Genomic DNA, 115,343 nt, shown 5'->3' on the forward strand with positions numbered 1-115,343 from the left:
CCGGCGAAGCCGCGCTTGTCGAGCGCGGCTTTTTATTTCGCGCGGTGCGTGGATTGCTTAGGGATGCGCGCCCGGCGCCGCGACGAACGTTAAATCGTCGTACCGGCAGACGTAATGATTTAGTGCGAGACTGGAAAGACCGGCATTGCTCATGGGCTGGAGTTGGCGCGTCCGATCATTTTCCCAGGATTGGGTTCGTAATCTCTAACAATTTTTTGCTGCAACGCAACAAAATAACGCCTAAACTGATCGAAGGTTGTTGTCGCTTTGGATGTCTGGAAAGACGAGGCATGTCATGAGATTGTCTTCTTCACACGATTCACGCTTATCCCCGTCCCTCCATGTGTTCCAGCAGGAGGGCGGGTGGCATTGGGGAATAACCGTTCCGCGCTCGGCCGGAAGTGGTTTCAAGGTCGTTGCATATAGTGAAAAAACCTTTATCGATGAGGCCGAAGCCCATCGGGAAGGCAATCGCGCGCTTGAGCGTTTCGCCGATACGCCGACGGTTCGGCTTGAACGGCAGTAAGGCAGCAGGTTATCTAACGTATCCGGCAGCCCGTTATTTGGGTTTTAAAGCGGAGAACGCAACAATTACCGCCGGTGAGAATTTAATATGCAACCAATTGCATATTTCTTTGACTTCCGAAAAATCGTAGCGATAATGTCTCGTTTCGAGATATCGCTTTTATTTTGACTTTCGCGGAATATGAAACCACCCACGCGCTAAGCGTGGAACTGGACGGCGTAAACTATGCCGGAACTTATCGCGTAATGACCGGCACCGTCGTCGTCCATTTCGCGAACGAGAGCAAATTCGCCTCGTATGCGCCGAATCGGCCGGAGACCGTCGCCCGTTGGCTGCTCACGGATCTGTGTCGCAAGGCCGAATCGCGTCGGCGCAAAGCGGCGAAAAAATAGCCTGCGGCGCGCACTGTGATTGGCCATTCGACGGTCACAAAAAAAAGACCTGCATTTGGATTGCAGGTCTTTTTTTTATTTTGTGACAGCTGCGTCTAATGCAACGCGCTGAGGGTGACGCGCTCACGCATACGCGGTCTTGCGCGCCGATACGAACGCGTAATAGCACACCGCGCCGATCGCAAGCGACGGCAGCGTCGCGCCGACATTCGGTAGCCATTGATTGATCACCTGGTACGAGGCGATGCCGATCGCCCAAGCGACGAACGCGCTCAGGTGCCAGCCGCCCGAGAAGCCGTAGCGGCCGCGCACATCGGCGAGCACCGCGGCGTCGACGCGACGCTTGCGCACGATGAAGTGATCCATCAGCACGACGCCGAACAGCGGCGCGAATACCGAGCCGATCAGCAGCAGGAAGTTCTGGTACTTCGCCATCGGCACGAGCAGCGCGATCAGCGTGCACAGCGCACCGAACGCGGCCGACAGCAACGGCACGCTCGCGCGCGTCCAGAACGTGCCGGTCGACACCGCGGCCGAGTGGATGTCGGCGAACGCATTGTCGATTTCGTCGATCAGAATCAGCAGCAGCGCAAACCCGCCGCCCGCTTGCGCGAGCGCGCCGGTCAGCAATGCATCGCCGCCGCCGGCCGCGAGCCCGTAGACCGCGCCGAGCGCATAGAACCAGATGTTCGCGATGCCATAGCCGTATAGCGTGCCGCGGAACGTCTCGCCGGCGCGGCGGCCGAAGCGCGTGTAGTCGGCGATCAGCGGGAGCCATGACAGCGGCATCGCGACCACGAGGTCGACCGCGCCGCCGAACGACATCTCGCCGGTGCCGGGACGACGCATCAGGTCCGCGAGATTGTGGCGCGCGAGCAGGTTCCACGTGAGCCACGCGGCGCCCGCGAGCAGCAGCCAGATCCCCCACTTGCGCAGAAAGCGCCGCACGAACGACAGCGGGCCGCTGATCGCGAGCAGCGTCGCGAGCACGCCGAAGATCACGGTCCACACGAGCGGCATCGACAGGCCGAACGCCTGTTTCGCGAGCGCATCGGCGGAATCGCGCATCACGATCACCTCGAACGAGCCCCAGCCGACCAGTTGCACCATGTTCAGCACGGCCGGCACCGACGCGCCGCGCACGCCGAGCGTCGGACGCAGCGACGACATCGCCGCGAGCCCGGTGTCGGTGCCGATCACGCCCACGAGCGCGAGCAGCACGACGCCGATCACGCTGCCGAGCACGATCGCGACGAGCGCGTGCGGCAGCGACAGGCCCGGCACCAGCAGCGCGCCCGCCTGGGCGACGAGCAGGCCGATGCCGAGCGAGAACCACAGCGCGAACGCGTCGCCGGTGCGAAACGCGCGGCGCGCGTCGGGCACCGGCGTGAGCGGCGCGTAGGTGGAGCCGGCGTCGCCGGCGACGGAATCTTGAGCCATCTGATGTTCGTTCCTGTCGGTGGTGCAGTGATTCTTTGCGTCGCCGGCGCCCCGGGTCGGCCATCGCTTGGCCGCCGTCACTGTCATAATGCAGAACGTTGCCCGCCTTCGTGCCTGTGTTTCCGGCCGGGCGCGGGCTTTGCGCCTGTCCCGCGAGGCGCTGCTCCGAAGCGGTGCGTGCCCCGGAAAGCCGAGATTATCCCCAAAACGTCATGTTTGAAGAAACCCGTGCCAATGTTCCGCTCGCCGAACGCCTGCGGCCACGCAATATCGACGAAGTGATCGGCCAGTCGCATCTGCTCGGTCCGAACAAGCCGCTCAGGGTCGCGTTCGAATCGGGCGAGGCCCATTCGATGATCCTGTGGGGCCCGCCGGGCGTCGGCAAGACCACGCTCGCGCGGCTGATGGCCGATGCGTTTCACGCGCAGTTCATCGCGTTGTCGGCGGTGCTGTCGGGCGTGAAGGATATCCGCGAGGCGGTCGAGACCGCGCAGATCCATCGCGCGAACGGCCATCAGACGCTGGTGTTCGTCGACGAAGTGCATCGCTTCAACAAGAGCCAGCAAGACGCGTTCTTGCCGCACGTCGAGTCGGGCCTGTTCGTGTTCGTCGGCGCGACGACCGAGAATCCGTCGTTCGAGGTCAATAGCGCGTTGCTGTCGCGCGCCGCCGTCTACGTGCTGAAGAGCCTGACGGACGACGAGCAGCGCGAGCTGCTCGAGCGCGCGCGGAAGGAACTCGGCGGCCTCACCTTCACCGACGAAGCGCGCGCCGCGCTGATCGGATCCGCCGACGGCGACGGCCGCAAGCTGCTGAACAACCTCGAGATCGTCGCGCGCGCGGCCGCCCGGCAGAAGACCACCGAAATCGACGGCGCGTTATTGGGCAGCGCGCTCGCGGAGAATCTGCGCCGCTTCGACAAGGGCGGCGACGCCTTCTACGACCAGATCAGCGCGCTGCATAAATCCGTGCGCGGCAGCAACCCGGACGGCGCGCTGTAACTGGTTCTGCCGCATGCTCGACGGCGGCGCGGACCCGCGCTATCTCGCGCGTCGCATCGTGCGCATGGCGTGGGAAGACATCGGCCTCGCGGACCCGCGCGCCGCGCGCATCACGCTCGACGCCGCCGAAACCTACGAGCGTCTCGGTTCGCCCGAAGGTGAGCTCGCGCTTGCGCAGGCGATCATCTATCTGGCGGTCGCGCCGAAATCGAATGCCGGGTACAACGCGTACAACGAGGCGCGGCGCTTCGTCGGCAAGGACCAGTCGCGCGCGGTGCCGGTGCATCTGCGCAACGCGCCGACGAAGCTGATGAAGGAACTCGGCTACGGCCACGACTACCGCTACGCGCACGACGAACCCGATGCGTACGCGGCCGGCGAAACCTATCTGCCTGACGGCATGCGCGAGCCGCATTGGTACGAGCCGACACCGCGTGGTCTCGAAGGCAAGATCGGCGAGAAGCTCGCGCGCCTTGGCGAGCTCGATGCGCGGTGGCGCGCCGAGAACAAGCCGAAGAAGGCTTGAGGCGTTTCACCTTTGCGGGTGCGTTAAAATCGCGTTTTCATACAACGAACATCCGTCCCATCCCATGCTCGACATCCAGCTGCTGCGCAAAGACCTCGACGGCGTCGCAAAGCGCCTCGCCGACCGCGGCTATACCCTCGACGTCGCGGCCTTCACCGCGCTCGAAGCGGAACGCCGCGATACCCAGACCCGTACCGAAGAACTGCAGGCGCGCCGCAACAGCCTGTCCAAGCAGATCGGCGCGATGAAAGGACGCGGCGAAGACACGTCGGCGGTGATGGCCGAAGTCGGCGGCATCGGCGACGAGATGAAGGCGTCGGCGGTCAAGCTCGAAGACATCCAGAAGCGTCTGTCCGATCTGCTGCTCGACGTGCCGAATCTCGCGCACGAAAGCGTGCCGGTCGGCAACGACGAAGCCGGCAACGTCGAAGTGCGCCGCTGGGGCACGCCGCGCCAGTTCGACTTCGAGGTCAAGGATCACGTTGACGTCGGCACGCCGCTCGGCCTCGACTTCGAGACCGGCGCGAAGCTGTCGGGCGCGCGCTTCACGATGCTGCGCGGCCAGATTGCGCGGCTGCATCGCGCGCTCGCGCAGTTCATGATCGACACGCACACGCAGCAGCACGGCTATACCGAGATCTACACGCCGTACATCGTCAATCCCGACATCCTGTACGGCACGGGCCAGCTGCCGAAGTTCGCGGACGATATGTTCCGCGTCGAAAAGGGCGGCGGTGAACACACGGTCACGCAGTACCTGATCTCGACCTCGGAAATTTCGCTGACGAACACGGTGCGTGAGAGCATCGTCGAAGCGGACGCGCTGCCGATCAGGCTGACCGCGCACTCGCCGTGCTTCCGCTCGGAAGCGGGCTCGTATGGCCGCGACACGCGCGGCATGATCCGCCAGCATCAGTTCGACAAGGTCGAGATGGTGCAGGTCGTAGCGCCAGGCGCATCGTACGACGCGCTCGAGCAGATGGTCGGCCATGCGGAGGCGATTCTGCAAAAGCTCGAACTGCCGTATCGCGTGATCACGCTGTGCACCGGCGACATGGGCTTTTCCGCAGCGAAGACCTACGACCTGGAAGTGTGGCTGCCCGCGCAGAACACCTATCGTGAGATTTCGAGTTGCTCGAATACCGAGTCGTTCCAGGCGCGACGCATGCAGGCACGCTTCCGCAACGCGCAGGGCAAGCCGGAGCTCGTGCATACGCTCAACGGCTCGGGTCTCGCGGTGGGCCGCACGCTCGTCGCGGTGCTCGAGAACTTCCAGAACGCCGATGGCTCGGTGACGGTGCCCACGGCACTGCGGCCTTACCTCGGCGGCGTCGAGCGGCTGCAAGTGCCGGCGGCCTGAGCGTCGCCGATGCGCGCGCAGGCGCGGTGTCGTCGCGTGTCTGACGATGGATGCCGCGAACGGCATCGAGGTCCCGCGAAAATTTTTTAGAAATTTTTTGGACGAGGGGGCTTGGAAAACTAATTCGAGCTGTTCTATAATCTTTTTCTCCCAAGCAACGGCCCGCTTGGATCCGACGATGCAGTAGCGAGTTGGAATACCCGGAAAGGTGGCAGAGTGGTCGAATGTACCTGACTCGAAATCAGGCGTACGGTTTCCCCGTACCGTGGGTTCGAATCCCACCCTTTCCGCCAAATTCTGAAACCCCTTGATTTCACCGAGATCAAGGGGTTTTTGCTTTGAGTTCTCGAATGGCTTTGCCAAGGCAATTCGAAATTGTTCAAGCATCATTTCTATTTTGGCGAAATCCTTTGTTTCAATTTTTTACATAAGCCATTTGTTGTTCGTGGCCTTTTTCATCTCATTTCCATACAAATATCTTAAGTCATCCGTGCTGCACCGTCCCCTAATTCATAGACCGGACATATTCGGGGCGTGGCTATTGCACGCTATAAGGGGTCGAAGTCAGAAAATTTGCGGGCGACCCGCCCCCCGATCGACTTCTGAAAGTGCGAATCTTCGCCGACCCCACAGATCTCCGCAAGATCTGCCCTTTTTTACAAATAAATACGATTTTTGGTTGGGCTCGGTCATTCGTTCAGGGTACGATTTACGCCGTCAGAAGCTTTTACAGGAAGAATTTTCCTGAAAATGAAAGCTTCGGCAATTAATCAGTAAAACGTTTGCACCGCAAAGGTTTGCAGCGCAAACGTTTGCGAACCAACGCGCACCCAGCCCTGTCAATCTGAACCACCGCGAGGAGCACCTTCGCGCGCCTCGGTTCAATCGGACAACACAGACGTGCGTTCAAAGCACTTCGGGACAATAGTCTTTAAGGCCTGCAATTCATTTGCATCGAATCCTTATTGATTGTCCGTCGAATCACAGCGAATCCACCTTTTGGTCTTTTTATCGGGAATTTTCCCGACATTTGGAATTACTCCGCGATGATAAAACGACGTCAATTCATTGGGGGCCTGACGGCCCTGAGCGCAAGTTATCTTTTGACCGCGTGTGGTGGGGGCAGTGGGTCATCGAACGCGAGTGGCAAGGCAGCCGCTGCGACCGGTGCTTCCGGCGCCGCGGCAGCTTCGGGTGCGTCCGCTACCTCCAGCACCGCGGACAATACGTCGCCGGTCGCGAAGGCGAGTGTCTCGAACATGTCGCCCGATGGCACCTCACTGCCTTCCGCGCCGTACATCATCGACCAGTTCGGCGCGACGTGGACGCTCTCCAACGGCGTCATCTACCGCAACGGCGCGACGGTCGGCGATACGTACAACGTGTCGCTCGTGCTGTTCTACGGCGGCAAGATCTGGCATTGCGGCACGGGTGGCGAGTTCTACGTCATTGCGGACGTCCCCAACAGTTGGCTGCATTGCAACGATCCGCGCATCGCGATCACACCGCAGGCCGGCATGTTCTATGGCATGAACGGTCACTTCGACTACACGTACACGCCCCAGCAGATCGTCTCGATCCTGAAGGCCATGGGCTGCACGAGCTATCGCGTCGGCGTCACCAACAGTTCGAACCAGCTGAACGCGGCGATCGGGCTCGCACAGGCTTTCCAGGCGGCGGGCATGACGTTGGTCGTGCTGATCGACCAGGGCGTCTACGACTCCAACGGCAACCTGCTGGCTGGCGAGAATGCCGCTTACAGCCAGGGTTACGCGGTAGCGCAGTCGGTCGCGAACGCACTGAAACCGTATGGCGTGACCATTTACGAATGCGGCAACGAGTTGACGCGCACGAACGCCACCGTGCTCGACTTCAACGCTGCGGGCACGAAGGCAGCGGACTTCAACAACACGAACTGGCCGGTGATGCGCGGCGTGATGCGCGGGATGATCGACGGCGTGAAAGCGGTTCAGTCGAACGCGAAGTGCGGCATCAATTTCTGCGTGAACGATGTCGGCGCGGCGGACGCGCTGTGGGACGGCGATCAGCCGGATGGCAGCGGCGGTCACCCGACCGTGCGCTGGGACATCACCACGTGGCACAACTACGAGGTGTATGGCGATGTGTTCTCCCTCGGTGCGGACGGCGCCCAACCTGGCTTCGATCTGCCGATCTATTGCAAGGCCCGGTATGGCGTGCCGTTCATCATCACCGAGTGGAACACCGGACCGGAGCAAAACGAGACCTATCGTGGGAACTACATCACGACGAAGCTCGGCGAGTTCTATCAGAACCGCAAGACGCACAATATCCAGAGCGTCATGTATTACGTGCTCGACAGCGGCGACCAGGGCTTCGGCATCATGATGAACGGCTCGCCGTTGAATCCGTCGTACAGTGCGTTCCAAAGCTTCACGGCGGCCCATCCCGACAACTAAGCCGCGGATATCGACGTAAGCAGGCCCGCACGTCTGTGGTCGATGCTGCCCGGTGTCAAGGGCAGCACGTCGCCGGGCCCGACAGCGGCGCCCAACCCTTGCCTTCAGCGTATCGAGGCCAGGGGACGGGCGTCTCATCCCACCCGAAACCCTTCCATCATCTCCCTCAATGCCCGCGCCTGTTCCGCGAGCGACGCGGCGGCCGCCGCGCTTTCCTCGACGAGCGCCGCATTCTGCTGCGTGACCTCGCCATCTGCGTGATCGCGATGCCCACCTGCTGAATCCCATCGCTCTGCTGACCCGACGCCTGCGCAATGTCACCGACGATGCTGGTCACGCGCGCGATCGCCGCTTCGATCTGCTGCATCGTGCCGCCCGCGTCTTCGACGAGTCCCGCGCCGCGTTCGACGCTTGACGTCGAATCGGCGATCAGCGCGCCAATCTCGCGCGAGGCTGCGCACCTCGCCGGCGACGACCGCGAAGCCGCGACCCTCGTCGCCGGCACGCGCGGCTTCGACCGCTGGACGCGCCGCGCGCGAGTTCGCTCGCCTGTTCGGCATTGCTCGCATCGAGCTGCACGGTCGCGGTCAGCTGCTCCATCGCGGAGGCCGTCTCGCCGAGCGCGACGACCGACGCATAGTGCACCGCTGCGTCGGAGAAGGCATTCATTCGCGCGTTCCGGCGCTGGTCGGCAATGGCGCCGAAGCAGTACGCCCGCAATCAGCGTGATCCGTACGATATGGCGAAGGGCGGAACGCAGCGGGCGGCATGACGGGACGCCCGAATTTTAGTTCGGGAAACTGAACGATCACGATGTCCGGCTCGATGATCGTTCGAGTCCCTTTGCCGCCAGTCCATCTGAACGAGCAGGCCCGCAAGCTGGCCGAGCAAAAGCCCGTCATTGTGATTCGGGCGCGCGGCCTCGGCATAGCTCCGATAGCGCGACCGCCTCCTCCCGCGCACCGCTTCAGCCGATTTGCGCGGGGTCCATCCGCGATCCTCTGTACAATTGCCCGAAATCGCCCAATCGAGCGGCGGTTGCGGGCCGCCGGGCTTTCGGGCGCGGCGGGTCATCTCGCGCTTGACCCGCGACTCACATCGACTGAATTCATGGCCATTACCTACAAGACTCACGACGATATCGCGAAGCTGCGCATTGCGGGCCGCCTCGCGGCCGATGTGCTGGCAATGATCGGCGAGCACGTCAACGCAGGCGTCTCCACCAACGACCTCGACGCGCTGTGCAACGACTACATCGTCCACACGCAGAAAGCGATTCCGGCCAATGTCGGCTATCTGGGCTTTCCGAAGACCGTCTGCACGTCGGTCAATCATGTCGTGTGTCACGGCATCCCGAATCGCAACGAGATCCTGAAGGACGGCGACATCCTCAACATCGACGTCGCGATCATCAAGGACGGCTATTTCGGCGACACGAGCCGCATGTACTGCGTCGGCCAGTCGAGCACGGTCGCGCGTGCGCTGATCGACACGACCTACGAGGCGATGGTGGCCGGCATCCGCGAGGTGAAGCCGGGCGCGACGCTCGGCGACGTCGGCCACGCGATCCAGAAGGTCGCGCAGCGCGAGGGCTTCTCGATCGTGCGCGACTACTGCGGGCACGGCATCGGCAAGGTCTATCACGAGGACCCGCAGGTGCTGCACTATGGGCAGCCGGGGCAGGGGGTGCGCCTGAAGCCGGGCATGGTCTTCACGATCGAGCCGATGATCAACGCGGGCCGCGCCGGCACGTCGGTACAGCGCGACGGCTGGACCGTGATCACGAAGGACCGCTCGCTGTCGGCGCAATGGGAGCACATGGTCGCCGTGACCGACGACGGCTATGAACTGCTGACGCCGTGGCCGGACGGCACGGGCGACTACGACGCGCCGTGAGCGGGACCGCATATTCTGGTCAATAATAAATTTGACTCGCCGGCCGGTTCGGTTAAAGCTACGCGTTAGGGTTTCCAGGGGTTTCGTCTGCATGAGTCCGTCATTGACCGTTCGCCGCATCACTGCTGATCAGGGCGCCGTTTTTCGCGAACTCCGCACGGCCTCGCTGCGGGAGGCGCCGTACGCCTTCGGCGCGACGCTCGAGGACGCGTTGTCGGCCGATGCCGCCAGTTTCGACGCGACCGCGGCGAATCACGCGGTTTCGCAGTCCGTCGGTGCATTCCTGCTCTATACCGAGGGTCATCCGGCCGGGCTGATCGAGGCGCATTTCGACGACACCGCGGCGCGCCGCGCGTTCGTTTGCGAGTTGTGGGTGGCGCCGGCCGTGCGCCATCTGCGCGGCGGCGAGCTGCTCGTCGATACCGCGAGCAGCTGGCTCGCGAATGCGGGCGCCACGGAAATCTACGCGTGGGTCGCCGACGCGAACCGCAACGCGATGCGCTTTTACGAAGCGCTGGGCTTTGGCCCGACCGGCGAGCACCGGCGCGTCGAGCGCGCACCCGAGCAGGTCGAAAGTCTGCTGGTGCGGCACGTGCCGACTACTTCGCAGGTGTTGCAGCAGTGATCGCCCAAGCGGCGCGTCGCGTGCGCCGCTCGTCTTCGCCGTCCCTTCATCACGGTCTTTTTCCCGCCAGCGTTTCTTTCGCACCGTCGCGCGTCGATCGCATCGACGACACGCGTTGCGCTTGCGCGCGCGAGCACCGATTCTCCCGGGAAAAATAGTGGCCGCGCGCTTGTACGCCTGTAAAATACGCAAAATTTTTCGCCGAACGCTATGTCGCCCAAGAAATCGCCCTTTTTCGAACTGCGCAGCGGCTCTGTCGACACGCTGATGTTCGTGGTCAAAACGACCGACCTCGATGCGATGCGTGCCGAGCTGACGCGACGCTTCGAGGCGACCCCCGAATTCTTCGCTAACGACGTCGTCGCGATCGACGTGCGGCGTCTCGCCGGCAACGAACGCGTGCCGCTCGCCGACATCGCGCAACTGCTCGACAGCGTGCGCATGCGTCCGGTCGGCGTGGTCGCGAATGCGGAGCAACAGTGGGCGACGGAGTCGGGATTGCCGTTGCTCGAAGCGCGCGATCGCCGCGGCGCGCCGGCGAAGCAGGCCGATGAGGACAGCACGGCGAGCGCGGCAAACGCGGCGGCAGGCACCGAGGCAAGCGCGGGCACGAGCGCGTCCGCCAGCTCTGCATCCGCAACCGCCAGCGCGGCCACGGCCACGGCCGCTGCCGCCGCCGTCGAACCCACGCCCGCCGCCGAGCCGGTGCGTCTTGCCACGTCGCCGCAAACGATGGTGGTCGACAAGCCGTTGCGCTCGGGTCAGCGTATTTACGCAAAAGGCGATCTGGTCGTGCTCGGTCTGGTCAGCTACGGCGCCGAGGTGATCGCGGAAGGCAACATCCACATTTACGCGCCGCTGCGCGGCCGGGCATTGGCCGGCGTGCAGGGCAATCACGACGCGCGCATCTTCTGCACGTGTCTCGAACCGGAACTGATCTCGATCGCGGGCATCTATCGAACGACCGAGAACCCGCTGCCGGCCGACGTGCTCGGCAAGCCGGTGCAGATCTGGCTCGAAGAAGAAAAACTGATGATCGAACCGCTGCGGCTCACGTAAAGCGCCGCGAAACGCGCGCTGCTCCGAGCGATTGCGGCACGCGGCGTTTCACGGCGAGGCGGGCCGCGCACCAATTGACGCATTTGACGAACACAAGGTAAGGGTAATGGCAAAAATCATTGTGGTGACTTCGGGCAAGGGTGGCGTGGGCAAGACGACCACGAGCGCGAGCTTTGCGTCGGCCCTCGCGTTGCGCGGCAGCAAGACCGCCGTGATCGACTTCGACGTCGGCCTGCGCAACCTCGACCTCATCATGGGCTGCGAGCGCCGCGTCGTGTACGACCTGATCAACGTGATCCAGGGCGAAGCGAATCTGAATCAGGCGCTGATCAAAGACAAGAAATGCGAGAACCTGTTCATCCTCCCGGCCTCGCAAACGCGCGATAAAGACGCGCTGACGATGGACGGTGTCGAGAAGGTCATCAACGATCTGATCGCGATGGACTTCGAATACATCGTCTGCGATTCGCCGGCCGGTATCGAGTCGGGCGCGCTGCTTGCGATGCACTTCGCCGACGAAGCGCTGATCGTGACGAACCCGGAAGTGTCGTCGGTGCGCGACTCCGATCGCATTCTCGGCATCCTGTCGTCGAAGACCAAGCGCGCGATCGAAAGCAAGGAGCCGATCAAGGAGCACCTGCTGATCACCCGCTACAACCCGAAGCGCGTCAGCGAAGGCGAAATGCTGTCGTTGACCGACATCCAGGAAATTCTGCGCATCGATCTGATCGGCGTGATTCCGGAATCGGAAGCGGTGCTGCACGCGTCGAACCAGGGTCTGCCGGCCGTGCATATGGACGGCACCGATGTGGCCGAAGCCTATAAGGACGTCGTGTCGCGTTTCCTCGGCGAGCAGAAATCGCTTCGCTTTGTCGATTACCAGAAGCCCGGGCTGCTGCAGCGCCTCTTCGGCACCAAGTAAGGGGAGCGCACGTCATGTCGATTCTTTCGTTTTTGCTGGGCGAGAAAAAGAAGTCCGCGTCGGTAGCGAAGGAACGCCTGCAGTTGATCATCGCGCACGAGCGCGCCGGCGGCCATGCGCCCGCCGATTATCTGCCTGCGTTGCAACGCGAATTGGTAGCCGTGATCTCGAAGTACGTGAAGATTTCCGATGACGACATACGCGTGAGTCTCGAGCGTCAGGACGATCTCGAAGTGCTCGAAGTCAAGATCGAAATACCCCAGGCCTGAGCTTCGGATGGACCGCGGTCCATCTCGCATCATGTGCAGGACGTCGCATGGCGTCGCGTCGCAGCGACGTGATGCGGTGCGGCGTTCGGCTCGTCCTCTGGCTTCTGTCTGAAGCCGTCTCTTCGCATCTCCACGGCGCTCGCCATTTCCCGGTCGAACTGAACCGTTGCACTCCAGCGGTGCCGTTACCGTTACCCGCGCAACGTCAGCCTCGCGTCGCCCTCACACATCTACTGACGCGGCGAGTCGGCGGTACCCGTCGTGATGTCGTCTGCGGCATCGTCGGCGCTCGGCTCGCCGTCCTCGCTTTCCGCTTCCGGCACCTCGACCTCGGGCACTTCCGGCACTGGCGCAGGCGTGGGCTGCGGCAGCGGCGTCACGTAGCGCTCGGCGAGCGACTCATAGAGCGGCGGCGCGAACAGGCGGGACACTCGGCTCGCGATCAACGCGGTGGCCATCAGCGAAATCACGAGCGCGTGGCCGTCGATCATCTCCATCACGATCACGAACGAAGTGATCGGCGACTGCGTGACCGCGGCCAGATAGCCGACCATCGCGAGCGCGATCAGCATCGGCAATTGCATCGAATCGAACACCATGTGCAGCAGATTGCCGAAGCCCGCGCCGATCGACAGCGACGGCGCGAAGATGCCGCCCGGAATGCCCGGCAGGTATGAGCCGACCATCGCGATCATCTTCAGGAACGGATAGAACACCGACAACTGCTCGTGTCCCTCGAGCAGGCCGCGCGCTTCCGTATAGCCGCTGCCGAACGTCGTGCCGCCCGAGATCACGCCGACCACCGCGATCGCGAAGCCGCACAGCGCGGCGAACGCAACCGGCCGCTCGCCGTGCAACTGACGCAGCGGCTCCGGAATCCAGCGCGCGGTATTGAGCAGCAGCCAGCCGAAGATACCGCCCGCGATTCCCGTGACGATCGCGGTGAGCACCACCGCGACGGCGAGCAGATCAGGGAAATGCGCGCCGATCTGGATCGTGCCGAAATACGTGTAGTTGCCGTTCAGGCCGAGTGCGACGACACCCGCAATGATGATCGCCGTGATCAGCACGCCACTCGTGCGCGCCTCGAAGCTGCGCGTCAATTCCTCGATTGCGAATACGACGCCCGCGAGCGGTGTGTTGAACGCCGCCGACAAACCCGCCGCCGCGCCCGCCAACGCGAGCTGCCGTTCGATCTGCGCATTCGAGCGCGGATAGAACCGGCGCAGATTGAACATCAGCGCGGCGCCGACCTGCACGGTCGGTCCTTCACGGCCGATCGTAAAGCCGCCGAGAATCGCGAGAAACGACACGCCGATTTTGCCGAGCAGAATTCGCAGCGACAGCAGCCGCGTGCCGTATCCGCGCTGTTTCGTGTGCAGCGTTGCGATGACCTGCGGGATGCCGCTGCCCTCGGAGCCGCGAAAGAACTTGCGTGTGAGCCAGACCGCGAGTGCGGCAACCGCGGGCGTGATCACGAGCGGCGCCCACACATATCGCTGCCGGACATCGAGAAACGCGTCATACCCCCAGTCGATCAGACGCGCATACAGCACCGCGATCAGGCCGACGGCGATTGCACCGAGCCAGAAGATGCCGTATTGCCGCCACAGGCGTTTTGCGCGACGCATGACAGCGGGCGAACGGGAAGGGAAGGGCCGGGACATGAATTAGATTCGTGCAAAGGGCCAAGTATAAAGCGTGCGGGACCGACCAGAATACGTGAAAGATGTTTGAAATAATGAAGTGAAGTGAATCATCAGGCGGATATTTTTTTGCTGTAACGTGCCGTATTGAGAATCGGACCGCGCGCAACGGCCATTTGGCGGGATCGGTAAAAACGTCAGCTAGAATAGTTTCAACTCCGAATAACGAACAGACCCTCAATGAAGCGAATACTTATTGTCAAGGTCACTTCACTAGGCGATATCGTGCAGGCGTTGCCAGTCGTCGCCGACATCAAACGCGCATTTCCTGGCGTTCAGGTGGATTGGGCGGCGGACGAAGCATTCGCGCAAGTCGTGCATTGGAGCCAGGGCGTCGATCGCGTGCTGTGCGCGCCGCTGCGCCGCTTCAAGAAGGCGCGTCGCTGGAGTGATCTGAAGGCGATCTGGGCATCCATCGCCGAGCTGCGCGCGTATCGCTACGACTACATCATCGACATTCACGGCGTCTACAAGAGCGCGATCATCGCCTTCCTCGCGCGCTCGTCGCGGCGCATCGGCTATCAATCCCTGGATCTGGGCGAGCGTGGCGCCGCGTTCGCCTACACCGGGCGTTTCGGCCCACGTCCGCAAGGCAGCGCGTGGCACGGCATGCGCATCAGCGCCAGCGAGGCGCTCGGCTACGAAGTGGAAGGACCGCCCATCTACGACCTGCAGCTACCCGAAACCGCCCCGCAGCCGTTCGCGACGCAAGACGCGCCTGTCGCGGCGCTCTTTCACGCCACCTCGAAAGCCGACAAGAAATGGCCGCTCACGCACTGGGCGGCGCTTGGACGCGAGTTGAGCGAGCGCGGTTTCCGTGTGGTGCTGCCGTGGGGCTCGGACGGTGAGCTTGCCGAAGCCGGGCAGATCGCCGCGCAGGTGCCAGGCGCGACCGTGCTGCCGCCATTGAGTGTGACCGAAGTTGCGCAGATGATCGGCGCGTGCGCGCTCGTGGTCGGTACCGATACGGGTTTCGTGCACCTCGCGCATGCGCTGCAGAAGCGCACCGTGATGATCTTCGTCGCGACGTCGCCATCGCATTGCGGCGTCGAGGCGCCGTATCGCTCGACCTCGATCGGCGACGGCGACTCGGTGCCGCCCATCAGCGCGGCGCTCGAAGCGATCGACTACGTGTACGCGGCAGAGCCGGTGCTCGCGATGCAGCAAGGATCTGCCGCCGCCTGAGTTCGTTCGCGCGCTCGCGCAATCGTTTGCGCAAAAGAAAAGAGGCGCGATGCGTAGTCCACCCTTGCTGGCGGGGACTGCATCGTCGCGCCTCAAAGAACGCCCGTGTCGGGGAACAGCGGGCGGAGAGGAATCGATTACACGTCTGTTAAAACTGTCGCTTTTCGTTGGACGCCGAAGCGTCCGATGCGCGGACGCCAGGGCGGCAAGCTGATACGCCGCGGTGCGTGGAGGCTCGCACGGCGCGCGTTGAACCGCTCGATTGCGGCGACGCTGGCGCGGCCAGCAAGGTTTCTATCGCGACAGTGCGCTCAACGGAGTATAGGCGGTGTTTTCCGCCATGGTGGCGCGATCTGGCGGCAGCGGGGCGGTCGATCGAACGCGCCGATCCAGCGCGCCGGTCCTGTAACAGCTCGGTGATGTTCCCTTACAAATGGCAACGTTCGCTGCGGCGCGCATCGTGTCCAATCGGGTCATTCGGGGTTTGCGCTCGAATCAATCTGACTCGATGGAGAACAACATGAAACGCTTGATCCTGACTCTCGTGGCCGGCACGCTGCTCGCATCGGCACTCGGCGGCTGCGTTATCGCGCCGGCGCCGGGCTATTACTACGGCGGCGGTGGCTACTACCATCACGGCTACTACTACCGCTAAGCCGCGCGCCGTGCTCAGGCCCGGAGCACCAGCCTCAGGCGACCAGCATTTCGAACGCGACCACCGCGGCAATGGCCGCGGCGTTCGCGGCCAGCGCCTCGACGACGATGGATTTCCATGTCGTCGGACGGAAGCGCAGCGCGAGCAGCAGCGAGCCGAGCAAGGCCAGCGCGATGATCGTCACGATATCGGCATTGTGAAGATGGACGTTCATGCGGATCTCCCCGTTTTTTATAGGGTTATGTCAGGGAGTATAGGCAAGTCAAAAGGACGCGCAAGGCGGGGGTTTTACCCGGGCCGGGCCGCGCAAACAGCGAGGAAATAATGCTCTCTGCATGCTGCCGCAGACGCGTAAAAACTGCGCGGGTGCAGCATCGATCGAACCTCGGCAAACGCGCATCGACGAAAGCGTTGTTCCGTCGATGCGCGTTGCATCATGTCATCAAACTCTCATCACGCGTCTCGCGCATGCACAGCACGCCGACAAGGCTCACGGCCGCGGCGACCGACACGTACGCGCCGACCCATGCCAAGCCGCCGTGGGCGGCGAGCACCTGCGCGATATACGGTGCGACCGACGCGCCGAGAATCCCGCCGAGGTTGTACGCGACGCCGGCGCCCGTATAGCGCACGTTGGTCGGAAACAGTTCCGGCAGCAGCGCGCCCATCGGCGCGAAGGTCACGCCCATCAGGAACAGCTGGATCACGAGAAACAGCAGCACGAGCAACGGCTCGCCGCTGCCGAGCAGCGGTGCCATCGTGAAGCCCGACAGGATCGCCGCGATGATGCCGACGATCAGCACCGGCTTGCGCCCGAAGCGATCGCTCGCACGGGCCGACAGCGGCGTCGCGATTGCCATGAATACGACCGCGATGCACAGCAGGCCGAGGAACGTCTGCCGCGGAATATGCAGCGACCCGACGCCATAAGACAGCGAGAACGTCGTCGCGTTGTAGAACAGCGTGTAGCAGACCACCATCGCGAGCGCGCCGAGCACGGTCGGCCGCCAGTGCTGCGAGAACAGCGTCGCGATCGGCACGCGCACGCGCTCCTTGCGCTCGATCGCTACCTGGAACGCGGGCGTTTCGGCAATCTTCAGCCGCACGTACAGCCCGAGCGCGACGAGCACCGAGCTGACGATGAACGGCACGCGCCAGCCCCAGCTGCGGAACTGCTCGTCGGAGAGCGACATTGCGAGCGCGAAGAACAGGCCGTTGGACGCGAGAAAGCCGATCGAGGGCCCGAGCTGCGGGAACATGCCGAACCAGCCGCGTTTGCCGGCCGGCGCGTTTTCGGTGGCGAGCAGCGCGGCGCCGCCCCATTCGCCGCCGAGGCCGATACCCTGGCCGAAACGCAGCACGCACAGCAGGATCGGCGCGAGGCTGCCGATCGCGTCGTAGCCCGGCACGAAGCCGATCAGCGTGGTCGACAGGCCCATCACGAGTAGCGACGCAACCAGAGTCGATTTGCGGCCGATGCGGTCGCCGAAGTGGCCGAACAGGAACGAGCCGATCGGTCGCGCGACGAACGCGATGCCAAACGTGACGAACGCCGACAGCGCCTGCGCGGTGGCCGAGCCATGCGGGAAGAATACCGGTCCGATCACGAGCGCCGCGGCGGTCGCGTAGACATAGAAATCGTAGAACTCGATCGCGGTGCCGATGAAGCTCGCGAAGATGATCCGCGCGGTATTGTTTTGCCCGCTTGCGGGCTGAGCGGCGGAAATCGGCGAAGTGGACATGCAGGGTCTCCAATTGTATGAGGCCGCGGCGCGCTGAGCCGTGTTTCGCAGACAGGCGGCGCGCAACGGCGGCATCCTCGTTGAGGTATAGGTTTGGGCGCCGCACGCGGGGTGGCGGCGCGGCACTGCAGTCGGCTCATGCGCCGCGCCGGCGGGTGTGCGGACGGCGTGAGCCATGCCGGAAGGCTCCGGCGCGGGGAATCGGAAAATTATAGCGAGCGCGCTCGTCGCGCAGCAATGGCGGCGTAAGTTTGCGCGGCAACGAGGGGGCTTTATGAGTTATGCGCGATGACTCGAGTAGCTCGCGCGTGGCCGACCCATGCGCGGCTGCGCTGGGCGGTGCGTGTCAGCGCACGCGCCAACCGCGCTCAGTCGTACGTTTCCGCTTGCGGCGAGGCGAGCTCGCGCAGTTGGAATTTGCCGTTGTCGTTGAACAGCCAGTCTTCGAATAGCTCGAGCTGGCCGCGGCCATTCAGCAGCTTGCCGGGCGGTAGCGGCAGCGGCGCCGAGCGGCGCAGCGTCGCGAGCGCGGTGCTTTCGGCTTCGTCGTCACCGTTCGTGCGATACACCGATGACTCGACGATGTGTCCATAACGATCGACCGTGAACGACACCACCACCAGCGAGCGCAGCATCGGCTGGGGCCTGCCCTGGAGCACATACGACGGATTGCGCTCGACGATCCGTCGTGCGACCGCGTCGCGATATTGATCGAGCGTCGCGCTGTTGATCGCGGCCACCGGTGTGCTGACGGTTTCGTGCGGCGTCAGCGGTGTGATCGTGCAACCGGCCACGGCGACAACACCGAGCGCGGCGAGCGATAGCCGATGCATGCGAGCGGCCGTGAAGGAGCGCAGAGCTACACGGTGAGAAACAGGAGGGGGAGAAGTGCGAGAGAGCATCGTCGACGAACCGCGAGGAGAACCTGATTGAATGGTAGTCAAAAAGCGCCGGGATTCAATTGGCGTTCGCCCGCCGGATGTCATCGTGCGTGCCCCGCTGAGGCGCTTTGCTTTCCGCTGTAATGGCCGGAAATGTGCGCGCATTGGTCGGCGAGCGAAACCCGCCTACACTCTGATGGCCTCTTGCTGAGGCATCGGTGGAAGTCTTTTCAGCCCGCTTCTGGCGGGCTTTCTTTTGCCTTCGATTCGCCATTCACACGCGGCAATAAAAAAGGCGAACCCGCCAAGCGGGTCCGCCTTTTCGATCCCGGTTCAACCAGCCACGCCGCAAGCTTAGGCTCACGGCGCTGCCCATGCGTCGATTAATTCAACATCGCACGCGCCGCTTTCACCGCGGCCAGCACCTGGTCGGGCGCGGTGCCGCCCGGATGATTGCGGCTCGCCACCGAGCCCTCGAGCGTCAGATACGAGAACACGTCGTCGCCGATCAGATGCGCGACGTTCGGCAGTTCGCCGCGCATTTCATCGAGCGTCAGGTCCGCGAGATCGCAGCCGCGATCGGCGCACACGCGCACCGCGAGCGCGACTGCTTCGTGCGCGTCGCGGAACGGCAGGCCGCGCTTGACGAGATAGTCGGCGAGGTCCGTCGCGGTAGAGAAGCCTTGCAGCGCGGCGTCGCGCATCGCCTGCGGCTTGACCGTGATGCCGGCGACCATTTCGGCGAAGATGCGCAGCGTGTCGGCGACCGTATCGACGGTGTCGAACAGCGGCTCCTTGTCTTCCTGGTTGTCCTTGTTGTACGCGAGCGGTTGGCCCTTCATCAGCGTGAGCAGCGCCATCAGATGGCCGTTCACGCGGCCGGTCTTGCCGCGCGCGAGTTCGGGCACGTCCGGGTTCTTCTTCTGCGGCATGATCGACGAGCCGGTGCAGAAACGGTCGGCCAGATCGATGAAGCCGACGCGCGGGCTCATCCACAGCACCAGTTCTTCGGAGAAGCGCGACACGTGCGTCATCACGAGCGCGGAGGCGGCCGTGAATTCGATCGCGAAGTCGCGGTCGGAGACTGCGTCGAGCGAGTTCGCGCAGATGCCGTCGAAGCCGAGCGTCTTCGCCACGGCGTGACGGTCGATCGGATAGCTGGTGCCGGCGAGCGCGGCCGCGCCGAGCGGCAGACGGTTCACGCGCTTGCGGCAGTCGATCATGCGCTCGGCGTCGCGCGAGAACATTTCGACGTACGCGAGCAGATGGTGGCCGAACGTGACGGGCTGCGCGACCTGCAGGTGCGTGAAGCCCGGCATGATGGTCGCGGCGTTCTTCTCCGCGATCTCGAGCAGCGCCACGCGCAGTTCGGTGAGCAGCTCGCCGAGGCGGTCGATCTCGCCGCGCAGCCACAGGCGGATGTCGGTCGCGACCTGGTCGTTGCGTGAGCGGCCGGTGTGCAGGCGCTTGCCGGCGTCGCCGATCAGCGCGGTCAGGCGCGCTTCGATGTTCAGGTGCACGTCTTCGAGATCGAGCTGCCATTCGAACTCGCCGCGCTCGATTTCACCTTTGATCTGCGCCATGCCGCGCTGGATCGCGGCGAGGTCGTCGGCGGAAATGATCTTCTGCGCGGCGAGCATCGACGCGTGCGCGAGCGACCCTTCGATGTCGACGAACGCCAGACGCTTGTCGAAGAAAACCGACGACGTGTAGCGTTTGACGAGTTCCGACATCGGCTCCGAGAAGCGAGCCGACCAGGCTTCGCCTTTTTTGTGCAGTTGGGACGTCATGGTGTTGGGCGGTAAAAACGAGCGGTGAAGAGGCTGGCAACGCGAGTGCGCGAATCGTGCAAGAGCGCCGCCGCAGCGAAGAAAGACGAAGATTTTAACACCGGGCGAGGGCGGCCAAAGCGCTGCCGCCCATCGCGGGCCTATTCGCGCACCAGCACCACGAGCTTCAGATCCTCGCGATGCGCGGGCTTGAACGTGATCTGGTCACACACGATGCGCCCGTCGCGCGGATGGTTGAACTCGCGCCTGCCACCTTCGCGCCCGCCGACGTCCTGGGAGGCCCAGTAGCGCGCGAACTCGTCGCTCGCGGCCGACAGCGAATCGATCAGCCCACGTGTGGGCGCATCGTTCAGATGGCGGATCGAGTCGGCGCGGAATTCGGCGGCGAGCCGCCGCGCGCGCGTTTCCCAATCGACGATCAACGCGCGCGCGGCCGGCTCGGTGAACGTGTAGCGCAGCAGGTTGCGGTCGTGCGCGCCGTCGAGCCAGCCGACGAACAGATCGGCCGCGCGCTCGTTCCACGCAAGCGCGTTCCACTGCCGGTCGAGCACGTAGGCGGGCGTGTCGATGAGCTGCACGGTTTGCAGCAGCGTGGCGGGCGCATCGGCGGCGGCCGGGTCGGGCTCGGCCGGATCGCGTTGCGCGGCCAGCTCGAACAGATACGCGCGCTCGGCGCGCGACAGCTGCAACGCGACCGCGATGCGCGCGAGCGCATCGGCGGAAGCGGACACTGGCCGGCCCTGCTCGATCCACGTGTACCAGGTCGGGCTCACGCCGCACAGTTGCGCGACTTCCTCGCGCCGCAGACCGGGCGTGCGGCGACGCGGCCCCGGCGGCAGCCCGACCGCCTGCGGCGACAGCCGCTCGCGATGGGCGCGGATGAAGTCGCCGAGCGCGCGGGCCGGGGTGGCGTCGAGCGGCGGCGGGTGATCGGCGGAAGACGGCGTCGTCATGCTATCGGCTGCGCGTGGAGGGGGTAATAGAGATACCAGAATAATTGCCGAACTTGTACTGGTACATGGCGGGCTCTATTGTAGCGGCTGGATTCGCGCAATGAGAAAAGCCGGGTGTGACCTGCGTCGGCCACACCCGGCTTTTGTCCGCCAATGCGGCAACCTCAACCGGTGTTGCGCAACCCCGCCGCGATCCCGTTGATGCTCAAATGAATGCCGCGCCGCACGCGCGCATTCGTGTCGCCCGCGCGATAGCGTTTGAGCAGTTCGACCTGCAGGTGATTGAGCGGATCGAGGTACGGGAAGCGATTCTTGATCGAGCGCGCGAGCAGCGGATTCTCGGCGAGCCGCTCGCTCTTGCCGGTGATCTCCGACAACACCTTCGACGTGCGCTCCCACTCGGCGACGATGCGCTCGAACACATGCTTGCGCAGCTTCTTGTCGGTCACGAGCGCGGCATAACGCGACGCGACCGCGAGGTCGGTCTTCGCGATGACCATGTCCATGTTCGACATCAGGTTCGAAAAGAACGGCCAGCTCTTGTGCATCTTCTGCAGCAGCGCGAGACGGCGCGCGCGTTCGGCGTCGGACGGCGCGCTGTCGAGGTGCTCGGCGACCGCGCTGCCGAAGCCGTACCAGCCGGTCAGCAGCAGCCGGCATTGACCCCACGAGAAGCCCCACGGAATCGCGCGCAGATCCTCGATCTTGCGTTGCTTCGGATCCTGCAGCTTGCGCGACGCGGGGCGGCTGCCGATGTTCAGCTCGGCGATCTCCGCGATCGGCGTCGACTCGAAGAAATACTCCTTGAAGCCCGGCGTTTCGTAGACGAGCGCGCGATACGCGGCCATCGCCGTATCGGACAGCTGCTGCATCGTTTCCTCGTACACCGGCAACTCGGCCAACGTGTGGTCGTGCGGCAGCAGCGACGCTTCGAGCGTCGCGGCCACGACGGTTTCCAGATTGCGCCGGCCGATTTCCGGATTTGCGAACTTGCTCGCGATCACTTCGCCCTGCTCGGTCAAACGGATCTGACCGTCGACGGTGCCCGGCGGCTGCGACAGGATCGCCTGGTAGGTCGGGCCGCCGCCGCGCCCGACGGTGCCGCCGCGCCCATGGAACAGACGCAGCGTCACGCCGCGTTCGTTGAACAGCGACACGAGCGCAAGCTCCGCGCGATACAGCTCCCAGTTCGACGTCAGGAAGCCGCCGTCCTTGTTGCTGTCCGAGTAGCCGAGCATCACTTCCTGCTCGTTGCCCTGATGTTCGATCAGCGCGCTAATGCCCGGCAGCGCGATCAGATCGCGCATGATGTGCGGCGCGTTGCGCAGGTCGGGGATCGTCTCGAACAGCGGGATCACCATCAGGCCGGCGCGCGCGGGGTCGTGCTCGTCGCCGAGGCGTCCGCGCAACAGGCCGGTTTCCTTCTGCAGCAGCATCACCTCGACCAGGTCGGTAACGGTCTCCGTGTGCGAAATGATGTAGTTGCGCACCGCGCGCGCGCCGAACTTCTCGCGCGTCATGCGCGCTTCCTCGAGCACCGCGAGTTCGCTTTTCACGAGCTCGGAGTAGTCGGCGGAGGGCACGCGCAGCGCGCGCGGCTGCGCGAGCTCGGCGAGCAGCACGGTCAGCTTGTCGGCTTCCGCCAACGCCGCGTAATCGTCCTCGACACCGGCGCGCCTGAGCAGCTCGGCGATCACCGCTTCGTGGATATCGGAGCTTTGCCGCAGATCGATGCTCGCGAGATGGAAGCCGAACACTTCGGCCGCGCGCGCGAGCGGCGCGAGACGCGGCGCGGCGAGCGGCGCGCCGTGATGCTCGGCGAGCGAATCCATCAGCACGTGGAGGTCGCGCACGAAGTCGGCGGCGTCGTCGTAGGGAATCGCGCGGACCGGCGCGACGCCGCGGCCGGCGCTGCGCAGCGGCACGCTGCCTTCGCCGAGGCGCACGCGCGCGCTTGCCGCGAGCCGCGTGTAGATGCCGATCAGCGCGCGACGATACGGCTCGTCGGTGCGATGCGGCGAATGGTCGGGCGAGATGGCCGCGAGCTCATTGAGCGCATCGCTCGCGCCGACGAGCACATTCGACATCGATAGCTCCTCGCCGAGCTTGTGCACCTGCTCCAGGTAGTGCTCGAAGATCACCGCGGCCTGACGCGTGATCGCGTTTTCGAGCGTTTCGGCGGTGACGTTCGGATTGCCGTCGCGATCGCCGCCGATCCAGCTGCCCATCTGGAAGAACGGCGGCAGGCGCGCTTCGAGGCCATGCTCCTTCAGCGCCTCCTCGATGTCGGCGTACAGCGCCGGCAGTTCTTCGAGGAAGGTGCTGCGGTAGTACGACAACGCGTTTTCGATTTCGTCGGCGACCGTCAGACGCGAGTCGCGCAGCATGCGCGTTTGCCACAGCGACGTGACGCGCGCGCGCAGCATCGCTTCGTTGTGCGCGCGCTCGCGGTTCGTCAGCGGCTGGTCGCGCTCGGCGAGCAGACGCGCGATGTCGTGCTGCGCGTCGAGAATGCTCTTGCGCTGCACTTCGGTCGGGTGCGCGGTCAGCACCGGCATGATCAGCGCGTCGTCGAAAAACCGCTGCAGCACCGGTGTCGCGGCCGCACCAGCCGCGGCGAGCCGCTCGAGCGCATGGGCGATCGTGCCCGGCTGCGAGGCCGAGCCCGCGAGCGCGTGAATTCGGTGACGGCGGTTGCGGTGACGGTCCTCGGCGATGTTCGCGAGATGCGAAAAGTAGCTGAACGCGCGCACGACGCTGACGGTCTGCTCGGGCGTCAGCGTGCGCAGCTTCTTGTCGAGCGTCTGCGCGGCGGCGCTGTCGTCCTCGCGACGGAAACGCACTGCCGTCTGCCGGATCGTCTCGACGATGTCGAACACCGCCTCGCCTTCCTGCTCGCGCAGCACGTCGCCGAGCAGACGCCCGAGATAGCGGATGTCCTGGAACAGCGGGTGGTCCTTGTCCTCGCGCGTGCGGCCGCCGCTCTTCGCGGTGGTCGCGGCGGCGGACTCAGCCTGCGGCACGTTCTTCGGTTTCAACGGTTTCGCGGCGCGCGGGGGTGTTGCGTCGCCATCGACCTTGGCCTTGGCCTTGGCCTTGGCCGGCTTGCGCGCGGTGGCCGACGTCGCGGCCTGTTCAGCCTTGTTGGCCTTGCCGGCTTTCGACGCCTTTTGCGCCTTGTCCTGCTTGACGGGCACCGAGGTCTGCGCGGCCTTCGGGGCTTTGGTGGCGCGAGCGGCGAGGGCGCGGCGCCTGGCGCGCTGGTCGGCGCGCGTGTCGCCATGTTGACCGACGCTCGACGATATGGCGTGCGCGGCAACGTCGGACAGGGCGTCAGGCGCCGCGGCGTCGGCCGGGCGAGCGGTGGGCGAGGCAGTGTTGCGGCGGGCGGGGCGCGCCGATCCGGAAGACGTCACGATGAGTTTCCTCGGGGAAGCCAGGGTCTGTTGATTGATGAACTGCGACTGCGGAACTGCCACCAGCAAGTGCAACGTGAACTGCGTGCAACAGGGACTACGCAACGGACTACAAGACGGACTGCTAGTGCAACTGCAACGGAGACTTGAAACGGCGACTGTACACGGCGATTGCTCGACCCACTGGAAGCGCGGCCCGTACGTGTCGCACCGCGTACGCGGAACGACACGCGCGCTGCCGAATCGCGCGACGCCGACGAGGGAGAGAGGAGCCACGGGCTGCCAGCCCGCGCTGGGACCGAACACGCGGCAGGCATTGCCTCAGCATGTTCGCCGCATTGCATCATCCCGCATGCCGCCGCGCAGTGCGCGAACGACCGTACGTGACAACGCGCAATGGGGGCCTTCGCGCGTGGCGCGAAGCCCGTCTCCTCCGTCGATGCCGCTTGCGCACGGCGCTTCGCCGTGCCTTGGAACCAAAGGGCGCGAACGAGGGCGCGTGCTAACATTGATTGTTATTCCATCCCGACATCCAGCAGCAAGCTAATGAACACCGAGACGTTTTCCACGCCACCCCACACGCTTGTGATTGCGTCGCGAGAGAGCCGCCTTGCCATGTGGCAAGCCGAGCATGTGCGATGTGCGCTGCACAAATTATATCCATCTTGTGACGTAAAAATTCTCGGAATGACGACACGCGGGGATCAGATTCTCGATCGCACGCTGTCGAAGGTGGGTGGCAAGGGGCTCTTCGTGAAGGAGCTCGAAGCCGCGCTCGCCGATGGCCGCGCCGACCTCGCGGTGCATTCGCTGAAAGACGTGCCGATGGAGTTGCCCGCCGGTTTCGCGCTGTCCACCATCATGGAGCGCGAGGACCCACGCGACGCGTTCGTGTCCAATCAGTACGACTCGCTCGCCGCGCTGCCGGCCGGTGCCGTGGTCGGCACCTCGAGTCTGCGGCGCGAGGCGATGCTGCGCATGCGCTATGCACATCTCGACGTGCGGCCGTTGCGCGGCAATCTCGATACCCGACTCGCCAAGCTCGATCGCGGCGATTACGCGGCGATCATTCTGGCCGCGGCCGGGCTGAAGCGGCTGGGTCTCGCCGATCGCATCCGCGCGCTGCTCGATCCCGAGGACAGTCTGCCCGCGGCGGGCCAGGGCGCGCTCGGCATCGAGATTCGCGCCGATCGCGCGGACCTCGCCGCATGGCTCGCGCCGCTGCATCATCCGCACACGGCGGCGGCCGTCGAAGCGGAGCGCATGGTATCGCGCGTGCTCGGCGGCAGCTGCGAGGTGCCGCTCGCGGCCTACGCAACCTGGGGCGATGGCGCGCTGCATCTGCGCGGCATCGTCGCGACGCCGGACGGGCAGCGCGTGCTGAGCGCGCAGGCGTCGGCGCCGGCGCCCACCGTCGAGCGCGCGCTCGCGCTCGGCGAGGAAGTGGCGCACTCGCTCGTGCAGCAGGGCGCGCTCGACATCGTCCGCGCGCTCAGTACGGCGAGCGGTCCCGCGGCCGCGCCCAGCGCGGCGGCCAGCGAGTGATGGCCGCCGTCTCGCCCGAGAAGGCGCCCTTCACGGTCGTGATCACGCGGCCGGCCGGCCAGTCGAGCGAACTCGTCGAACAGCTCGAAGCAGCCGGACTCGCGTCGCTCGACTTCCCGCTGATCGACATCGCGCCCGTCATCGACGACGCGCCGTTGTGCGCCGCGCTCGCGTCGCTCGAACGCTACGCGCTCGTCGTGTTCGTGTCGCCGAACGCAGTCGATCACGCGTTCGCGCGCCATAACGATATCTGGCCGCATGCGCTGCCGATCGGCGTGGTCGGCCCGGGCAGCGTGCAAGCGCTCGCGCGCCACGGCGTCAGCGCGCCCGAGCATCGCGTGATCAGCCCCGCGGCGGGCGCCGACGACGAATCGACGAGCTTCGACTCCGAGAGCCTGTTTGCCGCGCTCGAGGCGCAACTCGGTGCCGCGGGCCTCGAAGGCAAGCGCGTGCTGATCGTGCGCGGCGACGGCGGCCGCGAATGGCTGAGCGAGCGCCTGCGTGAAGCCGGCGCCGAAGTCGACGCGGTGGCCGCTTACCGGCGCATCGTGCCGGAGCCGTCGATCGGCGCATGGGCGCGCGTGCACGAACTGCTCGCGGGCACGCCGCACGCATGGCTTCTGACCAGCTCCGAAGGCGTACGCAATCTGCACGAACTCGCGCACGAGCATCTGACCGCCGGCGAGATCGAGCAGCTCAAACACGCGCCGCTCGTCACGCCGCATCCGCGCATCGCGCAGACCGCGCGGGCATTGGGTTTTGATAGGATTACGGTGTCCGGCGCGGGCGACGAGCGCATAGTCCGAGCCCTCGTTGCCGCGGCCGCCGTGCCTCCCGTCGTCCAACCGGTATCGTCCAACCCGGCTCAACCACGCATGACTGAAACGAACGCATCCACGAACGCCTCACCTCAGCCGCCCGCAAGCGCCGCCTTGCCGCCGAACCCACCCTTCACGCCGTACGAAGCGCAAAAGCGCCGCAGCATGAGCGGACCGCTGCTGTGGTTGGTCATCGTGGTCATCGCGTGCGCGGCGGGCGTGGGCGGCTTCGCGATGAACCGCAAGCTGGTGCGCACCGAGCAGGAACTCGCGCAGCGTCAGCAGGCCAACGACACTCAGACCAACGAACTGCGCATCAAGATCGACCAGGCGCTCGCCACCGTGCATCAATCGGACTCGCAGGTCGCGCAGCTCGAAGGCAAGCTCGCCGATGCGCAGGCCGCGCAGCAGGCGCTGCAACAGCAATACGCGGATCTCGCGCGCAATCGCGACGACTGGACGCTCGCCGAAGTCGGGCAGATGCTGTCGGCGGCGAGCCAGCAGTTGCAGCTGACCGGCAATACGCAGCTCGCGCTGTTCGCGTTGCAAAGCGCCGATACGCGCCTTGCGGCGTCGGACAGTCCGCAGGCGGTCGCGGTGCGCAAGGCGATCGCGCAGGACATCGACAAGCTGAAGGCCGCGCCGTCCACCGATCTGACCGGCCTCGCGATCAAGCTCGACAATGCGATCGATCGCGTGAACGGCCTGCCGCTGTCGGGTGAAGCGCCGATTCCGCGTGCCACGCCGCATGCGGCCACGTGGGCCGACACCGCGAAGGTGGCCGCGGCCACCGGCAAGCCGCGCTGGGAAGTGTGGATCGACGAGGTCACGCACGGCATCGGCCAACAGCTGACGAGTCTCGTGCAGGTGCGCCGTATCGACAACGCCGACGCGATGCTGGTCACGCCGGATCAAGGCTACTTCGTGCGCGAGAACCTGAAGCTGCGTCTGCTGTCGGCGCGTCTCGCGCTGCTGTCGCGCAACCAGACCACGCTGAAGTCCGACCTGCAGGCGGCGCAGTCCGCGTTGACGCGCTACTTCGACGCGTCGTCGAAAGACACGCAGACGGTCATCGATCTGGTCAAGCAGGTGGACGCCGATTCGGCCGCGGTCGAGCTGCCGAACCTCGATACGAGCCTGCAGGCCATCAATCAATACCGGAACCGGGGTTAATCATGGCGATCCGGGGACTCCTGTGGCTCGCGGCGCTGTTCGCCGTCGCGGTCGTGCTCGCGGTGGGCGGGCGCTTCGACGCTGGGCAAGTGCTGCTGATCTATCCGCCGTACCGCGTCGACATGTCGCTGAACCTGTTCGTCGTCGGGCTGGTGGTGCTGTTCGTCCTGCTCTATGCGCTGTTGCGCATCATCCGCAATATCTGGCGCATGCCGCAGCGCGTCGCCGCGTACCGCGCACGCGCGCGTGTCGCGAAGGCGCACGCGGCGTTGCGCGACGCGATCGGCAACCTGTACGCGGGGCGTTTCTCGCGCGCGGAAAAGGCCGCCAAGGACGCGCTCACGAATGGCGACAACAAGGGCGCGGCCGGTTTGATCGCGGCGACCGCCGCGCATCGCATGCATGAGTACGCGCGGCGCGACGAATGGCTCGCGCAGATCGACGAAGCCGACTGGCAGGACGCGCGCCTGATGGCCACCGCCGACATGCGCGCCGACGGCCGCGACGCCGACGGCGCGCTCAATGCGCTGACCGAGATGCAATCGCAGGGCGCGCGGCGCATTCATGCGCAGCAAATCATGCTGCGTGCGCAGCAGCAACTGAAGAACTGGGGCGAAGTGCTGAAGCTCGTGAAGACGCTGGAGAAGCGCGAGGCGATCCATCCGGCGGTCGCGGTGCGGCTGCGTCAACTGGCGGCGGAAAATCTGCTGCGCGATCGTCGCCACAATGCGGACGCGCTGCTCGAACTGTGGAACTCGCTGTCGGCGACCGAGCGTCATTCGCCGCGCCTCGCCGACACCGCCGCCGAACTGCTGGTCGCGCTGAACCGTCCGCAGGAGGCGCGCAAGATCGTCGAGGAGGCGCTCGCGCAGAACTGGGATGCGCGCCTGTTGCGACGCTATCCGGACACGGCCGGCGGCGACGCGTTGCCGCTGATCCAGAAGGCCGAGGCGTGGCAGAAGGATCGGCCGGAAGACGCGGACCTGATGTTCGCGCTGGGGCGCCTGTGCCTGCATCAGCAGTTGTGGGGCAAGGCGCAGTCGTTCCTCGAACGCGCGCTGAAGCTTGCCGACAACGAGACGCTGAAGATCCGCTCGCATCGCGCGCTCGCGCGTCTGCACGAGCAGCTGGGCGATACCGACAAGGCGAGCCAGCACTATCGCGAGAGTGCGTTGGCGATGAACGTGACGTGAGTTCGGCGTTTTCGGCCCTGCGCTGAAGCGCGCAAGCCTCGGAAACCGCTACCTGATGGCCGCAGCCCCGCGCTGCGGCCATTTGTTTTTCCGGCGGCCGGCGTTCCGGCGGCCAGCGTCCCGGCGGCCAGCGTTCCGGCGGCCGGGCGTGCGCTGGACTCGCGCGCAATTCGCAGATCCCCAGCTCGAATCGTCGGGACTGCGCTTTGCTTCACCACCTCACTTGATGTGCAACCTCGGAGGTGTTCAAAGTGGCCAGCGACGCTGTGACGGTGCAAACCGAGACCCGCAGCGGCGACGTCGAGCGCAAGGGCGTCGTCGTCATTACAGGAGCAAGTGCCGGCGTGGGGGCGCGCGAGCGCGTCCGAATTCGCGCGGCAGGGCTATGACGTTGGGCTCATCGCGCGCGAGCCGCGACGGCTCGCTCGCGCCGCCGAGGAGATCGCCGCGTCCTATGGCGTGCGCGCACTCGCCATTGCGGCCGATGTCGCCGATGCCGACGCGATCGAGCGCGCGGCGCAGCGTGTGAAGCGCGAGTGGGGCGGCATCGACGTCTGGGTCAACGTCGCGATGGCGACCGCGTTTGCGCCGGTGTCGGCGCTCAGCGCGCGTGATGTCGAACGCGGCACGCAGGTGACCTACCTGGGGCAGGTCAACGGCATGCTGGCGGCGCTCCCCGTGATGCGCGCGCGCGGGCACGGGACGATCGTCAATGTCGGCTCGGCGCTCGGGTACCGGTCGGTGCCGTTGCAGTCGATCTATTGCGGCGCGAAGTTTGCCGTGCGCGGCTTCACCGATTCGTTGCGTTCCGAGTTGCTGCACGACGGAGTCGATATCCATCTGACGATGGTCGATCTGCCCGCGGTCAATACGCCGCAATTCGACTGGGCGCTCAATCGCACGGGGCGCAGGGCGCGGCCGGTGGCGCCGGTGTTTCAGCCGGAAGTGGCGGCACGGGCGATCTACTTTGCGGCCACCCATCGGCGGCGGCAGGTGTGGGTCGGGTGGTCGACGGTCAAGGCGATCCTCGCGAACCGGATCGCGCCGACGCTGCTCGACCGCTATCTCGCGCGGGCGGGTTACGACGGGCAATTGACCGATGAACCGTTGCCCGCCGATGCGCCCGCGAATCTCTACGAGCCGGTGCCGGGCCACTACGCTTCGCATGGTCGCTTCGATGATGAAGCGCGTGCGTACTGCTGGCAGATGTTCACCGATCGGCATCGCAATGCGGTGTACGGCGCGGCAGTGATGGCGCTGGCGGGGGGCGTCGCGTGGCTGCTGAGGCGCCAGCGGCCCTGATGCGCGGCCGGTGGGCCTCATCCCTGTCGCCGACGGAATGTCTGGACTATCCTTCGAATGACGGTACCGCCCACAAACCGTGGTGCGGCGTCCTCGACTACGAACATTCCAAAAATGGAAGCGGACAGGCCAGTTCCTCACAAAGAACAGACTGCTGTAAGCAGGGCGCGCCGCTGGATGCGCTGGCTGCCGGGACTGACGGTGCTCAAGACGTACCGGCTGAGCTGGTTGCCGAACGATCTGACGGCGGGACTGGTGCTGACCACGATGCTGGTGCCGGTTGGGATCGCTTACGCGGAGGCATCCGGCGTCCCTGGCGTGTACGGCCTCTACGCGACGATCGTTCCGCTATTGGCGTATGCGCTGTTCGGTCCGAGCCGGATTCTCGTGCTCGGTCCCGACTCCGCGCTCGCCGCTCCGATTCTGGCGGTCGTGGTGCAAATCGCTGCGGGCGACCCGTCGCGCGCGATTGCGGTGGCCAGCATGATGGCGATCGTGTCCGGCCTGTTCTGTATCGTGATGGGCTTGCTGCGGCTGGGATTCATCACTGAATTGTTGTCGAAACCCATTCGATACGGCTATATGAACGGCATTGCGCTCGCCGTGCTGATCAGTCAGCTGCCCAAACTGTTTGCCATCTCAATCGAAGAGCGCGGGCCATTGCGGGACATCGTGAGCCTCGTGCAGGCCATCGCCGATGGCAAATCCAACTGGTATAGCTTCGCGGTGGGCGCTGGAAGCCTCGTGCTGATCCTGTTTCTCAAGCGCTTCGAAAAGCTGCCCGGCATCCTGATCGCCGTGATCGTTGCGACGTTGTGCGTAACCGTATTGCACCTCGATAGCATTGGTGTGAAAGTGCTCGGCAAGATTCCTCAAGGCCTGCCGACCTTTGCGCTGCCGTGGGTCACCGATGCCGATCTGGTCAAGATACTGCTCGGCGGCTGCGCGGTCGCGCTGATCTCGTTCGCGGATACCAGCGTGCTGTCGCGAACGTTCGCGGCACGTTTTCGCAGCCGCGTCGACCCCAATCAGGAGATGGTCGGGCTCGGCGCGGCCAATCTTGCGGCCGGCCTGTTCCACGGCTTCCCGATCAGCAGCAGTTCGTCGCGCACGCCGGTCGCCGAGGCGGCGGGTGCGAAGACGCAACTGACGGGCGTCGTCGGCGCGCTGGCGGTCGCGGCGCTGCTGATGGCCGCGCCCAATCTGATGCGCTACCTGCCCAACAGTGCGCTCGCCGCGGTCGTCATCGCGGCGGCGATCGGTCTGTTCGAGATCACGGACCTGAAGCGGATTTTCCGCATCCAGCAATGGGAGTTCTGGCTGTCGATGGCCTGCTTTGCCGGCGTCGCAGTGTTCGGTGCGATTCCCGGCATCTGCTTCGCGGTGGTGATCGCGGTCATCGAATTTCTGTGGGACGGCTGGCGACCGCACTACGCGGTGCTGGGAAGCGTTGAAGGTTTGCGCGGCTATCACGACTTGCAGCGCTACCCGCATGCCCAGCGTATCCCCGGGCTCGTGCTGTTTCGCTGGGATGCACCGCTGTTCTTTGCGAATGCCGAGCAGTTTCAGGAGCGCCTGCTGGAAGCCGTCGCCGAATCGCCGGCACCGGTGCGGCGTGTGGTGGTGGCGGCCGAACCGGTGACGAGCGTGGACGTCACCTCCGCCGACATGCTGCGGGAACTGACGCGCACCCTCGACGAGCGCGGGATTGCGCTGCACTTTGCAGAGATGAAGGATCCGGTTCGCGACAAGCTCAGACGCTTCGAGCTGACCGATCTGATTGGCGATGCGTGCTTTCATCCGACGGTGAGCAGTGCGGTTGATAGCTATGTCGAGGGGGTTGGGAAGGAATAGTATTTGAACCTGGACCTGGAGCTGGATCACCGGAGAGCCGGCATGCGCCTGCCGTCCGCTTCTAAAACGCCTGCGAAAACGGTTTGGGACCGCGCCAGTTCACGTCCGCGGCATACCGTGATCCTGTGTTTCGCCGTGGTATTCGTTGTCACGTTGATTCTTGCTGTACACCAATATTTTCTCGTGCGTGCCCGGGAGCTCGATAACCGTTCGCATCAGCTCGAGATTCAGGCCAGGGTTCTCGATGTCGCGATCCGCAATAACAGGCAGCACTTGCAGTTTCTTCGCGAGAGTGCCGAGCGGCTCCTTGCGGACCGGACAGCACAGCTCGATCGAACACCGGATGCCTCACTCCAGGCGGTACTCCGGGCGCAGGACGAGCGCGTCTGGACTCTTCAAGTCCGCGATATCGACGCCCCCATTCGGGGTATCGGCACACAGCAGCTCGCGGTGACTCCTGGTTTGCACCGTGACGAGCCCACATTTGTCGAGGACCTGCGGCTCGCCCAAATGATGAGCCGGCTGTTTGCCGTGCAATTCCAGATGGGCACGGGTCTCGAACGCGCGGTATATGTCTCGCCGACCGGTATCGTGGTCGCTCACCCAACCATTGACGACGACGAGGTAGTCCGGCTGTTGCAAATGTACGGCAGCTCGCGCCTGTTACAGCTGGCCAACCAGAACCCGCTCGACTATGACGTCACGTTCGATCCGGTTCGCGGGCGCAAGAACCCGGCAGGACCTCGCCTGCTGTTTGGGACAGCGGTGATGAGTAACGACGTGGTTCGCGGCCTCATATTCTTTGTGGTCCCGCAACGCATCGTTCAGGACTATCTGTGGAACAACACCACAGCGGATGAAACTCACGCTCTGATAGACCCGAGCGGGATGCCAATTGCAACGAGCGGAAGTACTTTCTCGGTCAATGATGAGAATTGGCTGAAGACTCTGCCGGCGCAGTGGAACACGCTCTCTGCTTCCACGTTGTTTCGGACACCCAGCGGAACGTTGAGTGCGGGACAGGACTTCCTGCTCTTCAGAAAGCTGGATACGGCGGATCTCGTATTGACCGATTACGTATCCGCTGCGACCGTATTCTTCTCGGTCGTTCGCTTGAGCAGCGCGCTGTTTGCCGGGGTGTGGATACTGATGGCATTGCTTCTCTGGGCCACTCTTTTTGTCGTCGACCAGCTTCTTTCCACGCAGATGGCACTCAACGGGCGGCTGCGGGAATTGTCGCTCGCGGACCCCCTGACCGGTCTCGCGAACCGCCGCCGTTTGAATGAGGAATTCGACGCACTTTCACGGCGCAACGACGAGCGCCGCATCGCGCTGCTGATGATCGATGTCGACCATTTCAAGGTGGTCAACGACAACTGGGGGCACGCTGGCGGAGACGAGGCCCTGAAGCACCTGACCAACGTGGTCAGGATTGCCGTGCGCCCGGCGGATCTGATGGCACGTCTGGGTGGCGAGGAGTTCTGTGTGCTGCTGCCCGATACGACCGCGGACGACGCGGCCCGAATTGCGGAGCGCGTGCGCGAGGCCGTCGCCCGCAACGCCTGCGTCCTTCAGGAGACTCAATTAACCCGCACCGCGCCGGGCCGTGAGATATGGTTCACGATATCGATCGGGGTGGCGGAGAGTGTCTCGGATAACTGCTTTGACCTCGAGGGATTGATTGCGATCGCGGACCAGCGACTGTACGCCGCGAAGGCGAGTGGGCGAAACAGGGTGGTGGCAAGCGAGTCCATGCAAAGCTGAAAATGCGGATGTCGTCTCTGTACATGCGGCGCTTTGCCACCTGCTGTTCACGACGGGCTCTATTCACGGTGTTGCCGTTTCAATGCGGAATAGTCACGACTGAGGAGAACGTCCATCAGGACCGGCGTTTGGGGTTCGTCCGGTGCCGGATCGTTCGGGTCGGGGTCGCCGAAAGCAAATTCGACGTCCACCGGAAATCGGCTCGTCGGCAGATTCGAAGCACGATAGCGATAGCCATGCAGCCGAATCTGCGGTGGCGCCGTTCCCATATCGTTGCCGGGCCGCCGCTCGCCGTTGCCGTCGATCCAGTAACCGATATCGACCTGGAGGAGATCTTCCAGCGTCGAGCGGCTAATGTCTCTCAATAGTGGATTGAAACGAATCGTGATATGCGTCGCGACTTGCTTGACCTTCGTGCGGTCGGCGGAGGGGTCGAGCGGATCGGGTATCACAAATACGATGATGTCCGTCCGCGGGAAAGCCGGATTCACGAAGGAATACTCGGTACCACCAACTTTACCGCGCAGGGGATCAGCCGCAAGAATGCGGCCGAATATCGTATGCGCGGGATCGAAGGGCTGGTCGTCCCGCAGGATCGCCATTGCTGTGGTCAATATCCTGAATGCCATGTCGCGCTGGGCGTCGGTCACAGTCGGTCTCATCTCAGTTCCTGGCCCCGACGGTCCTGACGGCGTCGGCGTACTGAGCTGTGCATGTACCGGGGTTGCGAACGAGAGGATCACCAGGATTGCGCCAGTAGGCCTGAACCACTTCCGCGCGCCGTGGCGCGTTGCCACCCGCTGTTCAAGACGGGCTCTATTCACGGTGTTGCCGTCTCAACGCGGAATAGTCACGACTGAGGAGAACGTCCATCAGGACCGGCGTTTGGGGTTCGTCCGGTGCCGGATCGTTCGGGTCGGGGTCGCCGAAAGCAAATTCGACGTCCACCGGAAATCGGCTCGTTGACAGATTCGAAGCACGATAGCGATAGCCATGCAGCCGAATCTGCGGTGGCGCCGTTCCCATATCGTTGCCGGGCCGCCGCTCGCCGTTGCCGTCGATCCAGTAACCGATATCGACCTGGAGGAGATCTTCCAGCGTCGAGCGGCTAATGTCTCTCAATAGTGGATTGAAACGAATCGTGATATGCGTCGCGACTTGCTTGACCTTCGTGCGGTCGGCGGAGGGGTCGAGCGGATCGGGTATCACAAATACGATGATGTCCGTCCGCGGGAAAGCCGGATTCACGAAGGAATACTCGGTACCACCAACTTTACCGCGCAGGGGATCAGCCGCAAGAATGCGGCCGAATATCGTATGCGCGGGATCGAAGGGCTGGTCGTCCCGCAGGATCGCCATTGCTGTGGTCAATATCCTGAATGCCATGTCGCGCTGGGCGTCGGTCACAGTCGGTCTCATCTCAGTTCCTGGCCCCGACGGTCCTGACGGCGTCGGCGTACTGAGCTGTGCATGTACCGGGGTTGCGAACGAGAGGATCACCAGGATTGCGCCAGTAGGCCTGAACCACTTCCGCGCGCCGTGGCGCGTTGCCACCCGCTGTTCAAGACGGGCTCTATTCACGGTGTTGCCGTCTCAACGCGGAATAGTCACGACTGAGGAGAACGTCCATCAGGACCGGCGTTTTGGGTTCGTCCGGCGCCGGATCGTTCGGGTCGGGGTCGCCGAAAGCAAATTCGACGTCCACCGGAAACTGGCTCGTTGACAGATTCGAAGCACGATAGCGATAGTGATGCAGACGAACGTGCGGCGGCACTGTCCCCATATCGTTGCCGGGTCGCCGCTCGCCGTTGCCGTCGATCCAGTAGCCGATATCGACATGGAGGAGGTCTTCCAGCGTCGAACGGTTAATGTCTGTCAAAAGTGGACTGAAGCGGATCGTGAAGTCCAGCATGACTTGCTTGACCTGCGCGCGGTCGGCAGAGCGGTCGAGCGGATCGGGTATCACAACTACGGTGATTTCCGTCCGTGGGAACGCCGGATTCTCGAAGGAATACTCCGTAACACCTACCACGCCGCGCTCAGGCCGCGCTGCAAGAATGCGGCCGAATATCGTATGCGCGGGATCGAAGGGCTGGTCGTCCCGCAGGATCGCCATTGCCGTGGTCAATATCCTGAATGCCATGTCGCGCTGGGCGTCGGTCACAGTCGGTCTCATCTCAGTTCCTGGCCCCGACGGTCCTGAGGGCGTCGGCGTACTGAGCTGTGCATGTACCGGGATTGCGAACGAGAGGATCACCAGGATTGCGCCAGTAGGCCTGAACCACTTCCGCGCAGGCGTAGGCATCTTCTTCATGAATCTGGCTCCTATAGCCGGTTTCGAATTGCACCATTTTTTGAGCTGTTTCAGCGGAGACATTCAGCAGGTCACATACCTTCCTTTCAGCACTCGGGAGATCTCGCCTGACGTACTCCCAGCCCGGCTTGTCCTGCATGCAGGAGATCAGCCAGTAGTAGTGGAATACAAGCATCCTGTGCAGACCGATGTGAACGCGGTGATCGTCGGGTAGCGGCGTGTTTCCAGCCGCCGTATAGGCCTTTTTTAGCATCGTCGACCAATACACCAAGTGGATATTCGGCAGCTCCCTGTAGTCGTCTGGAAAATGCTGAAGCAAAGAAAGCATCCAGAAGTACTGTTGGCAGTGGCGAGACTCGTGATACAGCGTGTCGGCAAATGCCCTGAGGCGGTGATCCAGCGAAGCCGGCTGGTCCATCAGTTCGACGATGCGTGCAATCTCGCTCTCGTTGACGGCGATAACCCAATCGTCACCGATAAACGCGGCGCTGACATCCTGCCGCAGGGCGTACTGCGTTGCCCGCTGTGGATCGACAATCACAAGCTTTGGCATGGCACCACCATTTTCCGAGTTGGCGGCATCGCGTCGGGGCAATCCAAAGGGCCCCTCACTAAGCGCGATTTCCAATTGCGGCGTGACCGCGTTTTGAATCGTCTCTATCAAACTGGAAGTCAACGGCCACGTCACCCCGGCCCAATCGATTCCCTGCAACGCCGTCTTGATCGCAGCGGTATAAGCCTTGGTCACCGGATATTCAACATCCTTGCGCATCGAGATGCCAGCCGGCGCATCAGCCTCGGTCGCACCGTTGATGAAGTGATAAAAGCGCAGCCCGAAGTTCATCGGATCACACGAAACGAATTCGGGCGGCTTGTCTTCCGTCGTCGCGCTTTGATTGGGAGAGGCCACGGCCTTTCCTGCGACCCTGGCGGTGCGTTTCTCGGCGTTGGGCACTGCGCCCGCAAACGGCTCGTTCGTCTTCCTGATCACCGCGCCTCTGCTCACCGCAATAACCTTGTCCGGTTCACTCGCGGCGAACAGTTCAACCGTCGCGAATGCAAGAAGATTGCTCGTGACGAGACTCGTTTCTCCAAGCGCATTGGTCACGCCCTGAATCACCTGACCATCGTCGAGCGTGATCCGGTACGGCTGGTTCGGCAGTGCAAAGCCCGTATCGTGTTCGATCAGAACGTGATGCGCGGCCAGCTTGCCCGGCTTTCCGGGCGTTACCGGCACATTGACAGGCCGCGCCGCTGGCCTGTCAGTTTGATGACCACGCGCATGGACCCGATGCTCTCCATCCGTATAGACCCTGTACCCTTCCGAATTGATGACCACCTTCGTGCTTCCCGCATGGAGCACGATCTCTTTGCTGGCCATCAGATTGATCGAATCGGTTCTACTGATGATGCTGACGACCCGCTGCGCGATGACCTCGACATCATCGCTCTGCGCGTCGATTCGCACCTTGCCTGACGCGGCCTTGAGCCTGATGCCGAGATTCTGCGTGAACACCCGCACGCCGTTGATTGCCGACGCCAGCAGCGATTTCGCCGCCGCCATGCTGACGTGTCCGCCCGCTGTGAGCGCGATGTGTTCGATACTCGCCACGTGCGTGCTTTGCGCTGCGGTGAGACCGACCCCCGCCGCGCTGGCCAGCACCATGTCGGGCGCGCTCAGTTGCGGGAAGGGAAGGTCCGCACGCGCCGCGACGCCGCGTATCGCCTCGTTCTGCGCCTTGATGGCCCGCGATACGTCGCTTTGACTGGTCTGTTGCTCCTGTGCCTCATACTGCCGCGCGAGATCCGCGAGGTTCTCGTGGATATCGCGCGCCTGCGTGAGGCGCGCCACGGTCTCGCCGAGATCCTTTGCCGGCGCGGTCGCGCCGCGACGCGCCTCCGTGGTGATCAGCATGCCTCTGTTGGCGCGCGCGACACCCCATGCGTCGGTGGCCAGTTCCCAGCCTTCACCGCGCGCCTGCTGTCGGCCGGCCTCGCGCACGACCCGCGTGTTGTAGCCCAGCACGAGGCGCGAGCGTGCGTGATCGCTGGCGAGTTGTGCCTGGAGTTGGCCCGGCGTGTCATCCAGTACGACGTGATTGGTCTGGCCGTCGCAGCCACCTTTGAGTTCACTGCTCAAGACGCCTGAAAGTGCCTGGTTATCCGGTAGCTTCCAGGGCGGCTGGTTCCAGCCATTGATCATCCGGCCCGATACGTACGGCTTGTCCGGGTCCTCTTCGTGGTAGCTGACCATGACCTCCTGACCGACACGCGGCGGATAGATCGCGCCGAAGCCATTGCCTTGCCACGGCGACGACACGCGCACCCAGCAACTGGCGCTCTCGTTTTTCGGGCCAAGCCGGTCCCACACGAAACGCACCTTGGCGCGCGCGTATCCATCGACCCAGATCGGCTGGTGCTCGGGCCCAACCACGATCGCCGTTTCCGCCGCGCAGCGCGGCTTTTTCTTCGGGCGGTTTCTGAAGAATGTATTGGCAGGCTGAAGCACGAAGCTGGTCACGCATCGGCGCAACGCGTCGTTCGTGTCGTTACCGGACGGCTGTGTGTTCTGCGGCGCGTTGCGAATGTCGAGTGTGGTCGATACCGCCAGGTACTCGGCATTGATGTCGCATTGCGGATGGTTGTCGAGCCAGAATGTTTTCCCGGTTGTCAGGCCGCGCAGATTCCCTCGGCCCTTCAGACGTAGCCGGTGGCAGCGCATTGCGTCGACGCGCACGCTCGCGAGGTGTTCGGCTTCATTGCGGAAGTTGTTTCGCCTACCCGACAATCCCATCTCGCCGGCGAGCGGTTGCGAGTAGTCGCCCCAGCCGTGTTGCTCGATGTTGTCGAAGGCCCGTTCGCTGAAGCTCTCGTACTCGCCCTCGAAGTGCATGCCGGGGCGCGTGTAGTCGTAGTCGATCAGACTGACCTTGCCCGTCGTGATCTGACGCGAGACCTCGAGCCTGTGAATGTGTTCTTCGTCGACGTGCCGGCTGTCAGGCGCGTGATAGCGGATAGTGTCGTAGCCGTTGTCGTGCTGTTTGTGCGAGCCGGGCGAATCGCACAGTACCAGCGTCATTCCGTCGAACAGATAGTAGATTCCCCATTCTCTCCAGATCCGCGTGAGGAATTCGAAATCGGATTCCCACATCTGCCGGACATGGTCCCGCTTTGGGTAGCCTTCGCACAGACCGGTCGCGCCCAACTCCATCACGACCGGAAAGTGATAACGCTCCTTGAGTATCCGGTCGGTGATATCCACCACGCTCGCGTCCTGAAAGATCCTGCTTTCGCGGTTCTTCGTGGCCAGCCACAGCCAGGGGCGCACGACGAAGCGGTAATGGGCGCGCCGGTCGTCGGTGCCGGTCTGTTTCATGCCTGTGACGAGGCCCGAAATCGTGCGGCGGCCCGCGCCCACGTGTGCCACCTCACCGGGTTCCAACGCCTGTTGACCGAACAATCCGTTCCCGTCGAACGCGATCGAAATGTCGATGACTTTGCCAATCAGGTTGTCGGGTACGACCAGTTCCTGTGCTTGCCACAATCCGAGCGTCGGACTTTCGATCGTCGCCACATCGAGCGTGTATCGGTAGAGCTTGCCCAGGGATTCGGTGCCGCGCAGGCGGAGCGGAGCCAGCAAAGGCTCATTGCCCCACGTGGGTAGTGCGTCACTGGAAAGACCTAGCGTGCGGTCCTGTGCGGGTTCGACCATGCGTGCAAGGAGCTCGGTGTTTCGTGGCAATCGGGAAGCGATCATGAAGCGATCAGGATCGCGCCGCAGCCCGTCCTGTCGCCGGCATGGCTGACCCGCTTGCCGTTGTGGGTTCGCTGGCCGGTCGCGATGATCGGATAGACACCGCCACACTTCGGACACTCGACGCCGTGTCCATCGAGTGCAACCGGGATGCCCATGTGCATGAGGTCTGTCGCGGCCTCGATGACCGTGCCGTCGTGCGTCGTCTTGTCTGCGAGCCGGATCATCGGCTGGCCGTTGCCGTTCTTCATCGGTCATCCCCTGTTATGTGCGAACGACAGTATCGGGAGCGGGGCAACCAGGAGCATTCGGAATTGGATGAATTTTTAGCCTATGTAGGCAATTTGTTTGATTTGTCGGGCGAACGTGATCTCACGGCTTCCAGAAGAAGCATCCCCCAATGCGCCGCGGCCCCGGATGAACCTGCCAACAGCGCGCTCGCCGCGATCGTCACTGCGGCGGCGCCTGGTCTGTTCGAGATCACGGCTTACGGGAATCGTTCCTGCGGGCGTTTGTCAGCCGGCTGCACAGTGACATTCTTCGGCACGCGCCGTCCATAGACGACGCGCCCTTCGCTTAGAAGAACCCCAGCGCCTCCGCCTGATAGCTGACCAGCAGACACTTCGTCTGCTGATAGTTCGACAACGCCATCTTGTGTGTTTCGCGCCCGATCCCCGACTGCTTGTAGCCACCGAAGGCCGCATGCGCCGGATACAGGTGATAGCAGTTGGTCCACACGCGTCCCGCCTCGATCTCGCGTCCCATCTTGTAAGCGCGGGTACCGTCGCGAGTCCACACGCCCGCGCCGAGGCCATAGTACGTGTCGTTCGCGAGTTCGATCGCTTGCTGTTCGTCCTTGAACGTCATCACCGAGGCGACCGGCCCGAAGATCTCCTCCTGGAACACACGCATATCGTTGTTGCCGAACAGCATCGTCGGCTTCACGTAGAAACCCTCGCCGAGGCCGGCGCCAGGGGTTGCGCGCTCGCCGCCGACGAGGCACTGCGCCCCTTCGTCCCGGCCGATGTCGATATACGACAGGATCTTGTCGAGCTGCTGCTGCGATGCCTGCGCACCGATCATCGTTTCGAGGTTCAGCGGATGGCCAGCCTTGATGCGTTCCACCCGGGCAATCGCCTTCTCGATGAAGCGCTCGTAAATCGACTCCTGAACCAGCACGCGCGACGGGCACGTGCACACTTCGCCCTGATTCAGCGCGAACATCGCGAGACCTTCGAGCGCCTTGTCGAGGAACGCGTCGTCGCGATCGAGCACGTCGGCGAAGAAGATGTTCGGGCTCTTGCCGCCGAGTTCGACCGTCGACGGGATCAGGTTGTCCGCGGCTGCGTGCAGGATGCGCTTGCCGACCGGCGTCGAGCCGGTGAACGCGATCTTCGCGATGCGCTTGCTGGTGGCGAGCGCTTCGCCCGCTTCCTTGCCGAAGCCGTTGACGATGTTGATGACCCCGGCGGGGAACAGGTCGCCGATCAGTTCGATCAGCACGAGTATCGAAGCCGGCGTCTGCTCGGCGGGCTTCATCACGACGCAGCAGCCGGCCGCGAGCGCGGGCGCGAGCTTCCATGCGCCCATCAGCAGCGGAAAATTCCACGGGATGATCTGACCGACCACCCCAGCCGGCTCGTGAAAGTGATAAGCGACCGTGTTGTCGTCGATCTCCGAGATGCCGCCTTCCTGCGCGCGGATGCAGCCCGCGAAATAGCGGAAATGATCGACGGCGAGCGGCAGGTCCGCGGCCATCGTTTCGCGCAGCGGCTTGCCGTTGTCGATCGTCTCGGCGACCGCTAGCAGCTTCAGGTTCTTCTCCATGCGCTCGGCCACCGCCAGCAACTGGTTCGCGCGCTCTGTCACCGAGGTCTTCGCCCATTTGCGGCGCGCTGCGCGCGCGGCGTCGATGGCGAGGTCGATATCGGCAGCGCTCGAGCGAGGCACGCGACAAAACGGCTGCCCGTTGATCGGCGACACGTTGTCGAAATAGTCGCCGCCGACCGGCGGTACCCACTTGCCGCCGATGTAGTTTTCGTAACGCTGGCGATAGGGATACTCGATGTCGATGCCGAGGGCTTTCAGGTCAAATGGATTCATCACTTGTCTCCGTTTTGTGATGGTGATCGGGTGACTGCGCGGGACCACATCAGGCACGAACCGTACCAATGCATCGAAGTGGGCTATTTCAGGGATTGCGGTGAGCTGCATGGCGGAGGTGTTCCGTTTCGGAACAGTTGCGCGGGCAGCGGGTGTTCAGAAACGCCGCAGATTCGGCCGACGCTGACGCAGAACAAGGATGCGGGCCCGCGCGGGGTCGCCGCGCGCGTCGGGCGGACTGGCAAAGGGAGTATTCTGTCGACACGCATCAAAGCGTCCGGCACGACCCGGGCGCATTCAGGAGGAGACAATGCGCGACGACGTTCATCCGCTCGGCGTGGCGGCGGCTAACCGCTCCAAAGGTTGGCCCGCACCGGCGATCCAGAAAGCCCACGAACGCTCCGAGACGTTCGGCCTGCGCGCATCGATCCGGCCGGATTACGACATCCTGTCCGACACGGGCCTCGCGCTGAAGCGCGAACAGAACCAGGTGCTGTGCGCGCATGCGATGCCGGTCATGGAGACGCTGCGCGAGCAGATCGTCAACACGCAAAGCATGATCGTGCTGACCAACGCCGATGGGTTGATCCTGCATTCGATCGGCGACGACGATTTTCTGCATCGCGCGGAAAAAGTGGCGCTGCGGCCTGGCGCGAACTGGGCCGAGGATCGTCAGGGGACCAACGCGATCGGTACCTCGCTGGCCGAGGGGTGTGCGATGGTCGTTCATGGCGATCAGCACTATCTGGCTGCTAACCGCTTCCTGACCTGTTCGAGTGTGCCGATTCTCGATCCGTACGGCGATCTGATCGGCGTGCTCGACGTGACGGGCGACCACCGCAGCTATCACCAGCACACGACGGCACTCGCGAAAATGTCGGTGCAGATGATCGAAAACCATCTGTTCTCGACTGCGTTTCGCGACGTCCTGCAAGTATCTTTCCACGGACGTCCTGAGTTTCTCGGCACGCTGATGGAAGGGATCATTGCATTTACCGATGATGGTCGCTTTCTGTCCGCGAATCGAAGTGCGCAGTTTCAGTTGGGCTTGTCGCTCGCTGCGTTGCGCGCGCATACGCTGTCGTCGCTATTTCAGATCTCGTATGCGCAATTGATCGACCGGTTGACGCATGGCGTTGCGCCGCATCTGATGCTGAATTTGCACAACGGTGCGGTGGTTTGCGCGCGCGGGCAGTTCAGGCGGGCGTCGTTTGGGCTGGGGCATGGGGCGGTGGTTGCGCAAGGTGTCGCCGCACCGCGACCGGTATGCGCAAACGCGCGTCAGCCGGTTGCGGGACTGTCGCGGCTCAGCGATCTCGATACCGGCGATGCTCGTGTGTCCGCACTGATCGCGAAGGTTCGCAAGGTGCTCGGCAAGGATATTCCGATTCTGATCACCGGCGAGACCGGTACCGGCAAGGAGTTGCTCGCGCAGGCGATTCATAACGATTCGCCGCGAGGTGAGGGGCCGTTCGTTGCGGTTAACTGTGCTTCGATTCCGGAGTCGCTGATCGAATCTGAGCTATTCGGGTATGAAGAGGGTGCGTTTACCGGCGCGCGGCGTAAAGGGGCGATCGGCAAGCTGATGCAGGCGAATGGAGGCACGCTGTTTCTCGATGAGATCGGGGATATGCCGTATTCGTTGCAGGTGCGGTTGCTGCGTGTTTTGCAGGAGCGGGTTGTGACGCCGCTTGGGGCGACGCGGGCGGTTCCTGTCGATGTCTCCATTATTTGCGCGACCCACCGCAACTTGCGCGAGATGATCGCGCAGAACCAGTTTCGTGAGGATCTTTACTATCGGATCAACGGGCTTGCGGTTCGGTTGCCGGCGTTGCGTGAGCGGAGCGATCTCGCGGTCGTCGTTCAAAAGATGTTGCAGTGGGAATCAGTCGAAAGCGGGGGGCGGCAGGCGCTCAGCGTTGCGGCTGATGTGATGGCGGTGTTCGGGCGACATGCGTGGCCGGGTAACTGTCGGCAACTGGCTAATCTGCTGCGCACTGCGGCGGCGATGGTGGATGAGGATGGGGTGATTCGGTGGGAGCATTTGCCGGATGATTTTTTGGATGATGTGGGGGGCGCGGGTTGCGGCGATGGCGAGGTTGGACAGGGGGACTCTGCTGCGTCGGCCGCTCCGAGGTCTTCAGCCATCTCGGCCGGTTCGGCTGCGGATGCCCCTGCTGCTGGCGATGCGTCGCTGCCCGACGGTGCTCGGCTGCAGGATGTTGCCACCTCTGTGGTTGCGATGACGCTGGCGCGCCACGGCGGAAACGTGTCTGCTGCGGCGCGTGCGCTCGGGGTCTCGCGGAACACGATCTATCGCAGGATGCCGGCTGTGCAGCCGGGGCGGGTGGCGGAAAAGGATTGACGCGGGAGTTTTCGCAGGACCAATCGATAATGGCCGCGGTGACCGGCCAGTTTTCCCTATGAGTCGAGTCACATGGGTGACGAAGGCTGCGGCGCCCGATGGCCGCCCGCCCGCCGCGCGCGCCGCGTGATGATCATGGACGTAGCCCCCATTACTTCACGAGCTCCCGCAGACTGTCAACGACCTCCGGGTTAGCCAGCGTGGATACGTCTCCGGGGTCTTGATGGTTTGAAAGTGCTGCGAGCACGCGCCGCATGATCTTGCCCGACCGGGTCTTGGGCATGTCCGGAACAATGACCACCCGGTGCGGCTTCGCGATGGCTCCGATCCGATCGACCACCGAGTCTGTGACCCGCTTTGCAAGCTCCTCCGAAGCTTCCACTCCGGGCTTTAACGAAACATACAGTTCGGGCACTCTGCCCTTGATCTCGTCGGCGACCGGCACGACAGCCGCTTCGACGACTTCGGGGACAAGCAGGGCGGCTGACTCGATTTCTTTGGTACCGAGGCGATGGCCGGCGACGTTGATCACGTCGTCGATGCGACCGAGAATCCGGAAGTAGCCGTCCGCAGCGTCGACAGCACCGTCTCCCGCCATGTAGGGCCAGTCGCGCCAGTCCTTGCTCTTGGGATCCCGGCAGTAGCGGGCATAGTACGTTTTCACGTAGCGCTCCGGAGCCCTCCAGATGGTCTGAAACGCGCCGGGCCACGGATTGAGAATGCAGATGTTGCCCGCCTTGCCGGAACCGCTTGCAAGTTCATTACCGGCGTCGTCATAAATCACCGGATGAATGCCAGGTATTCCCGGACCGGCACTGCCGGGCTTCATCTTGTGCAACGCCGGCACCGTGCTGCAAAGGAACCCGCCCGTTTCAGTTTGCCACCACGTGTCGACAATGACGGCCTCCCCCTTCCCGACAGACCGGTGATACCACTTCCAGACTTCGGGCTCGATGGGTTCGCCCACGGTCGTCATGTGCTTGAAGTGATAGCTGTACTTCGCGGGTTCGTCCGGTCCGCTGCGCCGCAGTGCGCGGATCGCAGTCGGCGACGTGTGGAAGATATTGACGCCGAGGTTTTCGGCAATTCGCCAAGGGCGCCCGGCATCGGGGTAGACGGGCACGCCTTCGTACACGACCGACGAGGCCGCGAGCGCGAGCGGGCCGTAGACAATGTAGGAGTGACCGGTAATCCAGCCGATGTCGGCCATGCACCAATACACGTCCTCGGGGTGGATGTCCTGGATGTATTTCGATGTCCAGGCGACGTAGGCGAGATAGCCTCCAATGGAATGCTGGCACCCCTTGGGGCGGCCCGTGGTACCGCTCGAATACATGAGGAATAGCGGTGCCTCAGCGGGCATCTGCACGGGCTCGACACGTTTGCCGCGGAACGCCTTGAGGGCGTCGTTGACGATGACATCGCGTTCTTCCACGAGCTGCGTCGGACTCGAATACTTGCCCGGATACCGCTGCCAGATCAGAACCTTCTCGGCCTGGTGACCCTTCCCGGCAGCTTCGGCGAACGCGGTGTCGGCTTTTTCCTTGTGATCGATCAGCTTGCCGCCACGCCAGTAAGCGTCCATCGTAATCAGCAGACGGCTCTCGGAATCCAGGATGCGGTCGGCGCAGGCCGCGCCGCTGAAGCCGCTAAATACCTGCGAGTGAATCACTCCGAGCCGGGCGCAGGCGAGCATCGTGATGGGCAGCTCCGCCACCATAGGCATATGGAGAGTAACCCGGTCACCGGCTTTTAGACCGCAGAAGTCGCGTAGCATGGCCGCGAACTCGCTTACGCGGACATAAAGTTCCTGGTAGGTGACATGCTGGACCGTCTCGTCCTCGGGCTCTGGCACGAAATGGATCGCGGCCTTGTTCCGGTAGGCGGCGAGGTGACGATCCACGCAGTTGTAGCAGGCATTGATCCGGCCACCGACGAACCAGCGCCAGAACGGAGGATTGCTCGCGTCGAACATCGTGTCCCAGTACCTGTACCAGTCGAGAAGGTCCGCGAACTCCTTGAAGCACTCGGGGAATTTGTCGAGAGAGAAACGTGCGAACACTCCCGCGTCTGTCAGATTGGCTTGGGCGATGAACGAGGCGGGCGGCGGGAAATATTCCTCTTCAGGCCAGTGCACGGCGATTTGCGCCTCGGAAACCTCGGCCGCTTGTTGCTCTGCGGAAGCGCGGCGCGATGACTTGTCTCGTGACATGACAGTTCCTCCTTGCTTCTAGGTGCCCAGGGACACGAGGTGTCCCACGCTACCCGCGGCAGCGCGTCTTTTGACCTGTCTCATGGGTCTGGACACCAGGCGCGACAGTCCGTGCGCTGCATAACGAATTTAAGGCCAGGGCGGATGCAATGCCAAGCAACGTATTCCCTGTCAAAGAACTGCATCCCGAGGGCCAAAGGTGTTAGCGCGACGACGAGCGTTGACTTGCCGGTCGCTCAACCCTGAACTAAATTTTCATTGGGGTTCATCAAACGGGAGAGGCGCCATGGATCTGCTCGTTGAACGTGTCGATGTATGGGCGGCCACAATCGAGGACAGGCCCGGCGGTCTCGCCGAAGTGTTAAGTGTCCTGCGAGATGCCGGAGCGAACCTGCAATTCATCATCTCCCGTCGAACTGCGGAAGCACCCGGGAAGGCGGTCGTGTTTCTCGCGCCGCTTCAGAACGACCGAGAAATTCGTGCCGCCTCGCAGGTGGGGTTCAACGTCCTCCCGAGTCTTCACCCGGTGCGGGTGATGGGCCCCGACCGGCCGGGCATCATTGCAGAGTTGACCCAAAAGTTGGCTACCGGGGGAATCAACCTTCGCGGCGTTTCGGCTGCCGCTATCGGCACACAGTTCGTTGCCTACCTGGCAATGGACGCGCTGGGTGACACGATTCGTGCAATGGAGATTTTGCAGCAGGCGTAGGACGTTGCGCCGCCGCGACCAAAAGGAGTGCTTGCGTGCCGCGCCGGCCGTGGGACGCCATCGCAGCAACGCCCTGACACGTTTATGACGTCGTAGAGCCGGCCAGTGATCACACCCGCCGATAGCGCGAATTGTCAGGGGGTATTCGTTCGAACATCAGAGTTCCTCATCGAACGGCGATCCATCGCCTCGTAACGAGTCCAGTCGTTCCACATTTCATTTCTCGACCCACTTAGCTGATACCGGAAAGACTCGATACTCAGACTTGGTCTCCGTCTCCGTGGAGCACCGCAGGCCTGACTGGCCGGCGCGCTTGCTGCACGCCGGCCGACCCGCGCCGAGTGGCTAGGCCGCTCGCGGATGGGCTTGTGCCCAGTCGTGTGTCGGAAGCACGGTGTGTCCGAAGCTTTCGTTGATCACCATCGCCGCCGACGCATAGAACGCCAGTAGAGCGGTAATCAAGCCTACATAGCCGCCGGCCCGCGTGGCAACGCCCATACCTGTCCATGCGCCGATCGCCAACAGCAGAAAAGTGACCCACAGCGAGAGAAACACCAGTTGCACAGACGTACTCGTGTGCAGCGAGCCGATCCACATGTAGAACGTGAAGACCCCCCACACAAACAGATACCAGCCGATGAAGGCCTCAGGCACCTTGGTGCCCAGGAACGCGACAAACAGCGCAAAGGACCACCAGAAGGAGCCGTAACTGAGGAACGCCACCGTGCCTAGCGTATTGCCGCGTGGAAATTCGAGCACGCCCGCGATCATCTGCGCCGTGCCGCCGAAAGCGAACGCTAGCGCCAGCACGAGCCCCAAGGCATCCTTGTCGAACCAGCCGGCGTTCACCATGCTGAGCATCCATGTGGTGAATGCGAATCCAGCGAGCCCGAGCGGCGCCGGGTTGGCTAACTTACTGTTCATAAACCGCCTCCTTGGTGGTTAGCATCTGAGACATATCCGGAGACGATACGAATCCCTCGGTCGCCGCCGAACGCGACCGCGCCATGCTCGCTATCGATGGCCATCAGCGCAATATGCGTTCGGCCCAATTTGTGGCGCAGCCACGTGCAAGCCTGCGCGGTTGAACTTAAGTGTAGGATGCGTTGCGCCGCTCGCCGAATCGGATGGTACTGATCTGGCTGGAGGATGACCGCCAGATAGACGCAGCGTGTCGCTACCCGTATGAACGTGATCGAAAGCGGGTCAATGGCGTTCGAGCGTCGGTTGGGCACTCAAGAGCGGCCTCTTGGCCGGACCCGTGCCAACCGGCCGGATCGGCCATGGGAGGGCCGGGAGTCAATGTGACTCCAGGAAGCCTTGAAGAAAGTGATGGGATTCGACTCGCTCACCGTCGCCCGTTTGGACTCACCTAACACCTGCTTGACCGGGAGCCTCGATTTCAATCGGATCAAGGTGGACGGCGGGTGCTCAGCGGTACCGGCAACGTTCTTGCGCGAAGGCTGCCGATACAGGGATACGAAAGCATGATCCCGCGTGCACATCTCCCCGCGCGGGGGAGATGTGTCTAGCGCGCCGCGATCCCTTGTGCCCCCGGCGGTACGCCGGTGACTGAGCCAAGTGGCTCGAGTGTTCCCTCTGGCATCACGCGAAAGCCACTTACAGCGCCGTTACCTTCACGAACGTAGAGGAATTTGCTGTGACCACTGAGCGCCATGTCAAGGGGAGCGCTGAGTGTGCCTGCAGTCGGATTGAGCAAGCGTACTGTGCCGTCCGCCGCGATCCGCAGACTGCTGATCGAGCCGCTACCGGCATTGGCCGTGTAGGCAAAACGTCCATCGCCCGTGGTGACAAGCCAGCAAGGGGCGCTCTGGCCCAAGGGAATTGCTGCACTGATGGAAGTCAGATGTTTGCTGTCCTCGACCTCATATGAGGAAACCGAACCAGATCCGGCCTCGGAGACGATCGCATAACCCCGGGTCGTGATGGAAAAGCCGAACGGCGTGACGCCGTTTGACGCATGGGGGGTTGGAGTCTTCGAGGCGTAACCGGTGAAGCCGACATAATACGTGTCAATGAGTTGTGTGCCCTTTTCGGTCACGAGCAGTTCGTTGCCTTCCGGCGCAAACTTCACTTGCGCGGGCTGGGCGGAGTTTCCGCCGGCAAGTGGTCGTTGTGAGCCTGGTAATGGAACGAGACGCTTGCCAAACGCGTCGACGATAAAGCCATTGATGTTCGGTGTGCCTCCGGCATTGAGCACATACGCGATGGGCCCCTTGACTGTCACGCTGACGGGCATTTGACCGCCCGATGGTTTTTTGTCGAGCAGCGTCAGTTTGCTGCCGTCGACCGCGAACAGCGAAACATCATTGCTGCCCGGGTTCACGGCGAACAGAAAGCCCCCTTGCAACGTCAGCGAACCCTGCGAGCCTAGCGGATCGGTTCCTGTGCCTGCTCCTTGGCCGCCGGTTGAGTACGTGGCTTCGTAGGTGAGTATTCCGTTGGCAGCCCGCGAATAGACAAGAACCGAGTTCCCGGACGGCTGGTTTGACAGAACGTAAACCGCTCCTGGCGGATCGACCTCCGAATCGGCTTGCGCAATGCTGATTGAAGCGAATCCTAACGCCGTCGCGAACGCGATGGTTCGCAATAGAAACGTTAAACGGCACTTGAAAAATGACATGGCGTACTCCTTGCGTGGGCGACGAGCGAACGGGTGACGTCGGATGGACGAGTGGGCAGAGCAGGTAGCTGTACGTTACGTCCTTGATAAATTGGGCTACAGGCAGACCTGCAAGAGCGTTACCCAGTTCGCGAGCTGTTTCATTACTTCACCCCTTGTCGCGTTTACTACACGGGGGTTAAGGAGGTCGAACAGGGAACATCGGGCAGCGGTGGATTGGTCGGGAGCCGGGTCGCGACTATTCGGCGTCGTACATCTCCGTTCGGCTTGACTGCGGCTCTCGCGGACCTGAGTCAAGGGCGGTTTTCGTTGGACGTACAGCCATTCGCCGCCCCTCGTTTGTATATAGTCCATCTGGGCCGCTTGACCATGAACATTTTTTGACGGTGCTCCCGATGCCGTTGAATCCCGGCAAAGGTATGACTGATCCGCCAGTAAGTGCTGCCAATGGACTACCTTCGGCCTTGACTTGAAAAGCCCTTCGGGGCGAACAGATTGACGATGGCCTCCTGTAGGGCAGCAAGGGGACATTCGTCAACGTGGATTGAGTGACTCGAAGGGGTCGCGTGCCGCCAATCGCTGCCGGGCTGCAGCCGGGGAACGAGCGACACTCGCCCGCGCCGGGGCAGTACACTACCGGTCTCGGCAAAAGCCAGGTAATCCCATCCACGTCAGACAGTCCATGGACTACTTCGCCGCAGTACGGGCCTTCGTTTGCGCAGCGGAACTGCAGAGCTTCAGCAAGACGGCCAATGCACTGTCAGTCAAGACCTCGACTGTCTCCCGCTACGTAAGCGAACTCGAAAGAGATCTAGGCATCGCCCTATTCAACCGGTCGACGCGCGGCCTCGTCCTGACAGAAGGCGGCCGGCTGTTTCGTGAACATGCCTTGTTAGCGTTGCAAGCACTCGATGACGCGCGCGAAGTGACGTCGTCGCTAAATCGCACGCCACAAGGCGTGCTGCGCGTGACAATGCCACCGGCATTCGGCCGCCTGCACATCGTGCCGCATCTGCCGGCCTTCATGGCGCGCTATCCTGATATCGACCTCGACATCGTCTCTACGGACGAAACGCTCAACATGATCGATGCGGGCATTGATGTGGCGATCCGTACCGGCGTGCTGCCCGATTCGTCATTGATGGCGAGGCGCCTGGCACCGCATCGTCGTATCGTCTGTGGCAGCCCGGCGTATTTCGCGCGTAGCGGCACACCGCGTGTGCCTGGCGATCTGGCCGCGCGCGATGCGCTTCGCGTGTCCCTGGTCCCGGACGACAAATGGTATTTCACGCTGGTCACCGCGGACGCGCGGGCGTCGCAAGAACAGGAACAGGTGCTGGTGGAGTTGCAGGGGCGCTTGCGCGCTGACGACTCCGAAGCCGTGCTCGCGCTCGCCGTGGCCGGTTGTGGCGTGGCGCTCCTGCCGACATGGCTCGCCTCTACGGCCCTGCGCGGAGGACGCTTGCAGCACGTGCTACCGGAATGGGAAGCACGCACCGGACGAGCCGAACCCGCGGTCTGGGCGGTCTACCCACCGAAGAAGATCGTCTCGTCGAAGGTGCGCGCCTTCGTGGATTTCTATGCCGAGTCGTTTGGCGAGCCGCCGTACTGGGACGACGGCCTCGCACTGGAGCGTCAGCCTTGTTGGGCGAAGCGGATGTCTAGCGTGCGCAGGTAAGTCTGCAAGCCTGCATCCTGAATCGGAATCACATAGGCGTTTTCGTTCGTTTCGTTGAAATGCGCATGCCAGTGTCCCGGCGGCGTGACGAATGCCATTCCCGTTTTCCAATCGACGCGGGTCGGCTTCACGATATTGCCATCCCTGTCCAGTTCCGTTCCGACCAGCGTATAGACACCCGGCTTGCCGCTGGCGATGAAGTCGAGTGCAATCGACTGGTGCCGGTGCGGCTTCTGCACCGAGTTGGGCGGCACGATGCCGAACATCGCCCACAACACATGCGTGACCGTGCGCGTGTGCGGAAAGTTGGTGTTGCCCATTAGTACGCTGATGCGGTTGCGACGACCCGCGTTCGCTTGTTCCGCGACCGCGCGCAGTGCTGCCTGCGCCTCGGCGGCCGGATAGCGTGTCGGCGCAAAGCGCGCATGTACCCCGGTGGTACCAAGATAGGTGAGCAGCGGCGCGTCATTGACGTAATAGAGCGTGGCCGTCGCAGCAGCGGACAGCACCGTGGCATGGCCGCCCGGGAACGTGAAGAAATCGCCCATCGAAAAGGGGAAGCTCGTTTCGGACTGCTGCACGCTACCCGCTCCGCTAATGACGTAGCAGACCTGCGAGGTCGCATTGGGATCGAGTGTCAACGCGTCGCCCGCATTGATGCGCAGGAAGTTGGCGCTCAAGCCGGGACCGGTCGCGGGACCCGGGCAGCCCAACTCCGCAGACAGGTCAAGCGGCACGACTCGGGTTGCGCCGTCTGCATAAAGCGAAGGCGAGAAGCTGCAGAACGGCACACGCGAGATGAGCTTCGCACCAATCGGATTGGCGGACGAAGTGTATTCGAAGTATTGCGCGTCTTCCGTGGCGACATTCGGTTTGGTGAGAAGCGCGGGGGATGTCCTGGTCAGCATGGTCTTGCTCCTTTTGAGTTTTGAGGGGGCTTCGCGCGGTTCCATTTGTGAGGATCCGCATCCGAAGGCTGACCTGACTTTAGGCGCGGGGCGTTGGCGCCGGAAGTGCCGGACATCGAAATCACCTTTGCGCAAAAGGAACACCGTGCCACGACGGTTTCGAGGCGCGGCGGGTTGTTCGTGCCGGGCCGCTAGGCAGTTCATCGTCGGCCAAGGTTACTTATTAACCATCCTCGCCGGCACACTAATAGCAAGCAAACCGCCCAGCACCATGAACGCCGCCAACATATACATCCCCGAATCGTTCGCCGCGGTAACCTCCTTCAACCACCCCACAGCATAAGGACTAAGGAAACCGGCAAGGTTGCCAATCGAATTAATCATCGCAATCCCGGCAGCGGCGCCGGTGCCTGCCAGAATCGCCGTAGGCAAACTCCAAAACAACGGCAGTGTAGTGAGGATGCCCATGGTAGCCAGCGTCAACCCAGTCATGGCAAGCAGGGTGTTATGCGCCCAAACGACGGAAAGCACGAGCCCCACAGCACCAAGAAACGCCGGCAACGCAATATGCCATCTCCGTTCCCTCGACCGATCCGCACTCCGCGCCACAAACACCATCGCCACAACAGCCGCCGCAAACGGCACCGCCGATAGCAGCCCAATCAAAAACGCATCGGTAACGCCGGTCGATTTGATAATCGTCGGCAACCAGAAGCTCACCCCATAAAGCCCCATCACAAACGAGAAGTACGTGAGGCTCAACATCAACACCCGCCCGCTAGTGAGTACCTGCCGAATCGGCATATCGTGCTTGGTCGCTTCCTCAGCCGACACCTGACTCTCAAGCAACTGCTGCTCTTCCCGGGTCAGCCACTTAGCCTTCGAAATCCGATCATCGAGCATCACGAACACGATGATCCCAACCAGCACCGACGGCACCCCCTCGAGCAGAAACAGCCACTGCCACCCGTGCCACCCGTTCACGCCGTTGAAGTTCTTCAGGATGTACCCAGACACCGGCCCACCAATCACCCCCGACAACGCAATCGCCGTCATAAACCAGGTCGTCATCCGTCCACGCCGATGCGCCGGATACCAGTAGGTGAGATACAAAATAATCCCAGGAAAGAACCCCGCCTCTGCAAGTCCAAGCAAAAAGCGCATCACATAAAACATCGTCGGCGTGGTGACTAACATCGTCAGCATGGATATCACGCCCCACGAAATCATGATCCGCGCGATCCAGACACGCGCGCCGACCTTATGCAGGATCACGTTGCTCGGCACTTCGAAGATGAAATAGCCGAGGAAGAAAATCCCCGCGCCGAAGCCATACACGGCATCGCTCAAGCCAAGATCGGTGCTCATCCCCAGCTTCGCGAAGCCGACGTTCACACGGTCCAGATAGGCAACGATGTAGCAGAGCATCAATAGCGGCGCGAGCCGCCAGGTAACCTTGCGATAAGTCGCCTCTTCGAACGTCGAAGGCGGCGCGCCAGCGCCGGGATGATGAAGCGGATTTGCAGGACTAGCCATGACTACGTCTCCTCTTTTTTATGGAATTGAAGTGCCGCCGCCGCACGATTCTATCCGCGCCAGGTCTTTTGCAGGACGAATCGATATCGGGGGAAAACACTGACTGCGCACGCAGTGCGTGCGCAGCGCTTCACCTACCGCTACACGCAGCGCCCCCCATCCACTTCGAGGCACACGCCGGTAATAAACTCCGCCTCATCCGAAGCCAGATACAGCGCCGCATTCGCAATATCCTGCGGCGTCGAAAACCGCCCGAGAGGAATCCCTGCCAGGAACTTCTGCCGGTTCTGCGGCGTATCCTCGACCCCCATGAACTCGGACAGCAGCGCGGTCTCACCGATCACCGGATTCACGCAGTTCACGCGAATCCGCTCCGGCCCCAGCTCAACGGCGAGCGACTTGCTAGCGACGATCACCGCGCCCTTGCTGCCGTTGTACCAGACGAGCCCGGGCCGCGGCCGCACGCCCGCCGTCGACGCGATATTGATGAAGCTGCCGCCGCCTTGCTCGCGAAAATACGGCACGAACTCCTGCACGCTCCAGTAGATGCTCTTCACGTTCACCGCATAGACGCGGTCGAACTCGGCCTCGGTCACCTCGAGTACCGGCTTGTTGCGATGCGTGGTGCCCGCGTTGTTGACGACGATCTGCACGCTGCCGAAGTCTTCCAGCGCGGCCTCGCGCAGCGTGCGCCAGTCGTCGCGTTGCGCGACGTTGCCGGGGACCGCGATCGCCTTGCCGCCCGCAATCGCGATCTCACTCGCGACGCGCTCGGCGGCCGGCCCGTTGAGGTCGTTGACCACGACGTTCGCGCCTTCGCGCGCAAAGGTCTTTGCGATGCCTTCGCCGAAACCCGAACCGCCGCCCGTGACGATGGCCGTTTTACCTGTCAACCGCATGATGTCTCCGTTGTTTGTGATGGATAGAGCGATGCGTTGTTGCGTGTAACGTGCTGCTCGCGCCGATCGCGAGCGAGCCCTACGGCACCCGCTAGCCGTGCCGGATCGCGATCGTCTTCAGCACCGTAAAGCCATACAGCGCCTCGAAGCCTTTCTCGCGACCATGTCCCGAATGCTTGACGCCGCCGAACGGCAATTCGACGCCGCCGCCCGCGCCATAGTTGTTGATGAACACCTGGCCCGAGCGCACGCGTCGGGCGAGGCGCATCTGGCGCGCGCCATCGCGTGTCCAGATGCCGGCGACGAGCCCGAACTGCGTGCCGTTCGCGAGCGCGAGCGCTTCGGCTTCGTCGCGGAACGACATCGCGGCGAGCACCGGACCGAACACTTCGTCGCGCGCGAGGCGGTGGCTCGCGGGCACGTCGCGCAGCAAGGTCGGGGCCTGATAGAAGCCGCTTTCAGGCGCTTCGGGAATCACCTCGCCGTGCGCGGCCATCGCGATGCCGTCGTGTTGCGCGTCCGACAGAAAGTCCCACACGCGTTGCTGCTGTTTCGCGCTGATCAGCGGTCCGCAGTCGAGGTCGGCATTCGACGGCCCGACGCGCAACGCCTGAAAGGCGCTGCTGAGTCTGTCGAGCAGCGGCTCGTAAATCGCCTGCTCGATCAGCACGCGACTGCCCGCCGAGCAGGTTTGCCCGGCGTTCTGCACGATCGCGGAGATCAGCACCGGCAGCGCGGCGTCGAGATCGGCGTCGGCGAACACGATTTGCGGCGACTTGCCGCCGAGTTCGAGCGTGACCGGCACGTGGTTTTCGGCGGCCATCTGCGTGACGAGCTTGCCGGTTTCGGGCGAGCCCGTGAAGGAGATGTGATCGATGCCCGGATGACGCGCGAGCGCGACGCCCGCTTCGTGTCCATAGCCGGTCACGATGTTCAGCGCACCGGCCGGCAAGCCGGCCTCGGCGGCGAGCTCTGCGACGCGCAGCACGGAAAGGCACGCGTCCTCGGCCGGTTTGACGACGCATGCATTGCCGGTCGCGAGCGCCGCGCCGACGCTGCGCCCGAAGATCTGCATCGGGTAATTCCACGGCACGATGTGGCCGGTCACGCCGTGCGGCTCGCGGATCGTCAGCACCGTGTAGCCGGATTGGTAGGGCAGGGTTTCGCCGTGCAGCTTGTCGGCCGCGCCGGCGTAGAACTCGAAGTAGCGGGTCAGGGCGGCGGCGTCGGCGCGCGCCTGCCTGAGCGGTTTGCCGGTGTCGCGCGCTTCGAGCCGTGCAAGGTCTTCCTGGCGCGCTGTCACCAGCAGCGACAGCCGGTACAGCACGCGGCCGCGCTCGGCGGCGCTCAGCGCGCCCCATGCGCCGTCGAACGCTGCGCGTGCGGCGTGCACGGCGGTGTCGATATCGGCCTCGGTGCCGCGCGCGATGCGCGTGAACGGCTGGCCGTCCGAGGGATCGAGTACGGCGATCGATTCGCCGCCGGAAGCGGCGCACCACTCGCCGCCGATGAAATGCCGTGCTTCTTCCACGCATGCTCCTTGATGACGTGCGGCCGGCGTGCGGCGGCGCGGGTTCGAACGGGAGACACAAAACGGTAGAGACGCGAAGCGAGACGCCAGCCGATTATCGCGCCGATCCGACCGCGGATGCCACCTGCCGATTGGCTATAATGGCGCATTCCGTACGGTCCGGTGCGCGGCCCCGTCGTTCGGGGCGAGAGGGTTTCATCAGTGCCCGACGTTCGCGGTTCGCACACAGTTCGCACCGCATCCGCAGCCCGCGCGCCGTTCGCCGCCTTCCGATTTCCATCCCCTTCAGAGAGCGCTCATGAGCTTCAATCACGTTCCCGCAGGCAATGACCTTCCGCACGATTTCAACGTCATCATCGAAATCCCGGCGCAAAGCGACCCGGTGAAGTACGAAGCCGACAAGGACCTGGGCCTGCTCGTCGTCGACCGTTTCATCGGCACCGGCATGCGCTATCCGGCCAACTACGGCTTCATTCCGCAGACGCTGTCGGGCGACGGCGACCCGGTCGACGTGCTGGTGATCACGCCGTTCCCGCTGCTGGCAGGCTCGGTCGTGCGTGCCCGCGCGCTCGGCATGCTGCAGATGACTGATGAGTCCGGTGTCGACGCGAAGCTGATCGCCGTGCCGCACGACAAGATCTGCCCGATGACGGCGAACCTGAAGTCGGTCGACGACGTGCCCGCTTACCTGAAGGACCAGATCAAGCACTTCTTCGAGCAATACAAGGCGCTCGAGAAGGGCAAGTGGGTCAAGGTCGAAGGCTGGGCCGACGTCGATGCTGCCCACAAGGAAATCAGCGAAGGCGTGGCGAACTACAAGAAGTAAGCGCGCCGCGGTTCATCCGCTTGCTGCATGCAGTACGAAAACCGCGCGAGTCCGCAAGGACCGCGCGGTTTTTTCATCTGATTTGCGCGGCATTCGACTACCGTGCAACAAGCGCCGCGATCTTCGTCTGGCACGCGTCGTCTCGCGCGCATAACCTGAACGCATCGCTCCGATGAACGGAACGCATTTTTATATTTAGGTGTAAACCCTTATCATTCGCCGCACGACCTCGCGCGCGAACTCACGGCATCTACGCGCGTTTCCATCACTTCAAGAACCACGGTCCGGATGATGAACCGCAGCAAGCCCCACTCGACATCGCCGCGCTGGTCGACCCGGCTGCATTCGGTCGTCACCGCGATCTATCGCAAGCGGCCGGTCTGGATGGTGTCGTTCGCGGCGAGCGAGGCGAATCTGTCGGAGGGCTTGAGGGCGGCGTGCGCATCGACGGCGATGCTCGCGCTCGGCAACGTGCTGCACGATCCGGTGTTTGCGTGGGCGGCGATCGGCGCGTTCTGGACCTGCCTCGCCGATGCCGCCGGCTCGAACCGCGCGCGCTTCATGTCGATGATGAGCTTCGCGCTGCTGTCGACGCTGTGCGGCGGCATGACCGCGTTCGCGTCCGCCTCGGGTGCCGCGTGGGCCGCGCTCGCGGTGCTCGCGTTCACGACGCTCGGCGCGTTCGGCCGCATCTGGGGCGCGGCCACGTCGCAGGTGACGATCCTCGCGGCGACCGCCTGCATCGTGATGGTCGATCGGCCGATGCACGACGCGCGCGCGGGTGTCGCGTTTCTCGGCGTCTATCTGGTCGGCTGTCTGTTCGCGATCGTGCTGAGCTTGACGGTGTGGCGCATTCATCCATTCGGCGCGAGCCGCGCGTCGTTGCGCGCGGTGTATCTGCGCCTCGCCGATGTCGCGTTCGACAGCGCGCGGCTTGTCGGCGGCCGTGCCGCGCCGCGCGAATGGGCCACGCATGCCACGCGCTTTCGCGCCGATGCGCGCGCGTCGCTCGAACGTTCGCGCGATGCGCTCGCGAACGTGCCCGCATCGAAGGCGGGCGGGGCGGCCGTCTACGACACGTTGCTCGGCCTGCTGACCGATGGCGAAGCGCTGTTCGCGTATCTGATCGCTGTGTCGGGCGCGGGCGCGAAAGTGCCCGACGATTCGCGCCGCACGCAACGCGCGGTGCGCTCGCTCAATGCGATCGGCGAAGTGCTCAGCGACATCGGCAGCGCGACCGGCGACGCGCGCTGGGAACGTCTCGCGGACCCGCAGGCGCGTCTGCGGCGTCTCGCGCATCGGCTCGAAAGCGCGTTGCTCGAACCGGTGAAGCTGCAATCCGGTTTCGAGCTCGTCGATTTCGCGCCGCGTGAGGTGCACGTCGAGCCGTGGAGCGCGTGCATCGCGCGTTATACGGCGCGCGCGTGGTCGACGCTGAAGGCCAACCTGTCGTGGCAGTCGGTCGGCTTGCGCCATGCGGCGCGTGTCGGCGTGACGACGACGGCGGGCTTCGTCGTGATTCGCGCGCTCGGTCTGCCGTTCGGCTATTGGGCCACGATGGCCACGCTGCTGATCCTGCAGCCGTCGATCGCCGCGACCTGGCCGCGCAGCATCGAACGCGCGACGGGCAGTATCGTCGGCGGCGTGCTCGCGGCGGCGATCGGCTATGCGATTCATTCGCCGCTCGGCATCTCGCTCGCGGTGTTCCCGCTGGTGATGGCGACGATGGCGCTGCGCCCCGTCAGTTACAGCCTGTTCGTGCTGTTCCTGACGCCGACCTTCGTGCTGGTCGCCGACTTCGCGACGCCGGGCGCCAACGAGTTGGCGTTCGCGCTGACGCGGCTCGGCAACAACGTGCTCGGCTGCGTGCTCGCGCTGCTCGCGACGTTCCTTCTATGGCCGACGCGCGAGAAGCTCGATGTGCGCGTCTATCTCGGCGACGCGGTGCGCGCGAATCTGGCGTATCTGCGCGCGTCGCTCGACGCGCCTCGGCATGGCGGCAAGGAGATCGAGCAATTGCGCCGCGCCGCGGGCCTCACCAGCAACAACGCGGAGGAAGCGATCGGCCGCGTGCGGCTCGAAAAGCTCGAGGACTCGATGGCCGACACGGTCACGCTGACGGTGCTGAGCCTGCTGCGACGGATGGCCGGCACCGCGACGCAGTTGCGCCTCACCGCGAACCGTCGCGACATGCATAGCGAACTCGACGAATGGGTCGAGGCGATCAGCGCGGCGATCGAGGCCGCGCTGAACCGCACGTTACGGCCGGTGCGGCTCGAGTTACCCGCTCGCGAGCAGTTGACGTCGCTGGAAGCAGATGTGGTGGGCGAGCTGGCGCGGGTGCATCGGCTGCTGACGGAGAGGATGCGGGAGGCGAGGGGGTAGCACGACTCAGCCGTCGGAACGCTCGCCGTCTTCCGCGACATCATTCACCGCTGCAACCGGCAACACCGACTGCAGCGTGAACGCCCCGGCCGCCAGCGCCCGTTTATCGGCCGCCGTGAGCCGCTTGACCCAATACTCGGCGCTCGACGCGCTCGACCGGTCCGCCAGCTCGAACGACGCCAGCACCCGCACCGGCTTGCGCGAGCGCGTATAACGCGCGCCCGTGCCGCTCAGATGTTTGTCGAAGCGAGCAGCGACATCGGTCGCGATGCCGGTATAGACGCTGCCGTCCGAGCATTCGAGCAGATAGAGAAACCACGCCATAACCGCGCTTCTAGCCTTTGAACGGATTGTGTTCGCGCAGCTCGTCCACGTAAGCGTGGATGCTGTTTTTTTCGTTATCGAGGAAATGGCCGACCGCATCGCCGAACGCCGGATGCGCGAGCCAATGCGTCGAGCGCGTGACCGTGGGCAGAAAGCCGCGCGCCATCTTGTGCTCGCCCTGCGCGCCGCCTTCGAATGCGCCGAGCTTTTCTTCGATGCAGAATTCGAGCGGCTGATAGTACGCGGTTTCGAAGTGCAGGCACGGCACGTGTTCGAGCGCGCCCCAGTAGCGGCCATACAAGGTGCCGCCGGTTTTCTCGTCGCGCTGATAGACGACGAGCGAGCTCGCGATCGGCTTGCCTTCGTATTCGGCGATCACGAGCAGCAGATTCTCCGGCATCGACGCGCCGATCATCCGGAAGAAATCGAGGTTCAGATACGGACTCGAAAAATGCTCGCGATAGGTTTGCCGATAGCACTTGCTGAAGAAGCGCCAATCGGCATCCTCGATGTCTGCGCCGCGGATCCTTCGCATCGTGATGCCGGCCTCGTGCACCTTGCGCCGTTCGGCGCGGATGTTCTTGCGCTTCTTCTGTTCGAGCGTCGACAGAAAGTCTTCGAAGTCGCGATAGCCGTCGTTGAGCCAGTGAAACTGCACGCCTTCGCGTTGCATCATGCCGATATCGGTGAGCGCGTTCGCTTCGCTCTGCGTCGGAAACAGCACGTGCAGCGACGACACCTCGGCCTGCTCGGCGAACGCCATCAACGTGGCCGCGAGATGGCGCAACGCATGCTCGTTCGCCGACAGCAGCCGGTTGCCCTGTACCGGCGTGAAGGGCACCGCGCACAGCAGCTTCGGGTAATAGGGCAGGCCGTTGCGCTTGTACGCGTCGGCCCAGGCCCAGTCGAACACGTACTCGCCGTACGAGTGTCCCTTCAGATAGACGGGCGCCGCCGCTGCGAGCATGCCCGTGCGCGCGTCGGTCAGCGTGACGAATTGCGGCGCCCAACCGGTGTCGGGAACCGCGCATTGCGTCGCGTTGAGCGCGCTCAGAAACTCGTGCCGCAAAAACGGCGTGGGCTGCGCCTGCGCGGCGAGGAGGGCGTTCCACTCGGCGGCGTCCACCTCGGAGGGCGAGGCCAGAATGCCCGTGCGATAATCGATACGTTGCTGGTTCAATCTGAGTGACTGTATGCAATGACCGGCGCGGCGCTGTGAAACTGACGCTGCCACGTCGTTCGTTGAGTTCGTTTATCCGGTTTGTTCAATCCCGTCGAGCCATCGAGCCGCGGTACCGCGAGCCGTGAAGGCTTGCCTGTCGATCCTGCCATGAAGACCCGAATCGCTCTTGCTCAAATCAATGTCACCGTCGGCGACTTCGCCGGCAACGTCGCGAAGATCGTCGCCGCCGCGCGCGCCGCGCACAGCGATGGTGCGAAGCTGCTGGTCGCGCCTGAACTCGCGCTGTCGGGTTATCCGCCCGAAGACCTGCTGCTGCGCCCCGCGTTCTACACCGCGAGCGCGGCCGCGTTGGCCGATCTCGCCGCACAGTTGAAGCCGTTCACCGGTCTGCATGTGATCGTCGGCCATCCGCTGCGCGACGGGTCGGACAACCTCGCGTACCGCCCGGCGAACGGCCATGGTAATGCAAACGCGCCGATCGAGCGCGGCGTGCCGCCAGTCGATACGTTCAATGCGGCATCGCTGATCGTCGACGGCGAAGTGAAGGGCACCTATCGCAAGCAGGATCTGCCGAACACCGAAGTGTTCGACGAGAAACGCTACTTCGCCTCCGACCCGCAGCCGTTCGTGTTCGAACTCGACGGCGTCAAGTACGGTGTCGTGATCTGCGAGGACGCGTGGCATGCGTCGGCCGCGCAGATGGCAAAGGCCGCGGGCGCGCAGGTGCTGCTGATTCCGAACGGCTCGCCGTACCACCTCAACAAGGAAGCGGTGCGCTTCGACATCCTGCGCGCGCGCATTCGCGAGACCGGTATTCCGATGGTCTACGTGAACATGGTCGGCGGCCAGGACGAACTCGTGTTCGATGGCGGTTCGTTCGTGCTCGACGCGCGGGGCGAACTCGTCGCGAAGCTCGCGCAGTTCGAGGAAGCCACGACTGTCGTCGAGTTCGACGCTGGCACGCCGCTGCCGGCCGCGATCGCGCCGGAGCAGTCGATCGAAGCGCAGGTCTACGCGGCGCTCGTCATGGGCGTGCGCGACTACATCGGCAAGAACGGTTTTCCTGGTGCTTTGATCGGTCTGTCGGGCGGCGTCGATTCGGCGCTCGTGCTGGCCGTTGCATGCGATGCGCTCGGCGCCGACAAGGTACGCGCGGTGATGATGCCGTCGCGCTACACGGCCGATATCTCGACCAGCGACGCCGCCGAGATGGCGCGCCGCGTCGGCGTGCGCTACGACGAGATCGCGATCGCGCCGATGTTCGACGCGTTCCGCGGCTCGCTCGCCGAAGAGTTCGCGGGCCGCGCCGAAGATGCGACCGAAGAGAACATTCAGGCGCGCATTCGCGGCACGCTGCTGATGGCGCTGTCGAACAAGTTCGGCTCGATCGTGCTGACCACCGGCAACAAGAGCGAGATGGCGGTCGGCTATTGCACGCTGTACGGCGACATGGCCGGCGGCTTCGCGGTGATCAAGGACATCGCGAAGACGCTCGTGTACCGGCTGTGCCGCTATCGCAACGCGGCCACCACGTTTGCGACGCGCGACGTGATTCCCGAGCGGATTCTGACGCGCGCGCCGTCCGCCGAGCTGCGCGAGAACCAGACCGACCAGGACAGCCTGCCCGAATACGAAGTACTCGACGCGATCATGCGCATGTATATGGAGGAGGACCGTTCGCTCGCGGAGATCATCGCGGCGGGTTATCAGGTCGACGACGTGAAGCGCGTCACGCGCCTGATCAAGATCAACGAGTACAAGCGCCGTCAGGCGCCGATCGGCATTCGCGTCACGCATCGCGCGTTCGGCCGCGACTGGCGTTATCCGATCACGTCGCGCTACACCGAACCGGTGGAGTGAAAGACGACACCCGCGCGCGGATGCCGCAATGCATCCGGCGCGGCGTAGAATAAAAATCATCCTTTTCCTTTCCACTCTTCCCATCAAGAGACGAGGTTCGCCATGAAGCGCATCACCGCAGTCATCAAACCGTTCAAACTCGACGAAGTGCGCGAGGCCCTCGCGGAAGTCGGCCTCACCGGCCTGACCGTTACCGAGGTCAAGGGGTTCGGCCGCCAGAAAGGGCATACCGAGCTCTATCGTGGTGCGGAATACGTGGTCGACTTTCTGCCGAAAGTGAAGATCGAAGTCGTGGTCGCGGACAGCCAGTGCGATCAGGTCATCGACGCGATCATCGGCGCGGCGCGTACCGGCAAGATCGGCGACGGCAAGATCTTCGTCGCGGACGTCGAGCGCGTGATCCGTATCCGTACCGGCGAAGAGAACGAAGCAGCGGTATAAGCCGACGCAATCACGCACCGGCCCGGTGCGCGCAACGGCAAAAACCGTGCGCCGAATAAAAAACGGTGCAATACCCTTGCGGATATCGCACCGATACGCGCCTCTCGCAGCAGCGTGAAAAAGATTCTCTCGAAGAAACCTGTATTGCACCCCGAGGGATGACCCTCGGGGCGTACCGTTCGATTAGAACGAGTGCTGGATACCTGCGTACACGCCGCTTTGCTGGCGGCCTTGCAGCGGGTTGTCCGTTGCAGCGGCGAAGCCCGCATTGTTCGCGTTCAGACCGAAGTTAGCATTGCGGCTGTTGCGCACCGTCGCTGCCTGCAGGTCGAGCAGCGTGCGCTTCGACAGGTTGTACGAACCGCCGATCGTGTAGATCGTCGCATTGCCCGCGCCGTTGTTGCCGTTCACGTGGTAGACCGCCGCGATCAGTGCTGCAGCCGGCGTTGCCTGCCACGTCACACCGCCCCATTCGTGATCGAGCGTGGTCGGCTGACCGGGCAGAACCCCCGTTGCGCCTGCCGAACGGACTGCCTGGTAAGCAGCCTGAATCTTGAACTGGCCGAGGAACACGTTCAGCAGAGCGGAGTACTCGCGCGATGCAGCGAATACGCCGTTGGCCGTGTTAGCCGTATTGATACCGTTGTTGGCAACCGGGCCACCCCACAACCCACCGGTCGTCGGGTTGCGGATTTCGTCGTACAGACCGCGGACCTGAAAGAGCGAGGTCGTGTAGGTGACCTGCGCGCCAGCTTCGCGACCTTGCGGCGTCGTGCCGTTACCGTTCCAGCTCGTCGCGTTCGACAGCGCGTACTGACCGTAGAAGTCAAAGCCTGCGATCTTCGGCGACTGGTACGCGAAGTTGTTGCTCGACTGCGGCCAGTTGCGGCCACGCACCAGCGATGCCGACGACCAGTTCGACTGACCGAACGGGTCGAAGTCCCACACGCCGTTCGAGATGAAGAGCATGCGGCCCATCGTGAACGTACCGTACTGGTTGTTCGAAATACCGACCGTTGCCCAGCGATTGAAGAGACCGCCGCCGCCGGGACCTGCGCCCGTCATCGTGTTAAACGAGCCTTCCAACTGGAACAGGATCTTGTTGCCGGCGCCGATGTCCTCGACACCCTTCATGCCCCACAGGCTGGTGCCCCAGTCGCCGCTTTCCGCCTTGAAGCGGTTCGAGCTGGTGTTGGCCGCGCCGTTGGCGTTAGCGCCTGTCGGGACGCCCGACATGTACTCGAGACCTGCATCCAAACGGCCATACAGCGTGACGCTACTCTGAGCGTGTGCAACAACGCCGGCCGACATCAGCGCAGCGACGAGCAAAGCTTTCTTCATCTTCTCCTCCATACCCTGTCAAAAAAGAAACCCAGTACTGCGAGTGGTGTTCGGACGCGATAAGCACCGAACAGAAAGCGGTACCAGGGAGAGTGGCGGGTGGATAGGGATTCTCCTGTCATGACATGTAGCGTCGAGCTATCTTTGCATCATGCCGATCCCACGCCGACCGGTTCTCCTCTGCGTTTTGAAGTGAAACTACTTTTAATCAACTTTGTTTTGGTACTTTGGTTACCAATTTATCAAAAATAACTTTAACTGGAAGAAGAAATTAGTACCGTCCACCAGGGGTGTCGCCAAATTGCAATACGAATGTGGGCCGGCACCCGAAGCAGTTCCTCGGGAAAAGGCGCAAAGTCTTGTCCGGCAAGGGAATCGCGGCCTGGAAGCGGTCGCATTAAGGATTGCCACTATTGACGAGTCAAAAGTGGCAGTGTAGAGCGAAAACTCGGCCTGAACGGCCCGTTTTGTGGGATTTTCGGCGCTTTTTCGTCGTTCGAATGGCCGGGCGGAAGGGCAGGGTAGAAACGAAAAAGGCGCTCGTAAGCGCCTTGTAAAACTACATGGACTACATTTTCCATGCTATTCGCATCATAAGTCGCGGGTAATTTTATTACTTGAGACTGCCCGACAGGAATTGCTTCAGACGTTCGCTCTTCGTGTTCCTGAACACTTCGTCGGGATGGCCTTCTTCCTCGACGCGGCCCTGGTGCAGAAACATCACGTGGTTCGACACGTTGCGCGCGAAGCCCATTTCGTGCGTGACGACGATCATCGTGCGGCCCTCCTCGGCGAGCTTCTGCATTACCTTCAGCACTTCGCCGACGAGCTCCGGGTCGAGCGCGGAGGTCGGCTCGTCGAACAGCATCACATCGGGGTGCATTGCCAGCGCCCGCGCGATCGCGACACGCTGCTGCTGGCCGCCCGACAGATGCGACGGATACTGCTTCTCGAGACGCGGCGCGAGACCGACCTTCTCCAGATATTCGCGCGCGCGGTCCTCGGCTTCCTTGCGCTTCAGACCGAGCACATGCACCGGCGCCTCGATGATGTTCTCGAGCACGTTCATGTGCGACCACAGGTTGAAGTGCTGGAACACCATCGAAAGCTTGGTGCGCACACGCTGCAACTGCTTCGGGTCCGACACGCGCAACGCGCCGTCCCTGGCGGTCTGCGTGCGCACTTCCTCACCGTCGACGAAAATGCGCCCCGCGTTCGGCTGTTCGAGAAAGTTGATGCAGCGGAGCATCGTGCTCTTGCCCGAACCGGACGAACCGATCACGCTGATGACGTCGCCGGCATTGGCTTTCAGCGACACGCCCTTGAGGACTTCGTTGTCGCCGTACTTTTTGTGAAGCTCGTCGACGAAGAGCTTCTGCTTCTTGGAGTTCATCAGGATCCTTAACGAGCTTGCTTGTCCAGGGACGCGCAGTTACTTGCCTTGCGGCCGCAGGTAAGCGAGCCAGCGACGCTCGGCGCGGCGGAACAGCCACACGAGCGCGAAAGAAATACACAGATACAGCAGCGCGGCGATGCCGAACGCATTGAACGACTGATACGTCGCGGAGTTCACGTCGCGCGCGATCTTCAGGATATCCGGCACCGTGGCCGTGAACGCGACGGTGGTCGCGTGCAGCATCAGGATCACTTCGTTGCTGTAGTAGGGCAGTGCGCGGCGCAGCGCCGACGGCAGAATCACGCGCCGGTACAGCGTGAACGACGACATGCCGTACGCGCGCGCCGCTTCGATCTCGCCGTAGGGCGTCGCCTTGATCGCGCCCGCGAAGATTTCGGTCGTGTACGCGCAGGTATTCAGCGTGAACGCGAGCAGCGTGCAGTGCATGCCGTCGCGAAAGAACGCGTTGGTCAGCTCGTTGTTGCGGATGATCTCGAGGCTGTAGAGACCCGTGTAGCACAGCAGCAGCTGCACGTAGAGCGGCGTGCCGCGGAAGATATACGTATAGAGCCACACGAGGCCCGCGAGCCATTTCTTCTTCGACACGCGCGCGACCGCGAGCGGCACCGACAGGCAGAAGCCGAGGCCGATCGACACGACCAGCAGCCATAACGTGATCGCGACGCCGGTGAAGCGATAGCCGTCGGTGAACAGATAGTTGCGCCAGTATTGCTGAATGATCTCGATCATAGATCCGCCTTTCGCACGCCGGTCGAGTAACGCTTTTCGAGGTACATCAGCACGAAGTTCGACACGGTGGTGATGACGAGATAGATCGCCCCCGCGAGCAGGGTAAAGAAGAAGAACCGCAAGGTACCCTTGCCGGCGTCCTGCGAGGCCTTGACGACGTCGGCGAGACCGATGATCGACACGAGCGCGGTCGCCTTGACCATCACCTGCCAGTTATTGCCGATGCCCGGAAGCGCGAAGCGCATCATTTGCGGGAACATGACGCGCGAGAACACCTGCCAGCTCGTCATGCCGTAGGCGGCGCCCGCTTCGAGCTGGCCGCGCGGCACCGCGATAAACGCTCCGCGGAACGTCTCGGTGAAGTACGCGCCGTAGATGAAGCCGAGCACCGCGACGCCGGCCACGAACGGGTCGATGTCGATCTGCTCCCAGCCGAGCGCGTCGGTCAGGTTGTTCAGCCAGATCTGGATGCTATAGAACAGCAGCAGCATCAGCACGAGATCGGGCACGCCGCGCACGAGCGTCGTATACACCGTGCCGATGCCGTTCGACAGACGGTTCTTCGACAATTTCGCCGCCGCGCCGAGCAGGCCGAGCACGAACGCGAGCGCGAGCGAGAACACCGCCAGCTTGACGGTTTGCCAGGTGCCGCTGAGAAGCAGCGGGCCGTAGCCTTGAAGGAACATAGGTAGTCCACGACGATGCGCTACGCGCACCGCGAAAGACGCGGTCCGCGTAGCGCCGCGTCGGGGACGAGCGCCTGGCTCGCCGTGATCCGCGGCGCACAGCGTGCCGCTGTGCAAATCATGCTGCAGAAACGTTGGTGCTCCTGCAGCGCGCTTGTGGGACTTTCGTCTCGGATTGTTTTGAATCTACTGCCTGGTGTCGCCACCTTCGTTGCCGCTTTCACCGCCACCGGCACGAGCCGGCTTACTGCGCAGTATCCTGCCTGTTTCGCTCAACGGCCAGGATAAATGTCGAAATCGAAGTACTGCTTTTCGAGCTTCTTGAACGTGCCGTCCTGATGAACCTCGGCGAGCGCCTGATTGAACTTCGCCTTCAGCTCGGCATCGCCCTTGCGCAGACCGATCGCGGTGCCTTCGCCGATCGTCTGCGGATCTTTCACTTCCGGACCGGCCCAGGAGAACCCTTTGCCGCGCGGCGTCTTCAGAAAGCCGGCGTCGGCCTGCACTTCGTCCTGCAGCGCGGCGTCGAGGCGCCCCGACGCGAGATCCGCGTACACCTGGTCCTGATTCTGGTACGACACGACGAGCACGCCCTTCGGCTCCCACCAGGTCTTCGCGTACTGTTCCTGCGTCGAACCCTGCTCGACGCCGACGTGCTTGCCTTTCAGCGATTCAGGGGTGGGCAGAAGCGGCGAACCGGTTTTCGCAATCATGCGGGCGGGCGCGTCGAACATCCTGTCGGAGAAGTCGATCTGCTCGCGGCGCTTGTCGGTGACGCTCAGCGAGGAAATGATCGCGTCGAACTTGCGAGCTTTCAGCGCCGGGATGATGCCATCGAGATCCTGCGCGACCCACACGCACTTCACGTTCATCTTCGCGCACAGCGCGCGGGTCAGATCGGCATCGAAACCGACGATGTCGCCATCAGGCGACTTCGATTCGAATGGCGGATAACTTGCGTCGACCCCGATGCGCACCGTTTTCCATTCTTTCGCCATCGCGCCGGTGGCCGTGACTGCCAGAGCCACGCACAGTGCGAACTTCTTCATGTTTCTCCTGAATCAAACTGATCGTCGTAATGACACGACTCGACGAGCACCGGCCGAGGGCCGACGGTCGGTATTCTAGGCGGTCAAAATTGACGTGCCGCAGGGATCGTCGCCGCGCTCTGGTCGTCCTTGCGCGGGCGGGTTCGTCCGACGTGGCGCGCCGGTGCGGCGCGTTCGGTGCTTATCGGGCGTGGCTCGCACGGTCTGGTGCCGAGTCGAAGCCCGTCGCGCACCGGTTGCGGCCCGCCCGCCGAGGCTTGCCGGCGCGGCCTGCACGTCCCGCGGGACGTCCACGCGGCTTGAAAAGCGCGGTATTTTACCCGAAGAGCGGCAAGCTGCCAGCGCAGCGCGGCATCGAGCGGCAAGACGCCGTGCAACGCGTTGTGCGTGCGCGACGCCGGCGCGGTTTTGCGGGCGCCGGGCTGCCGGGCGCCGGGCTGCCGGGCGCGGGGCATCCGGGCGCCGGGCTTTCCGCGCGATGGGCTCGCCGGTCGCGCGATTGCATGCAGCGATGGAACGCTGCGGTGCGGTTGCGCACGATTGTTATGGGGGGGCGCAACCCCTACATTCCCAACATCGCTCTGATTGACTACTTACCGGGAGACTTTCCATGATCGAGATTCGCCGCTCCGCAGAACGCGGTCACGCCAACCACGGCTGGCTCGACTCGTATCACAGCTTCTCGTTTGCCGATTACCGCGACCCCGAGCACGTGCACTTCGGGCCGCTGCGCGTGATCAACGAAGACCGCATCGCTGGCGGTCAGGGTTTCGGCGCGCACGGGCATCGCGACATGGAGATCGTCACGTATGTGCTCGAAGGCGCGCTCGCGCATCGCGACAGCATGGGCAATGGCTCGACGATCCGTCCCGGCGACGTGCAGCGCATGAGCGCGGGCACCGGCGTGCAGCATAGCGAGTTCAACGCGTCGCGCGACGAACTCGCGCACTTGCTGCAGATCTGGATCATCCCGCGCCGCGCGGGCGACCAGCCCGGCTACGAGGAAAAGCGCTTCGACGCCGACAGCAAGCGCGGCCGCCTGCGCGTGATCGCGTCGCCCGACGGCCGTGACGGCTCGGTGACGATCCATGCGGACGCGTCGATCTACGCGGGACTGTTCGACGGCGCCGAACACGCGACGTTCGCGCTGCCGGCGGGGCGCCTCGGCTATCTGCACGTCGCGCGCGGCACGCTGAGCGTGAACGGCACGGTGCTCGAGGCGGGCGATGCCGCGAAGCTCAGCGACGTCGACACGGTGACGCTGGAAAAGGGCGACGACGCGGAAGTGCTGCTGTTCGATCTGGGTCAGTTGAACGGCTGATTCAGGCGGTCGATTCGCGCGGGCCGCCGATCGAGCGGCGAGCAGCGCCAAACAGCAACGCCACGGAAAACCTCTTCCGTGGCGTTTTTCTATTAGCGAGGCGCCCTCCCTGGTCCGCCTCGCGAATGCGCCGCTTATTGATTGGCGGCCGGCGCCGACGCCGCGCCCTTGTGATGCTCCCAGCGCTCGCGCATCTTCTCGTGACGCTGCTCCATCCGCGCGAAGCGCTGCTTCAGCGCCGTGCTGACGGTGGTCTTCTGCTGGTCGTTCAGGCCGTTATAGAACTTCAGCCACGCGTCGGTGGTTTGCTGACGCAGTTGCGCGTCCTTCTGCTCGATCTGCTGATGCGTCGCGGCCATCGCGTTCAGATCCAGGATCGGCTGTTGCTGTGCGGCCTTGAACTGATCTTGAACCTGCTTGTGGTTGGCGCGCATCGCTTCGCGGTTCTGCTTCATCGTATCGAGCGCGTTTTGCCACAGCTTTTCCTGATCCGCGTTCAGCTTCAGCCGGTCGTGGAGTTGGGTCAGTTCCTTCATGAAGTGGCCATGCCAGCCGCCGGGCCCGCCGTGCGCCTGCTCGGCGGGTTGGGCGGCGTAAGCGGCGCCAGCGCCGATGGCGAGAGCGGTGGCAGCAACGGCGAGAACGCGCGACATCTTTTTGGTGGACATATGAGGCTCCTTGTAATGGAATAGCCGACGAAGCAACCGGTCTTTGGACTGCCTGCACTCGGTAAGGCACAGCGTAGAGAACCGCGTGCGCCGCTGTGTTACGCGCCCGGACGCCGCTATTACCAGCAATTACGTGTGGCTTTCACCGTAACACCCGGTAACCCTTCAGACCGTTTGGAAAACGAAATCCCTTTTACCTGCGCGTTAAACTTCATTCCATGGCTACTCAAATCCTGGTCGTCGACGACGACGTCGAACTGCGCGATCTGTTGCGCGACTATCTCGCCCGTCAGGGCATCGAAGTTTCGGTGCTGCACGACGCGGGCTCGCTCGAACGGCGCCTCGAGCGCGAGCGCCCCGACCTCATCGTGCTGGACCTGATGATGCCCGGCGTGGACGGCCTCACCGCGCTGCGCAAGTTGCGTGCGTCGGGCGACGATATCCCCGTCATCATGCTGACCGCGCGTGCGGACGACGTCGATCGTATCGTCGGGCTCGAACTCGGCGCCGACGATTACCTCGGCAAACCGTTCAATCCGCGCGAACTGCTCGCGCGCGTGCAGGCGGTGCTGCGGCGGCGCCGCACGCTGCCGTCGGCGGCCGCGCCCGAGCAGCGCGAGCCGTTCAGCTTCGGCCGCTTCACGCTGGATTTCCAGTCGCGCACGCTGCATCTCGAAGACAAGCCGCTCGCGCTGTCGGGCAGCGAGTTCGCGCTGCTGAAGATTTTCGTCAATCACCCCATGCGCACGCTCACGCGCGAGCGCCTGCTGGAACTGCTGCACGGTCCCGAGTACGACGGCACCGACCGCGGCATCGACGTGCAGGTGTGGCGCCTGCGCCGCATTCTCGAAACCGATCCATCCACGCCGCGCTTCATCCAGACCGTGCGCGGCCGCGGTTACGTGTTCGTGCCGGACGGCGAGCAGCATGCGTCGGCCCATTGATTCGCTGTTCGGGCGGCTCGCGCTGCTCGTCGTCGCGGTGCTGTTGCTGTCGCATTTCGCGTGGTATGCGCTGATGCGACTCGAACGTTCGCAACTGCAAACGCGCTACGCGGTCGAGGAAGCGACCTTCCTCGTCGACGCGGTGCGTCAGCACGTCGCCCGCACACCGGATCAACCGCTGCCGTCGCGTGTGAAGCTGGTCGACCCGGCGAGTCCGGACGTGCCGGCGGCCAGCGCGAACATGCCGCCGCCGCTCGCGCGTTTCGTCGAGGACGTGCGCGACCGCATGCCGGCCGACACCCAGGTGCGCGTCGGTCCACCCGGCGCTCCACCCATGCTATGGGTGCGCGCCGTGACCGATCAGAACTGGATCGTCGTGCCGGTGCAGCCGCTGCGCATGCCGCGCTCGCTCGACCGCACGGTCTTGTGGCTCGTCATCATTTTCTCGTTTGCGGTGATGGCGGCGCTGTTCGCCGCGTGGGCGCTGCAGCGGCCGCTGCGCTTGCTCGCGCAGGCGGTGGCGCGCTTCGGTCGCGGGCTGCCGGTGCCGCCGGTGCCCGAGCGCGGGCCGCGCGAGTTGCGGCAACTCACCCATGGCTTCAATCAGATGGTGCAGGAAGTCGCGCGCACCGAGAACGATCGCGCGGTGATGCTTGCCGGTGTCGCGCATGACCTGAAGACGCCGCTCGCGCGTCTGCGACTGCGCGCCGAAATGATGGACGACGCGAAGACGCGCGACGGCGTCGTGCGCGACGTCGATTCGATGACGCATATCGTCGAGCAGTTCCTGCTGTTCGCGCACGACGGCGCGGACCGCAGCGAACCCGTGGAAGTGGATGCGCAGTGCGAGCGTGTCGTGCGCAGCTATCGGGCGGTGGCCAGCAGTGCGTCGACCGTGCACACGGAACTGAACGCCGGGCCGTCATTTCTGCTGCCGGCGGCCACGCTGGACCGGATTCTGTCGAATCTGATCGACAACGCGCATGCGTATGGCGCGCCGCCGGTGGTCGTCGCGACCGCGCGCACACCGCAGAGCTTTACGCTATCAATTAGCGACAGCGGCACGGGCATCGCCGCCCAGGACCTGATCAACGCGAGCCGGCCGTTCGTGCGGCTCGATCCGGCGCGAGGCGGCAACGGCCATAGCGGGCTGGGCCTTGCGATCGTCGAGCGGCTCGTGCGGCGCGCGGGCGGTGAATGGGAAATCGGCAATCATGGCGGCCGCGGTTTGCGGGTGTTGATGAGTTTTCCGTTCGACGTGCTGCCGCGGGTCGCGACCGCCTCGGAAAACGCCTGGTAGAAGCAGGGGTGTTGGCGTCGCGATGCGCGCGCGAGGCGTCGGCATCGCGAGCGGCGAGAGCTCAGTCCGAAAACAGCGTGTTCAACGCGTTCGCCGTTTCGCTATCGACGGTATTCCACGTCACCGATTCCGCCTCGAAAATATAGTGCGTCGTATATTTGCCGAGGCGCGCGAGTATTTCCTCCTGAATCAGTTCCGGCGCGACCTCCAGTTTCAGATACCACGCGGTCGACGACAGACGCGTCTGGAACGCGCCGTATTCGGCGAGCAGATGGTCGAAAGCATCAGCGTCGTGATCGCGACAAACGATCACCAGATTTCCCTTCATGCGAATCTCCCGTTAGTGCGGTAGTGACAATCCGATATCAGGATTGATGATACCTGCTTCGTTGTGGGAGGCTCGGCGTCGTTTTCAGCGCGGGGCAGGGTGTCGGTGTGGGTTGGCTGAGCGGAGAGGGCGATACCGTCGCGCGCTGAATATTTCGGCGAGCGTCAGGCATTCACCAGGCATTCACCGCGGTGCGCGTAGGCGGCGCCGTATCGTCGGGCGGCAGTGCTTCGGTGCGGTCGCGCCCGCCGGTCTTCGCCGCATACAGCGCGGTATCGGCGCGGCTCATGAGACGCTCGGGCAGATCGTCGGGCGACAGTTCGGTGATGCCGATGCTCACGCTCAGCCCCGCCGAGGCCGGCAGCTTCGGCGAGGGCACCGCTTTCAACCGCAGCCGCAGACGCTCGACGACTTCGCGCCCGCCCGTCAGATCGGTGGCCGGCAGCAGCAGGCCGAACTCTTCGCCGCCGAGCCGGCCGACCGCGTCGGAGCCACGCAGCTCGGCGCGACACGTATCGACGAAATGTTCGAGCGCGCGGTCGCCGGCGGCGTGGCCGAAGCGGTCGTTGATCTGCTTGAAGTGGTCGAGATCGGCGATCGCCATGCACAGCGGCTCGCGCCCCGCGTGCGCGCGATCGATCTCGTGGCGTAGCAGGTCGAGGAAATAGCGCCGCGACAGCGCGCCGGTCAACGCATCGTGCCGCGCCTCCGCCGACAGCAGCGTATTGGCCGACTGCAACTGCTCGGCGAGATCGCGTGTCGCGCGATGGTGGCGCCGCTCGCGCACGTAGGACACGGTGATCACCCACGCGAGCGCGACGGTGCCGGCCAGCGTCAGGAACACCAGCAGGTGGTCGCGCTTGTGGTTGCGCAGCAGCTCCGGCCACGCGGCGAGCGGATCGACCAGGTGCGCGGAGAGCCCCGAGTTCAGGCCGCCGCGGTTCTGATAGAGAGCCGGGGCCGGCCGTTCGATCATGCCGAACAGCTGCGCGGCGACCGACGCCGGCACCCACGGCGCCTGCTCACGCACTTGCGTGTCTTCGCGGATCAGCATGTCGGGGAACGTCTCCCGGCGGTAGATGATGCGCCGCTCGGCGGGGCTCATCAGCGTGACGCGCGAGTTCGGCAACGCGTGGCCTTCGAGCGCGCTGTTGTGCGCCATGATGATGACGCCGTTGTCGTCGGACACGAAGGTGCCCGCGTGCGCGACCCAGTGGCGCAACCGCGCGATGCCGACCTTCGCGACCACCGCGCCGACCAGCAGCCCGTCCGCGTACACCGGCGCGGCGATGAAGATGCCCGGCTCGCCGCTCGCGCGACCCACGCCGTAGGCTTCGGAGAATGCGCCGAGCAGCGCGTTGGTCAGATAGCCGCGCGCGCGCATGTCCACGCCGACGAACGATTGCTGCGCACCCTCGGGGTTCGACATCGTGCCGCTCGACGCAACACAGATGCCGTTCGCGTTGACGATCCAGACCTGATCGAGCCCGGAGAAGCCCTGCGCTTCGTGCAGGAACCTGCTGACCCCGGCCATCTTCGGATCCTTGAGCAAGGCGGCTCGCAAAGCGGGTTCCGCCGCCTCGCTGTTCACGGCATAATTCTGCGATTGCACGAGGGCACGCTGCACCACGTCCATTTCGGCCATGGTTGCGGGGATGGCGCGGGACATCGCGAGGTCGCTGGCAATCACTTCAGCCATGTTGTCGACGATCGACGTGGACATTTGCCGCTGCGTGTGCAACGCCGCGTCCAGCTCTTGCTGTACCATCCGGTCCGCGACCATGCCAGCCACGAACCAGCAGACGAGTACGATCAGCACGAAGCTGACCGGCCCGGCTACCTGGCGCAAGGTTGTCCTGTTCATCGACCCTCTGATCCGTCTGGCTGTGACATGCAACTTGCTCGTTCGTGGGCAGCGCGCTCTCAACGCTGTGTCGTTATCTGCATCAGCTGCGGTTTCGTCCCGTCGCGAGCGAGGTGCGCTGCGCCGTCGCCATGCCCGGGATGATCCGCTGATAAACAGGTACGTCGTTTCCCGATTTTAACCGTCGCGGGGCACGATGCCACCGTTATTGCTGGGATGCCGCCTGCATATGCCGCGCCGATCCGATTCTTAACGGCAGCCGCGCCGCTTTCTTGATAGCTGCGCGGGCCAATGAAGCGATCGAGCGACGACGGCCGGGGCGACGCGCCGATGTGGCTTGCGCGCCACGCCGCGAGACGGCCCCGCGACGTGTCACGCTGAGGCACCGGGCAGCAGAGTACAGTGCGGCGCGGCGACGCGTGCCGGGGCTTGCTGAAGCCTTACGCCACGGCCTCGCGAGGCCGTATCGCAATTTGCGGCGAAAGGTTGTGCCTGAAACATAGGATGGTGTAGTGTCGTGCCGTCCAAAACGAGGAAAGCCCGCCAGCCCTCGGGCGGCGCCCGCGGCGACAGGAGTTCGGCGTGATGGTTGTGGTCGTGGGCGACGCGTTCACGAATCTGTCCATTGCCGGCCCATGTGTCTCCAACGCTAACGATTTACCACGCACGCGCGTTTTGCCATGCCTGATTTCCGCTTTCCGGACCGACCCATAGACCGCCGCGGAGCAGCCGCGGCCTCCTTCGAGCGTTCGAATGCCTGTTTGAAGAGGGAGGGCATCTGATGGATTTCAGCTTCAACCTGAACCGCACCGCCAATGCGTCGGCATGGCGCGTGTTGCCCAACCGCTGGGACTTCGTCGCGTTCCCGCTGATCATCTGCCTGATCGCGATGGCGTCGATCGGCTTTCACGAGACGCTCGCGCCGATGTCGACGCTAAAGACGCAGGCGATCTCGCTCGATCCGGCCAACCTGCCCGAGTACGCGATGCGCACCACGCTGCGCATGCTCGCGGCGATGGTCGCGTCGCTGATCTTCACGCTGGTCTACGGGACGCTGGCCGCCAAGAGCCGCCGCGCCGGTCTCGTGCTGGTGCCGATTCTCGACATCCTGCAGTCGGTGCCGGTGCTCGGCTACATCTCGTTCACGGTCACGTTCTTCCTCGCGATGTTCCCGGGCCGCGTGCTCGGCGCCGAACTCGCCGCGATCTTCGCGATCTTCACGAGCCAGGCGTGGAACATGACGTTCAGCTTCTATCAGTCGCTGCGCACGGTGCCGCGCGATCTCGACGAAGTCTCGCGCGGCTTTCATCTGACTTCATGGCAGCGCTTCTGGAAACTCGAAGTGCCGTTCTCGATGCCCGGCCTGATCTGGAACATGATGATGTCGATGTCGGGCGGCTGGTTCTTCGTCGTGGCTTCAGAAGCGATCACGGTCGGCAATCATACGGTTACGCTGCCGGGCATCGGCGCCTACCTGGCGCAGGCGATCAGCGACAAGAACCTGGACGCGATCGGCTGGGTCATCCTCGCGATGACGGTCGTGATTCTCGCCTACGACCAGTTGCTGTTCCGTCCGCTCGTCGCGTGGGCCGACAAGTTCCGCATGGAGTTCACGAGTTCGGGCGATGCGCCGGAATCGTGGCTGCTCGACCTGATCCGCCGCACGCGGCTGATTCACCGGTTGCTCGTGCCGCTCGGCTGGATGTTCGCGCGCGCGGCTCGGGTGCGCTTCCAACTGCCGGCGTTCAGCGCGCCGCGCTTTCACATCCCGCAGCGCGAGAAGAACTCGAAGCTCGGCGACTTCATCTGGGCGGCGATCGTGCTGCTCGCCACGGTGTATGTGGTGTACCGCGTGTTCCTGTATGTGCGGACCGGCGTGACGCTCGACGAGATCGGCCACGTGTTGGTGCTGGGCCTGATCACTCTCCTGCGTGTGGTCGTGCTGATCGCGATCGCTTCCGTGATCTGGGTGCCCGTCGGCGTGCTGATTGGCCTGCGCCCCGCGCTCGCGGAAAAGATGCAGCCACTCGCGCAGTTCCTCGCGGCGTTCCCGGCGAATTTGCTGTTCCCGGTGTTCGTGATCGCGATCGTGCGCTTTCACCTGAATCCGGACATCTGGCTGTCGCCGCTGATCGTGCTCGGCACGCAGTGGTATATCCTGTTCAACGTGATTGCAGGTGCAAGCTCGTATCCGAACGACTACCGCGAGGCGGCCAAGAATTTCCACATTCGCGGCTGGCAGTGGTGGCGTCAGGCGATGCTGCCGGGCATTTTTCCGTACTACGTGACCGGTGCGATCACCGCGTCGGGCGGCGCGTGGAACGCGAGCATCGTTGCCGAGTTCGTGCAGTGGGGCGATACCAAGGTCGCCGCGCATGGCCTCGGCGCCTATATCGCGCAGACTACCGCGGCGGGCGACTATCCGAAGATCATCGTGGGCATCGCCGTGATGTCCCTATTCGTGACCCTGTTCAACCGTCTGCTGTGGCGTCCGATGTACGCCTACGCCGAAGGCAAGCTCCGTCTAGATTGAGAAATGAAGGCTTAACGCGATGCAAAATCCTAAAGCTGCTATGACCGCCGCGCCGATCCAGACGCCGCCGAAGCCCCCGCGCCTCGGCGAGGAAATCCTGCGCGTGAAGGACGTGTGCCGCGGCTTCAACAAGACGCAGGGCGAACTGCTCGTCCTCGACGACGCGAATCTGTCGCTGCGCGAGGGCGAGATCGTCGGCCTGCTTGGCCGTTCGGGCTCGGGCAAGTCGACGCTGTTGCGCATCATCGCCGGTCTGATCGAGCCGACCGACGGCGAAGTCACGTACATGGGCAAGCCGCTCGCAGGCCCGGCCAAGGGTGTCGCGATGGTGTTCCAGACCTTCGCGCTGTTTCCGTGGCTGACCGTGCTGCAGAACGTGGAAGCGGGTCTCGAGGCGCAAGGCGTCGGTGCGTCGGAGCGGCGCACGCGCGCGCTCGCCGCGATCGACCTGATCGGCCTCGACGGCTTCGAAAACGCGTATCCGCGCGAGTTGTCGGGTGGCATGCGCCAGCGCGTCGGCTTTGCGCGCGCGCTCGTCGTCGATCCGACGCTGCTGCTGATGGACGAGCCGTTCTCCGCACTCGACGTGCTGACCGCCGAAACGCTGCGTACCGACCTGCTCGATCTCTGGACGCAGGGGCGCATGCCGATCAAGGCGGTGCTGATCGTGACGCACAACATCGAGGAAGCGGTGTTCATGTGTGACCGCATTCTGGTGCTGTCGTCGAACCCGGGCCGCGTGATCGCCGAGATCAAGGTGCCGTTCAAGCATCCGCGCAACCGTCTGGACCCGGCATTCCGCCGCCTCGTCGACGAGATCTACGCGAAGATGACCGCGCGTCAGACCGACGAAAAGACCAAGAAGGGGCTGGAGCTCGGTAGCTGGCTGCCGCACGTGTCGACCAACCTGATGGCCGGTCTGATCGAAACGCTCGCCGCCGCGCCGTATCACGGCCGCGCGGACATGCCGGAAATCGCGCGCTCGCTGCATCTGGAGGTCGACGATCTGTTCCCGATCGCCGAAGTGCTGCAGCACCTCGGTTTCGCCGACGTGCGCGAGGGCGACATTTTCCTGACGCCGCCGGCGCGCGTGTTCTCCGAGTTCGGCACGCAGGAACGGAAGATGATGTTCGCCGAGCATCTGCTGCGGCACGTGCCGCTCGCGGCGCGGATCAAGAAGGTGTTGAACGAGCGGCCCGGACATCGCGCGCCGCGCGTGCGTTTCGAGCAGGAGCTCGAGGACTTCCTGTCGGACAGCGCGGCGGAAGAGACGCTCGACGCGGTCATCAACTGGGGCCGTTACGGCGAGATCTTTTCGTATAACGACCAGACCGAAATCTTCAGTCTGGAAGACGTGGAGTCTTAAGCCTGGGTTGCCGCGGAAACGACTGCGGTTCAGACAAAAAAGCGGCGAGGAAAACCTCGCCGCTTTTTTATTGCAGATTGCCCCAGCGTGCAACTGCCGGCTCGGCCGTCGCCCACTTCCAACCCTTGTCCTGCTGGCACGCGCTCGCCGTGAACCACCTCTCGGGCGCGTTCGGGCCGTCGCCGTCCTGCACCGAGAACACGAAATCCTTGCACAGCGCGAGCGCCGAGCTGAACGCGCGGGTCACGCGCACCTCGCCATGGCCGTTTTCGATCGGCAAGGTGTGCTTGACCGACCACGGTTTCGTTTCGCCGACCGGCATCGTGCCGACCAGCGCCGCCATCAGATCCTGCTGATCCTTGTGCATGCTGCGCATGTAGCGCGCGACCGCTTCGTCTGTCGCGGCCTGCACGGCCACGCCGACGCCGAGCGCGACGGCCGGATTGCTGGTCACGAGGCCCGATGCGATACCCGCCGCCGCGCCGCTCGCCGCGCCGATCGACGCGCAGCCGCTCGCCAGCAGGCTCGCGCCGACGCATAGCGCGCCGGCCGCGATGAGCCGCATCCGATCACCCATCGGAACGCCAAGCGAACGCAATTTCATTGCAGCGCACCCCAGCGCTCGGTGGCGGGTTCGGCCGATGCCCAACGCCAGTCCTTACCATCACGGCAAACCGATGCGATGTAGAACGCGCTGCTCGCGGGCTTGTCGCGCGTTGCGTTTTGATCGACGGAAAAGACGATTTCCTTGCAGTCGAGCTGGCCGGTGCTGATCAGACGGCTGACGGTCACGCGGCCGTGTTCGTCGTCTTCGATTGGGAAAGAGTGGGTGATGCTCCACGGGGCGACCGCGCCGACCTCGAGCGGACCGGCCGCCTGCGCGATGCTGTTCTGCGTATTCGTGTGAACTACGCGCTCCGAGTACTGCACACCGGCGCGCGCGGCGGCGACCGCGCCAAGACCGATACCGGTCGCGACCGCCGCATTGCTGGTGACCTTGTTGGCGACCGCGGCGCCCGCGACACCGGCGCCCGCGACCGCGCCTTCCGTGTACAACGAACTGCAGCCGCTCAATGCCGACGAAACCGCCAGCGCCAGCGCGATCAGCGCTGTTACGTGGGGGCGTTTGCCAGCGACAACGGACTTCGCGTTGACAGCCCACACCATGTTCTTTTGCATTTCTCCCGTCCCTGCCCGTACAGGTGCCTGCGTTCACGCTTCGCGCGTGTAAACGAAGGACACGTCGTTCATTATGCAGCCGCATTGTGCAGGATGCGTTTTGTAATTGGCAGCGAAAAAATGCAAGAAATTGCAAAACATCGTGCGCTGCGATGTTTTCTGTCGCATGGGCGGGCTTACCTGGCTCTGCCAGGTATTGGGGACATCAGGTGAATTTGCCGTCGGCGTGAGACGTTGAGCAGGTGAATTCGGTGCCGCGAAACGCGCGGCGAAAGGATCATGACGAACAGCGCAACAGCTGGCCGCCGCCATCGGCGGACGGCTCGCGTTGCACCGTGCCTATGAGTCGGCTTCGTCTTCCCCGCTTTCGTCGCCGTATGCGCTCAGCCGGTTGTACAGCGTTTTGAGGCTCACGCCGAGCGCTTTGGCCGCGCGTCGCTTGTCGCCGCCGCAGTACTTGAGGGTGCCGAGAATGATCTGCTTCTGCGCGTCGGCGAGCGGCGTGCCGATCCACACGCTCATCGTGTCGCCTTGAGTGACCGCTTTCTTGACTCGCGACGCAAGATGCGGATGCGGCAATTCAACCGTCTTTTCCGCGAGAATGAACGCGCGATAGACGGCGTTCTTCAACTCGCGCACGTTGCCCGGCCACGACCATGAACGCAGCGTTTCGATCGAGCGTTTGCTGAAGCTCTTGTTGGTGCCTTCCTGCTGATTCAATTGCGCGAGGAAGTGTTGCGCGAGCAGCTCGCGATCGTTTTCGCGCTCGCGCAGCGGCGGCGCGCGCAGCGGAAACACCGCGAGCCGGTACATCAGATCCTCGCGCAAGCCGTTTTCCTTGACGGCTACGGCGGGGTCGCGATTGGTCGCGGCGATCACGCGCACGTTGCCGCTGATCAACTCGTTGCCGCCGACGCGATAGAACGTGCCGGTTTCGAGCGCGCGCAGCAGCTTGACCTGGCGCACCGGCGCCATTTCGGTGATTTCGTCCAGAAACAGCGTGCCGCCGTTCGCATGTTCGAAGTAGCCGACGCGGCCCTGGACCGCGCCGGTGAAGCTGCCTTTTTCGTGGCCGAACAGTTCGGCTTCGATCAGCTCATCGGGAATCGCGCCGCAGTTCACGGCGACGAACGCGCCGTCCTTGCGGCCGCTGCGCTCGTGGATGGTGCGGGCGATCAGCTCCTTGCCGGTGCCCGATTCGCCGATGATCAGCGCGGTCGCGTCGGTATCCGCGACGCGTTCGATCTGTTCGTACAGATCGAGCATTACCGGCGACGAGCCGTACAGCAGCCCGTACGATTTCAGTCCCGCGACGGCGTCCGCGACGCGCTGCTTCGCTTGTGGCGAAGCATTGCCACCGGCGGACACGGTGCGCGAGTCCAGATCGATTGACGCCATAAAAAGGGAAGTCCTGTGCAAATGGAGTTCGTGTTGCGGCGCGCAGGCCTTGAATGCGATAGACCGTACAGCCACTATCTCATAAAAGACGATTTAACCACTTCGACACTGATTCCGGCAATCGAACTGGCAGCCGCTGAAATAGCCGTGCGCGCGATCGGTCGAAAGTGCGCGAAATTGGCTTTATCAGCGCGCTGGAGCGGTAAATATACCGGGCACATGCATTGCATCATTGACCGTTTGATCGAGTCGTGCGAGGTTTGACGGCTACGTCGCAGCGCCGCCGGCCAGCGCAAACCGGCAACCCGCATCGTGCGCCCGAAGCCCGAACTGTTGCACCGGTCGACGCACCGATTCCGCGGCAACGCACGAACGCCGAATCAGACGAGGAGTGAACGATGACTGACACCACACAACAACTTGCACTCGGCGGACAGAAGATCGTCGAGGATCTTCGGGTGCTGCTGAGGGACTCGGAGGAAATGCTGCGGCTCGCCGCCAACGTGCCGGGCGAAGGCGTCGGCGCCTTGCGCGACCGGCTCGGCACGCACGTGGAAACGCTGCAATCGACGCTCGGCGATGCGCAACGCAACGTGCATCGCCGATATCGCGGGGCGGCGGTCAGCGCCGAGCACTATGTGCGCCATAACCCGTGGCGCTCGCTCGCGCTCGCGGCGGGCACCGGTTTTTTGCTCGGCGTGCTGGCCGCGCGTTAGACGCGGCGCACGCTTGGCACGGCTGCATTCATCCGCATCACGATCCAAGGAGTTCATGATGACACGACCCACCATTGGTTTTTTTGGCGCATTGATGGCAATCGGCGGCTTCCTGGCGGTTCGCTACGTGCAACACAAGCGCACGGGCCAGGTCTCACCGGCGCGCGAGCTGAGCCGCTGGGAAAACGAGGGCGGCGCGGTGGCGGCGCCGGCGACTTTGTCGACCGAGCTGGCGCCCGCCTCGCACAGCGCCAACGGCTCGGGGCAGGTCAACGGCGAACCCCGCGCATGGCCGTTTCCGCGCGGCTGACGCGGTTCGCTCGAATGCAACGCGGCCCGCGGCCGGCGCCTGGAACGGGATTGTTAAATGAATCTTGTAAAGCCGTATAATAGGTAAATAGACAACAATGACGCGGAAGCTGGCGCGAATTTGGCCGTTATTGTTGCAATTTTTCATCAAATGGTCGGCGGAACGGAACGCAATCGATTCCGCGTCATGCAGCCGACCGGACCCAGCCGCATGCCCATTGGCATGTTCCGCATATTTTCTGACCCACGCTTGCAGGCTTTCGAAACGCGATGCCACATGTACTCATTGTCGATGATGACGCAGGTACCCGCGAGGCACTTTCCGCCGTCATCGGGGAAGACGGGCTGACCACCGCCACCGCGGGCGATCTGCGCGAAGCGCGTATTCAACTGATCCGGCAGATGCCGGACGTCGTTTTCACCGACCTGAAGCTGCCCGACGGCAGCGGGGTCGATCTGTTCGAAGATCTCGATCCGCGCTCCGGCGTCGAAGTGATCGTGATCACCGGCCACGCGACGGTCGAGTCGGCGGTCAGCGCACTGAAAATGGGCGCGGCCGACTACCTCGTGAAGCCGATCAACATGCAGCGCGTGAAGTCGATCCTGTCGCGCCTGCCGCGCGCCGGCGACCTGAAGGCCGAAATCGGCACGCTGCGGGGCGAGTTGCGCCGCATGGGCCGCTTCGGTCTGATGCTCGGCAATTCGCCGGCGATGCAGGAGGTCTACGACCAGATCAGCCGCGTCGCGCCGACGGCGGCCTCGGTGATGCTGGTCGGCGAATCGGGCACCGGCAAGGAAGTTGCCGCGCAGACGCTGCACGAGCTGAGCCTGCGCCGCAAGCACGCGTTCCTCGCGGTCAACTGCGGCGCGATTTCGCCGAATCTGATCGAATCGGAAATGTTCGGCCACGAGCGCGGTTCGTTCACCGGCGCGGACCGGCAGCACAAGGGCTATTTCGAGCGCGCGAACGGCGGCACGCTGTTCCTCGACGAAATCACCGAGATGCCGATCGAGCTGCAGGTAAAGCTGCTGCGCGTGCTCGAGACCGGCATGTTCATGCGCGTCGGCACGACCAAGGAAATCGAAACCGACGTGCGTCTGATCGCGGCCACCAATCGCGATCCCGAGCAGGCGGTGCTCGAAGGCAAGCTGCGGCTCGATCTGTACCACCGGCTGAACGTGTTTCCGATCAGCCTGCCGCCGCTGCGCGATCGCGGCAAGGACGTCGAGCTGCTCGCGCAATCGTTCCTCGATGAGCTCAACGAGCGTCACGGCACGAAGAAGCATTTCCCTGTCGCGGTGAAGGACATGCTGCTGTCGTATCCGTGGCCGGGCAATGTGCGCGAGCTGAAGAACTACGTGCAGCGCGCGCACATCATGTCGAGCGGGGATTCGGATAGCACGGCGACGGTGCCGTTGCAAATCACGCTGTCGAAGCCCGCGGCCGGCACCGCGATCACGATCCCGTTCGGCACCTCGCTCGCGGAAGCCGACCGTCAGCTGATTCTTGCGACGCTCGAGCAATGCGGCGGCGTCAAGACGCGCGCCGCGGAAATTCTCGGCATCAGCCTGAAGACGCTTTACAACCGGCTCGTCGAGTACGGCAACGATGCGCGCGACGACGGCGATCCCACCGACGAATCACGCGCACTCGGCGGCGCGGACGCCTGATCCGCGCCTCGTTCGCACGTCATCCGCGTCCCCAGTATCCGCCCGTCCGGGCTTCCGGGCGGGCACCCGAACGGCACAAGCCTTGCTGCGCTCCGGTGGAACGCAAAACGAGGTCACCGACATGCCGCACCTGCCGCATTACGCCGCCGTTTCCGCGCCGTCCAGGCGGTTGCACGCTCATCGGCCCGAACCGGTCGAGCCGCCCACTGCACCTCCCATCGCGCCGCCGGACCCGGCCGAACCCGACACGATCCCCGGCCCGACACCCGATCCGATCGAACCCGTCGAACCGGTCACGCCGCCGATCGGCGATCCGCCGCCGCAGCCGACGCAAACGCCTCAGGCCGCCGACCGTCCGTCGCGGACCCGCGGCAATGTTGATACGACCGTCGATGTCGGCGCCCTGTCGCGCACTCGATGGAACCACATCCCGCACTGCAAGGCGCCATGCCCTGGGTCGGTGCAGAACATTGCTGTATTTGTTACAAAGCCGGCGCATGTTTTACCGGCAGTTTACGGTTTCGCCCCCTAGACTGTAGGGATGCCGCGACAAGCGGCAGGCTTCCCCCGGAGGCACGATCATGAGACACCCCGCATTGCGACGTTCCGCGCGGCACTCCAAGCGCGGGCCACGGCCGGCCGAGGTCGAGACTGAGCCGGTGGTGTCGCCGGACCCGGCCGCGCAGAATCGGATCGCCCCGCATACGCCGCCGGACGGCGAGCACAACCAGGGCGGGGTGCGTCAGGAAGGCCTCGAATACCAGCGCGATCTGGGCTCGGAGCAGGATGCCTGAGGCAGCGTAGCACCCGGGCGGGGGTATCCCGGCGACCGGGATACCGGTAAGAAAGACCTCCGCATTCGTCGGATTTAACAGAAAAATTTTCTTCGCCATCCGTGATGATTGCGGGGATTTGCTCGTTTGTCACATTTTCATACAACTTTATTTCCGATATCTCATATATCGGCACGATGATTGCATGCACCGTTTTGGCGCAATTCCGCATACAACGAAACAATGGAGCACTAATGAGCAGATTGATCGTGGTATCGAATCGTGTCGCACCGATTCAGGAAGCGCGTCCGGCAGCGGGCGGGCTCGCGATCGGCGTGCTGGACGCACTGAAGGAGACCGGCGGCGTCTGGTTCGGCTGGAGCGGCGAAACGGTCAGCGAGCCATCCGCGCCCGTGATCGAGAAGCAGGGCAACGTCACCTACGCGACTGTGGGCCTCACCAAGCGCGATTACGACGAGTACTACCGCGGTTTTTCGAACACCACGTTGTGGCCGACCTTCCACTATCGCAACGATCTGTCCCGCTACGACCGCGAGGACTACGCGGGCTACCAGCGCGTCAATGCGACGCTCGCCAAGCAGCTCAAGGAACTGCTCAAGCCCAGCGACATCATCTGGGTGCACGACTACCATCTGCTGCCGTTCGCGCGCTGCCTGCGCGAGCTCGGCGTGAAGAACCCGATCGGCTTCTTCCTGCACATTCCGTTTCCGGTGCCCGAAGTGTTGCGCACGATTCCGCCGCATGAAGAACTCGTCAAGGCGATGTGCAGCTACGACGTGATCGGCTTTCAGACGGAGGCGGATCGCCAGTCGTTCGTCGACTATATCGAGCGCGGTCACCATGGCACGTCGAGTGAAGACGGCATGGTGCACGCGTACAACCGCTTCCTGAAGGTCGGCGCGTACCCGATCGGCATCTATCCCGATGCGATCGCGAAGGCCGCCGAGCAGTTCACCGACCGCAAGGCGGTGCGCAGCCTGCGCGACGGCATGCGCGGGCGCAAGCTGATCATGAGCGTCGACCGGCTCGACTATTCGAAGGGACTGGTCGAGCGCTTCCAGGCATTCGAGCGGCTGTTGCAGAACGCGCCCGGCTGGCACGGCCGCGTGTCGCTCGTGCAGATCGCGCCGCCGACCCGCGCCGACGTGCAGACCTATCAGCGCATCCGGCAAACGCTCGAAGGCGAGGCGGGCCGCATCAACGGCCGGTTCGCGCAGCTCGACTGGACGCCGATCCAGTATCTGAACCGCAAGTACGAGCGCAATCTGCTGATGGCGCTCTTCCGCCAGTCGCAGGTCGGCTATGTGACGCCGCTGCGCGACGGCATGAATCTGGTGGCCAAGGAGTACGTCGCGTCGCAGGATCCGGCCGATCCGGGCGTGCTCGTGCTGTCGCAATTCGCGGGCGCGGCCGAGCAGCTGCCGGGCGCGCTCGTCGTCAATCCGTTCGATCTGTCGCAGATGGCTGAAGCGCTCGAGCGCGCATTAGCGATGCCGCTCGCCGAACGTCAGGCGCGTCATGCGGACATGATGGAGCCGATGCGCGAGAGCAACCTGTCGGTGTGGCGCGATACGTTGCTCGATGATCTGCGCCACGTCGCGACCGCGTCTTCGGTGACGGCCAAAGCGGTAAAGCTCGCTGACGTGACGGCATCGCCCTGAGCCGACAGGCGCGGCCCGCGCGGGCGGGCGGCGCGTGTGTGCCGCTCACGTCGTGCATGGAGTGACAGGGAAGATCAAAGCAAAAAGGCGTGCATCGCCTCGTGCGATGCGCGCCTTTTATCGTGCATGTCTTGCGCGCATAACGGCCACAGCCTTCAGGCCGGCTGCGCCGCCTTCTGCATGACCCGCATCGTGCTGACGACCGCCGCGACCGCCGAGAACCCCGCGGCCACGTACAGCGCGATGATCGTCCCGCTCTGCGGCGCGACGCCGAAGATCAGCGCGACCAGCGCCGCGCCGAGCGTTTGCCCGGACAGGCGCGCGGTGCCGAGCATGCCGCTCGCGCCGCCGCTGCGTTCGCGCGGCGCGGACGACAGCATCGTGCGATTGTTCGGCGACTGGAAGATGCCGAAGCCCGCGCCGCACAGCGCCATGCGCCACGAAATCTGCAGCGCGTCCGGGTGAGGCCCGAGCGTCGCGAGCAGCAGCAGGCCGACCGTCATCGCGGCGAGCCCGACGCCGCCGAGCCAGCCGGCCGATATCCTGTCCGACAGCACGCCGGCAATGGGCGCCGCGATGATGATGATCGCGGGCCACGGCGTCATCAAAAGACCCGTTTCGACCTGCGACATGCCGAACGTTTCCTGCAGCAGGAACGGCAGCGACACGAACGCGAGCATCTGCGCGCAGAACGAGCAGACCGACGTGCCGATCGACAGCGCGAACACCGGAATACGCAGCAGGTCGATCGGCAGCAGCGGGGCGGGCCGCGTCAGCTGGCGACGCACGAAGAAGTAGCCGATGACCAGCGCTCCGAGCGCCTCGAGCGTCACGTAGCCGAAACGCTCGCCGTGGCCGAGGCCATCGACCGCGAAAATCAGCAGGCCGAACACGAACGCGTTCATCACCGCGCTCAGATAGTCGTACGGGGATTCGTGGCCGGGGTTCATCGGCAGCGCCTTGAAGCCGCCGACGATCGCCGCGATCCCGATCGGCACGTTGATCGCGAACAGCCACGGCCAGCTCGCGATCGCGAGCACGCCCGAGGCGACCGTCGGCCCGACCGCCGACGACACCGCCACCACCATCGCGTTGATCGAGACGCCGCGCCCGAGCTGGTTGGGCGGATAGATCATGCGCACGATCGCGGTGTTCACGCTCATGATGCCGGCCGCGCCGAAGCCCTGGACCACTCGCGCGAGCGCGAGCGTCGCCAGCGAGTTCGACAGCGCGCAACCGAACGACGCGACCGTGAACAGGATCAGGCCCGACAGATAAATGCGCCGGTAGCCGATGCGGTCGCCGAGCGACGCGAGCGGCAGCAGCGAGATCGTGATCGCGAGCTGATACGCGTTGACGACCCAGATCGACGCGGCGGCGCTCGCATTGAGGTTGCGCGCGATCGTCGGCAGCGCGACGTTGGCGATCGCGCTGTCGAGCACCGCGAGCGTCAGCGAGAGCGCGATGACGAGCATCGCCCAGTAGCGTTGTGGGACCGGTAGGCCCAGTTCCTTGCCTTCGAAGCGGGAAGTGGAGGACGTCGAGCCGTCCGTGCGCGGGGAGGGTGCGTGCATCGATTGTTTGATTTGTCGGAGATGTTGGCGCGCCTGTGCGCGGCTCACGCGCTGGCCGCTGCGGGGCGTATCGGTCGGCGCGGCGCCGGCGTTACCGGGCGCCGGCGCCGCGCGTCCGTTATTTGAGTTCGTAAAGGCCCGTGTGGGTCGTCGAATCGATTTCGTTCAGGTGCGTCATGAAGCGCGCGACCGCGTTGGTGGTTTCCGCGCTGACCGGCAGATGCGGCACTTTCAGCGCATGCAGCCGGAAGATATAGCGATGCGTGCGATCGCCGCGCGGCGGCGCGGCGCCGCCGAAGCCGACCGTCCCATAGTCGTTGCGCACCTGCATCGCGCCCTGCGGCAGCAGCGAGCCGTCGGCCTTGCCGGCGTTGCGCGGCAGCGAGCGCGCGTCGGCCGGAATGTTCACCACGACCCAATGCCAGAAGCCGCTGCCGGTCGGCGCGTCGGGATCGTGAACGGTGAGCGCGAAGCTTTGCGTGTCCGCGGGCGGCGCTTCCCATTGCAGCGACGGCGAGATGTTTTCGCCGTCGCCGCCGAACGCCTTGTCGTTGTACTCGTGGGCTCTCGGCATGAAGCCGTTGGTGGGAAAATCGTCGGACCAGAGACGGAAGTCAGCCATGATGTGCCTCCCTTGTTGATTGGTTCTGGGATCGTCGGAGTTCGCGATGTCGCGGCGGGCGAGGCGCATCTCGTGGCATGCCGAAGCGCGTGAGGACGTGCCGCGAAAGCGCCTGGAAGCACCCGGAAAACGCCGCCGAAGCGTGCCTCGAAGGCATCTCGAAAGCGCGCCGGGTGAGCTTTTCGAGTGTAGCACCAGCGGCCGCGAGACTCGCGCGAGCCGGGCAGGTCGCGCGCGGTTTTCAGCCGCGTTCCTCGAACTCCGGCGCGTCGCTTCCGATCCACGCGACGAGCCGCTCGATCACGCCCGCGATATCGCGATTCGCGCCCCGCAAAGCGCATTCCCACACGATCGCGACGCGCCAGCCGCTCGCGAGCAGCGCGGCGCGCACCTTGTCGTCGTTGCTGCGATTGCGGCCGATCTTGTCGCGCCAGAAGTCGGGCCGCGTCTGCGGCCATTTGAACAGATGACAGTCGTGGCCATGCCAGAAGCAGCCATGCACGAGCACCACCGCGCGATAGCGCGGCAGCACGATGTCGGGGCGGCCAGGCAGATCGCGCGCGTCGAGCCGGAAGCGCAGGCCCCGCCGATGCAGCAGGCTGCGGATCAGGATCTCCGGCTTGGTGTTGCGGCCGCGAATGCCGGACATCATCCGGCTGCGCGTCGCGCTATCGACGATATCGACCATCGTCAGCGGGCCAACGGGTCGCGCGGCCGCTCACGCGTAGAGCGGCAGGGAGTGTTTCGACGCATCGCGGGTCGGGTGGGCAAGCAGGGTTTGCACATGCGGCAGCATGATACGCGCCACTTCGCGCATCACCGGCATCACGACGCTATTGCCGAACTGCCGGTAGGCCTGCGTATCGCTGACCGGAATCCTGAAGGTGTCGGGAAAGCCCATCAGTCGCGCGCATTCGCGCGGCGTCAGGCGACGCGGGCGCAGCGCCTCGCCCTGATAGACGAGAATTTCGGAGCCGTCCTTGTGATAGCGCGCCGACAGCGTGCGCGTCACGCTGTCCGGATAGGCCATGCCGAAACCGAAGCCGTTGCCCGCCGCACGATGCTTGGCCGCGTAGTTTTGCAGATACGCCCACAGCTTCGGGGTGAGCGTGTACTTCGGCTGCACGCGGCGCGCGGTGTGGTCGAAGAAGCGGTCATGGTCCCACGGCAGCACCGGTTCCGTGCCGTCCGTGCGATGCAGGATCGCGCCGAGCCGCGGACCCTGTTCGGGCAGGCGCAGGTCGTCCCATGTGAACCCGGTCTTGCCGCGAAAGCCCACCACGATGATGCGCTCGCGATGCTGAGGCGTGAAATGCTGGCCATCGATCACGCGGTAGTGCACCTCGTAGCCGAGCTCGTCGCGCAGCGTTTGCAGGATCACGTCGAAGGTGCGGCCCTTGTCGTGCGACAGCAGGTTCTTTACGTTTTCGAGCAGGAACGCGGCGGGGCGCTTCGCGGCGATGATGCGCGCGACGTCGAAAAACAGCGTGCCCTGGGTCGTGCATTCGAAGCCGTGCGGCCGGCCAAGCGCGTTTTTCTTGCTGACGCCGGCGATCGAAAACGGCTGGCACGGAAAGCCGCCGAGCAGCACGTCGTGGCTCGGCACGTCCTCGGCGGGAAACGTGACGATGTCGCCGATCAGCGCGTGCGAGCCGCCGCTCGCGGAGTTGTCGCCGTGGTTCTCGCGATAAGTCCGCGTCGAGAACTCGTTCCACTCGCTGGTGAACACGCATTCGCCGCCGTGCGCCTCGAAGCCCATGCGAATGCCGCCGATACCCGCGAACAGATCGATGAAGCGGAAGCGCGCCGCGTCGCCCGCGTGTTGCGCCTCACGCGCGCCTTGCCGCAGCAGATCGCGCAACGCGGGTTCCAGCATCGCGGGACAAGGCGTTTCACCTTTTTCCCAGCGACGCACCGTCTTGATGTCCTTGCCGACATGGGCTGCGATTTCGCGTTGGGTGAAACGGGCGCGCGCCTGCTTGAGCAGGTCGAACGGGGCGGCGAGGGTCACGTGGCGTCCTTGCTGGGAATTTTTGCGGACATTATGACCTAAGGTCGTCCCCTTTCCCTATTGTCGGCGCCGATTGATCAGGAATTTTTCGCGATACGTCGCGCCGCTGCGTTTGTCTGCGGCGAACCATGCCTGTCACGAATGCGGATAGACGCTGGTCCCGTGACGCTGGTTTCCGCCGTTGCGACGTGTGTTGGCGACCGCGACCTCGTGCCCGGCCGCTTTTTTTGCGGCGCGCAAGACGAGCCGCGTGCCGGCTTGGCGCCACGCGTGCGGGTGCAGCGGGTGGGGCGGATGCTGATGCGGTCAGGCCGACTTCACCTTCTTCACCGGGCCAGCCGGCTCGAATCGCGAGGTCGGCGCGGGCGCGAAGCGTTCCCATTCGGGCAGCGGCGTCGAGGCCAGCCGATCGAGTTGCAGCAGCAGGCTATCGACTTTGTCCAATTGGGCGGTAGAAAGCTGGCCGCTGTCGACCAGCGCGGTCAGTCGTTTGCGCCAATAGCTGGCTGGCAGGATCGGACCGCCGAAATCGCCGCGCAGCGATACGTGCATCACCCGCGCGATGTGCGCGATGTCGTGATCGATCAACGCAGCTTGCGATGATCCCGAAATCGTAGTCTCCGTGCGGTCCATGACTCCTCCCTGAGCGCATTTACGGCGGTGCGCGGCGAGACTTTAGGCCTTTTGATGAAAAATTTGCCCGATCGCGCGTCGGCGTTCGTCGGTGCCGCGGCCCGGCGCGCGGAGCAGCTCCCGGGAACAGCCGTTGCTGCTTCCCACACACCGGCGCAATACCGCGCCGGCATTTCCGTCGACTACGCATATGGGAGCCGAGCATGAACAAGGATCAAGTGAAGGGCGTTGGCGAGCAGGTCAAGGGCAAGGTCAACGAGGCCGTCGGCAAGGCCACGAAGGACCCTGCGAAGGAACTCAAGGGCGACCTGCAGCAGGGCGCCGGCAAGGTGCAGAAGGCCTATGGCGATGCGAAGGAAGTCGCCAGGGACGATGCAAAGCGCGGTCGTCACTGAACCCGTTCGATGCAGGTTGCCGTAACGGCGGAGGCGTCGCGATCGTCGCGGCGCCTTTGCTTTTTGTACGGCGCAGGTCGGACACGACGCGTCCGATTTCACCAGCTGTGTCACGGCTGACGTTGGCGCGGCGGCCGGCCTGGGAGTAACCCGTGGTCGCGATGATCGGCATTCCGCGCGCGCTGCGAGCCCTTTAGACTTGGCGCAGTCCCATCAGGAGGTCGCGCCAATGACACCCGAAAAGATACTTTCGATGTTCGAACGGCAGTATTTGGAAGGCAAGGCGCCGCCCGATCTCGAAGCGACCTGCGCGAACTTCGCGACGTGGCTCGCGACCGCGTGGGAACTGCTCGACGGCACCGAAAAGACGCTGCTGCTGACGGTCGGCGCGGCGCTGTGGCGCGAGGGCTTCAACGTGCGCGCGGGTACGGCGACGAAGGACTTGTGGTGAACCGCCGATCGCGAACGGCGCTGTTGCCGCAGCGTTTGTAGGGTCTTCACGCGGCCTCGCACGCGTTGTGGCGAGTCGGTTTATATTGGTCGGTCTTGCAATTTCTGTCCCATAGGGCGACCCGAACCCATGACCGATTTATCCGCTTTCGCGATCACGAAGAAATGGCCGGCCGAGCATCCGGACCGGATTCAGCTCTATTCGCTGCCGACGCCCAATGGCGTAAAAATCTCGATCATGCTCGAGGAAACCGGCTTGCCGTACGAGCCACATCTGGTGCGCTTCGATACCAACGATCAGATGACGCCGGCGTTTCTGTCGTTGAACCCGAACAACAAGATTCCGGCGATCCTCGATCCGAACGGTCCCGACGGCAAACCGCTGCCGCTGTTCGAATCGGGCGCGATCCTGATTTATCTCGCCGACAAAAGCGGCCGGCTGATCCCGCGGGACGCCGCCGGGCGCTACGAGACGATCCAGTGGGTGATGTTCCAGATGGGCGGCATCGGTCCGATGTTCGGCCAGGTCGGCTTCTTCCACAAATTCGCCGGCAGGGAGTACGAGGACAAGCGTCCGCGCGATCGCTACATCGCCGAATCGAAGCGGCTGCTCGGCGTGCTGGAGCAGCGCCTGGAAGGACGCACATGGGTGATGGGCGATCAGTATTCGATCGCCGATATCGCGATCTTCCCGTGGGTGCGCAATCTGGTCGGCTTCTATGAGGCGGGAGAACTGGTCGGCATTCAGGACTTCCCGAACGTGCGGCGCGTGCTGGCGGCGTTCGTCGAGCGTCCGGCGGTTGTGCGCGGCCTGAATATTCCGCAGCGGCCGGCTTGATGGCCTGTTGCGCGCGCTCGCCGCGCTGGGCGTCGTCGCGTTTCATACCGACGGCATCGTTGCCGAGCATGGCTGGCTCGTCCATGTTTTTCCGCGTAATACCGCTGAGCGCGTATAACCTTTGAGGTGAGTAAAGTTCTTACCGGCTTATCGGGCGAGAATCGCGCGACAGCGCTGTGACGCGACCGGACGAAAAGGTGAAGCAATGAGCGCCGTTACATTGTTCGCGTGGTCCGTTCCGGCGTATTTCCAGGATTCCGTGGTCGACCATACATGGGTGACGACCTACGACAGCCGCGTGAAGATTTACCCAGCGCTGGCGGACGTCCTGATCGCGGGCGAGCACTATTGGTACAGCTGGGGCAGCTTCCACGCCCGAGGTGGGACGCCGGTCAGTGCGGATGGTTTTTTGGCTTCCGGCGCGGCAAATCTGCTTTATGCTAGTTGTCTATGTAAGCCCGATGTGGACTCGAACATCGATCCGGCCGCTCGTGGAACGATATTCAGCTATGGTCGCGATGGTGTATGCCATCAGCTGTCAAACCAGATTCTTTGGGCGACCGGCAGCGGTGGAGCGGCTCCAGCTACCGTCCGCAAGTCCAGGGGCTACTGGTTGAGCATCGCGATCTTCGGACCATACGGCAAGCAGCATGCTGCATGGGCGAGCAAGAAGATTCAGTGCTCGACACCAAGCGGGAGTGACGCGATGAAGCCAGGACATCAGGAATCCGATGTCGACGATTTTCAGGAGCATCTTCAGGCGACTTTGAAGGGTCCCGACGCGGATGCGAAAATCAAGTCGTTGATGAATCATCGACGCGCATTTATGGTGCGGGTCGAGCGTTTGCAACCTGCCCCGCAGGGCGGCGATGTTCCGTCCGCCTCGGAGCTGAACCAGGCCTATTCGTCTTTTCTCCACGACGCTGCTGACATTCTGGGTCCCGAGGACTTCGAGCGAGTTTTTGGTGAACGCCCAAAGGATCAGATGAACGTCGTCGATCCTTCGATATACGAGCAAAGTGTCCGTCGGCCGATGCAAAAATAATGGAACCGCTGGACTGGCGTCGTCTCAAACGCGTTTCGCGATCACCGTCGTCGAACTCGCAATGTCGAGATTCTTTTTCGCGCTTAGCTGCTTCACAAACGATCGATCCAGCAACGTCGGCGGCCCTTGCAGAATTTCTTCGACCGTGAGCGCCTTGAATTCCTTCAGCGCATTCTCGTCGAGACCATCGGCCCATTCGCTCATGATCCAGTAAATCGACCAGATGGCCGATGTCGATTCCGGTACGTACACGCGTTCGACATTGATCGCAGATCCGAACAGGTTGAGAATCCCCTCGGCTGTCATGTTGTAGTAGTGATGCGGGTAGCCGTGAGTAGGTTGAGTGAGCGGAACCACCACGACCAGATCGCCTCCTGGCTTCAACACGCGAAGAATCTCTTTGGCGGCAGTGAATGGGTCCTTCACATGTTCGAGGACATTCAACGACAGAAGGCCATCGAACGATGCATCTTTGAATGGCAGAACTTCGCCGACACCGCGCACATCGGTGGATGGATAGTTGGTGATGTCGAAATTGATCACGTTTTCGTAGATTGCGGGACGGCTGCCGGCCCCACAATCCAGAATGATCCCCGACGGATGGCGCTCGATCATACTCAGTGCATCCTGATCGTACAGATTGCTGCCGGCCAGTTCCGAGTCGTAAATGTCGAACTGGGAGCGCAGATCGGGCGACAAAAAATCGAAAAATTTTCCGTCGTCACTAAATGGCATATCAGTGCGAAGGACAGACGCTATTCTTTTTCTTCGTTCCTGCCTGGATTGGGCCGCCATCAGTGCATCTTGCCTGCGATGACTTTCGGCGCTTCCGAAAACTTCGAAATGCGATCTTCCCGATCGTAATGCGCCGAGCCTGACGGCCTCAGCGACGTCCGGATTTGCGGCGAGATAGGCCTGCTCACAAAAATTCAACGCGGTAACGCATTCAAGCGCTTGATCCATGTCGGTCCTCGGAAACGTTTCGAAGTCGGCTCGCAGATTATAGCGATCTGAGATTTCCGGGAGCGGCCTGATTTTCCGGGGTTGTCGAACGGGTGGTTCGCCTGGAAGGCGGATCGGCAACGAAAAGCACCGCAGCGAAGGTGTGCGGGGCTTTTAAGAGCACTGGTGGCCGGTTGGTCCCCCTGACAGAATTCATACGTCAAGGCTGGCGATGTTTGCGGGGAGTTTTCGATTTTTGTGCCCCCGACCTGTGCCCCTCGAATCGGTCTCCTGAGGAAAAACGGGTGCGATTTCTGTGTGACCTGGATGCGGCGCAATCGATCGCCGGGGCGATTGATTTGCTTGTATAGCCCCCTAAAGCGGGGCCGCTTCATATCCGGCGTCACATAAGAGAGTAGTTTTTCGCCGCTTCGCCGCCTCAGTGCTGCTCCGCATTCAGCAGCATCTAGACTCGTCTCCTCCTTGCAGGAATCCTTGCAAGTCCGGTTTTTCGTCCGGCCTTTTCGGCGCTTCGGCGCGCGCACGGCCGTGCGTGGTGACGCATGGCGGACCGGCGCAGGGACGAGTGTCAACGATTGTGTCGGATCTGTCGCTCCGTTCCCGGCTTTGTGCTACATAGCCTCTTCAAATCGCTTTTGGAGGAGGCACAAGTTGATGGGATTACAGACAGATGGCGATTGACTTCGACGTCGGAACGCATCGGCGCTGCACGCTCTACACGCGACATGAGTATCACGGAAATGCCCTGAGCAACGAGGCGCGCGCCGGCCGCCAGCTCATTACCTCGGCAGGATTGCGGGAATTCACGCGCGACACACGTCAGCTGGCGCGGCTCGTCGAATTCATGCGCAACGCGCGCAGTGGTGCATACGCGAGTAGCGCTGCTCCAGAGCAGACCGCCCGGGCGCTACAGAACGCCGTCGAACGTGGCGATGTGATCGCAGTCGTGCCACGCCGCGTACGTCGCGCGGAGGCGGTGCGCCTATTGAGCAGAAGGTCTGGCCGTACTACGCGACCGTCACGCCGTCGCAGCTATTCAGGCGCGCTCTGCCTGTGGTGAGTGCCGGGCGTTCATTCCAGCGTCCAGTACTTCCGCGACTGGCCGCCGACGATGATCTCGCCATCTGGTTCGCCCGCCCCGGTGACGTGCTTCCGGATGGAACCATCGCTACGCCGGTATCAACGCCGCCTGGCGATGCGCAGGCGTTCGACTATCAGCCCGACATGCCGGGTGGCGCAGCAGATGAAGTTGCCGGGATGCCGTTCAAAGGCACGCCGGGGACGTGGATCTCCAGTATGCCGGGGACGATGCCGCAGTTGCGTCAGTTCGGGCCGAATGGCACGCCGCTAGCGGACTTTGACCTTGAAGCGCACCACGGCAATCCAAATCCGCACGCGCACAGTTGGGACGGCTACATCCGCGACGAGGGCGCGCCGGTCTCCTTGCTCCCTTGGTAAATCGATATGACGGATGAAATATTGAAGGCGTGGGGCTATTTCCACGATTGGTATCTGGACAGCGTGGTCATTGGCCCGAATACCGAGCCCCGGACGCTGACGCTAGGCCTGTACCTTGCCAACAGGCGCGCGTTGGTCACGTTCAACGGCGTGACGTGTGTTTCGGTTGAGCATCTTGGCTTGCTGAATATCGTCTACGGCATTCACATCGTTGCCCCGGACGACGCGAAGCACGCGCGGGCCAGTGCTGTGCTCGAAGCTGGAGAGCGACTTACCGACAAGAAAGCCGCACTACTTGCTTTCATCTATTCCACTCTGGGTGCCGAACTCGCGATTGAGTGTGACTCGCTTGAGGTCCATGAGACCGACGGCGGAACATGTGGCCCTCGGCTCCCGTGATCGCAAAACGAAAGCGGGACCGCCTCGCTGGCGAGCGTGGTTGCTTCGTTCAGAAGTACGCGCGTAAGGCGCACGCCCGGCATGATCGGAACAACCGCCGATACGACAGGGAGATCGAGAAAGCGATGCTGGCGGTACGCGCAGACGAGCTTTCCGAACTGCTGTCCGGCGACGGCAACGAGGACGAACTGCCAGAAGCGCTGAGCGGCACGGTGGAGATTGACGAGTACCGCTAGAGCGGGCACGAATGGATGGGCTAGTGGCAATCGATATCCAGGCGAGAGCCGGCAACCTTTGTGTGGTCTATGCTCGAGCGGAATATTGCTGCGACGCCGGGAGTAGTGAGGTACGCGCTGGCCGCAAACGCATCGTCACTGCCAGCCCGACCACTTTGGCGAGGGACGAACCGCAACAGGTGAAGCTCGCTGAATTTCTGCGTGCTGCCTCCGCACCGTCTCACGTTCGCGGCGACTCGTCAGTGCAGATTGGGCCCATGTTCAATACTTTTCTGAGCAACGCCGGGAAGCTATCTGGTCCCCCTGACAGGAATCGAACCTGTATCTAGCGCTTAGGAGGCACTTGTTCTATCCATTGAACTACAGGGAGAGGACCGGGCCGGACAGATCGGCGAGGACTCGGTGAGTCCAGACTGACCACCGAGCGCAGAGTATATCAAACCGGCGCGGGCAAGAGGAGAGCCAAGCCAGCAGCCGCCCGCGCCTCGCACAAATCCCGCAAAAACAAACGGCCCCGCAGACATCGCCTGCCGGGCCGCGCAAACCACCTGAGCATCTGGCGAAGCGCACGCAACCGCGCCTATCGCCCCAAGCTCATCTCACTGTCAAAACTCCACCACCGCGAACTCCGCCTTGCCCACGTCGCACAGCGGGCAGCGCCAGTCTTCCGGAATGTCGGCGAAACGCGTGCCCGGTCCGATGCCTTCTTCGGGCAGACCGTCTTCCTCGTTGTAGATCCAACCGCAAATCAGGCAGACCCAGCTCTTGAATTCCGTCACTTCGATTACTTCGCTCACGACACGCTCTCTCGTTCAATGCAATGGCCGGCTTGCTCTGCCCCTTTATGGGGCGGCGCGGCGACCCGCAATATTACCGGAATTTGTCAAATCAGCCGCAGACGACCGATGCGGCGCCGCCCCAACGCCTCTGCGGCGAGCCCGGGTTCGCGCGACGGGCCTCGTCACACAAGCCGTGTACGCTTTGACCTGCAAGCTATTCGATTGGACAGATGTGGCGCTCGCTTCGCACGTATTGCGACGATCGGTCTCGGAGAGGCCGCTGGCGGCGCCGCATCGCCGGGTTTCGTTTCCAAAGGAGAAGACGATGTTTAAAAACAGATGGTTGGTCGGCGTCGCGGCGGCTGGGCTACTCGCCGGGTCAGGTGTGGCGCAGGCGGCGGGCGTGACCTTCGTGCAACCGGCGGACGGCGCCACCGTCACCAATCCGGTGCACGTCGTGTTTGGCCTTGACGGCATGAAGATCGCGCCCGCCGGCACGCTGACGGACGGCACCGGGCATCATCACCTGCTGATCGACGGCAAGCCGCTGCCGAAGGGCGAGGTCGTCCCCGCGACCGACAAGTCGCTGCACTTCGGCAAAGGCCAGACTGAAACCGATCTGACGCTGCCGCCGGGCGACCATACGCTGACGCTGCAATTCGGCGACGGCGCGCATCGCTCGTATGGGCCGGAGATGAGCAAGACGATCACGGTGCACGTCAAGTAAGCAACTGCTTGAAAGGCCGGGCCGGCGCGCGCCGATAGCGTTGCACGCTGCGTTGCGCGCTTCATCGCACGGATGTTCCCGCCCGGCATACCTGCGACCGGCCCTGCGCCCGGTACAATGAGCAGTTCCGACTCATCGCCGTCTTCTCCCATTCCCATGTCGCTTTACACCATTACCGGAGCGCAGCTCGCGTTCGGTCACGTCGCGCTGCTCGACCACGCGGATTTCTCGCTCGAAGCGGGCGAGCACGTCGGGCTGATCGGGCGCAACGGCGCGGGCAAGTCGTCGCTGTTGAAAATCGTCGCCGATCTGGCCAAACCCGACGACGGCCTCGTCACGCGTCAGCAGCATCTGAGCACGGTCTACGTGCCGCAGGAGCCCGAGTTCAACGCCGACGACACCGTGTTCGACGCGGTCGCCGCCGGACTCACCGAGGCGCGCGCGCTGCTCGACGAATACGACGCGGTCGCGCATCAGCTCGCCGACACGCCCGAGGGCGCCGAACACGACGCGCTGCTCGCGCGCATGAACACGCTGCAATCGTCGTTGGACGCCGCGGACGCATGGAATTGGAGCACGCGCGTCGCGACCACGCTGCAGCAGATCGGCCTGAACGGCGAAGCCCGTGTCGGCTCGCTGTCGGGCGGCATGCAGAAGCGCGCCGCGCTCGCGCGCGCGCTCGTCGTGCAGCCCGACGTGCTGCTGCTCGACGAGCCGACCAACCATCTCGACTTCGACGGCATCCGCTGGCTCGAAGATCTGCTGGTGTCGCTGCGCGCTGGGCTGCTGTTCATCACACACGATCGCGCGTTTCTCGACCGCGTCGCGACGCGCATCGTCGAGCTCGATCGCGGGCGGCTGCTGTCGTATCCGGGCAATTTCTCCGCGTACCAGACGCGCAAGGCGCAGCAGCTCGAAGTCGAGCGCATCGAGAACGAGAAGTTCGACAAACTGCTCGCACAGGAAGAAGTGTGGATTCGCAAGGGCGTCGAGGCACGCCGCACGCGCAGCGTCGGCCGCATCGCGCGCCTCGTGCAGATGCGCAACGAGCGCGCCGAGCGCCGCAACGGGCAGGGCAACGTGAAGCTCGACGTCGGTCAGGGCGAGAAGTCCGGCAAGATCGTGGCGGAACTGACGGACGTGACGAAGCGCTATGGCGAGCGCGCGGTGGTGGACCGCTTCACGGCCACGGTGATGCGCGGCGACAAGATCGGCTTCATCGGTCCGAACGGCGCGGGCAAGACCACGCTGCTGAAGCTGATCCTCGGTGAACTCGCGCCCGACGAGGGCAACGTGCGCGTCGGCACGAATCCGCAGGTCGCGTATTTTGATCAGATGCGCGCGGCGCTCGATCTGGAAAAGAGTCTCGCGGACACGATCAGCCCCGGCAGCGAGTGGGTCGAAATCAACGGCCAGAAGAAGCACGTGATGAGCTATCTCGGCGACTTCCTGTTCGCACCGGAGCGCGCGCGTTCGCCGGTCAAGTCGCTGTCGGGCGGCGAGCGCAACCGGCTGTTGCTCGCGCGCCTGTTCGCGCGCCCGGCCAACGTGCTGGTGCTCGATGAACCGACCAACGACCTCGACATTCCGACGCTCGAACTGCTCGAAGAACTGCTGATCGACTACGACGGCACGGTGCTGCTCGTCAGTCACGACCGCGCCTTTCTCGATAACGTCGTGACGTCGGTGATCGCCTCGGAAGGCGGCGGCAAGTGGCGCGAATACGTCGGCGGTTTCACGGACTGGCAGACGCAGCGCGATCGCTCGGAGCAACTCGCGCTCGAAGCGCAGAAAGAATCGAGCAAGGAAGCGCCGAAAGAAGCGGCGCCGAAGGACAGCGCGTCGGGCCGCAATGCGCAGCGCAGCGCGAAGCTGTCGTTCAAGGAGCAGCGCGAACTGGAGGCGCTACCGAAAATGATTGCCGACCTCGAGGCCGAACAGAAGGCAATCGGCGCGCAGCTCGAAGACGGCTCGGTGTTCGCGAAAGATGCACGCGAAGGCGCGCGTCTGACCGAGCGCTATGCCGAGATCGACGAAGAGTTGATGCTCGCGCTCGAACGTTGGGACGAGCTGGAAAACCGCGTCAAGTAACGCGGCGTGCGCGGCCGGCACAAAAACAACAGAAAGCGCCGCCGCGCACGGCACCGAAATTCAGCCGGCGCGCGCCCGTGCATTTTCCGCCGATACCGATCGCGCCGCCGTCCTGCGAGCCGTCCATCCTCCATTGCATGTCCCCCAACGCCCGCCGTGCCTTATCCAGTCGGCCAATTCAGCGCGGGGTCAATTGCCGCCGTGATCGAAATCAGTACAATACCCCGCGAACAGGCTTCCCCGGCGGGCTGTGCGTCCATCTCCGGCATTCGAGCGCGCCAACGGAAGCCGCGCGACAAAACAGCTTGCCCGCATCGCGGGCGCTCCACCTAACCCCGTTGTTTCGTTTCGCTTTTTTTGAATACTCAACGCATTGTCCACGGCCCTGTCCACAGGACCTGTGGACAACGATGAACCGACGCACCGAGTCAATCATGTCTACGAAAAAGCCAAACGCCGCGTATAGCGAAGCGTCGATCAAGGTGTTGAAGGGTCTGGAGCCGGTCAAGCAACGACCCGGCATGTACACCCGCACCGAGAATCCGCTGCACATCATTCAGGAAGTCATCGACAACGCATCGGACGAGGCCCTCGGCGGCTACGGCCGGCAAATCACGGTCACGCTGCACGCGGACCATTCGGTCTCGGTCGACGACGACGGCCGCGGCATTCCGTTCGGCCTGCACCCCGACGAGGGCGTACCGGTCGTCGAAATCGTTTTCACGCGCTTGCACGCGGGCGGCAAGTTCGACAAGGCCGCCGGCGGCGCCTATACGTTCTCGGGCGGTCTGCACGGCGTCGGCGTGTCGGTCACCAACGCGCTGTCCACGCGGCTCGACGTCACCGTGTGGCGCGACGGCAAGGTCGCCGGACTGAGCTTCGCGCACGGCGACGTCGCGAAGCCGCTCGAAGTGCGTGCCGCCACCAAGGCCGACAAGAAATCCGGCACGCGCGTGACCGCGTGGGCCGATCCGAAGTACTTCGATTCGCCGAACCTGCCGCTCGGTGAATTGCAGCGTCTGTTGCGCTCAAAAGCGGTGCTGCTGCCGGGCGTCGAGGTCACGCTCGTCAACGAGAAAACCGGCGAGCGGCAAAGCTGGAAATACGAAGACGGCCTGCGCGGCTATCTGCTCGAAGGCATGAACGGCAGCGATCTGCTGATTCCGCTGTTCGAGGGCGAGCGCTACGCGGAAAGCTCGCGTTCGAGCGAAGAGACGTTCGCCGAAGGCGAGGGCGCGGCGTGGGTCGTCGCGTGGAGCGAGGAAGGGCCGCTCACGCGCGAGTCGTACGTGAACCTGATTCCTACGCCCGCGGGCGGCACGCACGAGTCGGGCTTGCGCGACGGTCTTTATCAGGCGGTCAAGAGCTTCGTCGAGTTGCACAACCTGCAGCCGAAGGGCGTGAAACTGCTCGCCGAAGACGTGTTCGCGCGGGTGTCGTTCGTGCTGTCGGCGAAGGTGCTCGATCCGCAGTTTCAAGGGCAGATCAAGGAGCGCCTGAATAGCCGCGATGCGGTCAAGCTCGTGTCGTCGTTCGCTCGGCCGGCGCTCGAACTGTGGTTGAACCAGCACGTCGAGCATGGCAAGAAACTCGCGGACCTCGTGATCAAGCAGGCGCAGGCGCGCACGCGCGCGGGGCAGAAGGTCGAGAAGCGCAAGAGCTCGGGCGTTGCCGTGCTGCCCGGCAAGCTGACCGATTGCGAATCGACGGAAATCGGCCGCAACGAACTGTTCCTCGTCGAGGGCGACTCGGCGGGCGGCTCCGCGAAGATGGGCCGCGACAAGGAATACCAGGCGATCCTGCCGCTGCGCGGCAAGGTGCTGAACACGTGGGAAACCGAACGTGATCGCCTGTTCGCGAACAACGAGGTGCACGACATTTCAGTGGCGATCGGCGTCGATCCGCATAATCCGGACGACAAGGTCGATCTGTCGAATCTGCGCTACGGCAAGATCTGCATTTTGTCGGATGCGGACGTCGACGGCTCGCATATCCAGGTGCTGCTGCTCACGCTGTTCTTCAAGCATTTCCCGCAACTGATCGAGCGCGGTCATGTGTGCGTCGCGCGTCCGCCGTTGTTTCGCGTCGATGCGCCCGCGCGCGGCAAGAAGCCCGCGCAGAAGCTCTATGCGCTCGACGAAGGCGAGCTCGAGGCGATTCTCGACAAGCTGCGCAAGGACGGCGTGCGCGACAACCAGTGGTCGATCAGCCGCTTCAAGGGGCTCGGTGAAATGAGCGCCGAGCAGCTGTGGGATACGACGATGAATCCCGACACGCGCCGCCTGCAGCCGGTCGCGCTCGGCGAACTCGACTACGATGCGACCGTCGCGCGCATGACGATGCTGATGGGCAAGGGCGAAGCGGCGTCGCGCCGCAGCTGGCTCGAAGAGAAGGGCAACGAAGTGGAAGCGGACATCTGAGCGCATTGCGCCTCAATGCGGCATACGACACTTCAAGCCAAACACGGACACGGAATCTAGATGGACGACGATAACACTCTCGACCTTTTCAACGAGCCGCCGTCGGACAGCGACGTGCTGACGCTCGGCAACTACGCGGAGCGCGCGTACCTCGAGTATGCGGTCAGCGTGGTCAAGGGCCGCGCGCTGCCCGATGTTTGCGATGGGCAGAAGCCGGTGCAGCGCCGCATCCTGTTCGCGATGAACGAGATGGGCCTCGGCGACAACGCGAAGCCGGTCAAATCGGCGCGCGTGGTCGGCGACGTGCTCGGTAAGTATCACCCGCACGGCGACCAGTCCGCGTACGACGCACTCGTGCGTCTCGCGCAAGACTTTTCGATGCGCTATCCGCTGATCGACGGCCAGGGCAACTTCGGCTCGCGCGACGGCGATGGCGCGGCGGCGATGCGTTACACCGAAGCGCGCCTGACGCCGATCGCAAAGCTGCTGCTCGCCGAAATCGACCAGGGCACGGTCGACTTCATGCCGAACTACGACGGCTCGTTCGAAGAGCCGAAGGTGCTGCCGGCGCGTCTGCCGTTCGTGCTGCTCAATGGCGCATCGGGCATCGCCGTCGGCCTCGCGACGGAAATTCCGTCGCACAACCTGCGCGAAGTCGCAGGAGCGGCGGTCGCGCTGATCCGCAATCCGAAGCTCTCGCATGCGGAGCTGATGCAGCACGTGCCCGGTCCGGACTTCCCCGGCGGCGGCCAGATCATTTCGAGCGAGGCGGAAATCGCCGCCGCGTACGAAACCGGCCGCGGCAGCCTGAAGGTGCGCGCGCGCTGGAAGATCGAGGATCTCGCGCGCGGCCAGTGGCAACTCGTGATCACCGAACTGCCGCCGAATACGGCCGCGCAGAAGGTGCTCGAGGAAATCGAAGAACAGACCAACCCGAAAATCAAGCTCGGCAAGAAGACGCTGACGCCCGAGCAGTTGCAGACGCGGCAGACGCTGCTCGGGCTCGTCGACGCGGTGCGCGACGAATCGGGCAAGGACGCGCCGGTGCGTCTCGTGTTCGAGCCGAAGTCGAGCCGCATCGATCAGACCGACTTCGTCAACACGCTGCTCGCGCATACGAGCCTCGAATCGAACGCGCCGCTGAACATGGTGATGGTCGGCGGCGACGGCCGGCCGCGTCAGAAGGGCTTGAGCGAAATCCTGCACGAGTGGATCGCGTTCCGTTTCGCGACGGTGACGCGCCGCACGCGGCATCGTCTGTCGAAGGTCGACGACCGCATCCATATTCTCGAAGGCCGGATGATCGTCTTCCTGAATATCGACGAAGTCATCCGCATCATTCGCGAATCGGACGAGCCGAAGGTCGCGCTGATGGCCGCGTTCGGTCTCACGGATCGCCAGGCCGAGGACATCCTCGAAATCCGGCTGCGTCAGTTGGCGCGCCTCGAGAAGATCAAGATCGAGAAGGAACTGGCCGAGCTGCGCGACGAGAAGGCCAGGCTCGAAGAGCTGCTCGGCAGCGAACCGGCGATGAAGCGCCTGCTGATCAAGGAAATCGAAGCCGACGCGAAACAGTATGGCGACGAGCGCCGCACGCTGATCCAGCAGGAAAAGCGCGCGACGTTCGAAGCGCGCGTGGTCGACGAGCCGGTCACCGTCGTGGTGTCGCAAAAGGGCTGGGTGCGCGCGCTGAAGGGCCACGGGCTCGATACGGCCGGCTTCAGCTTCAAGGCCGGCGACGGCCTCTACGCGGCGTTCCAATGCCGCACGCCCGATACGCTGATCGCGTGGGGTAGCAACGGGCGCGTCTATTCGGTCGCGGTGGCTCAACTGCCGGGCGGACGCGGCGACGGCGTGCCGGTCACGTCGCTGATCGAGCTCGAATCGGGCAGTCATTTGATGCACTACTACGCGGCGTCGGCGGAACAGGCACTGCTGCTCGCGTCGAGCAACGGCTTCGGCTTCATCGCGAAGGTCGGCGATATGGTGAGCCGCGTGAAGGCCGGCAAGTCGTTCATGACGATCGACGCCGGCGCCGCGCCGCTCGCGCCGATGCCGATGCTGCCGGACGCGGCGCAGGTCGCGTGTCTGTCGTCGGGCGGACGTCTGCTCGTGTTCGGCCTCGACGAGATGAAGACGCTGTCGGGCGGCGGCCGTGGCGTCACGCTGATGGCGCTCGACGACAACGAAACGCTCGTGCAGGCGCTTGCGATCAACAAAGCAGGCGTGATGCTGATCGGCACGCGTCGTGGCGGCCGCGTCGACGAGGAGAAGCTGGCCGGCGCCGAGCTTGCGGCGCATGTCGGCAAGCGTGCGCGCAAGGGACGCGCGCCCGCCAGCAAGCTGAAGCTCGACGGCATGCGTCCGGTGCTGCCGGCCTAGTGGAGTCGATTTAACGAAGTTTGACGCTGCAAAACCGAGGGCGCCTGCTAGCATGCGGGGCGCTCGCGGTCTGTCGCAGCAGAGTCCGTCGCGCGAAGGGCGTGGAAGCAAACGGGGCGCGGCGGCGTCGCGGCCAGATGAACGGGCCGCGATCACAACGACAAAACACGACGCAATAGACGTCGATACCCGGAACTGCCTGCATCACGTATGGTCGAACGCGCTCAGTTGGTGCTGAGCGGGATCGCGTGTCCTAAACGGTGTGGCGTCGTCGGGAGAGGAAAACTACATGAACAAGGCTGTCGAAGTCGCGCTTTTTCTGCATCTGCTCGGGGTGGCGGTGTGGGTCGGCGGTATGGTGTTCGCGCATTTCTGCCTGCGCCCTGCGCTCGGCGATCTATCGCCGCAACTGCGCCTGCCGCTGTGGGAGTCGGTATTTGGCCGCTTCTTCAACTGGGTCGGGGTGTCGGTGCTCGTGATCCTGATCAGCGGCGGCTTCCTGCTGATGCAATTCGGCGGCGCTCATGCTAGCTGGCCGCTGCATGCGATGGCCGGTCTCGGCATCGTGATGATGCTGATCTTCGGGCATATCCGCTTCGCCGTATATCCGCGCATTCGCCGCGCGGTGCAGGCGCAGAAGTGGCCCGATGGCGCGCAGGCGGTCGGCACGGTTCGCCGTCTCGTGCTGATCAATCTCGTGCTGGGCGTCGTGACGATCGGCTTCGCTGTGCTGTCGCGCGGGTTCTGATCGCCGGATCGCCGGAGCGCCGGATCGCCGGACCGCCGGATCGCCAACGGCGCAGCAGGCTTCGTGCGGCCCGCGACGCATCACGTCGTGGCGCCGTACGCGAGCCACAAACCGCACGCCACCGCCACCGTTCCATACACGGCATACACCGGCACCTTCAGCTTCGCGAAGCACATCGCGGAGAACGTCGCGGTCAGCAGATAGATCGGCTCCAGCGGTACGCGCACCGCAATGCGCAGTACCGCGACCGCGAGAAACGCGGTCGTGACCGCGCGCAGAATCCTCATGCCGTGCTCGAAGCGCGGGTTCACCTTCAACTGATGCAGATGCCGCTGCGCGAGCACGACGAGGCAGCCTGACGGCACGAATAGCGCGAGCGTCGCGATCAGCGCGCCGAGCCAGCCATCGACGAGATAACCGAAGAACGGGACCACGTTCAGCAGGGGTCCCGGGGACAACGGCGACAGCGTAAACGCGAGCGTGAAGTCGTTATCGGACACGCCGACCGCCGGCGTGACGAACAGCGTCTTCAGCACCGGCAACGCCGAGAAGCCGCCGCCGAACAGCGTCATGCCGGCGCCCGCGAGGCGCGGCCACAGCAGCGCGAGGTCATAGCGATGCGGCAGCGGCAGCGCAAACAGCACGAGCAGCACGCCGAGCGCGGCCAGTAGCCGATAGTCGCCGCGCTGGAGCGACACGGCGAGTCGCGAGTCGCGCTCCCGACTCGCGAACCAGCCGGCGCCGAAGGCCGCGCCGAGCATCACCACATACGCCGCGGCGCTGTGCGCATAGAGCAGCGCGATGCTGCCGAGCAGCGCCGCCGTCCATTCGAGCTTGCCCCGCACGAGCGCGCGGGTTTGCTTGTACCAGGTGAGCGCGATCAGCGTCGCGAGCACGACGCTGAAGTGATGCAGCAGGGTTTGCGACGCGATCGTGTGCACGATGGGCGTGCGATAGAAGATCGCGAACAGCGTCATCAGCGTGAAGAAGGGCAGTACGCTCGCCACCCCGGCGACCCATGCGCCCGCGCGTCCGCGCAGCGCGTGCCCGAGCTGTACGGCGACGTTGCAGCCGACGGGTCCCGGCACCATCCACGCGAGCGCGATCAGGTCCGAGAACGCCACGCGCGAGAGCCGCCCCTCGCGTTCCACGTAATGATGCTCGAGCTGCGCCATCAACGCGAGACCGCCCCACGACAGCGCCGACAGGCCGCACACGACCCGGAACAGCGTCCATAGCGGTTCCCGTTGCCCGCGGCGGGCAGCCTCATCGCTCGTGATGGTCTGCATCGGCGCTGCGCGGGCCCCGCCATGCGGGCGCCCGTCCTTTAATTGTTGCTGGATAGGCTGCTTGCGCTGTGGGCTTCGTGCGCGACGCGGTGGCCGCCGACGCTGTTCATGCCGCATACCCCGAAGCGCTCGAGCAGTGCCGGGATCGCCTCCACTGGCACCGGCCGCGAGAACAGAAAGCCCTGTGCCTCGATATGGCCGAGCGCGGCCAGCCACGCAATCTGCTCTTCGGTCTCCGTGCCTTCGACCACCACCGTGAGCCCGAGCGAGCGCGCGAGGTTGACGATCGCGGTGACCATCACGCAGACGCTGCGGTCGCCCGGAATCGCCTGGACGAACGAGCGGTCCACCTTCAGCGTATCGACGGCAAAGCGATTGAGATAGGACAGCGAAGAGTAGCCGGTGCCGAAATCGTCGAGCGCGATGCGTACGCCGAGACGCTTCAGCGCGAAGATTTTTTCGGAGACCACTTCCGGAAATTCCATCATCGTCGTTTCGGTGATTTCGAGTTCGAGGCGACGGGCGGAGATGCCGGTTTCCTCGATCGCGCGCGAGACCGTTTCGAGCAGGTCGCCGCGCCAGAACTGCACCGCCGAAATGTTCACCGCGAGCGATAGCGTGTCGTAGCCCTGCTGCTGCCATTGCGCGAGCTGACGGCATGCGGTCTCGATCACGAAGTCGCCGATCGGCACGATCAGGCCGGTCGACTCGGCCACGGGGATGAACTCGTTGGCCGGGATCAGTCCGTGCTGCGGATGGTTCCAGCGCACGAGCGCTTCGAAGCCGGTGATGCAGCGGCGCTTCAGATCGATCTTCGGCTGATAGGCGAGGAACAGTTGCCCCTCGGCCAGCGCGACGCGCAACTGCTGCTCCCACTTCATCAGATGGTCGGCGCGATGCGACAGATGCGGCGAATAGAACTGGTAGCAGTTCTTGCCGGCGTCCTTCGCGCTGTACATCGCGAGGTCGGCTTTCTTCAGCAGGTCGATCTCGCTTTCGTTGGCGACCGAGTACAGCGCGATGCCGATGCTCGCATGCAGCACGAACGCGCTGCCGCGCACCTCGAACGGCTTCGAGAACGCTTCGCCGGCGGCTTCGGCGAGCGCGACCGCGCGCTTTTCGACATCGTCGCCCTTGATCACGACGACGAACTCGTCCCCGCCGATGCGGCTCAGCGCGCCGTCGTCGCCGACCGCGGTGGCGAGGCGCGAGGCTGTCATCTGCAGCACGATGTCGCCGGCGTTGTGGCCGAGCGTGTCGTTGACGGTCTTGAAGTTGTCGAGGTCGATAAAAAGAATCGCGAGGCGACCCAGGTTGAGCGGCTGCGCGACGTCATGGCGCAGCGCCTGCAGCGTCGCGTAGCGATTGCGCAGGCCGGTCAACAGATCGTATTCGACGAGTTGCGTCATCTCGCGCTCGCGGCCTAGCAGTTTGCCTATCAGGCCGGTCGCGACCGCGAAGAAGCTGAGCATCGCGAGCGAGATGAAGCCCGCCATCAACAGATAGACGTTGCGCGTGTGGTTGTAATCGGCGAATTCTTCGCCCTGCGAAAGACCGACGAGCACGCCGAGCGGATAGCCGTCGATGTGCCGGTACGACACGATGCGCGTGACGTTGTCGATCGAATCGACGTAGGTGCCCGACACATGCTCCGAGGTCGGATACGTGCCGCTCGCGGTGAACGTGCTGCTCGTCCTGCTGGCGTTGCCGGTGCGGCGCGCGAGCACGGTGCCGCTGTCCGAGATCACCGCGATCACGCCTTCGCGGCCGATCGCCGCGTTGTTGTAGAAGTCCGACGTAAAGTAGCTCGGGTCTTCGGAGACCACGATGACGCCCGCGAAGGAGCCGTCCGGATGATTGAGACGCCGCGTCATCTGCAGCGTCCAGTGACCCGACACGCGGCCGAGCACGGGCTTGCTGATGTACAGCTGGTCGTCGTTTTCGTGCTCGTGGACCTTGAAGTGCTCGCGGTCCGACAAGTCGATGTGAGCGGGGTTGAGTTCGGCCGTATTGGCGATCAGTCTGCCGTGCTCGTCGATTATCGACACCTGCACGAGCGTTTCGCTTTGCACGACGCCTTTTTCGACCGTGCTCGCGAGATCGAAATGATTGGGCGTCTTTTCGAACTCGTACTTGACGAAGCGCGTGATCTGATCGACCTGGTGAATCGCCTTGATGGTGTGCTGCTCGAGCGCCGCGGAAAGTATTGCGGAAGACGCCATCGCTTCGCGGTACGTCGCGTCCCTTTCTACCGACAGCCGCGCGAAGATCACGGTCCACAGCAGGATCAGTACGAGTACCCCGAGCGCGGGAATGACGAGCAACGCGCGCCGGCGCGTGACCAATGGATCGCGTCGCGGCCTGGCTTCGCGCAGCTCGGAGAAGCGGGACTGAGTCATCGCGCGGGCCTTGGCTGGGTGCGGGCCGCCTGCAAACGCATGGGCATCGACTGCGCGAAATAGATGGATGGCTGCATGGTGACCAAGATGCCAAAGCTGCTGCGCAGGATGAGAGGGCGTGGCGCCGCGCCGGACCGTCCACAGGTCATCGGATACGGTTCGATATTACTGAATGCCACCGGATTAAGGAAGCTTCCGGGCATGGGGTATACGCTCGCGCGGCGGGCGCCTGGATGCGGCTGTTCACGTTGGCCTGCATCGCCGGTCTTATGACGCGACCGGTCCGTGATTTGTCCAAGACTTCATCGGCAACGGTGCCTGCCACTCGGCAGTTTCTGGCAGGGCTTTTGCAATCCGGCCACGATGAATTCGGAGAACCAGGTATGGCGACGCCATCGCGCTGCGGCTTTTTGTGGTGTGAAGCGGCGGCATGTGGCGTGTCGCCGTGGCGCGCGCGCGAAGCCGCAGCTCGCTTACACGAGCCGGCACGTGCCGTCGACGATCGTCACCGAAGGCCCGCCGATCCAGATCTTGCCGCGCGCATCGTCGTAGTGGACCGACACGTGGCCCGCGCGCCCGAGCGCGGTGCCCTGACGCGCCGTATAGCGCGCGGCGGGACGACGGTGCTGCAGGTTCAGCAGACCCGCGAGCGCGGCATTGGCGCTGCCCGTCACCGGGTCTTCGCCGACACCGAAGCCGCCGCCCGCCATCAGGCAACGGACCTCGAACGTCGCGGGGCCGTCGGCGTCGTGCGGTCCATACACGGCGACGCCGTGCGTGTCGACCGAATGCGCGAGCTCGGCGAGCGCCGCCGCGTCGGGTTCGAGCGCGAGGCAGGCGCGTGCCGAATCGACCCGCACGACGAGCCACGGCGCACCGTTGTCGACCGCGCATGGCGGCGCGCTGAAGTCGATCGCCTGACTACGTAAAGCCGTAGACAGCGCTTCGTAACGATGCTCGGCGAGCGGTGTCACGCGCGCGGGCGGCGCGGCGAACGCCCATGCGCCGTGCATGTTGTCGCCGCCGTCGAGCGCTTCGAGTTCGACGAGACCCACGCCGCATTGCTGGATCAGCTTGCCGGCCTGCTTCGGCTGGTAGCCGCTTTCGCGCAAAGCATGCGCGGTGCCCAAGGTCGGATGACCCGCGAACGGCAACTCGCCCCCCGGCGTGAAGATGCGCACGCGATAGTCGGCGGCCGCGTCGGTCGGCTTTAGCAGAAACGTGGTTTCGGACAGATTGGTCCAGCGCGCAATGGCCTGCATTTGCGCGGTATCGAGCGCGTCGGCATCGAACACGACGGCAAGCGGATTGCCCTTGAACGGTGTCGACGTAAACACGTCGACCTGTTTGAAACGAACGGTGTGAGCGGACATCGACAGGCTCCGGCGCAATGGACGTTGAGGGAGTTCGCGGATTCTATCCGCCTGCGCGGCGGCGATCCACCGTCGCCATAAAACAAAAACGCGCCGCCGGTGCGTGACACCGGTCGGCGCGTTTCAATCGCAATGCGGCGTGAATCAGGTGCCGATCTCGCGCGACACCGCACGCATTGTCACATCGCGTCGATGCTATTGGACCTCGGCGATCAGCTCGATCTCCACGCACGCGCCGAGCGGAATCTGCGCGACGCCGAACGCCGAGCGCGCGTGCTTGCCGCGTTCGCCGAACACGTCGGCGATCAGCTCGGACGCACCGTTGGTGACCAGATGCTGCTCGGTGAACTCGAGCGTCGAGTTGACGAGGCTCATCAGCTTGACGACGCGCGTGACGCGGTTCAGGTCGCCGACGTGCGCATGCAAGGTGGCGAGCAGATCGATCGCGATCGAGCGCGCGGCGGCCTTGCCTTCCTCGGTGGAGAGCGTCGCGCCGAGCTTGCCGACCCACACCTTGCCGTCCTTCCTGGCGATGTGGCCCGACAGGTACACCGTGTTGCCGCTTTGCGCGCTCATCACATAGGCCGCTGCCGGCGCACCCGCCGCCGGCAATTCGATGCCGAGTTCCTTGAGCTTGTCGTACACATTCGATTGAGCCATATCGTGTCCTCGTTTCGGTGAGATTGCATGAATGCAGGCGGGGCGAAGTCCGCACGCAACGCGCGTGCAAGCTTCACCCCGATGGCAGTGCGGCTAACGCCGTTCAGATTTTCGCGCGCACGAGTGCGGCGAGACGCGCCACGCCTTCGTCGATTTTAGCCGGTGGCACCGTAACGAACGACAGACGCAGCGTGTTGTGCTGCGCCTCGCTCGCGAAAAACGGAGCGCCCGGCACGAACGCGACGTTCTGCGCGACCGCTTCCTCGAGCAGCTTCATGGTGTCGATGCCCGCCGGCAGATTGACCCAGATGAACATGCCGCCTTCCGGACGGTTCCAGCTGACGCCATCGGGCATATAGCGCTCGAGCGCGGTGAGCATCGCGTCGCACTGGTTGCGATACAGCTCGCGGATCGTCGGCACGTGCGTGTCGAGGAAGCCGTCCTTGACCACCTCGTGCACGATGCGCTGCGTGAAGCTCGGCGTGTGCAGGTCGGTGGCCTGCTTGGCCTGCACGAGTTTGAAGATCAATTCCTCGGGCGCGATGATGAAACCGACCCGCAGACCCGGCGCGAGCACCTTCGAGAACGAGCCGAGATAGACGATGTGATCGGGCGCCATCGACAACATCGTCGGCAGCGGTTCGCCCGCGTAGTCGAGCGCGCCATAGGGATCGTCCTCGATCACCGGGAACGGCGCGGTCTTCGCGAACTCGGCGAGCGCGCGGCGGCGTTCGACCGGCAGACGGCGGCCCGTCGGATTCTGGAAATTCGGCTGCGCGTACAGCAGACGCGCGCCATTGGTCAGTTCCGGCTTCAGGCCCTCGGGGATCAGGCCCTGCTCGTCGGTTGGCACCTGCACGTAGTGCGGCTCGTACATCGAGAACGATTGCAGCGCGCCGAGGTAGGTCGGCGTTTCGACCAGCACCGGGCTATCGACGCAGATCAGCACCTTGCCGAGCAGGTCGAGCGCCTGTTGCGAGCCGGTCGTGATCAGCACCTGCGACGCACGGATCTGCGCGCCGTTGATCGAGTGGCGTTGCGCGACCCATTCGCGCAGCGGCAGATAACCTTCGGTCGCGCTGTACTGCAGCGCCGCGGCGGGCGTGTCGCGCAGGATGCGGTCGGACGCCTCGCGCATGCGCTCGGCCGGGAAGGTGGCAGGCGAGGGCAGGCCGCCGGCGAAGGAGATGACTTCGGGCCGTTCCGTGACTTTCAGGATCTCGCGGATCGCGGAGCTCGTGAGCTTGCGCGCGCGTTCGGACAATTGCCACGTCGGGGCTTTCAGGTCGCTTTGGTCCATGATCTCCTCTGGTATTTCTGGAACCGGTCAAAATTTCAATTATCGCGCGACTGGCCAACCATTGCCGCTGGGTGCCACCGGGGTTGCCCAATCACGCGCTGTTTATCCGAGGGTTCGAGAACCCTCGGGTGTTTCGAATTCGGCGACGAGCGCCGCCGCGCCGTCGGTCGGCTGTACGTCGAGCAGGTGCGCGGCGCCGAGCCAGCGCAGTTGCTCGCCAATCGGCTCTGGCCGCGGATGCACGGCTTTCAACGCTTTCAGCGCGAGGTTCGTCGGCGCCAGCGACTGCGACGGATGCCGCATCGAGTCCCACTGGATCAGCGAGGGCAGCACGCCGTCGCCGGCGCCTTGCCACGCGGGGAACGACCCGTCGTCGGGCACCGTCAGGCCCCATGTGAAATCGCCGCGCGTCATCGGCACGACCGGCGCGATGCGCTGCGGATACTGCGCTTGCCACGTCGCCAGATGCTTCGGCCGCTCGACGCGCGCGACCCAATGCGACAGATACGGCCCGTTTTCCAGTCGCGCCTGCGTCGCCGGGTCGTCGAGCGCGAACAGGCGCGGGCGCGGCGCGGTGCCATCGGTTGCGTCGGCCGCGGCGTGCGGATCGATGGCGATCACTTCCAGGTAGACCCCGCCCCACAGGCCGAGCAGGCGATTGTGGGTCCGCATCAGCGGATGCGCGCCACCGCCGGCCGGCGCGACGCCGAGCGTATCGGCGACGTACTGGACGCCTTCGTCCACGGTGCGCGCGGAGACGACGAGGTGATCGAGACTGAGCGATTGGGCTGTCAGGGTGGTCATGGCGGATCGATGGAAAACGCTGTTCTGCGCAAGGGCCAGTTGCGCGCCACGCTTGAGGGCAGCGCTGCCGGGGCCGTAAGCATAACCGTTTGCCGGATCGGCGGGCCATACGTATGGAATTACATGGGGTCACCAGCCTCGCTGGATTCAAATGTAACGGCCGTGACCTGCACAGTAACGGTACAATCGGCGCGATACTATTCGGTACAGTTGGAGTCCGTCATGTCCGTCCCGCTTACCCACATTCCTGCCCCGCACGACACCGCGTCGTTGACGCTGGTCGAACAGCTCGTCCAGTGGGCGCGGCGCCGCATCGAGGAGCGCGTGTTCCGCCCCGGCATGCGCATGCCGTCGATCCGCAAGCTCGCGC

94 protein-coding genes, 2 tRNA genes and 4 pseudogenes (1 of these 100 cut by a window edge) are annotated in these 115,343 nt (G+C 63.8%); 51 read left to right on the forward strand and 49 right to left on the reverse strand.

Annotated elements, in window-relative coordinates:
• Positions 1 to 295: 295 nt before the first annotated feature.
• The gene (locus OKW26_RS37885; protein ID WP_184059600.1) at positions 296 to 526 is read left to right on the forward strand and encodes a hypothetical protein; all 231 of its coding nucleotides are present in this window, start codon (positions 296 to 298) and stop codon (positions 524 to 526) included.
• A gap of 203 nt (positions 527 to 729) precedes the next feature.
• Positions 730 to 918: a hypothetical protein gene (locus OKW26_RS37890; protein WP_244144826.1), complete on the forward strand. Its 189-nt coding sequence runs from the start codon at positions 730 to 732 to the stop codon at positions 916 to 918.
• A gap of 123 nt (positions 919 to 1,041) precedes the next feature.
• Here OKW26_RS37890 and cytX read toward each other — a convergent pair whose 3' ends face one another.
• Entirely contained in the window at positions 1,042 to 2,358 is a 1,317-nt protein-coding gene (gene cytX / locus OKW26_RS37895; protein ID WP_184045622.1) for a putative hydroxymethylpyrimidine transporter CytX, read from the reverse strand.
• A gap of 212 nt (positions 2,359 to 2,570) precedes the next feature.
• Here cytX and OKW26_RS37900 point away from each other — a divergent pair.
• The 4 genes and pseudogenes from OKW26_RS37900 (at position 2,571) to OKW26_RS37915 (ending at position 7,683) form a co-directional block, all read left to right on the forward strand.
• Positions 2,571 to 3,885, forward strand: a pseudogene (locus OKW26_RS37900) (replication-associated recombination protein A).
• A 64-nt stretch (positions 3,886 to 3,949) separates the two neighbouring features.
• Positions 3,950 to 5,245: a serine--tRNA ligase gene (gene serS, locus OKW26_RS37905; protein WP_090803484.1), complete on the forward strand. Its 1,296-nt coding sequence runs from the start codon at positions 3,950 to 3,952 to the stop codon at positions 5,243 to 5,245.
• Between the two features lie 202 nt (positions 5,246 to 5,447).
• Positions 5,448 to 5,538: transfer RNA gene (locus tag OKW26_RS37910), tRNA-Ser, on the forward strand.
• Positions 5,539 to 6,291: 753 nt separating this feature from the next.
• A complete protein-coding gene (locus tag OKW26_RS37915; RefSeq protein WP_184059593.1) occupies positions 6,292 to 7,683 on the forward strand; it encodes a hypothetical protein in 1,392 nt (463 codons plus the stop codon).
• Between the two features lie 134 nt (positions 7,684 to 7,817).
• On the opposite strand, the pseudogene OKW26_RS37920 reads toward OKW26_RS37915, so the two are convergent.
• A pseudogene (locus tag OKW26_RS37920) lies at positions 7,818 to 8,307 on the reverse strand (methyl-accepting chemotaxis protein); the annotation flags it as partial.
• Between the two features lie 486 nt (positions 8,308 to 8,793).
• Between OKW26_RS37920 and map the strand changes: the two are divergent.
• The 5 genes from map (at position 8,794) to minE (ending at position 12,454) form a co-directional block, all read left to right on the forward strand.
• Entirely contained in the window at positions 8,794 to 9,579 is a 786-nt protein-coding gene (map, locus tag OKW26_RS37925; protein WP_429356773.1) for a type I methionyl aminopeptidase, read from the forward strand.
• A gap of 91 nt (positions 9,580 to 9,670) precedes the next feature.
• Positions 9,671 to 10,204, forward strand: coding sequence for a GNAT family N-acetyltransferase (locus OKW26_RS37930; RefSeq protein ID WP_090803490.1), 534 nt, complete (start codon positions 9,671 to 9,673; stop codon positions 10,202 to 10,204).
• A 210-nt stretch (positions 10,205 to 10,414) separates the two neighbouring features.
• Positions 10,415 to 11,263, forward strand: a complete 849-nt coding sequence (gene minC, locus OKW26_RS37935; RefSeq protein WP_429356774.1) for a septum site-determining protein MinC — start codon at positions 10,415 to 10,417, stop codon at positions 11,261 to 11,263.
• Positions 11,264 to 11,369: 106 nt separating this feature from the next.
• The gene (minD, locus tag OKW26_RS37940) at positions 11,370 to 12,185 is read left to right on the forward strand and encodes a septum site-determining protein MinD (protein WP_184059587.1); all 816 of its coding nucleotides are present in this window, start codon (positions 11,370 to 11,372) and stop codon (positions 12,183 to 12,185) included.
• A 14-nt stretch (positions 12,186 to 12,199) separates the two neighbouring features.
• Positions 12,200 to 12,454 carry a cell division topological specificity factor MinE gene (gene minE / locus OKW26_RS37945; RefSeq protein WP_008922443.1) on the forward strand — a complete coding sequence of 85 codons (255 nt, stop codon included), beginning with the start codon at positions 12,200 to 12,202 and terminating at the stop codon, positions 12,452 to 12,454.
• Positions 12,455 to 12,684: 230 nt separating this feature from the next.
• Here minE and OKW26_RS37950 read toward each other — a convergent pair whose 3' ends face one another.
• Positions 12,685 to 14,121, reverse strand: a complete 1,437-nt coding sequence (locus OKW26_RS37950) for a chloride channel protein (RefSeq protein WP_429356775.1) — start codon at positions 14,119 to 14,121, stop codon at positions 12,685 to 12,687.
• Between the two features lie 219 nt (positions 14,122 to 14,340).
• Here OKW26_RS37950 and waaC point away from each other — a divergent pair, with 219 nt between their 5' ends.
• Together waaC and OKW26_RS37960 are read left to right on the forward strand one after the other, a co-directional pair.
• Positions 14,341 to 15,345: a lipopolysaccharide heptosyltransferase I gene (waaC, locus tag OKW26_RS37955; protein WP_429356776.1), complete on the forward strand. Its 1,005-nt coding sequence runs from the start codon at positions 14,341 to 14,343 to the stop codon at positions 15,343 to 15,345.
• A 520-nt stretch (positions 15,346 to 15,865) separates the two neighbouring features.
• Entirely contained in the window at positions 15,866 to 16,000 is a 135-nt protein-coding gene (locus tag OKW26_RS37960; RefSeq protein ID WP_260321106.1) for a hypothetical protein, read from the forward strand.
• Between the two features lie 34 nt (positions 16,001 to 16,034).
• Here OKW26_RS37960 and OKW26_RS37965 read toward each other — a convergent pair whose 3' ends face one another.
• From OKW26_RS37965 to ppc, 6 genes are all read right to left on the reverse strand, one after another.
• Positions 16,035 to 16,214 (reverse strand): hypothetical protein, encoded by a 180-nt coding sequence (locus OKW26_RS37965; protein WP_018419748.1) that lies wholly within the window; start codon positions 16,212 to 16,214, stop codon positions 16,035 to 16,037.
• Positions 16,215 to 16,434: 220 nt separating this feature from the next.
• Positions 16,435 to 17,742, reverse strand: a complete 1,308-nt coding sequence (locus tag OKW26_RS37970; RefSeq protein ID WP_429356777.1) for an MFS transporter — start codon at positions 17,740 to 17,742, stop codon at positions 16,435 to 16,437.
• 368 nt (positions 17,743 to 18,110) lie between these two features.
• Positions 18,111 to 18,644, reverse strand: a complete 534-nt coding sequence (locus tag OKW26_RS37975; protein ID WP_184021206.1) for a TonB C-terminal domain-containing protein — start codon at positions 18,642 to 18,644, stop codon at positions 18,111 to 18,113.
• Positions 18,645 to 19,006: 362 nt separating this feature from the next.
• Entirely contained in the window at positions 19,007 to 20,413 is a 1,407-nt protein-coding gene (gene argH / locus OKW26_RS37980; RefSeq protein WP_429356778.1) for an argininosuccinate lyase, read from the reverse strand.
• 140 nt (positions 20,414 to 20,553) lie between these two features.
• Entirely contained in the window at positions 20,554 to 21,366 is an 813-nt protein-coding gene (locus OKW26_RS37985; protein ID WP_090803503.1) for a helix-turn-helix transcriptional regulator, read from the reverse strand.
• 164 nt (positions 21,367 to 21,530) lie between these two features.
• A complete protein-coding gene (gene ppc, locus OKW26_RS37990) occupies positions 21,531 to 24,782 on the reverse strand; it encodes a phosphoenolpyruvate carboxylase (RefSeq protein WP_429356779.1) in 3,252 nt (1,083 codons plus the stop codon).
• A gap of 546 nt (positions 24,783 to 25,328) precedes the next feature.
• Between ppc and hemC the strand changes: the two genes are divergently transcribed.
• The 6 genes and pseudogenes from hemC to OKW26_RS38020 all read left to right on the forward strand — a co-directional run bounded on the left by hemC (position 25,329) and on the right by OKW26_RS38020 (position 34,431).
• Positions 25,329 to 26,327 (forward strand): hydroxymethylbilane synthase, encoded by a 999-nt coding sequence (hemC, locus tag OKW26_RS37995; RefSeq protein WP_429356780.1) that lies wholly within the window; start codon positions 25,329 to 25,331, stop codon positions 26,325 to 26,327.
• Positions 26,327 to 28,318 (forward strand): fused uroporphyrinogen-III synthase HemD/membrane protein HemX, encoded by a 1,992-nt coding sequence (gene hemDX, locus OKW26_RS38000; RefSeq protein WP_429356781.1) that lies wholly within the window; start codon positions 26,327 to 26,329, stop codon positions 28,316 to 28,318. The genes hemC and hemDX overlap by 1 nt, the downstream gene beginning before the upstream one ends.
• A 2-nt stretch (positions 28,319 to 28,320) precedes the next feature.
• Positions 28,321 to 29,511, forward strand: coding sequence for a heme biosynthesis HemY N-terminal domain-containing protein (locus OKW26_RS38005; RefSeq protein ID WP_184059569.1), 1,191 nt, complete (start codon positions 28,321 to 28,323; stop codon positions 29,509 to 29,511).
• A gap of 272 nt (positions 29,512 to 29,783) precedes the next feature.
• Positions 29,784 to 30,813: pseudogene (locus tag OKW26_RS38010) on the forward strand (SDR family oxidoreductase).
• 114 nt (positions 30,814 to 30,927) lie between these two features.
• Positions 30,928 to 32,667 carry a SulP family inorganic anion transporter gene (locus OKW26_RS38015; RefSeq protein WP_429356782.1) on the forward strand — a complete coding sequence of 580 codons (1,740 nt, stop codon included), beginning with the start codon at positions 30,928 to 30,930 and terminating at the stop codon, positions 32,665 to 32,667.
• Positions 32,668 to 32,670: 3 nt separating this feature from the next.
• Positions 32,671 to 34,431: a diguanylate cyclase gene (locus OKW26_RS38020; RefSeq protein ID WP_429356783.1), complete on the forward strand. Its 1,761-nt coding sequence runs from the start codon at positions 32,671 to 32,673 to the stop codon at positions 34,429 to 34,431.
• A gap of 59 nt (positions 34,432 to 34,490) precedes the next feature.
• Here the strand turns inward: OKW26_RS38020 and OKW26_RS38025 are convergent, their stop codons facing one another.
• The 5 genes from OKW26_RS38025 to OKW26_RS38045 all read right to left on the reverse strand — a co-directional run bounded on the left by OKW26_RS38025 (position 34,491) and on the right by OKW26_RS38045 (position 40,750).
• Positions 34,491 to 35,093: a hypothetical protein gene (locus tag OKW26_RS38025; protein WP_429356784.1), complete on the reverse strand. Its 603-nt coding sequence runs from the start codon at positions 35,091 to 35,093 to the stop codon at positions 34,491 to 34,493.
• Positions 35,094 to 35,247: 154 nt separating this feature from the next.
• The gene (locus OKW26_RS38030) at positions 35,248 to 35,850 is read right to left on the reverse strand and encodes a hypothetical protein (RefSeq protein WP_429356785.1); all 603 of its coding nucleotides are present in this window, start codon (positions 35,848 to 35,850) and stop codon (positions 35,248 to 35,250) included.
• A gap of 154 nt (positions 35,851 to 36,004) precedes the next feature.
• Positions 36,005 to 36,595 carry a hypothetical protein gene (locus tag OKW26_RS38035; protein ID WP_429356786.1) on the reverse strand — a complete coding sequence of 197 codons (591 nt, stop codon included), beginning with the start codon at positions 36,593 to 36,595 and terminating at the stop codon, positions 36,005 to 36,007.
• 13 nt (positions 36,596 to 36,608) lie between these two features.
• Positions 36,609 to 40,502 carry a type VI secretion system Vgr family protein gene (locus OKW26_RS38040; RefSeq protein ID WP_429356787.1) on the reverse strand — a complete coding sequence of 1,298 codons (3,894 nt, stop codon included), beginning with the start codon at positions 40,500 to 40,502 and terminating at the stop codon, positions 36,609 to 36,611.
• Complete coding sequence (locus OKW26_RS38045) at positions 40,499 to 40,750, reverse strand: PAAR domain-containing protein (RefSeq protein ID WP_429335929.1); 252 nt, start codon at positions 40,748 to 40,750, stop codon at positions 40,499 to 40,501. Before OKW26_RS38045 ends, OKW26_RS38040 begins: the two co-directional genes overlap by 4 nt.
• A gap of 63 nt (positions 40,751 to 40,813) precedes the next feature.
• Between OKW26_RS38045 and OKW26_RS38050 the strand changes: the two genes are divergently transcribed.
• Positions 40,814 to 41,059, forward strand: a complete 246-nt coding sequence (locus OKW26_RS38050; RefSeq protein ID WP_429356788.1) for a hypothetical protein — start codon at positions 40,814 to 40,816, stop codon at positions 41,057 to 41,059.
• A 16-nt stretch (positions 41,060 to 41,075) separates the two neighbouring features.
• Here the strand turns inward: OKW26_RS38050 and OKW26_RS38055 are convergent, their stop codons facing one another.
• Entirely contained in the window at positions 41,076 to 42,602 is a 1,527-nt protein-coding gene (locus tag OKW26_RS38055; protein WP_429356789.1) for an aldehyde dehydrogenase family protein, read from the reverse strand.
• Between the two features lie 310 nt (positions 42,603 to 42,912).
• Between OKW26_RS38055 and OKW26_RS38060 the strand changes: the two genes are divergently transcribed.
• Positions 42,913 to 44,967, forward strand: a complete 2,055-nt coding sequence (locus OKW26_RS38060) for a sigma-54-dependent Fis family transcriptional regulator (protein ID WP_429356790.1) — start codon at positions 42,913 to 42,915, stop codon at positions 44,965 to 44,967.
• A gap of 151 nt (positions 44,968 to 45,118) precedes the next feature.
• Here the strand turns inward: OKW26_RS38060 and acs are convergent, their stop codons facing one another.
• Complete coding sequence (gene acs / locus OKW26_RS38065; protein WP_429356791.1) at positions 45,119 to 47,179, reverse strand: acetate--CoA ligase; 2,061 nt, start codon at positions 47,177 to 47,179, stop codon at positions 45,119 to 45,121.
• A 286-nt stretch (positions 47,180 to 47,465) separates the two neighbouring features.
• On the opposite strand from acs, the gene OKW26_RS38070 reads away from it, so the two are divergent.
• The gene (locus OKW26_RS38070) at positions 47,466 to 47,888 is read left to right on the forward strand and encodes an ACT domain-containing protein (RefSeq protein WP_187613469.1); all 423 of its coding nucleotides are present in this window, start codon (positions 47,466 to 47,468) and stop codon (positions 47,886 to 47,888) included.
• Positions 47,889 to 48,233: 345 nt separating this feature from the next.
• On the opposite strand, the gene OKW26_RS38075 is transcribed toward OKW26_RS38070, so the two are convergent.
• A complete protein-coding gene (locus tag OKW26_RS38075) occupies positions 48,234 to 48,812 on the reverse strand; it encodes an acetate uptake transporter (protein ID WP_184059554.1) in 579 nt (192 codons plus the stop codon).
• Positions 48,813 to 49,416: 604 nt separating this feature from the next.
• Positions 49,417 to 50,532 (reverse strand): lactonase family protein, encoded by a 1,116-nt coding sequence (locus tag OKW26_RS38080; RefSeq protein ID WP_429356792.1) that lies wholly within the window; start codon positions 50,530 to 50,532, stop codon positions 49,417 to 49,419.
• Positions 50,533 to 51,214: 682 nt separating this feature from the next.
• Between OKW26_RS38080 and OKW26_RS38085 the strand changes: the two genes are divergently transcribed.
• Complete coding sequence (locus tag OKW26_RS38085; RefSeq protein WP_429356793.1) at positions 51,215 to 52,210, forward strand: LysR substrate-binding domain-containing protein; 996 nt, start codon at positions 51,215 to 51,217, stop codon at positions 52,208 to 52,210.
• Here OKW26_RS38085 and OKW26_RS38090 read toward each other — a convergent pair.
• The 4 genes from OKW26_RS38090 to OKW26_RS38105 form a co-directional block, all read right to left on the reverse strand.
• Positions 52,168 to 53,118: a cupin domain-containing protein gene (locus OKW26_RS38090; RefSeq protein ID WP_429356794.1), complete on the reverse strand. Its 951-nt coding sequence runs from the start codon at positions 53,116 to 53,118 to the stop codon at positions 52,168 to 52,170. The genes OKW26_RS38085 and OKW26_RS38090 overlap by 43 nt on opposite strands.
• Positions 53,119 to 53,334: 216 nt before the next feature.
• A complete protein-coding gene (locus OKW26_RS38095) occupies positions 53,335 to 54,654 on the reverse strand; it encodes an MFS transporter (RefSeq protein ID WP_429356795.1) in 1,320 nt (439 codons plus the stop codon).
• A gap of 140 nt (positions 54,655 to 54,794) precedes the next feature.
• Positions 54,795 to 55,553 carry an SDR family oxidoreductase gene (locus tag OKW26_RS38100; protein WP_090803537.1) on the reverse strand — a complete coding sequence of 253 codons (759 nt, stop codon included), beginning with the start codon at positions 55,551 to 55,553 and terminating at the stop codon, positions 54,795 to 54,797.
• Between the two features lie 91 nt (positions 55,554 to 55,644).
• Positions 55,645 to 57,084, reverse strand: a complete 1,440-nt coding sequence (locus OKW26_RS38105; protein WP_429356796.1) for an aldehyde dehydrogenase family protein — start codon at positions 57,082 to 57,084, stop codon at positions 55,645 to 55,647.
• Between the two features lie 298 nt (positions 57,085 to 57,382).
• Here OKW26_RS38105 and ppa point away from each other — a divergent pair, with 298 nt between their 5' ends.
• Together ppa and OKW26_RS38115 are read left to right on the forward strand one after the other, a co-directional pair.
• Positions 57,383 to 57,910 carry an inorganic diphosphatase gene (gene ppa, locus OKW26_RS38110; protein ID WP_090803541.1) on the forward strand — a complete coding sequence of 176 codons (528 nt, stop codon included), beginning with the start codon at positions 57,383 to 57,385 and terminating at the stop codon, positions 57,908 to 57,910.
• Positions 57,911 to 58,198: 288 nt separating this feature from the next.
• Positions 58,199 to 60,295, forward strand: a complete 2,097-nt coding sequence (locus tag OKW26_RS38115) for an FUSC family protein (RefSeq protein ID WP_429356797.1) — start codon at positions 58,199 to 58,201, stop codon at positions 60,293 to 60,295.
• Between the two features lie 6 nt (positions 60,296 to 60,301).
• On the opposite strand, the gene OKW26_RS38120 is transcribed toward OKW26_RS38115, so the two are convergent.
• Entirely contained in the window at positions 60,302 to 60,619 is a 318-nt protein-coding gene (locus tag OKW26_RS38120) for a GIY-YIG nuclease family protein (protein ID WP_429356798.1), read from the reverse strand.
• A 10-nt stretch (positions 60,620 to 60,629) separates the two neighbouring features.
• Positions 60,630 to 61,799: a GNAT family N-acetyltransferase gene (locus OKW26_RS38125; RefSeq protein WP_429356799.1), complete on the reverse strand. Its 1,170-nt coding sequence runs from the start codon at positions 61,797 to 61,799 to the stop codon at positions 60,630 to 60,632.
• A gap of 150 nt (positions 61,800 to 61,949) precedes the next feature.
• Between OKW26_RS38125 and OKW26_RS38130 the strand changes: the two genes are divergently transcribed.
• Positions 61,950 to 63,662: an NAD+ synthase gene (locus OKW26_RS38130; protein WP_429356800.1), complete on the forward strand. Its 1,713-nt coding sequence runs from the start codon at positions 61,950 to 61,952 to the stop codon at positions 63,660 to 63,662.
• Between the two features lie 102 nt (positions 63,663 to 63,764).
• On the forward strand, positions 63,765 to 64,103 hold the full coding sequence (gene glnK / locus OKW26_RS38135) for a P-II family nitrogen regulator (protein ID WP_013088783.1): 339 nt from the start codon (positions 63,765 to 63,767) through the stop codon (positions 64,101 to 64,103).
• A 183-nt stretch (positions 64,104 to 64,286) separates the two neighbouring features.
• On the opposite strand, the gene OKW26_RS38140 is transcribed toward glnK, so the two are convergent.
• From OKW26_RS38140 to OKW26_RS38160, 5 genes are all read right to left on the reverse strand, one after another.
• Positions 64,287 to 65,444, reverse strand: a complete 1,158-nt coding sequence (locus OKW26_RS38140; RefSeq protein WP_187613462.1) for a porin — start codon at positions 65,442 to 65,444, stop codon at positions 64,287 to 64,289.
• A 613-nt stretch (positions 65,445 to 66,057) separates the two neighbouring features.
• A complete protein-coding gene (locus OKW26_RS38145) occupies positions 66,058 to 66,837 on the reverse strand; it encodes an ABC transporter ATP-binding protein (protein WP_184021339.1) in 780 nt (259 codons plus the stop codon).
• Between the two features lie 39 nt (positions 66,838 to 66,876).
• Entirely contained in the window at positions 66,877 to 67,590 is a 714-nt protein-coding gene (locus OKW26_RS38150) for an ABC transporter permease (RefSeq protein WP_018419774.1), read from the reverse strand.
• A complete protein-coding gene (locus tag OKW26_RS38155) occupies positions 67,587 to 68,276 on the reverse strand; it encodes an ABC transporter permease (protein WP_184007926.1) in 690 nt (229 codons plus the stop codon). The genes OKW26_RS38150 and OKW26_RS38155 overlap by 4 nt, the downstream gene beginning before the upstream one ends.
• A 272-nt stretch (positions 68,277 to 68,548) precedes the next feature.
• The gene (locus OKW26_RS38160; protein WP_429356801.1) at positions 68,549 to 69,325 is read right to left on the reverse strand and encodes an ABC transporter substrate-binding protein; all 777 of its coding nucleotides are present in this window, start codon (positions 69,323 to 69,325) and stop codon (positions 68,549 to 68,551) included.
• Between the two features lie 610 nt (positions 69,326 to 69,935).
• Between OKW26_RS38160 and OKW26_RS38165 the strand changes: the two genes are divergently transcribed.
• On the forward strand, positions 69,936 to 70,646 hold the full coding sequence (locus tag OKW26_RS38165) for a pirin family protein (RefSeq protein WP_018419778.1): 711 nt from the start codon (positions 69,936 to 69,938) through the stop codon (positions 70,644 to 70,646).
• A 134-nt stretch (positions 70,647 to 70,780) separates the two neighbouring features.
• Here the strand turns inward: OKW26_RS38165 and OKW26_RS38170 are convergent, their stop codons facing one another.
• A complete protein-coding gene (locus OKW26_RS38170) occupies positions 70,781 to 71,314 on the reverse strand; it encodes a periplasmic heavy metal sensor (RefSeq protein WP_090803559.1) in 534 nt (177 codons plus the stop codon).
• A 218-nt stretch (positions 71,315 to 71,532) separates the two neighbouring features.
• Here OKW26_RS38170 and OKW26_RS38175 point away from each other — a divergent pair, with 218 nt between their 5' ends.
• Together OKW26_RS38175 and OKW26_RS38180 are read left to right on the forward strand one after the other, a co-directional pair.
• Positions 71,533 to 72,258, forward strand: a complete 726-nt coding sequence (locus OKW26_RS38175) for a response regulator (RefSeq protein WP_090803560.1) — start codon at positions 71,533 to 71,535, stop codon at positions 72,256 to 72,258.
• Positions 72,242 to 73,558: an ATP-binding protein gene (locus tag OKW26_RS38180; protein WP_184059533.1), complete on the forward strand. Its 1,317-nt coding sequence runs from the start codon at positions 72,242 to 72,244 to the stop codon at positions 73,556 to 73,558. Before OKW26_RS38175 ends, OKW26_RS38180 begins: the two co-directional genes overlap by 17 nt.
• 61 nt (positions 73,559 to 73,619) lie before the next feature.
• Here the strand turns inward: OKW26_RS38180 and OKW26_RS38185 are convergent, their stop codons facing one another.
• On the reverse strand, positions 73,620 to 73,886 hold the full coding sequence (locus tag OKW26_RS38185) for a hypothetical protein (protein WP_018419782.1): 267 nt from the start codon (positions 73,884 to 73,886) through the stop codon (positions 73,620 to 73,622).
• Between the two features lie 172 nt (positions 73,887 to 74,058).
• Positions 74,059 to 75,750: a sensor domain-containing diguanylate cyclase gene (locus tag OKW26_RS38190; RefSeq protein ID WP_429356802.1), complete on the reverse strand. Its 1,692-nt coding sequence runs from the start codon at positions 75,748 to 75,750 to the stop codon at positions 74,059 to 74,061.
• A gap of 781 nt (positions 75,751 to 76,531) precedes the next feature.
• Here OKW26_RS38190 and OKW26_RS38195 point away from each other — a divergent pair.
• Entirely contained in the window at positions 76,532 to 78,283 is a 1,752-nt protein-coding gene (locus tag OKW26_RS38195; protein WP_429356803.1) for an ABC transporter permease, read from the forward strand.
• A gap of 19 nt (positions 78,284 to 78,302) precedes the next feature.
• Positions 78,303 to 79,649 carry an AAA-associated domain-containing protein gene (locus OKW26_RS38200; protein WP_026225663.1) on the forward strand — a complete coding sequence of 449 codons (1,347 nt, stop codon included), beginning with the start codon at positions 78,303 to 78,305 and terminating at the stop codon, positions 79,647 to 79,649.
• Between the two features lie 67 nt (positions 79,650 to 79,716).
• Here OKW26_RS38200 and OKW26_RS38205 read toward each other — a convergent pair whose 3' ends face one another.
• The 3 genes from OKW26_RS38205 to OKW26_RS38215 form a co-directional block, all read right to left on the reverse strand.
• Complete coding sequence (locus OKW26_RS38205) at positions 79,717 to 80,253, reverse strand: hypothetical protein (RefSeq protein ID WP_090803568.1); 537 nt, start codon at positions 80,251 to 80,253, stop codon at positions 79,717 to 79,719.
• A complete protein-coding gene (locus OKW26_RS38210; protein ID WP_184059527.1) occupies positions 80,250 to 80,828 on the reverse strand; it encodes a hypothetical protein in 579 nt (192 codons plus the stop codon). Before OKW26_RS38210 ends, OKW26_RS38205 begins: the two co-directional genes overlap by 4 nt.
• A gap of 339 nt (positions 80,829 to 81,167) precedes the next feature.
• Entirely contained in the window at positions 81,168 to 82,226 is a 1,059-nt protein-coding gene (locus tag OKW26_RS38215) for a sigma-54 interaction domain-containing protein (RefSeq protein WP_184059525.1), read from the reverse strand.
• A gap of 398 nt (positions 82,227 to 82,624) precedes the next feature.
• Here OKW26_RS38215 and OKW26_RS38220 point away from each other — a divergent pair, with 398 nt between their 5' ends.
• The 6 genes and pseudogenes from OKW26_RS38220 (at position 82,625) to otsA (ending at position 87,377) form a co-directional block, all read left to right on the forward strand.
• Positions 82,625 to 82,942, forward strand: coding sequence for a DUF883 family protein (locus OKW26_RS38220; protein WP_429356804.1), 318 nt, complete (start codon positions 82,625 to 82,627; stop codon positions 82,940 to 82,942).
• 58 nt (positions 82,943 to 83,000) lie between these two features.
• Positions 83,001 to 83,252, forward strand: coding sequence for a hypothetical protein (locus OKW26_RS38225; protein ID WP_018419790.1), 252 nt, complete (start codon positions 83,001 to 83,003; stop codon positions 83,250 to 83,252).
• 269 nt (positions 83,253 to 83,521) lie between these two features.
• Positions 83,522 to 84,922, forward strand: coding sequence for a sigma-54-dependent transcriptional regulator (locus tag OKW26_RS38230; RefSeq protein WP_184045722.1), 1,401 nt, complete (start codon positions 83,522 to 83,524; stop codon positions 84,920 to 84,922).
• Positions 84,923 to 85,052: 130 nt separating this feature from the next.
• Positions 85,053 to 85,303: pseudogene (locus OKW26_RS38235) on the forward strand (hypothetical protein).
• A 200-nt stretch (positions 85,304 to 85,503) separates the two neighbouring features.
• Entirely contained in the window at positions 85,504 to 85,716 is a 213-nt protein-coding gene (locus OKW26_RS38240; protein WP_026225665.1) for a hypothetical protein, read from the forward strand.
• A gap of 233 nt (positions 85,717 to 85,949) precedes the next feature.
• Entirely contained in the window at positions 85,950 to 87,377 is a 1,428-nt protein-coding gene (otsA, locus tag OKW26_RS38245) for an alpha,alpha-trehalose-phosphate synthase (UDP-forming) (RefSeq protein WP_184065538.1), read from the forward strand.
• Between the two features lie 155 nt (positions 87,378 to 87,532).
• Here the strand turns inward: otsA and OKW26_RS38250 are convergent, their stop codons facing one another.
• The 5 genes from OKW26_RS38250 to OKW26_RS38270 all read right to left on the reverse strand — a co-directional run bounded on the left by OKW26_RS38250 (position 87,533) and on the right by OKW26_RS38270 (position 92,217).
• Positions 87,533 to 88,951 (reverse strand): MFS transporter, encoded by a 1,419-nt coding sequence (locus tag OKW26_RS38250; protein ID WP_429356805.1) that lies wholly within the window; start codon positions 88,949 to 88,951, stop codon positions 87,533 to 87,535.
• Between the two features lie 118 nt (positions 88,952 to 89,069).
• Positions 89,070 to 89,573 carry a YbhB/YbcL family Raf kinase inhibitor-like protein gene (locus OKW26_RS38255; RefSeq protein WP_018419796.1) on the reverse strand — a complete coding sequence of 168 codons (504 nt, stop codon included), beginning with the start codon at positions 89,571 to 89,573 and terminating at the stop codon, positions 89,070 to 89,072.
• Positions 89,574 to 89,814: 241 nt separating this feature from the next.
• A complete protein-coding gene (locus OKW26_RS38260; protein ID WP_429356806.1) occupies positions 89,815 to 90,261 on the reverse strand; it encodes a very short patch repair endonuclease in 447 nt (148 codons plus the stop codon).
• A gap of 30 nt (positions 90,262 to 90,291) precedes the next feature.
• Complete coding sequence (dcm, locus tag OKW26_RS38265) at positions 90,292 to 91,584, reverse strand: DNA (cytosine-5-)-methyltransferase (protein WP_429356807.1); 1,293 nt, start codon at positions 91,582 to 91,584, stop codon at positions 90,292 to 90,294.
• 306 nt (positions 91,585 to 91,890) lie between these two features.
• Entirely contained in the window at positions 91,891 to 92,217 is a 327-nt protein-coding gene (locus tag OKW26_RS38270; RefSeq protein ID WP_429356808.1) for a hypothetical protein, read from the reverse strand.
• Positions 92,218 to 92,420: 203 nt separating this feature from the next.
• On the opposite strand from OKW26_RS38270, the gene OKW26_RS38275 reads away from it, so the two are divergent.
• The 4 genes from OKW26_RS38275 (at position 92,421) to OKW26_RS38290 (ending at position 94,945) form a co-directional block, all read left to right on the forward strand.
• Entirely contained in the window at positions 92,421 to 92,612 is a 192-nt protein-coding gene (locus tag OKW26_RS38275; protein WP_429356809.1) for a CsbD family protein, read from the forward strand.
• A 229-nt stretch (positions 92,613 to 92,841) separates the two neighbouring features.
• Positions 92,842 to 93,063: a hypothetical protein gene (locus OKW26_RS38280; protein ID WP_090803585.1), complete on the forward strand. Its 222-nt coding sequence runs from the start codon at positions 92,842 to 92,844 to the stop codon at positions 93,061 to 93,063.
• A gap of 129 nt (positions 93,064 to 93,192) precedes the next feature.
• Positions 93,193 to 93,900 carry a glutathione binding-like protein gene (locus OKW26_RS38285; RefSeq protein WP_184021434.1) on the forward strand — a complete coding sequence of 236 codons (708 nt, stop codon included), beginning with the start codon at positions 93,193 to 93,195 and terminating at the stop codon, positions 93,898 to 93,900.
• A 205-nt stretch (positions 93,901 to 94,105) separates the two neighbouring features.
• Positions 94,106 to 94,945, forward strand: a complete 840-nt coding sequence (locus OKW26_RS38290; protein WP_184059507.1) for a hypothetical protein — start codon at positions 94,106 to 94,108, stop codon at positions 94,943 to 94,945.
• Between the two features lie 24 nt (positions 94,946 to 94,969).
• On the opposite strand, the gene OKW26_RS38295 is transcribed toward OKW26_RS38290, so the two are convergent.
• Positions 94,970 to 95,908, reverse strand: a complete 939-nt coding sequence (locus tag OKW26_RS38295) for a class I SAM-dependent methyltransferase (RefSeq protein WP_429356810.1) — start codon at positions 95,906 to 95,908, stop codon at positions 94,970 to 94,972.
• A gap of 1,056 nt (positions 95,909 to 96,964) precedes the next feature.
• On the opposite strand from OKW26_RS38295, the gene OKW26_RS38300 reads away from it, so the two are divergent.
• The 3 genes from OKW26_RS38300 to OKW26_RS38310 are packed head-to-tail and all read left to right on the forward strand — an operon-like array spanning position 96,965 to position 98,001.
• Positions 96,965 to 97,366 (forward strand): hypothetical protein, encoded by a 402-nt coding sequence (locus tag OKW26_RS38300; protein ID WP_429356811.1) that lies wholly within the window; start codon positions 96,965 to 96,967, stop codon positions 97,364 to 97,366.
• A gap of 6 nt (positions 97,367 to 97,372) precedes the next feature.
• Entirely contained in the window at positions 97,373 to 97,765 is a 393-nt protein-coding gene (locus OKW26_RS38305; RefSeq protein WP_244144823.1) for a hypothetical protein, read from the forward strand.
• Entirely contained in the window at positions 97,762 to 98,001 is a 240-nt protein-coding gene (locus OKW26_RS38310) for a hypothetical protein (protein ID WP_184059499.1), read from the forward strand. Before OKW26_RS38305 ends, OKW26_RS38310 begins: the two co-directional genes overlap by 4 nt.
• Positions 98,002 to 98,296: 295 nt before the next feature.
• On the opposite strand, the gene OKW26_RS38315 is transcribed toward OKW26_RS38310, so the two are convergent.
• Positions 98,297 to 98,371: transfer RNA gene (locus OKW26_RS38315), tRNA-Arg, on the reverse strand.
• A 235-nt stretch (positions 98,372 to 98,606) separates the two neighbouring features.
• Positions 98,607 to 98,798 carry a rubredoxin gene (locus OKW26_RS38320; RefSeq protein ID WP_090803595.1) on the reverse strand — a complete coding sequence of 64 codons (192 nt, stop codon included), beginning with the start codon at positions 98,796 to 98,798 and terminating at the stop codon, positions 98,607 to 98,609.
• A gap of 307 nt (positions 98,799 to 99,105) precedes the next feature.
• Between OKW26_RS38320 and OKW26_RS38325 the strand changes: the two genes are divergently transcribed.
• From OKW26_RS38325 to OKW26_RS38345, 5 genes are all read left to right on the forward strand, one after another.
• Positions 99,106 to 99,507 (forward strand): DUF4399 domain-containing protein, encoded by a 402-nt coding sequence (locus OKW26_RS38325; RefSeq protein WP_187618179.1) that lies wholly within the window; start codon positions 99,106 to 99,108, stop codon positions 99,505 to 99,507.
• 156 nt (positions 99,508 to 99,663) lie between these two features.
• On the forward strand, positions 99,664 to 101,598 hold the full coding sequence (locus OKW26_RS38330) for an ATP-binding cassette domain-containing protein (RefSeq protein ID WP_184059494.1): 1,935 nt from the start codon (positions 99,664 to 99,666) through the stop codon (positions 101,596 to 101,598).
• A gap of 434 nt (positions 101,599 to 102,032) precedes the next feature.
• Positions 102,033 to 104,018: a DNA topoisomerase IV subunit B gene (locus tag OKW26_RS38335; protein WP_184059492.1), complete on the forward strand. Its 1,986-nt coding sequence runs from the start codon at positions 102,033 to 102,035 to the stop codon at positions 104,016 to 104,018.
• A gap of 60 nt (positions 104,019 to 104,078) precedes the next feature.
• Positions 104,079 to 106,400, forward strand: a complete 2,322-nt coding sequence (gene parC, locus OKW26_RS38340; protein ID WP_429356812.1) for a DNA topoisomerase IV subunit A — start codon at positions 104,079 to 104,081, stop codon at positions 106,398 to 106,400.
• Positions 106,401 to 106,689: 289 nt separating this feature from the next.
• The gene (locus OKW26_RS38345) at positions 106,690 to 107,148 is read left to right on the forward strand and encodes a CopD family protein (RefSeq protein WP_184059489.1); all 459 of its coding nucleotides are present in this window, start codon (positions 106,690 to 106,692) and stop codon (positions 107,146 to 107,148) included.
• 80 nt (positions 107,149 to 107,228) lie between these two features.
• Here the strand turns inward: OKW26_RS38345 and OKW26_RS38350 are convergent, their stop codons facing one another.
• From OKW26_RS38350 to OKW26_RS38375, 6 genes are all read right to left on the reverse strand, one after another.
• The gene (locus OKW26_RS38350; RefSeq protein WP_429356813.1) at positions 107,229 to 108,437 is read right to left on the reverse strand and encodes a chromate transporter; all 1,209 of its coding nucleotides are present in this window, start codon (positions 108,435 to 108,437) and stop codon (positions 107,229 to 107,231) included.
• A gap of 38 nt (positions 108,438 to 108,475) precedes the next feature.
• Positions 108,476 to 110,836 (reverse strand): bifunctional diguanylate cyclase/phosphodiesterase, encoded by a 2,361-nt coding sequence (locus OKW26_RS38355; protein ID WP_429356814.1) that lies wholly within the window; start codon positions 110,834 to 110,836, stop codon positions 108,476 to 108,478.
• 473 nt (positions 110,837 to 111,309) lie between these two features.
• Complete coding sequence (locus tag OKW26_RS38360; protein ID WP_429356815.1) at positions 111,310 to 112,209, reverse strand: PhzF family phenazine biosynthesis protein; 900 nt, start codon at positions 112,207 to 112,209, stop codon at positions 111,310 to 111,312.
• A 195-nt stretch (positions 112,210 to 112,404) separates the two neighbouring features.
• Positions 112,405 to 112,869, reverse strand: coding sequence for a RidA family protein (locus OKW26_RS38365; protein WP_184059485.1), 465 nt, complete (start codon positions 112,867 to 112,869; stop codon positions 112,405 to 112,407).
• Between the two features lie 103 nt (positions 112,870 to 112,972).
• The gene (locus tag OKW26_RS38370; RefSeq protein WP_429356816.1) at positions 112,973 to 114,169 is read right to left on the reverse strand and encodes a PLP-dependent aminotransferase family protein; all 1,197 of its coding nucleotides are present in this window, start codon (positions 114,167 to 114,169) and stop codon (positions 112,973 to 112,975) included.
• Between the two features lie 102 nt (positions 114,170 to 114,271).
• A complete protein-coding gene (locus OKW26_RS38375; RefSeq protein ID WP_429357168.1) occupies positions 114,272 to 114,964 on the reverse strand; it encodes a VOC family protein in 693 nt (230 codons plus the stop codon).
• Between the two features lie 231 nt (positions 114,965 to 115,195).
• On the opposite strand from OKW26_RS38375, the gene OKW26_RS38380 reads away from it, so the two are divergent.
• Positions 115,196 to 115,343, forward strand: the 5' portion of a protein-coding gene (locus tag OKW26_RS38380) for a PLP-dependent aminotransferase family protein (protein WP_429356817.1). The gene runs 1,310 nt beyond the window's last position; only the first 148 of its 1,458 coding nucleotides appear in the window; the start codon lies at positions 115,196 to 115,198; its stop codon lies off the right edge, out of view.

This window comes from Paraburkholderia sp. 32, assembly GCF_050435345.1.
Classification (GTDB): Bacteria; Pseudomonadota; Gammaproteobacteria; order Burkholderiales; family Burkholderiaceae; genus Paraburkholderia; species Paraburkholderia tuberum.

What these genes read in the sequence shown, in the direction of transcription:
- OKW26_RS37885 (WP_184059600.1), top strand. Translation starts at nt 296, where the DNA reads ATGAGATTGTCTTCTTCACACGATTCACGCTTATCCCCGTCCCTCCAT.
- cytX (WP_184045622.1), bottom strand. Translation starts at nt 2,358, where the DNA reads ATGGCTCAAGATTCCGTCGCCGGCGACGCCGGCTCCACCTACGCGCCG.
- serS (WP_090803484.1), top strand. Translation starts at nt 3,950, where the DNA reads ATGCTCGACATCCAGCTGCTGCGCAAAGACCTCGACGGCGTCGCAAAG.
- OKW26_RS37915 (WP_184059593.1), top strand. Translation starts at nt 6,292, where the DNA reads ATGATAAAACGACGTCAATTCATTGGGGGCCTGACGGCCCTGAGCGCA.
- map (WP_429356773.1), top strand. Translation starts at nt 8,794, where the DNA reads ATGGCCATTACCTACAAGACTCACGACGATATCGCGAAGCTGCGCATT.
- OKW26_RS37930 (WP_090803490.1), top strand. Translation starts at nt 9,671, where the DNA reads ATGAGTCCGTCATTGACCGTTCGCCGCATCACTGCTGATCAGGGCGCC.
- minC (WP_429356774.1), top strand. Translation starts at nt 10,415, where the DNA reads ATGTCGCCCAAGAAATCGCCCTTTTTCGAACTGCGCAGCGGCTCTGTC.
- minD (WP_184059587.1), top strand. Translation starts at nt 11,370, where the DNA reads ATGGCAAAAATCATTGTGGTGACTTCGGGCAAGGGTGGCGTGGGCAAG.
- minE (WP_008922443.1), top strand. Translation starts at nt 12,200, where the DNA reads ATGTCGATTCTTTCGTTTTTGCTGGGCGAGAAAAAGAAGTCCGCGTCG.
- OKW26_RS37950 (WP_429356775.1), bottom strand. Translation starts at nt 14,121, where the DNA reads ATGTCCCGGCCCTTCCCTTCCCGTTCGCCCGCTGTCATGCGTCGCGCA.
- waaC (WP_429356776.1), top strand. Translation starts at nt 14,341, where the DNA reads ATGAAGCGAATACTTATTGTCAAGGTCACTTCACTAGGCGATATCGTG.
- OKW26_RS37960 (WP_260321106.1), top strand. Translation starts at nt 15,866, where the DNA reads ATGAAACGCTTGATCCTGACTCTCGTGGCCGGCACGCTGCTCGCATCG.
- OKW26_RS37965 (WP_018419748.1), bottom strand. Translation starts at nt 16,214, where the DNA reads ATGAACGTCCATCTTCACAATGCCGATATCGTGACGATCATCGCGCTG.
- OKW26_RS37970 (WP_429356777.1), bottom strand. Translation starts at nt 17,742, where the DNA reads ATGTCCACTTCGCCGATTTCCGCCGCTCAGCCCGCAAGCGGGCAAAAC.
- OKW26_RS37975 (WP_184021206.1), bottom strand. Translation starts at nt 18,644, where the DNA reads ATGCTCTCTCGCACTTCTCCCCCTCCTGTTTCTCACCGTGTAGCTCTG.
- argH (WP_429356778.1), bottom strand. Translation starts at nt 20,413, where the DNA reads ATGACGTCCCAACTGCACAAAAAAGGCGAAGCCTGGTCGGCTCGCTTC.
- OKW26_RS37985 (WP_090803503.1), bottom strand. Translation starts at nt 21,366, where the DNA reads ATGACGACGCCGTCTTCCGCCGATCACCCGCCGCCGCTCGACGCCACC.
- hemC (WP_429356780.1), top strand. Translation starts at nt 25,329, where the DNA reads ATGAACACCGAGACGTTTTCCACGCCACCCCACACGCTTGTGATTGCG.
- hemDX (WP_429356781.1), top strand. Translation starts at nt 26,327, where the DNA reads ATGGCCGCCGTCTCGCCCGAGAAGGCGCCCTTCACGGTCGTGATCACG.
- OKW26_RS38005 (WP_184059569.1), top strand. Translation starts at nt 28,321, where the DNA reads ATGGCGATCCGGGGACTCCTGTGGCTCGCGGCGCTGTTCGCCGTCGCG.
- OKW26_RS38015 (WP_429356782.1), top strand. Translation starts at nt 30,928, where the DNA reads ATGGAAGCGGACAGGCCAGTTCCTCACAAAGAACAGACTGCTGTAAGC.
- OKW26_RS38025 (WP_429356784.1), bottom strand. Translation starts at nt 35,093, where the DNA reads ATGAGACCGACTGTGACCGACGCCCAGCGCGACATGGCATTCAGGATA.
- OKW26_RS38030 (WP_429356785.1), bottom strand. Translation starts at nt 35,850, where the DNA reads ATGAGACCGACTGTGACCGACGCCCAGCGCGACATGGCATTCAGGATA.
- OKW26_RS38040 (WP_429356787.1), bottom strand. Translation starts at nt 40,502, where the DNA reads ATGATCGCTTCCCGATTGCCACGAAACACCGAGCTCCTTGCACGCATG.
- OKW26_RS38045 (WP_429335929.1), bottom strand. Translation starts at nt 40,750, where the DNA reads ATGAAGAACGGCAACGGCCAGCCGATGATCCGGCTCGCAGACAAGACG.
- OKW26_RS38055 (WP_429356789.1), bottom strand. Translation starts at nt 42,602, where the DNA reads ATGAATCCATTTGACCTGAAAGCCCTCGGCATCGACATCGAGTATCCC.
- OKW26_RS38060 (WP_429356790.1), top strand. Translation starts at nt 42,913, where the DNA reads ATGCGCGACGACGTTCATCCGCTCGGCGTGGCGGCGGCTAACCGCTCC.
- acs (WP_429356791.1), bottom strand. Translation starts at nt 47,179, where the DNA reads ATGTCACGAGACAAGTCATCGCGCCGCGCTTCCGCAGAGCAACAAGCG.
- OKW26_RS38070 (WP_187613469.1), top strand. Translation starts at nt 47,466, where the DNA reads ATGGATCTGCTCGTTGAACGTGTCGATGTATGGGCGGCCACAATCGAG.
- OKW26_RS38075 (WP_184059554.1), bottom strand. Translation starts at nt 48,812, where the DNA reads ATGAACAGTAAGTTAGCCAACCCGGCGCCGCTCGGGCTCGCTGGATTC.
- OKW26_RS38080 (WP_429356792.1), bottom strand. Translation starts at nt 50,532, where the DNA reads ATGTCATTTTTCAAGTGCCGTTTAACGTTTCTATTGCGAACCATCGCG.
- OKW26_RS38085 (WP_429356793.1), top strand. Translation starts at nt 51,215, where the DNA reads ATGGACTACTTCGCCGCAGTACGGGCCTTCGTTTGCGCAGCGGAACTG.
- OKW26_RS38090 (WP_429356794.1), bottom strand. Translation starts at nt 53,118, where the DNA reads ATGCTGACCAGGACATCCCCCGCGCTTCTCACCAAACCGAATGTCGCC.
- OKW26_RS38095 (WP_429356795.1), bottom strand. Translation starts at nt 54,654, where the DNA reads ATGGCTAGTCCTGCAAATCCGCTTCATCATCCCGGCGCTGGCGCGCCG.
- OKW26_RS38100 (WP_090803537.1), bottom strand. Translation starts at nt 55,553, where the DNA reads ATGCGGTTGACAGGTAAAACGGCCATCGTCACGGGCGGCGGTTCGGGT.
- ppa (WP_090803541.1), top strand. Translation starts at nt 57,383, where the DNA reads ATGAGCTTCAATCACGTTCCCGCAGGCAATGACCTTCCGCACGATTTC.
- OKW26_RS38115 (WP_429356797.1), top strand. Translation starts at nt 58,199, where the DNA reads ATGATGAACCGCAGCAAGCCCCACTCGACATCGCCGCGCTGGTCGACC.
- OKW26_RS38120 (WP_429356798.1), bottom strand. Translation starts at nt 60,619, where the DNA reads ATGGCGTGGTTTCTCTATCTGCTCGAATGCTCGGACGGCAGCGTCTAT.
- OKW26_RS38130 (WP_429356800.1), top strand. Translation starts at nt 61,950, where the DNA reads ATGAAGACCCGAATCGCTCTTGCTCAAATCAATGTCACCGTCGGCGAC.
- glnK (WP_013088783.1), top strand. Translation starts at nt 63,765, where the DNA reads ATGAAGCGCATCACCGCAGTCATCAAACCGTTCAAACTCGACGAAGTG.
- OKW26_RS38140 (WP_187613462.1), bottom strand. Translation starts at nt 65,444, where the DNA reads ATGAAGAAAGCTTTGCTCGTCGCTGCGCTGATGTCGGCCGGCGTTGTT.
- OKW26_RS38145 (WP_184021339.1), bottom strand. Translation starts at nt 66,837, where the DNA reads ATGAACTCCAAGAAGCAGAAGCTCTTCGTCGACGAGCTTCACAAAAAG.
- OKW26_RS38150 (WP_018419774.1), bottom strand. Translation starts at nt 67,590, where the DNA reads ATGATCGAGATCATTCAGCAATACTGGCGCAACTATCTGTTCACCGAC.
- OKW26_RS38155 (WP_184007926.1), bottom strand. Translation starts at nt 68,276, where the DNA reads ATGTTCCTTCAAGGCTACGGCCCGCTGCTTCTCAGCGGCACCTGGCAA.
- OKW26_RS38160 (WP_429356801.1), bottom strand. Translation starts at nt 69,325, where the DNA reads ATGAAGAAGTTCGCACTGTGCGTGGCTCTGGCAGTCACGGCCACCGGC.
- OKW26_RS38165 (WP_018419778.1), top strand. Translation starts at nt 69,936, where the DNA reads ATGATCGAGATTCGCCGCTCCGCAGAACGCGGTCACGCCAACCACGGC.
- OKW26_RS38170 (WP_090803559.1), bottom strand. Translation starts at nt 71,314, where the DNA reads ATGTCCACCAAAAAGATGTCGCGCGTTCTCGCCGTTGCTGCCACCGCT.
- OKW26_RS38175 (WP_090803560.1), top strand. Translation starts at nt 71,533, where the DNA reads ATGGCTACTCAAATCCTGGTCGTCGACGACGACGTCGAACTGCGCGAT.
- OKW26_RS38180 (WP_184059533.1), top strand. Translation starts at nt 72,242, where the DNA reads ATGCGTCGGCCCATTGATTCGCTGTTCGGGCGGCTCGCGCTGCTCGTC.
- OKW26_RS38185 (WP_018419782.1), bottom strand. Translation starts at nt 73,886, where the DNA reads ATGAAGGGAAATCTGGTGATCGTTTGTCGCGATCACGACGCTGATGCT.
- OKW26_RS38190 (WP_429356802.1), bottom strand. Translation starts at nt 75,750, where the DNA reads ATGAACAGGACAACCTTGCGCCAGGTAGCCGGGCCGGTCAGCTTCGTG.
- OKW26_RS38195 (WP_429356803.1), top strand. Translation starts at nt 76,532, where the DNA reads ATGGATTTCAGCTTCAACCTGAACCGCACCGCCAATGCGTCGGCATGG.
- OKW26_RS38200 (WP_026225663.1), top strand. Translation starts at nt 78,303, where the DNA reads ATGCAAAATCCTAAAGCTGCTATGACCGCCGCGCCGATCCAGACGCCG.
- OKW26_RS38205 (WP_090803568.1), bottom strand. Translation starts at nt 80,253, where the DNA reads ATGAAATTGCGTTCGCTTGGCGTTCCGATGGGTGATCGGATGCGGCTC.
- OKW26_RS38210 (WP_184059527.1), bottom strand. Translation starts at nt 80,828, where the DNA reads ATGCAAAAGAACATGGTGTGGGCTGTCAACGCGAAGTCCGTTGTCGCT.
- OKW26_RS38215 (WP_184059525.1), bottom strand. Translation starts at nt 82,226, where the DNA reads ATGGCGTCAATCGATCTGGACTCGCGCACCGTGTCCGCCGGTGGCAAT.
- OKW26_RS38220 (WP_429356804.1), top strand. Translation starts at nt 82,625, where the DNA reads ATGACTGACACCACACAACAACTTGCACTCGGCGGACAGAAGATCGTC.
- OKW26_RS38225 (WP_018419790.1), top strand. Translation starts at nt 83,001, where the DNA reads ATGACACGACCCACCATTGGTTTTTTTGGCGCATTGATGGCAATCGGC.
- OKW26_RS38230 (WP_184045722.1), top strand. Translation starts at nt 83,522, where the DNA reads ATGCCACATGTACTCATTGTCGATGATGACGCAGGTACCCGCGAGGCA.
- OKW26_RS38240 (WP_026225665.1), top strand. Translation starts at nt 85,504, where the DNA reads ATGAGACACCCCGCATTGCGACGTTCCGCGCGGCACTCCAAGCGCGGG.
- otsA (WP_184065538.1), top strand. Translation starts at nt 85,950, where the DNA reads ATGAGCAGATTGATCGTGGTATCGAATCGTGTCGCACCGATTCAGGAA.
- OKW26_RS38250 (WP_429356805.1), bottom strand. Translation starts at nt 88,951, where the DNA reads ATGCACGCACCCTCCCCGCGCACGGACGGCTCGACGTCCTCCACTTCC.
- OKW26_RS38255 (WP_018419796.1), bottom strand. Translation starts at nt 89,573, where the DNA reads ATGGCTGACTTCCGTCTCTGGTCCGACGATTTTCCCACCAACGGCTTC.
- OKW26_RS38260 (WP_429356806.1), bottom strand. Translation starts at nt 90,261, where the DNA reads ATGGTCGATATCGTCGATAGCGCGACGCGCAGCCGGATGATGTCCGGC.
- OKW26_RS38270 (WP_429356808.1), bottom strand. Translation starts at nt 92,217, where the DNA reads ATGGACCGCACGGAGACTACGATTTCGGGATCATCGCAAGCTGCGTTG.
- OKW26_RS38275 (WP_429356809.1), top strand. Translation starts at nt 92,421, where the DNA reads ATGAACAAGGATCAAGTGAAGGGCGTTGGCGAGCAGGTCAAGGGCAAG.
- OKW26_RS38280 (WP_090803585.1), top strand. Translation starts at nt 92,842, where the DNA reads ATGACACCCGAAAAGATACTTTCGATGTTCGAACGGCAGTATTTGGAA.
- OKW26_RS38285 (WP_184021434.1), top strand. Translation starts at nt 93,193, where the DNA reads ATGACCGATTTATCCGCTTTCGCGATCACGAAGAAATGGCCGGCCGAG.
- OKW26_RS38290 (WP_184059507.1), top strand. Translation starts at nt 94,106, where the DNA reads ATGAGCGCCGTTACATTGTTCGCGTGGTCCGTTCCGGCGTATTTCCAG.
- OKW26_RS38295 (WP_429356810.1), bottom strand. Translation starts at nt 95,908, where the DNA reads ATGGATCAAGCGCTTGAATGCGTTACCGCGTTGAATTTTTGTGAGCAG.
- OKW26_RS38305 (WP_244144823.1), top strand. Translation starts at nt 97,373, where the DNA reads ATGACGGATGAAATATTGAAGGCGTGGGGCTATTTCCACGATTGGTAT.
- OKW26_RS38325 (WP_187618179.1), top strand. Translation starts at nt 99,106, where the DNA reads ATGTTTAAAAACAGATGGTTGGTCGGCGTCGCGGCGGCTGGGCTACTC.
- OKW26_RS38330 (WP_184059494.1), top strand. Translation starts at nt 99,664, where the DNA reads ATGTCGCTTTACACCATTACCGGAGCGCAGCTCGCGTTCGGTCACGTC.
- OKW26_RS38335 (WP_184059492.1), top strand. Translation starts at nt 102,033, where the DNA reads ATGTCTACGAAAAAGCCAAACGCCGCGTATAGCGAAGCGTCGATCAAG.
- parC (WP_429356812.1), top strand. Translation starts at nt 104,079, where the DNA reads ATGGACGACGATAACACTCTCGACCTTTTCAACGAGCCGCCGTCGGAC.
- OKW26_RS38345 (WP_184059489.1), top strand. Translation starts at nt 106,690, where the DNA reads ATGAACAAGGCTGTCGAAGTCGCGCTTTTTCTGCATCTGCTCGGGGTG.
- OKW26_RS38350 (WP_429356813.1), bottom strand. Translation starts at nt 108,437, where the DNA reads ATGCAGACCATCACGAGCGATGAGGCTGCCCGCCGCGGGCAACGGGAA.
- OKW26_RS38355 (WP_429356814.1), bottom strand. Translation starts at nt 110,836, where the DNA reads ATGACTCAGTCCCGCTTCTCCGAGCTGCGCGAAGCCAGGCCGCGACGC.
- OKW26_RS38360 (WP_429356815.1), bottom strand. Translation starts at nt 112,209, where the DNA reads ATGTCCGCTCACACCGTTCGTTTCAAACAGGTCGACGTGTTTACGTCG.
- OKW26_RS38365 (WP_184059485.1), bottom strand. Translation starts at nt 112,869, where the DNA reads ATGGCTCAATCGAATGTGTACGACAAGCTCAAGGAACTCGGCATCGAA.
- OKW26_RS38370 (WP_429356816.1), bottom strand. Translation starts at nt 114,169, where the DNA reads ATGGACCAAAGCGACCTGAAAGCCCCGACGTGGCAATTGTCCGAACGC.